Source organism: Flavipsychrobacter stenotrophus (assembly GCF_002954265.1).
In the GTDB taxonomy this organism is placed as follows: Bacteria; Bacteroidota; Bacteroidia; order Chitinophagales; family Chitinophagaceae; genus Flavipsychrobacter; species Flavipsychrobacter stenotrophus.
The window spans coordinates 346029-461371 of record NZ_PPSL01000001.1 but is presented as its reverse complement, the minus strand read 5'-3'; the positions used below and the strand labels follow the sequence as shown (position 1 = coordinate 461371).

Genomic DNA, 115343 nt, shown 5'->3' with positions numbered 1-115343 from the left:
GTAAAATCGGCCTTGGTTAGTTCAGGCTTCTTTTCCATATCCTTTATAGGGCGGCCCCAATGACTCATCAATACTACAGCACCACCATCTGCCAATACCTTCTTGATAGTAGGTAGTGCAGATGTCATACGGGTATCATCTCCGATAACACCCTTCTTAATAGGTACATTAAAATCTACGCGTATCAGCGCTTTCTGGTTTGCGAAATTGTGTGTGGAAAAGTTTGACATTGATATATGTTTGTTAGTTTTTGTTTCGTATTTATGGTTGGAAAAAATCATTAAACCCTTTCTCTCTTAATCCTTTTACAAGCTTTCTATCTCCTGTCCATAATAAACCGTCAAACTCCAGAGCTAGGGCAACAAAAGGAGCATCATTTGCATCAATATCTTTACAAAGATCATAAGCACGTTGACGAGATGGCAATGTAATGATATTTACGGGGACAAATTGAATATTAGAGAGCAGACTATCTAAAGTAACAAGTAGCTCAGACTCCGATATTTTCGTGTATTTCAATATCTTCTCCTTATGTTTAAATATTTCTACAAAGAGAAAATAAGGGGAAACGAATTTGTATTTGCTATCTGAAATCGCAGACAAAAAAACTGATTCGGCATTTAGCAAGGCAGAGAATATAATGTTGGAGTCGACTACTATCATTTCACAACATCTTTAAGGAAGTCATCTTTATTTTCTTCCCACCAAATTTGCTTAAGTTCTTCGCCCAAATTAAGAATTGACCTATCGAAGTCGGCCTTTTCGACCAGTGCATCCAATCTGGCTATCTTAACCATTTCCATTATTACGTCGTTAGTAATCTTTTTCTTGTCTAGAGTAAAAATTACCTCGTCTTTATTGTCTTTCACAGTCAGACCCACCATAACATTTTCCTTTTTGTAAAGATAAAAAAAACCAGCATAATGAATTGCAAATTAGGATAATAATAAAACCCGCACAATAATGCGGGTTTTATGAATGTTATAGTTGATTATACCAAAATTACTTGATCAAACCTGCGAAGTACTTAACAGTACGAACAAGCTGGCTAACATAGCTCATTTCGTTATCGTACCAGCTAACGGTCTTAACTAGTTGGTTGTCACCAACAGTCATTACCTTAGTCTGTGTAGCATCGAACAATGAACCGAAAGATGTACCGATGATATCGCTGCTTACGATCTCGTCTTCGTTGTAACCGAAGCTTTCGTTAGCGGCAGCCTTCATAGCAGCATTGATTTCTTCTGTTGTTGTTTTCTTCTTCAGGATAACAGTCAGTTCAGTTAATGAACCTGTAACTGTAGGAACGCGCTGTGCAGAACCATCCAGTTTACCCTTCAACTCCGGCAATACAAGACCGATAGCCTTTGCGGCACCTGTAGAATTTGGAACGATGTTCTCAGCAGCAGCACGTGCACGGCGAAGATCACCCTTTGGATGCGGTGCATCCAAAGTGTTTTGGTCGTTAGTGTAAGCATGAACTGTCAACATAAGGCCAGTTTCGATGCCATAAGAATCGTTCAACACCTTAGCCATAGGAGCCAGGCAGTTAGTTGTGCAAGAAGCGCAGCTGATTACTGTTTCGCTACCGTCAAGGATATCGTGATTTACATTGAATACTACAGTCTTCATTTCGCCGGTAGCAGGTGCAGATATCACTACACGCTTAGCACCTGCAGTGATGTGCGCTTCAGCTTTTTCACGGTCTGTGAAGAAACCTGTGCACTCCAAAACTACATCTACCTGATGAGCGCCCCAAGGAATCTGTGCAGGATCCTTCTGTGCGTATATAGTGATATTTTTGCCGTTTACAGTGATTGAGTTATCAGAAAAAGTAACTTCCTGATTAAAACGACCCTGTGCAGTATCATATTTCAACAGGTGCGCCAATACGTTTGGCTTAGTCAAGTCATTGATTGCTACTACTTCGATGCCTTCCATGTTGTAGATCTGGCGGAAAGCGAGACGGCCGATGCGACCAAAGCCGTTGATGGCAACTTTTACTGTACTCATTTTTTATAATATTTGTTGAAGAACGTTTTTAAAAGTGGTGCAAAGGTACATAGTGTATATATTAAATCCAAAGAACTTGGATTTGAGCCACGTCTTAAAGCAAATTTTGGCTATTCTTTAATTACCTACATGAGGAAAAAAGGTTTGGTCCGTAGTTGTCAGTCTTCCGGGTAACAACCGTTTACAAAAAGTATTTTAATTATTTGACAGGATCAGGTACAAACATTTCTTCGAGCAGTTCATATAGATCAGGGTGTTTTTGTTTGAGTTGATCTGGTTTTTCGAAGAAATATTCTGCGACCACCGCAAAAAACTCGGAATCACCAGTTGCACCATACAAATCAATATCAGATTTGCCAGAGACGCGCATCCTGTTAATTGTTTCATGCATTCTTTTCACCCAGGGTATTATTTGAGGCTGTACCAATAAGTACTCAGATATGCCATCAGTGGCACCATCGGCTTTATCGAGCAGGTGAACGAACTCATGTATGACCGTATTCTGGCCATCACGGGCATTTTGGAATGAAGAGCGCACAGACGGTAGCGAGAGGATCATTTCGCGGTGCATAGGACCATCGCCAACCATGCCTAAAACATTGCGGGAGGCACCATCGGTATCGAAATCTCTGCTAAAAGTGCCTTTGTAGAGTAGAACTTCAGATATATTGTTGTATTTCCAGTCCGGAAAATTGAAAATGGGTATTATGGCTCCTGCTGCAACTAATACGCGATCAAGTTCTTCCACATTTACCTCTACCCCTCTTACCGCGACTGTATCTAAAAAGTGCCTGACACGTGCTTCAAATAATTGTTTATCATTATCGTTAAGTTTGTTATAGAACACTACATTATCTGTTAGCAGTTGCCCAACGTTACCGGGTATGATATGGTTGTTACTATTCTTACTGCCGGCAAAGTAGAAAAAGCCTGCAGTACTCATTATAAAAACAATTGCAATTACCATTAAGACGTCCATACCTCTCTAATTAAGAATTAAACACCTGAATAAAAATTATGCCTATAGATATCGGTATTATAAAATGGATGAAGGCTGTTGAGAATTCGCAATAAACCGAAGTCAGTCCCTCAACCGTGTCTATCTTTCTTACGCTTAATAACCGGCGGTTTTATACAAATAAACGCATACTGATCGTCTAACCCATATAACTTACATCTGTCGGTAGAAAGTAACGAAAGTTCAAACGAACCATTTTTCTGAGATCGGTAATAGTTCTTAAATATCTTACCTGCACGCATCAGGTCGATATTCATGTATACGCTGTCATCGCGGTTATCATCGAGCCCGCCGATCTTTCCGGTTATAATGAAAAGATGAGTGAGTGGATCAAATTCAACTTTCTCTATAACGATGTTGGCTACGCTGGTAGCAGTTGGGGACGTAATATCAGGGTAAATAACAGAAACAATATCCGGATGTAATTGCTTGTTTTGCCCGATCGCCTGCAGTTGAAATTGCAAGCAGAAGGTAGCAACAAGGATAGTTTTAATAATTGCATATCGCGTTACATTCCAAATATCCAACCCCTTGTTCCCTTTCATTGCTTGCAATATAATTACATTTATCAAATCAATGAGCCAGACAACTACATTATCCCTAAATTTGACAATTCATGTCAGCCCGTGCTTTACGCAGTATATTGATAGCCCTTGCTTTGTTACTAGTAACACTGCCTACCTTCTTTTGCAGCTCACCAAAAACAGAGTCTACGGAGGAAGAACACCCAACATCGCCATGGCGTAATGTGTACGATACTTCCGCTAACTATGTGGGCATGCAAACCTGTAAGGGATGTCATGAGGAAGTGTACAATACCTTTGTCCAAACAGGTATGGGCCAATCTTTCGGGATGGCTACCAAAGAAAAATCTGCTGCTGATTTCTCCCCTGCTCATGCACTTGTCTACGATACTGCCCTTGATTTTTACTACAAGCCTTACTGGAACAAGGACTCTTTCTTTATTATGGAGTTCAGGCTGGAAGGGAAAGACACAGTGCACAAACGTATACAGCGTGTGGATTATGTAGTAGGATCGGGGCAGCATACCAACTCACACATCTTTGACGTGAACGGCTATTTATACCAGGCACCCATAACTTTCTACACGCAGAAACACAGATGGGATCTGGCACCCGGATTTGAGAAAGGCGGCAGCAGCAGGTTTAACAGACTAATACAAATAGAGTGTATGAGCTGCCATAACGGCTATCCGGACTTCGTACCTAACAGTGAGAATAAGTTCAATGTAGTGAAGACCGGTATAGACTGTGAGCGCTGCCACGGGCCGGGAAGCATACATGTTTTCGAAAGACAAAATAACAAGCCGGTAGACACTTCTAAGGGACCAGACTATTCTATTGTCAATCCACGGAGGTTAAGCACCGAGCTACAAAATAATGTATGTCAGCGCTGCCACCTACAGGGCATATCTGTACTGAACGATGGCAAGACCTTTTTCGACTTCCATCCGGGCATGAAACTCTCGGAAGTAATGAATGTATTTATGCCCGAATACGAAGGTGCGCAGGATAAAATGATCATGGCATCGCACGTAGAGCGCATGAAGAAGAGTCGCTGCTTTGTAGAGTCGGGCAAGATGAGTTGCATCAACTGTCATAATCCGCATGTAAGTGTGAAGTTTACTCCACGCAAGCAGTATATTACTGCCTGCCAGAGTTGCCACGGCAGCAAAACGGGTCAGAAGCTATGCAGCGAAACAGAAAAGATAAGATCAACCAAAAATAATGACTGTGTTACCTGCCACATGCCACACAACAGTAGCATAGACATTCCGCACGTGGCAGTTACAGACCACTATATTCGCCGCCGGCCCTCATCAGATACACTGAAAAAACAGATAACGGCATTCCTGGGCATGAAGTGTTTTAACAATGACCATCCTGACGCAATAACTACCGCACGCGGATTTATGGAGTTTTATGAACGCTACGCACATTCTAAACCGCTCCTTGATTCTGCATTGGTATACCTTAGCCGCCAGCAAGATGTAGAAGCCAAACAAAAGCAAAACAGGGACTACATACGTGCCTACTTTCTTTTGGGCGATTTTGATAAAGTAATAGCCTACACCACTCCGCTGCTGCCTGCTGATGTAAAAGATGCATGGTCGGCATATAGAAGTGGCGAGGCCTACTTCCTGTCTGGCCACCCGGACAAGGCACTACCATGGTACAAGCGCGCTACAGATATATGGCAGTTTTCGCTCGACTTCCAGAACAAACTGGGTATTTGCCTGCTGGCCAACAAGAATATGCCGGAGGCATTGAAAGTGTTTACATTTATAGTTGGCCAGAACCCCAACCATGTAAGTGCCAATACTAACCTGGGCTATATCTATATGCAACAGAACAATAACAGCATGGCCTACAGCTACTTGCTGAAGGCGCAACAGGCCGATCCTGACTATGAGCAGAACCTCATAAACATGGCAGTGTGGTACCACACCAACCACCGCGATGAAGAAGCAGATAAGAGCCTGAGACACTTGCTGAAGAAACACCCTGCAAATGAACAGGCAAAATCTATGCTGATAGACCTAGCAGGACACCTATAATTGCTCCAAATATCTGAACATTAATGTTTTATATATCCAATTGTGTCCAATTGTAATTAACATATAGCCGATTAAATCTTTGATTTAATGTGAAAAGAGGATAAATAATCAATTGTAGTTCATTACTTTCGTCATAACTTAGCTTACTTCACACTCTATAATACTATTTATCGCTGCTCTAAAGATGAACAATAATAATATGGCAAATGAGTTTGGCGGTGCAGATGATATGATCTGGTCTTATTTTGAAAATTCACCGGATGTTGTTTTCATTTTGGACAAGGATAAACGGATCATCTTTTTTAATAAAAATGCATCAAAATACATATTAAGCGATTCGGGAAAATCGGTAGAAAGTGGTGATAGTATCTATAGTTTTATAAGCCCCACCCTTGTTGCATCGTTTGATCTTCATTTCCACAAAACGCTAAACGGTGAACCCATAGAAAGAAACATAAACGTTTTTAACCCTGTTAATGACAAATGGTGGTCTGTATCTTATCAGCCAATTTATAAGAACGAAGATATTACAGCAGTATCTATTACCATTAGTGATATTACCACAACAAAAAAGACAGAGCGACAGCATGAAGAGATCAGCAATGTATCTCGCGTAGGTGGGTGGGAAGCCGATTACATTAACAACACTAATTACTGGAGCCCGGTTACTAAACAAATAATAGATCTACCAGAAGACTACCCTGTAGGCATGTATTCCGCACTTGATTTTTACAAAGAGGGCGCAGACCGGGAAACAGTAAAACAAGCTATACGAGAAGCGCTGGCAACGGGCAAAGGATTTGACCTGGAGCTACAGGCTAAGACAGCCACGGGAAAAATCATATGGACACGCACAAAGGGAAAGACCGAATCACACAACGGTAAAGTAGTGAGGCTGTACGGAACATTTCAGGATACAACCGAGAAGAGAAGTATATACGAGGATCTCCTTATCAGCCAGCAATATTACAAGTCGCTATTCGAACAAAACCCCAATGCTGTTTTTGCGCTTGACCTGAATGAAAAGTTCATAAGTGTGAATGAAAATGCGGCATTGCTGGCAGAGTCTACGGTACCCGAAATGCTGGGGAGCAGCTTTGCGCCGTATTGCCCCGAGGAAGAGGTAGCGAGGGTAATGGAGAACTTTAATAAAACACAAAAAGGGATATCGATAAGCTATGATTGCGGTTTTATTACGGCTAAAGGCAACAGGAAAGAAATAAACATAACTAACCTACCTATCATTATCAACGGTGTGGTAGTTGCGATCTATGCAATTGCGAAAGATATTTCGGAGAGTATTTCTGCAAAGAATCAGCTTGAAAAATCAGAGGCTAATCTGCGCACTGTGTTTGACAATACCGACATTGGGTATGTGTTACTTACCGATTCCTTCAAGATCGTATCGTTCAATAATCACGCGCAGGCATACATTCTCAGCAAGCATCAGCCACCACTTAAGGAAAATGAATACATGACAGGCACTGTAGACGATGCCCGTAGTATTGACATAGCTGAAGTGCAGGACAATGTGAGGAAGGGCAAGAAAGTGATCTATGAAAGAAATATAAAATCGAGCGGTAATGATGACCAGTGGTACAATATCACCTTCCACCCGGTATCGGGTATGCAGAATGAGGTGTTGGGTATAATAATGGAGATAGAGAACATTACAGCCCGCAAGAAAAGCGAGCTAGAACTGAACAAGTCGTTTAACCTGCTCAATGAACAAAATAAACGACTGCTCAATTTCTCTTACATCATCTCTCACAACCTACGCTCGCACACCAGTAATATCAAATCGATACTCACCTTTCTTGAAGATGCAGAGAATGAAGACGAGAAAGTAGAAATGATGGAGCACCTTAAAAACGTGTCCAATTCGCTTGACGAGACCATTCACAATCTTAATGATGTAGTGTCTATAAATAACAGCGTAAATCTTATTTACCGGCCACTTTTCCTTATAGAGTTTATCAGTAAGGCTACCGACGTACTGAAGGAACAGATCATTCAGAAAAAAGTGATCATTGACAACAAATTGCTCATTGATACATCGGTGAACTTTAATCCGGCATTTCTGGAGAGTATTATGCTCAACTTCTTGTCGAATGCAATAAAATACAGCCATCCCGACCGACGACCGGTAATAACTCTTGACTCTTACCTAGATAATGGCCAATTTGTTCTTATTATTGCAGATAATGGAATTGGTATAGACCTGGAGAAGAATGGCGACAAACTATTTGGATTCTATAAAACCTTTAATGGGAACAGTGATGCACGTGGGCTTGGATTATTTATATGCAAGAACCAGGTGGAATATATGGGTGGGAAAATAGAAGTAGAAAGTGAACTGGGTAGGGGAACTACCTTTAAAATATTCTTTAAATGAGCACCAAATTAAAGAACATCTGGGTAATAGACGACGACAAACTATATACATTTTTGTTGACCAAAACCCTGACCAAACTACAAGCCTGCGATAAGATATCGGTCTATGAAAACGGCAAACTGGGTATTGATGCATTAAAGATACAGATAGCGCAAAATGGCGAGTTGCCTGAACTGATATTCTTAGATATTAACATGTCTGTAATGGACGGATGGGAATTTATAGAAGAGTATAAACAACTGGCAGACGGGAATAACCTGGGCAGTATTATCTATGTTGCCATGTCATCAATATCGACCGATGACATGGCCAAAGCGAGGTCTCATAAAGAGATACATGACTATATAGTGAAGCCGATAAGCGCTAATACCATTACTGCTATACTAGAGAAAACAGCAAGAACCAATTAAATTGACAACAGGTGAAGTGATGATATTTGTGCCTGATTTGATAACTTTCAGAAGGTTGTCAAATCGGGCACTTTAACTTTAGTAAGTTAGCTTTACAATCTCATTCACGATCTTGTCCATCTCTTCCAGTTTTTCCTTCATACCCCGTATCAGGTCGTGATGCTTCACTGAATCCGCCTTATCTTCTTCCTCCATCAGCAGATTGGCAATACCCATAATAGTAGTTAAAGGCCCTCTCAATGAATGCGACTGCATCCAAGCAATGTTTCTGAATTGCTCATTATTCTTCTTCAAAGAATTGGTCAAAGTAAAATACTCCGTTATGTCTTTTCTGGAGCAGGTAATACCTACAACCTCACCAAAATCATTCTTGACAGGAACATAACGGGTGGCAAAGTCATAATTGACACCTTTAGCATTCAAGCCTTTATCCAGACTATTGAAAGGAGCACCAGACAAAGCGACCTTATAGCCTTTTAAGATGTTTTTGTAAAACTCTGCATCAAGGTCTCTTAATAGATCCTTTTCTCCTACTTCGGGGTACTTACCGGAAACAACAAAAATGAATTCCTTATAGACTTTATTATAGGCCAGGATGTTGAGATCTGGATCTAACGACCACAAGCAGTCTTCGGTGTTTTCCAGTAGGGCAAGATAGTTGGCTCGGTCTGTGTCTATCTTTTTCTTCAGGCCCTCCTGAATCATTGAACTCTTAGATATGATCTGTTCATTTTCAATTTTCAGCCTCTGAGAATTGAGCTTATGCAACCTCATGTAGTAATATATAATAAGTATACAGCAAATGCTGACCACAAATGCCAGTACAAGGATAGCTATACGCTGATTCCTTATTTTATTATCTGTCTGAAGCCTTAAAATCTGTTTTTCATGGCTGGCATTGTCTACACCACTTTCCAGACTGTGCACTTTACGTTTTTGCATTCTTTCCCACTTAACGTCTTGTGCCATATGGTATTGTTGCAGATAGGTGAATGCGTTTTCATAATTTTTTATAGCACTGTAATACTTAGAAAAGACCGCAGTACTACGAAATGCAAGTTCCAGACAATCATCGGGTAAACTGGCCATACTGTCCAATTTATCGGGTGCACCTATTTCGTTAAGTAAAGCCAATGCTGCCGGATATTTCTTTTCGTCGATATACAAGTCAGCGAGTTTGAACTGATTAAAGAGCCTATCCTGAAAATTTCTGCCAGACTGTATATTACCCGCAATACTTTTTGCAAAATATACCTCTGCCGAATCCCACTTACCGAGTTGCTTATACAAATCGGCCATGTTGCCATAAACTACTGATAGGGCCTCCTCCCATCTCCTTGCTTTACCGGGATATAAAGGTTCCTTGTTTGTAATAAATGCAGCTGCCTGAGTATAATAGTACATGGCACTATCGTTGTTACCAGCTTTATTATATGCAAGCCCACTGTTGGCCAGCACCTCCTGTTTGTAATAATCAAGATATTGGGTATCTGGAATATGTGCTGATGATAGCTGTTCAAATGCATGGGCAAACAGCCTGGCAGATGTCTGAAATTTTTCCTCTTTGTAGTATGTCATACCCAAACTAAAAAAATACCTGGATCTGACATATGGAGATCGTACAGTGTCGGCAATACGTCTGGCACTTTCGTAATTCTCGTATGCGGCCTTATACTGTTCCAGACGGTATTGGGCATCTGCTGAAAACTTATAAGCGAAAAATTGCTTGTCGCCTTCGTCGTTGAGTTTGTAATTTGAGCACACCCACATCATGCTATCCGCATAAAGCAAAGCCGGTTTGTAGCTATTTAGCTTGTTGTGAAAAATGTAAAATCTAAGTTTATACAACCTATACAGATCATCGGGCGAAAATTCTTTACCAACAACTGAGCTATCAATAAATAAGAGTGCAGCCTTATAGGGCAGGGAGTCTTCAACACCATTTACTACTTCAATTATGTGGTCGGTATATTTCGGATTCTCGAAATTACGAGGCTGGGAAGAGCAGCTGAAAAGACACGAAAACACCAGGAGCATAATTATGGCCCGGATCAAGTTCATGTTTTTCAAATTCATATTAAATATTATAGGTTGGCGGTTAAAAGTACACTTTATTTGTAGAAACTCCATGATAACCCTGATGTAATCATCATATAAATAACGCAATGTACATATAGCATTTGCAGCCAATTATTAAGGGAGTAAATAAACTTTCATATTGGGATTTGCGGTGAACTACAGCGCTATATTGCGAATAAAAAATCCCGGATGCAAACAGCATCCGGGATCATCATCACAAAAAGCAACACTATTATCTATTCAGTATAAAATGGAATTGTTTGGTATCGGCACCTGAACGGAAATTGAGCAGGTATGCGCCGTTAGCTACAATACCGTCTAGCTGTATCAGTTCATTTACTTCACCATTCCTTACTATCACATTCTGCCTGTAAACAACCTGACCTATCATGTTAGTGATCTCCATTGTTACTTCCTGATCGTTGCTACCAGCCAAAGTACCCTTAACGCTAAATGTACCGTTATTAGGATTAGGCATCAAGTTAACATTGACCGCAACCGTAGTTACATTGTCAACACCGTTAGTTACATGCACTACAACACCATTGGTAGCATTGCCACCACAAGGTGACGCATTTACTATTACATAAACAGTATCACCATCGGTGTAACCGCTATTAACATACGTACTGTTGGTAGCACCCGTTACAGCAACACCATTTACATACCATTGATAGATAGTAGATGAGCCGCCTGAAGTAACACCGGCAGTAAGTGTGAGTGTAGCACCAATACCAATTGTAGTACCCGGAGCAGCTGAAATGGTAACGGCTGGTGTAAGAACAGGATTCACATCTATTGTGAAGATGTTACTGATCGCTGTGTCGTTGGTTACACAAGCGAAGTTGCTGACCATAACTGCACCAACTATATCGCCATTTGCAGGTGTATACGTGTAGATACTACCTGAGCCAACAACGGCACCATTAACAACCCAAGCATATACCGGAGTTGTACCACCAAATAAACCAGAGGCTGTAAACGTAACAGGGGTACCTGCGCAAACTACTGTATCCGGTGTTGCTGCGATGCTTAATAAAGGTGTCTGGTTAATGGCTGTGTAGATAGTATCAGCGGTAGATGCGGTTGCGGCAATTACGCATGCTGCACTACTTGTAAGTGTTACTGAAACAATATCGCCACTTGTTGGAACATAAGAATATGTAGGACCAGTAGAAGTGGTGATAGCACCATTCACACTCCATGAGTAAGCCGGAACAGCACCGCCATTTACCGGAGTTGCAGTAAATGTAGTCAATGTGCCATCGCATACTGTATCACCAACACCTGTAGATACACTAACAGAGACTGTGCTTAAAGTTGAAATAGACACTGTAGCAGAGCCTGTCATTGTAGCACTACAAGATGAAGCATTGATCGCTACAACTGTATATGCACCTGCGGTTGTTTGTAAACCAAAGCTAATAGCACCGCCTGTACCTGCAACCGGTGCTCCCACCGGTGTACCCAGATACAACTGGTAGTTGACTCCAAGGTCGGAATTACCCAGACCAACTGCGACTCCTGTACCACCTATGCAATAGCTGCCACCACCGGTAACTGCATACAGCGTAGGCAGGGCATCGATAGAGATAGTAACTGACCCGGTCATATTGGTTGTGCAACTACCTGCTACGCTGGTAGCAACAACTGTATAAATACCTGCAGTAGTCTGCACACCAAAACTAATTGCAGTACCAGTAACACCAGATACCGGTGTACCGATTGCTGTAGCACCCAGGAACAACTGATAGCTAACGCCCGTCTCTGAATTACTCAAACCAACTGCAACACCGGTACCACCTGTGCAATAACTACCACCACCTGTTACTGTATATGCGATAGGTAATGGATTAACAGTTACGGTAGCAGAACCGGTCATGGTAATAGAACATGTAGTAGTTGTATTGGTAGCTACAACCGTATAAGTACCCGCAGTAGTCTGCAAACCAAAATTGAGTGAAGACCCAGTACCGGCAACCGGAGTACCTATGGCCGTAGCGCCGTTGAATAATTGATAATTAACACCCACGGCTGAATTGGCAAGGCCAACTGCAACACCGGCACCACCAGCACAAAGCGAACCACCGCCCGTAACAGCAAATGCTAAAGGAGGAGCGACAATGGTGATTGTAGCTGAACCTGTCATAGTTGCTGTGCAACCTGTTGTTGCGTCAATAGCAGTAGCAGTGTAGATTCCAGCAGCAGTTTGAGATCCGAAACTAATTGAGCTACCCGTTCCAGAAACTACCGACCCAACTGCTGTAGCACCCAGGTATAATTGATAGTTAACACCTGAAACGGAGTTGCTCAATGTAATAGTAACACCAGTGCCTCCTGAGCAATAGCTACCACCTGCAGATATTGTAAATGCAGCAGGTAATGGATTAATTGAGATCGTTACGGAACCTGTCATATTATTTGTGCAGGTTGTAACCGTATTTGTTGCTACAACAGTATAAGAACCAGCAGTTGTTTGCAAACCGAACGATATTGCACCGGTGCCTGTACCTGCTAAAGGAGTACCTACCGGTGAACCACCGAGATATAACTGGTAGGTAACACCCAACTGAGAATTACTCAACCCTACAGCCATACCTGTACCACCAGCACAATATCCACCACCACCGGTGACGGTGTATGCAGTAGGTAGCGCATTGACAGTAATAGTTGCCGAACCGAGCATATTATTAGTACATGTAGTAGTGCTATTTGTTGCAACTACGGTATAAGTACCTGCTGTAGTCTGCAAGCCAAATGATATTGAACTACCTGTTCCGGCAACAGCTGTTCCTACCGCAGTAGCGCCATTAAATAGCTGGTAAGTTAGGCCTGCATCGGAATTACTGAGACCAATAGCCATACCTGTACCTCCTGTGCAATAACCGCCACCGCCGGTAACCGTATATGCAATTGGCAGTGGACTAATAGTTATAGTAGCAGAACCGGTCATAATGTTAGTGCATGAAGACGCTACACTTGTTGCGACTACGGTATAAGTACCGGCTGCGCTCTGCGCACCAAAGCTAATGCTGCTACCGGTACCCGCTACAGGCGAACCTACTGCTACAGCACCATTAAACAGCTGATAGTTTACACCGGTTGCAGAGTTGCTCAAAGTAATAGTAACACCTGCACCACCTGAGCAATAGCTACCACCTGCAGAAATTGTGTATGCTGTAGGGATAGGTGTTATTGTAATAGTTGCCGAACCAGTCATAAGATTTGTACAAGTGGTAGATGTATTAGTTGCATTTACCGTATAAGTACCTGCGGCGGTTTGCAAGCCAAACGAAATAGCCGCACCAATACCTGAAACTGGCGAACCAACAGCAGAGGCACCGTTAAACAACTGATAATTGACACCAGATGTAGAATTAATTAAGCCAATGGTCATACCTGTACCACCTGCACAATAGCTACCACCGCCGGTTACGGCAAATGCAGTAGGCAACGGATCTACTGTGATAACAGGGAAGCCATTCATATTACTTGTGCATGAAGTAGTAGCATTTGTAGCTGATACAGCATAAGTACCTGCTGCAGTCTGCAAGCCAAAACTGATACCAGATCCCGTGCCTGCAACAGGAGCACCTACAGGAGAACTACCATTGAACAATTGGTAGTTTACACCAGTCTGAGAATTGCTGAGATTGATGGCCACACCCGTACCACCAGCGCAATAGTTACCACCACCTGTAGTATTATAAACGGTAGGTAACGGATCTATTGAGACAGTAACCGAACCAGTCATATTATTGACACATGTAGTTACGGTGTTAGTAGCTACCACAGTGTAAGAACCAACGGCTGTTTGCGCGCCAAAAGAAATGGCCGAACCAGTGCCGGCAACAGGAGTACCAACAGCTGATGTGCCAAGATATAGCTGATACGTAACACCCGACTGAGAATTAAATAATCCTACAACCGAACCAGTACCGCCAGAGCAATACCCTCCACCACCGGTAACAGCAAAAGCAGTTGGCAATGGATTGATGGTAACGGTTGCTGAACCGGTCATGTTATTAGTACATGTTGTCGCTGTATTTGTAGCTACAACTGTATAAGTGGCAGCAGTAGTTTGTAAACCGAAACTGATAGCTGAACCTGTACCTGCCACCGGTGTTCCAACAGCAGTAGCACCATTAAATAACTGATAATTGACACCAGTCTGCGAACCCAACAAACCAATTGCCACTCCGGCACCACCAGCACAATAGCTGCCAGTACCGGTAACGGCAAACGTAAGCGGTAATGGATCAATAGCAATAGTAGCGGAACCAGTCATATTGTTGACACATGTAGTAGCACCATTAGTAGCAACTACAGTGTATGTACCAGCAGTAGTCTGCAGACCAAAGCCGATAGCTGCCCCAGTGCCAGCAACAGGAGAACCAACAGCTGTTGCGCCATTGTATAATTGATAGTTAACACCAGCGTCAGAATTACCCAGGCCAATAGCCATACCTGCGCCACCGAAGCAATAGCTACCACCACCAGTTACCGCATATGCAGTTGGCAGTGGATCGATGGTAACCGTAGTAGCACCAAGCATGTTATTCACACATGTAGTTGTAAGGTTTGTTCCAACAACTGTATAAGTACCGGCTGCGGTCTGCAATCCGAAACTGATAGCTGAACCTGTACCTGCTACCGGACTGCCAACTGTAACAGCACCGTTATACAACTGATAACTAACGCCGAGAGTAGAATTAAATAAACCAACTGCAACCCCTGTGCCACCTATACAATAATCACCACCACCGGTAATTGTGAAAGCTGTAGGAAGCGGATCAATTGAAACAACGGCAGACCCGGTCATATTGTTAGTACATGAAGTAGTAGCATTGGTAGCGACTACAGTATAAGTAGCAGCAGTAGTCTGCAAACCAAAGCTGATGGCAGAACCGGTGCCAGCAACCGGTGTACCGACGGCAGTAGCACCATTATATAACTGGTAGTTTACGCCAACTTCAGAATTAACTAAACCAACCGCAACACCGGTACCACCTGAGCAATAGCTGCCGGTGCCGGTAACTGCATATGCCAAAGGAAGCGGGTTAACAGTTACACTAACCGAACCCGTTGTTGAGCAACCGGTATTGGTTGCAGTTACGGTGTAGCCAGCTGTAATAGCAGGAGCTGCATAAACTGTAGCTGCGGCTGTACCTGTATAAGGACTAGTTAAAGCCGCATCATTGAACAGGCCTGTAGATGGAGACCATGTGATGTTGGTAGCAGGAATGCTGGTAGTACCGGCAACTGAGATATTGTCTACAGCCCAATAATAGCCATAAGCAGAATGGTATCTCCATCTTAGCTGCACAGCAGGCGCACCCAGATAAGAAGCAAGGTCAATGCTGGCAGGTGCAAAACCTGTCAACGTACCTGCAGCTGTACCCGTATAGTTCTGCAAAGTGCTCCATGTAGCACCACCATCTGTAGTTATTTCTACACCTATAAATACGTCACCGGTGCCATATACCCTGTAATAATGTTGAAAAGAAACTGTTGCAGCAACATAATTGGATAATGAGAATACCGGAGAAACCAACCTGCTAATATTTACAGTACCAGAACCATTGTTGTCGGCATTAGTTGACACAAATGAACTGTTATCCGGACTATGATATGTATCCCCTTCAGGACTTACAAAGCCATCAGGATGCAACTGCCAAGGTGCTTGTGCGTCAAAGTCTGTTGTGCCCGTATTATCAACCATCCAGCTACCCAAACCAGAGTTGAAGGTTTGAGTTGCTGCTACGCCTGGCCCAACAATGCTGGCCGCGGCTGTAATTGATGTAGAACTACCAGCGCAGATAGCAGGGAGCGCAGGTGTAAACGTAATTGCCCCCGGAGCATAATTTACCACTACCGTTGATGTATGTGTATTCACACAACCATTAAGGTCGGTACCAGAAACAACATACGCAGTTGTAATAGTTGGCGTAGCGGTTACAGCCGCGCCAGTTGTTGCAGACAATGCCGTAGATGGCGACCAGGTATAAGTAAGTGCACCGCTTGCCACCATAGAAACACCTGTACCCGCAAGGCACATTGAGCCACCATCAGGAGTTACAGCGATGGTAGGGAGTGGATTGATCTTAACACGCGTACTCGCTGAATCTATATTACCACTATAACTGCAACTGATGACCGCACGATAGTAAGTGGTACTTGTGATTGCCGGAGCAATTGTATATGTATTATTTGTAGCTCCGCTTATAGCAGTAAAGGTGGCGCTATCTGAAGAAGAATACCACTGAATAGATATACCAAGGCCAGTAGAAGCACCAGACAAGCTGATAGTAGTAGAACCTGTTACACAGAAGGAAGGAATAAGCGGCAATGCAGTACCTGCAGTAACTACGCCACACGTAGGAATAGATACCTCATGAGCACCAATGATTGGGGCAGTAACACTTCTAACTGTACCATCGATATCAACTGTGATACCGGCTATAGGCGTACCAGCCATTAACCCTGCATTGGCAGTTACCGGCTGTAGGTGCAGGTCTGTATTAGAAACGAAGACAGGCATCAGATTCAACGAATGTGTGTTGCCACCGAAGTTTGTCTGTATTCCTGCCAGGTTAGTTGCATCTATGCCACCAATATTACCCAACACATCAGGTGTAGTAGCCGCATAGTCGTTATAGTCAATTGCAGTAAATGCAGCTGATGTACCAAGAGAGTAAATACTGTAACCCTTATCTGTAGATGAAGATGTATTGTCGTAAGTATTTACCAGAATATTGTTCCTTACATTCAGCGCACTTGCACCAGCAGAAACAAAAAGAGCCGCCGAACCCGTACCGCCTGTAAGGCCGGAATGCGTTCCAAACAGATTCACCGAATTGTTATAGATATTAACGCCACCTGTGGTACCATCTATATTTATTCCCATTGGCCAGTAAAGGCTACCGGCATCAGAATAAGTGAAGATATCAGCTATGATGTTATTTGTGATGTCAATAGCAGATGTAGCGTTAGCTGTATTAAGGATCAGCGCTCTTCCACCCCAGCCACCGGTGCTGATGTTAGAAATAGCAGTGATCGTATTCCTGGAGATCGTGCCATTAATTACATTGTTACCAATAGAAATGCCAGCAACTGAGTTAACCCCACTTACAGAGGCACTGGCAATTATATTATTAACATTATTACCGGAGATTGTAAATCCATTTACATTACTGCTAAGGTTGATACCTACGGACTGAGTTGAAGAACTTGAAGTACCAATATTCCTTATAGTATTGTTGCTGATAGTTACGGAAATCAAACTACCCATATACAGGCCATTATAACCGAATGAATTAGCACCAGTTGTTGTTGGTCCGAATGTGTTGCCAGATATGGTCCAGTTGTCAAGGCCACCTGCCGATGCTGTAGCTGTACCGAATGCATATACACCGTAGCCACACTTAAGCATTGTATTTCCTTGTATAGTGACATTATCATTGTCTGCACCTGCAGTGCCAGATGGTGTTGCACCATTAATTCCGGAAAGTATTCCCCAATCGCCGGTGGTTGAGTTGCTGCCACCGGTGATATTCATATTCTTCAAGGCAATAAAACTGTTACCTGTTGTGGCACTTGCCAACCATATGTTTGTGCTTGTACCGGTATTACCATTCGTGATCGACAAGCTGCTGCCCGCAGTGTTCAAACCATCTATAGTTACATATTTTGCGTCAGTCAGCTTAAATACTGCAGTTGCAGCGGCAGAACTGGTAAGCGAAACCGCAACACCAACAGCAGGCTGAATGGTCAATGTATTTACAGAGCTGGCTCCCGCGTTGCCGTTTATTGTTATGGGGTATGTTTCACTAGGGTAAGCAACATCGGTAAGGTTGAAAACTATTGGGCCAGTGAGACAACCAAGGTTGTAAGCATTTACCGCTTCATTAATAGTTGTATAATTACCACCGACACCTACAGTAAACGTGCCTGCACCCGGAAGTATTGAATATACTGCCGGCGCAACAGGAGGTGTGGTGACACTTACCACACTTGTAGCAACAAGACCTGCTGACGGATTCGCCCCCACATTTGCGAAGACATCCTGCGCTATAATGTAATAGTATATGTGATCTGGTGCCGCTACTCCACCCAGTGTGGCCACTGGTATTGTAAAGCCCCATACGCCATTTGTCACAGTACCCGATGAAAGCGTACCTGCAACCGAGAAATAAGTACCTGCGACACCTTTCTTAAAATAAATTCTCGGTTCCAGGCCAGAACCTGCAACAGGAACACCACTAGGGTCAGTTATCGTAACTGACACGGTAACGTCGCCGGTGCCGCATGTATTGGGCAAACTGGTGTATACCATGTTTGGTGCTATGTTATCGACCAATGTGCCATCAAATTCATCAGCACCTATATCTGAAGCCGTACCGCCACCGTTTACGGAACCGATAGGACCAGGACGAGTGTCATTATCAAAGTCAGTTGACAAGCCAGTGATCGCCAAGCCATGTGATTCCAGGTTATTGGCAACGATACCCATATTGATATGCAGATCGCCGGTTGCAGTATTTGTAAATACCACAGATGTATTACCATAAGAATTACCATCACTTAGTGATGCTCCCTGCCATGTTGCAAAAGTTTGATCACCACTCCAGTAACCTATTGTGGCCGCAGTAGCGTTAAGAATGTTATAGTTCGATGCATTTGACGCCCAACCTAAAGTACTCGCTGTGACAACATTAATACCATTTGCTATAGCGTAGTGTTTTCCTGAACCACCGTTACGTGTATTCACAAAAATGTTATTCTTTACGTCTACAGTTGATGTAACCGCCGTTGCACTGTAATTACCTCTATGGAATGCCGCTGATGCTAAAGCACCTGAAGTAACTGACCCTTCGACATTTACAGAATTGTAATAGATATTTAACGGTGCCGTAGTAGTTACACTATTCCAAATACCGGTAAAAGAAGTATTAGTAGTCTGTATATTACCCAGAGACACCATGTTATTTGCAACTGTGATACCAGTAGATACATTACCGATCACTATACCATCAGCTGTGGGTGGTGTAGTAGCTGTAGTTCCGGTCGATGCATTGCGGATATCATATATCCGGTTGCGTGTTACTGTTGCGTTGGTGGCATTGGAGATACCAATACCTGCTGCATTAGACGTAACAGCAGTATTATTGGTTGCCGAGATAGCATAGATAGTATTCTGAGTAATGGCAGGTGCAGTAGCTGAACCTGTGAATGCGATGCCGCAAACACCTTCCTGACCTGTAATTGTTGTACTTGCTGTGGCACCACTGATGTCATGGATAGAGTTACCAGAAATTACAGCCGGTGCGCTACCGCTGCATAATATTCCAGCGGTCAATGACCCGGTTGCTGTTCCGTTATTGTTAAGATTAGCAATGGTATTATTGGTTATAGCAAGTGCAGGACCAGTGCTGGCATTGATACCATATACAGTACCGGTGCCTGAACTAACAGTTGAACCGTTGATGCTGTTGGCAATAGTAGTACTACCAATAGTATTACCTGTAATGGTTACCGTACCGGATGTAGCTACTATACCTACAATACCACTACCTGTCGCTGTTGTACTTCCGGCAGAGGTAAGACCACCAATAAGATTGCCCTGGATCAGTACAGCTCCAGCTGATGACTGAGATATACCTGTTATGGACGGACTTGTAGATGTTGAATTCGATTTTACGATAGCGTCGGTAGCTGTAGTAGAACCAATAACGTTAGGTGTGATATTACCAACGTTTACATTACCATTAGAAACGTTGATACCGGTGAAAGTACCTGCTGCACCAATGACGCCGATACCCGTAATGGTATTACCCTGTATTGTTGATGCAGTAGTAGTACCCGCGCTCATAGCGATACCGACAAAAGAAGTACCAACTGTACCTGTCATCGTATAAATACCAGTACCTGCATTTGTTGCATAGCCAATGATATTGTTGGTGACCGTAAAGTTGTTACCTGCGGTATTTGCAATTTGGATAGCCCGGTGTGTGTTTGTAGTGGTATAGGTTCTTGTTGCTGTCTGGTAGAACCTGTTAGCAGTTATTGTCCAGTCGGTATTACCCGTGGTAAGGAAAATGCCATTGGTAGCACTACCGGCGCTAAAATAATTGGCAATATTATTATTAGAGACGGTGTTATGGTCGTTTTCCTTACCTGCCGTACCCGATGAATAGATACCATTGGCTGGTGCAGTAGTACCATCAAGGATGTCATTATTATCTATCAGGTTATTGTCATTACCGGCACTACCGGTGGTGGTACTGAATAATATAACACCATTAGTTGTACTGGTTTCTGTACTGGTAAGTGTGGTGTAGATTATCTTGTTATTGCTAGCATCGTTAATAAATCTTACGGCTGCACCGGTGCCCGTATTAGAGATTGTCAACGCCTTAGCAGTGCCTGTAGAACCAACACGACCATCGATCACCACATAGTTAGCACCATTAAGGTCAAATAAAGCAGTTCCTGTTCCTGACATAACCAAAGTACCCTGAGGCCTGATAGTTAAAGTATTAGATGCACTTGCACATGGTATAGCGTTAATAACGATCGGTAATGTATCACTTGATGTGAGGTATGTTGTTTGCAGCTCAATTGCAGAGGATGCCGAAATACCGTTGGTGATCATGAAATTTACAGCCATGTGAATATTGGCAAAGTCACCCGTGGGACCAACCGTTTTAATACCAGCAAAGGCACACGCAGTGGTGGTAGCCGTAGCTATCGGAGCAGCTGTACTTAGCGCACCTTCACTTACTGCATACACCTTAAATGAGTACAAAGTGCTCGGCAACAAACTTCCTACAGTTAGCGTAGTCGCATTGGCGGCAGCCTGGCCGGCAAAAGTGTAGGTTATACCATCGGGCGATGCATAAATGACAAAGCCCTGTTCGTTGGTCGAATTATCTACCCAGTTCAGCGTAGCGGTAGTTAACCCGGCAGTCGCCGTAACTCCTGAAGGTGCATTGGGTGCAGTTGAAGCAAATTTGAAATTCTTTCTCGATCCATCAGCAGCAGAGTTCAACTCTGTAATTGTAGAACTGGATGTATAAGTATTAGATGTCATTGGCGCAACTGTTGATGCAGTTAATGCGGCAGTGTTGACAGACATCACATTATTTGTAGTGGTATTATTAGAAAAACCAACATAATAGGCATTAGGAGTAGCCGGGTTGGTGGTCATAGCTCCATACACATATTCTATTATCCCGGTGTTTTCGTATAGCCTTATCTGCCAGGTACCGGTACCGGGGCCGGTCACACCCAGGTTATATCTGATCATGTCATTTAACCATTCCACCACGTACGTTCGGTTTGGCGCCGTGCCGAATACCTTGCTTCTCACCTGACCGTCGGTACCCATCATCAGGTCATTGGCAAATGCAGACAAGGTTGGTGTTGAACCATTGGGCAAAGTATAAAGAGTAGTACCCGGTGTGGTGGCAAAAGTCAGTGCGCCATTGGCGGTTACTGAAAAGCTGGTATACCGCACACCCATAAACCAAAAGTCAAAAGGAATTGTAGTTATTGGTGAAGCAGGGCCATCATCTATAGACGCTGCAACAAGTGCCGTTGCACCCGTGCTTAAGTCAATGACATTGGCATTGAGATCTAGCGCCAACGACCCGGTTGCCCCAGGGGTAAAAGTATAGTTAGCTGTACTGGCCTGTGCAAACACACGATCCAAACTCAAAACGGGCAACAGCAAAAACAAAAGTAGGAACTTTTTCATAAGATTACATTTTATTTTAACTCTTATTTTATTATAATTCAACGGAAATAGGTAGACGTAATTCAATCATAATCAACATAAACCGACAAAAAACTAACCAAAATTGACTAAAAAATATATTTAATATCAATTTGCTGTATTTCATGCGATTATTAAGATGTTTTTTTATCATGAATAATTTTCAACTATGATAGAACTTATTAACTAGCAATTTAACTAATTTTGACCATTTTAACTAAACATTACTATTATTTATTTTATAATAAGATGTAGTCTATTAATTGATAACAGATAGCATTAATCAGGTCTTAATGAAATATTATCAATTTTTAACCGTTTTCTGGCAGTTGTAGTGACAACAATACCTACTTACAAAGCCTTTCACTTGCTCCGAAATTTGATAAGAGTAGTTGGTTCCAAATTTGCTTATCACAGCCAACTTTTTCTGCATTATCATCTTTAACATATCATTTCGACGATCTTTCTCTTACTTACGAAATATGTTTACTTACTTTGCAATACAAAGTACTTTTAGTTTATTAAATTCAAACAATAGTCAACAACAAAGACAACGATGAATACTAAAACATTTGTTGGTAAAGGGTCGATAGTGAGGAAGATGTGGGGAAGCGGCGATATTGTTATGTTCATATTTGCGGGAGCCGCTGCCGAATTTGCGTTGAACAAAGCTGTTGACTGGCTTTACTTTACAGGAAAATTGCCTGCAGACCCACTAGGGCGGTTGTTCTCTACTGTGAGCTATGCACACCGGATAATCTTTGCTTCTGAAGATGATGCGCTTAAAGCAATAGATGCTATCACCGCCATTCATACAGCAGTTGAAGACAATAGAGGATCGGCAATACCCGACTGGGCTTACCGGGACGTGCTGTATATGCTCATACAATATTCCATAAGCGCCTATGAATTACTGGAGCGGAAGCTGTCGCCAGCGGAAAAAGAGGAAACCCACAATGTATTTTACCGCATGGGAATAAGGATGGGCCTGAAGGAACTGCCGGTAAACTATGATAGCTGGCTGACCGACAGGATAGTACATATGAAGCAAGACCTCGCATACAGCCAGTATACCCCCGAACTGTTCAAACAATATGAAAAACACCTTGGTTGGCTGAGATACAAGATCATGATACAGGTTCAGGCATTGTTGATACCCGGGCATTGCAGGCGGTTACTGAAAATGAAGGGTAATGATTTCTTTCCGGTGGTGGTAAGCGCCTATGGCGTACTTAAAAAAATGCATTTGCAAAGCCTGGTAAGATCGGCAATATTGCCTGCGGCATACAAACAACAGATAGCTGCATTAGACAGATAATGATATTGCTACTGATTAGCAGACTCCTAATTTATTATTAAAAATAACCGATTAACAATTAGGAAATATGAAAATATTATCACTATCTTGTAACCTAACCAAACAAAATCATATATTATGAAACTAGAAACCACACTAAGAAGTAAAATGGTATTGGCCATGCTGGTGGTATTATCATTAATGTCATTTACATTTTCTTCTTGTACAAAAACAGAAAGTAATGATGGCTCAAAGTTTATAGGCACATGGAACGGAAGTACGTCTTGTTCGGGAGCTGCCTCCAGTGCCTCAAGCATTACAATATCGGCAGGCAGCAATAATAATACTGTTACAATGCCTGGTTATGTTGGCAGCGGCTCATGCGCCAAAACCATAACATACAATCTGAATGCAAGCGGCAACGCATTCACCTGCAACCAAACATTCACAGACAATTGCGGAGTGTCTTATAATATTTCAATTTCCGGCGCGCTTAGCGGTAATACACTTACAATGTCATTCGCAGGTTCAGGAGGCGGAACAGGCACATGCGTATTTACAGGAACAAAGTAATAGTAACTTCAAAATGCAAAATGCCCCGGCCATGACCGGGGCATTTTGCATTTTGTTACTGACGACAATTATTAATAATGAAATTTCACAGCACCAAATACATTTCTGCCGGGGGCATTGATGCCACTTGCAAAGGTGCGATACTGAGTGTCTAATATATTATCTACGCCAGCCTGCAGGGTAATGTATTTCTGCACCTTGTAGGATACTCTAAGATTAGCTGTCATCCATGCGGGCATGCCTTCAGGCGTAGCATACTGCTCATTGTCTTCGCCATTACGGAAATAATCAGTCAGTTTCTTTTCTCCATTGTAGTTGAGTATGAAGTCTGCACCCAGCTTATTCTTAACATAGCTCAGTTGCAGCCTCACCATAGCCGGAGGTATATGATCAAGCGGCGTTATTGTTGATCCATTAATTCGGCCATAAGTATAATTCACTGCCGCCTGCAAAGAAAGTGTCTTACTCAATTGCGAGCGAACACTTGATGAAACGCCATAGATATATGCTTTGCGCTTGTTCTGGTTAGCCAGTACCCGGCTCATACTGCCATTGTACCGTACAGAGTCTTGTCCTTCATATTGAAACTGATCTGTAACAATAGCATCTATGAACCACGTGTAATACATGTTTGTTTCCCATACCGTATGAGTACCAAATACTTTAGTTACGCCCACTTCCGCATTGATCGTCTTTTCAGGTTTTAGGTTTGTATTAGGCACAATAAGGGTACCGGCCGCAGATTCAAATACTTTGGAAAGATCATCTACATTGGGTGCACGAAAACCTGTAGATACTAATGCGCTCAACTTCCACTTATCGGTAGGTGTGTGCACCAGGCCCAGGCTGCCGCTGTATACAGCATTGCGCTGATCGGCTTTGGTATAGGGCAGATGGAAAAATGAAGTATCGGAGAAAGTAGAATGAAGCGAGATAAAACCCAACCTTACACCATCGGTAAGTACCGTCTTATTATTGATGTGCCACGTGTGCGATGCATATACCGCTGCATTCACCATGCTGTTATCGCCATCAGGGTAGCGGGTATCGAGCGGACTGCTTATACCGGTGGTAATGTTCTCAGACGTAGCCGTCGACTTCAATGTATTCGATTGCGCATCAAGCCCTATCCTTATTGCGTGTTTGCCAACCACGTGTTGCATATCCACATTAATACCGGTCACGTTTACTTTCTCTATACGATGAGATAGCTTACTGCTGCCGAAGTTGCGGGTGTGCCTGCTTTCTCCTATAGCCTGGTAGTTGACACCGCCATGTATCTGCTGAAAGAAAGAAGCGTCATTATTGACGTTGACATCATAGGCCGCCATCAATCTTTGTTGTGGTCCGTAATACCATTGCGCATATTTCAGTCCTGCAGATGTAGGATCTGTAAGTCTGTTATAGCGGGGTATATCGGTAGAGCCGGAGTACTGCAGGTTAAGGCCATGTATTATATGTTCGTTCTGTTTGTAGGCAAATTTCTGAACAATATCATATTGCGTATATGCACTCTGCACCTGCTTATACTTATCATCATTCTTCACCAGTGAGTCTTTGCCGTTTATGCGGTCCACATAGTATAGGCGGTTACCATAAGCAGTATCATAAAACGGATTCTGAGATGAACCGCCTTTGAGATCTCCAAAAGACGAATAGGTAAGCGACGTCATAGATGCGAACTTCTTGCCACCCAGATTCACATCGGCATGACCGGTCATTTCATTGTTAACACTACCATATCTTACAAAAGCATTTACGCCGGTGTTCAATTTACCCGTAGATGAAAATACAGGGCGCTTAGTGTAAAACTGATCACACCACCCAACGCATCACTGCCATAAACATTGGATGACGGTCCGTAGAGTACCTCTACCCTTTCAAGCGAGGCATTATCGAGTGTTACAATATTTTGCAGGTGACCGGCGCGGTATATGATATTGTTCATTCGCACGCCGTCTACTACCATCAATACACGGTTGGCTTCAAAGCCCCTGAGCACCGGGCTGCCACCACCCATCTGGCTTTTCTGTACAAATATATTGGCAGCAGACATTAGGTCGGCAGTGGTCTGCGACTGGCTGGCAGCAATGGCTTTTTGAGATAACACCACTACCTGCTGGGCTACGTTGCGGCGGGGTTCGGCAACCTTATTTGCAGATATCGTTACATCGTCCAGTACCTGCTTATCGGTCAATAATAGATCTATTGTTGCGGTATCGGCCTTTTTATCCTGTGCATAAGCAGCATAGCCCTGCATAGCCACCAGTGCGGCAAAAGAATACTTTAATAATTTCATTGAATGGAATTGAGTTAGAAAAATAAATGTGACCACTCATTCCGCATTGGGAATAAGTGATAAAACAATAAGCACATTTATATAACCCGTGGAGGAGGAGCACTGACAGCAAAAAAAGCATCCAGGACATTACTATGCATGCAGCCAAATAGCAGCGGCTGTTGTTGGTAACAGAAATAACTAATGTGGCACGAAGACCCTACATAAAACAGGGAGAGTAATTCGATAAGCTGGTCTGATGATCTCTTGTCGCCGCTACCCTGCTTTAAGAGTTTTTCCATTTTGCTGATAATATCATCTTCTTCCACATCGCATATAGCCACAATATCTATAGTGTCGCTATTATGCACTACCGACCTTAGATCATACATCTTTCCGTTCATCAGCAACTCATCGCTCCCCTTCTTCACTTTAAGATATTCCTGTTTGGATAGATGAAAGCTGACCTGAGGCGAATTGGCCGTTGCAGCCAGCTCCATTTGTTGCCACCGTCGATGCCACTGCTCTGCCTGACACCACACTAACGCACCACCTGCCTGCAAAAGCAGGAGTGCAACCAGTAAGATATGTATAGTAGATTTCAGCGTATCAGGCTTTTTGATAGGCCGAAAGTACAGACAAGGAGCTAAAAATCAATGGTAAGACATAAGGAAATCTAATAGATCAATGATTGATGATTATCTGCTTAGTTTCAGTGCCTACAGGAGTAGTTATTTTTAGGAAATAGAGACCACCTGCTATATCAAGAGGAGCATGTGGTGGTCTTCCGCACATAGTTCCAAATCCATCTATTTGCTAAACGCTGAGATTTATAATGGAAATTTGCTTTGGAGTTTTTATCAACGATGGAACATAATTTTCTTTTGGCATTTACCGTGAACTAAAAAAAAACTGCACAAAATAAGTAAGTCATAGAAGTTACTTGGCACACAAACAATGAATAATGGCATTGGACATATAACCGTCCTACGGTAACCACAATTAAGAAGATACCGAATAAGACTTGTAACGATAGATTATTTTAACGGTGTCACTCAACCGTACTGGTGAATTTAAGGCATGTTGGGTTTCCCTATAACATACCCAACGACATGAAATAATTCCGTTATTATCATAAATTGATCTTTCAAAATATGAAGGCCTACCTTTTTCAGTTTCCTTTACAACTACCGAATCAAGTACCCCAATTTTATTATAATAGTACTGCGAGTTTCGCTGAACGTCATTGTATGAGTAGTGCCAGTTCTTCGACCTAAGTTGTTTATTTTGATTATAGCTATACTCAATCAAACATCCCTCTTGTACGTCCTTAAGCAAATAACCGTTTGAGTCAAAGTATTTAACTGACCTTCCGCCCATACATAAAGGATCCCTACCCAGATTGAAATCCACACTGTGAGTAATCAATTTATTCTCTTCTAAAACATATGTATTAGTTATACTATCGTTTGTTCGATGCCCTTCAATGCCAACTGTGTTGCCAAGGGAGTCGTAAGTACTCCTGAACCATAAAATGAAAAAACCATCTTTTGCTCCAGAAACATTATCCAGCGAGGTATGCAAGTGGCCTTCTATATCATATTCTTCGAAATCTACTAAAAAAGCAAAATAAGGCCTTGCTGAGATCACATCATAAATACTGTCTACATTATAACATTCACCATATTCCTTTTGTAATTTATCCAGGTCCAGTCCCGTGATCGTGTGTACATTTTTTCTCATGGCACCATCTCTTTCGGGGTGGGGAAATTTGAGATCAGCCATACTTAGTTTTGGTGTTCCCTTGGGTTTGGGTTCACAAGAACTTAGCAAGAAAAGCAGCAGTAATAAGATGTGGTGTGTATTCATAGTAAAAATAGCAATTAAATGTACTACACTTTGAGTATTAGTAACAGATCATTTACATGGTGCTAAACAAAATAATAATTAGATAAAATGTATCTTCATTATCCAAACCTTGGCGCCTGTTGAAACACTTCTTTAAAATATTACTATTCATTCTTTTTCTGCCAGCCATATTGGTGTGCAATAAATGTTATTCAAAACAAGGGGACAATTACTTCGCTAAAGGTTGGCAGGAGTTGATAAAGGATAACGACACACAGGCATTAAAATTCTTCCGTATAGCTTATGAAGATGCCAGAGAACAAAACAATGTGGAACACATGGCACTCTCTCTGCTGGATATGGGTATCTGCACCTATGGCACCAGCTATAGCAATGGGCTGGAATATGCTACAGCAGCTTTAGCGCAATACAAAAAACTGGAAACGCTGAAACCGCAAGTAGCATTGGAAGGCCGACTGCGCTGCCTGCAACTGATAAGCACTATATATGGAAGGCAAGGTAAAAACAAAGATGCCATAGCACTGAGCCGAGAGGTAATATATGGCTTCAGCAAGCTTAATGACACAGGCGGATACACCGGCCTGGCATACAGCAGCCTAGGTGCGGCCTATGGCCGAATGGGCAAAACAGACTCTGCACTATACTACCACCAAAAGGCACTCAGCGAATGGCAGCGGACCAATAACTATGTGTACCTGCCCGCAGCATACTTTAATATTGCTGACATTGAAATGCAGACAGGTAACAAAGCCGCAAGCCTTGATCTGTACCAGCATGCGCTGCGCATAGGCGATAGTATGGAAAACAGGCAGGTGCAGGTGCCCGCCTACCTGGGTCTGGGTAAGTGGCACTTTGTGTTTGACAAAGATCGCGCTGCCACGCTGGCGTGTTATCTTAAAGCCTATGATATAGCAAAGGGGCTTTCAGACAAACTCTTTTATCAGAAAGTCCTGACCAGCCTTATAGATTACCGGGAACAACAGGGCGAGTACAAACAGGCCATGGAGTATGAGCAGGAGCTGATGTCGATAAAAGACACCGTCAATACGTGGGAAAAAGACAGGGTGATCAAAAGCCTGGAAGTTCAGTTCAGGGTGCAGGAAAAAGACAGGGAACTGAGCCTGGCACAAAAGGAAAGAAAGATAACCACACTGGCTAACTATATTTTGTGGGGGACGATAGGCTTTATCCTCGTCATATCGGGTATTGCTATATACCTGCTGAGGCGTATCAACGATAGAGACAAGCAACTACTGCAAACTAAAGAAACCCTCATAGAGGTAATAGAGGAGCAAAGGAGACAGCAGGAGCAATTGATGCAAAATGAAATTGAATACAAGGAAAGCCAGTTGAGCGCCCTGATATTACAAATGCAGCAGAAAAACGAGTTGATGCAGGAACTGAAAGAGCGAATAGAAAAGGACAGAAAAACGGCTAATGACAATTCGTTAAATAAGATCATCAACAAAGGCATCAACCACGACAGGGAGTGGAGTGACTTTAATACCTATTTTGAAAGTATTAATAAAAACTTCTTTACGAAGTTAAAGACAGAATATCCCGATATCAGTCCGAATGACCTGAAGATCTGTGCGCTCATAAAATTAAATATGTCCATTAAAGAAATGGCGGGTATATTGAATATATCTCCCGATAGCGTAAAAACTGCCCGTTACCGCCTGCGTAAAAAATTACAGCTGGAGACCGAGGATAATCTTACAGAATTTATCCTATCCCTCTAAAAAGTGCCTTTGTCTACCCTATGAAGCCCTTATTTACAAGCCTTGTACACCTCATGTCTACCTGTTTAATTAGGATGTCGCTATGGTGCTGATGTAACTTTGCTGTATAAATATCAGTATAAATTCATCATTTCACATTTTAATTTTCTATCATGAAAAGGACATTAAATTTGCGGATTATATACAACTTGGGACAAACCAAATATAAGAAATAAGCCCTGTTTTATTAGCAGGGCTTATTTCTTATATATCACTTAATATCTGCGGAGAATACCATAAAGCTAATTTTCTTTATTGTAGAAGCATAGCGGTTCATATAAGGTTCTAGCCCAGAAATATAAATATCCGCTTCGTCCTTTGTCATGCTATATGTTTTACTCGTAGTAGAGTTTTTATTATCCTCTTCGTAAAATACGTGCTTTCTTGTTCTATTTTGGGAAGAGGTACAACTTTCATTTTCGTTTAAATCATTTCTCATCTTAGCTTGGAATAGTCTATTGATTTCCATTGATTGTATATCCTCTTGACTACCGCTTTTTATAGCAATTTTAGCAGGAGTACTAAGGCTAAAGGACTTTCCACAATAATGACAACGTTTTGTTACTGTTTTATAATTGGTTGTATAATCAATCTTGCTACTTCCTTGCTTTTGACCTACTGCTATAAATGATATGCAGGTAAATAATACCGTTATTAATGTTCTCATTGATTTTTTGGTTGAATGATGAATTAGTTGATTAACTTTTAGTATCACATTCTTACCGGTGGTGATTTATTTGACATTGAGGCGAGGTGAAAGTGCCAGAGGTTCCAATGACGTGGGTAAAATAAGAGAGGCGTGAACCTCAGAGCTACGCATTCAGGTCTGGAGGAACCGCGAAGCCCTGACAACCTTGAATAAATAGATGAAGCCACACCCCTTTGAGGGTGCGCTTTGCATCTTTCTCGGTTGTCTATTTGAAAATTCGCGGTTTTCCAGACGAAGAAAGTTAGCTAACGCTACTCTTTAATATGTAATGATATGTTTTACTCGTTTTTGCTCTATTTCATTGAAACAATTTTTCTTTCTCCGCTAAAATATACAATGTAATTCATTTGGCTTCGATGGAAATGAAAAAGAATTTTTACTGCGTTATAAAGCAACTAAGGAATGCTTATTTTTGGTTATTAGTAAAGCTAAAACTTAGAATGAGCACTATAGCGACATTTAACCAAATAAAGGAACAATTTATAGAAGACATCCCCATATTCTATAAAGACATTGAAGAGCATTTTAATGCCCCATCAGATTTTTTTACAGGTTTATATGAATTAATAAACCAAAGTATTAGAGGACGCACGCATAGTTTTAAATATGGAGACGATGAATATTATATCCATGCAGAAATTTTAGCTACGCAAAAGGCGATGTTGCTTACCACTCATAAAGCTACTTTCGGTCCTCAACCAGCGGATAGAACAGATGAAATTATAAACGAGCTAACCGTAAAGCTTTGGGCAATAGATAATATTAACTTACAGGGAAAATTCACAGTACAGGGGTCTTTTGGTAAGGAAGAACAATTTAATAGCGACCATTTAGGTAAAAGATATGCGGAGAAGTTTACAGGATACATTACAGAAATGGAGAAAAAAAGATTTAACGAGGCATAGTATCATTTTTACCTATTAGATCCTTGTACGTTAACCTGCCTTTTAATTGGGTTAGCAGTCCTTCGAACCTATCGTAATCCTTTTTCGCCCGAGTGTTATACCGATAGCTAAACTCGTGTGCGTATCTCTGCAAGTGCTTTGGGCTCATTCTGATGTAAATACCATACATACCTCGGCGTAATTGGGAAAACGCACCTTCGATACCGTTAGTATGATAAATACCCCGAACATATTCACCTTCGCTATGCTTTACTACTTCGTGCTGTGCAAATTCTTTGTCAAGACCTGAATAAGATTTGTGTCCATCGGTATTGATAACCGCTTTTGCATCTACTAATTCACGGATGATAGGCTTTAGTGTGGCAGCTTCCGTATTTTCTACTACCTTATAAATAACATTGCCACCTCTTTCAAGCAATCCAAAGACTGGTGTTTTATTAACTGCTCCTCTACCAGACTTCAATTTATCGTCATCCTTCTTGTGTCTGTCTTGTCCACCGTGGTACACTTCGTCAACTTCTACCATTCCTGTAAATAATGGATGTTTTTCCTCGAACATTTTACGAATGCGATGCCCGAGGAACCAAGCAGATTTTTGTGTTACTCCAATATCTTTACCAAGCTGGATGGAAGAGATACCAGCTTTATGACCAGCAAGAACGTACATTGCCATAAACCAGGAAGAGAGAGGAATATTTGAATTTTCCATTACAGTACCTACAGTAACAGAGTACTTCTTTTTGCAGTCGCCACACTTATAACGAGGAGCTGTAATCTTGTACCATTTTTGAGAGTTGCAATGTGGGCAAGTAGGTATTCCTTCCCAACGATGTGCTTCTAAGAACTCTCGTGCTATTTCTTCCGTCTTGAAATATTGTATTACCTCCTTCAAACTCTTAAAACCTGTCAGCTTCATTTCCTATTGTTTACATCGCTAATGTATCATAGCTGCTCTGCGGTCACTCGATAAATACCGTTAAGGTTTCTATAGAGATGCCGTTAGGGTTTCGCAGAGGTTGATACATTACTTATGGGGTAATCCGCAAAAAGAAGTCAAAGAACTTTATTTAATGTGTTAGGATAAATAGAAAGAAAAGGGACTAATTTTACTTAGTCCCAAGTTGTATATAATCCGCTTAAATTTACTCGCCCTGGTACTGACCATTTCAACCAGCCTTTGGGCACAGGTCCCCAATCCCGGCTTTGAGCAACTAAACATTGATGGCACTACACGCAACTGGGGGAACATTTACCTGTTTTCAGGTGTTGCAGATACCTATGGCAACTTCCACATGGACTCGGTAGTATACACCAACACGTACTTCTACACCCCTACCAGTGATGCCCATAGTGGCACCCGGGCGCTCGAAATTGGCAATGGCTATAACTACACAACAGGCCAGTGTATAGTAGGTGCAGTGGGTGCCGATACCGATTCGGTGTTTATGGCTTACGGCGGTTTTGACTTCATTCCGGCTACAGTAGCCCCTGCGACATTCAGCTTCTATTACAAATATTTACCGCTCAATAACGATACCGGCGTAGCCCGCCTGGTAGTATATGATAGCTTTATGACAGCATTAGGAATGGCTGAAATATTTTTGTCAGACACTCACTCCACTTACACATTGGCGTCAACACCCGTTGTAATGACCGCAGCCGGCAATGTAGGCTTTATAAGTGTTGCCTTCAGCACATCTACATTTGGGCACCCGGCCACATTTGGCACCCGGTTGCTGATAGATGATGTAGGTGCATCAACCACCGGAGTAGCAGACATAAGTAATGCAGATCATAAGCTCATCTGCTACCCTACTGTTGCAGGAAGTCAGCTAAACGTAGGCATAGATGGATTGACCCATAACACAAACGCAGCTATGAAGATCATGGATATCAGCGGCAGAACACTGCGTACTGAAAATTTAGAATTTGCAGCAGGCATGGCTACACCCGTGAATGTAGAAAGTCTTTCAGCAGGCACCTATGTTATCTCGGAGACTATAGCAACAGGCAACTATATAGCACGGTTTATTAAATAAAGCCCCTGAAGACCCTCATCAAAGTTTATATTTATAATGAACCGCCTTCTTTGTTGCTCTTCAAAGGATTCACAATTTTAGAGCATTATAGAAACTGGTCTGCACGAACAAAGAACTTACCAGAGCACGATTATTGATATTGGTTCATTATCGACTACCTCCTGAAAACAATAAAGGTTCCCAAGTGGGAACCTTTATCTATTTTATCTATGTCAGATCGCTATTGTTACTTGATCATCTTGGCAGTAACACGGTTATCACCTTTAGCATTGTTTACCTGCAGCAGGTAAATGCCCTGTGCAATGTCACCAATCTCGAATGACTTGACACCTTCTGCATCTACAGTTACCTGTGGCATTACCGGGCGGCCCATAAGATCGTAGAGGCATACTACATCATTCTTATGCAAACCTGCTACGGTAATGTTATTGTTGAATGGATTAGGATAGATGTTGAGGCCGCTGTTTGGATCTACATTATTAACCCCTACAGTTGCATTGTATACCCTGCGCACGCGCTGGTTGTTAGCATCTGCTATGAAAATAGCACCTATAGAGTCGACACAAATACCATATGGCGCCCAAAGGTTAGCACCAATTGCATCTCCCAGATCACCGCCAAAACCGGGGAAGCCATTAGCTACTATGGTAGAAATAACACCGCTGGCATCTACCATGCGGATAACGTTATTGTGAGAATCTGAAATGTATACATTACCTGCTGTATCTACAGCTACGCCTGTAGGGTAATTAAGTTGTGCGTTAATAGCCAGGCCAAGATCTCCGGCATTGCCAAATGATCCGATAGTACCGGCAACTTTATTGATATTACCGGCAACATCTATCATTCTTATGGTGCTATTGTTATGATCCGCAACGAACACATTACCTGTACGATCTACAGCAACAGCATAGGGAGAATCGAGACGGGCTGTTAATGCGCCAAATCCGTCTCCAAGAAATCCTGCAGTACCATCACCAGCCAGCGTTGTAATAACACCAAAAGTATCAACCATACAAACTACATGGTTACCCGCGTCGGCAAAGTAAAGGTTGCCCATTTTGTCACAAGCCAAACCCCATGGAGCGCCAATTCTTGTAGTTTTTGCATTGGTATTTGTTGGTGTATAACCATATATACCAGTTCCTACATAGGTAGTAATGATATTCAATGTATTTACCTTACGGATAACACTATGTACCGGATCAGAGATGTACACATTGCCGTGAAAATCCACCGCAACTCCCTTAGGATTCATGCGGGCGTTGGTAGCAGCTGTATTATCACCGGTATAACCGGTAATACCGTTACCTGCAAAGGTTACGATGCTACCATTGGTCTTTATCTTACGTACACGGAAGTTGTAAAAGTCAACGATATAAACCTCGCCTTTGTTACTTACAGCCACATTGTGCGGACCGTTAAGGACGCCTGCGGTAGCTACAAATCCGTCGCCGCCATAGCCACCAATACCACCGGTACCTGCTATAGTAGTTATTTTCCTGTACTGCGCTTCCGCACTAAAGGAACAAATAGAAAGGGTAAAGAAAAAAAGTGAAAAAATGCGTTTCATAAGCAATCTTTGCCCAAATGTAATGTAATAAGGGTATATTTCAAAAGCCCTTAAAGGCTGCAAGAACAAATAAATCATACAACTATATTACTTACTAAAGGAATCGCGCAGCTTTTTTGATAGTTTAGCTGCTATCAGGGTATAAGAATGCTTTACATAATGTTCCCATTCTTTTTGTCTCAGGGTACCAAAGGTTTCAATTCTCACCCATTTATTATGCGCCATATATGCCTGTGGCGATATGTTTCCCCGTTCAATCAATTCGTCAAATTCCTCAGCACTCACCTTTAGCGATGCTCCGCCGTGTTCGCCGGTTATGCAAAACATTTTCTCGCCTACCATAAAGCATATGTGGTCTTCCCACTTAATACCCTCTGTAGCACCAGGCATACTCATGCATAATTCACGTAATCCGTCGAGTGTCATACATTTACTTTTTTAGCTGCTTTTCGATCTCATCGGCCAGTCGCTCTGCCCATATGGCGTATTCCTTTTCCGAAGGGTGCAATCCATCTCCTGCCAGATAAGCGGGATCGGTGCCATTCTTACGTGTACTTTCAGTGATCTCTATGTAATGACATTTGTGTGCCAGGGTTATTTCCTTTTTAGCTGCATTATAGGCATCGATCTCCATTGCTATTTTCTGACGGTCCCTACCTTCCGCAAAAGGCGTTACTCCCCAATCGGGAATAGACAAGACAAAAACATTTTCGGGCTTGCCGTTGGCGAAACCTACTGCCTGGTTGACCAACTGCTCCAGTTCCTCACGGTAGTTTTCTACGCTGCGGCCGCGGTACTGATTATTTACACCGATCAGCAGAGAGACTATAGAGAATTTCTCAACAAGGTTGTGTTCGCGGATCGAGGCGGCCAATTCGTCTGTTGTCCAGCCGGTAGTCGCTATGATCACCGGCTCACCAACATCTACGTGCTTCTTTTGCAACAGACTTACAGCCTGGTGCGGAAAATTGTCTTGCGATGAAACCTGCTCACCAATAGTATAAGAGTCGCCGAGGGCAAGATATGAGTACATGTGTTTGTCTTTTTTAATAACGGGAACGAAAATTGATCGTTTCGTGAATGACTGTAATACAATGATACCAACAGCCAACAGAACCGCACCCGAAAGTAATAATTTTATCCTGTTCATATAAAAAGCATTAAAAAAGGTGCGCCTGTGCACACCTAAATTAACGACTATTTTATGTAAATGGTTTTAATGTTCACAAACTCCTTTATGCCAAACTCCCCTATCTCCCTGCCATAACCGCTATGCTTTACGCCTCCAAATGGCAACCGCTGATCTGAATGGACAAAATCATTAATAAATATACTTCCGGCCTCCATTTCTTCAACGGCCATCTTTTCTGCTTTTGCAATGTTCTTGCCAATTATTGCTCCACCCAATCCATACTCATTGTCATTGGCAATGCGCATAGCATCAGCTTCATTTTTAGCAACAATAATGGCAGCAACTGGCCCAAATAATTCTTCATCATGTGCGGGCATACCCTTCACCACATCGGTAAGCACAGTGGTAGGATAATACGCACCCTTGTCTTTAGGTATATAACCACCACAAAGCAATTTAGCACCCATCTCAATACTCTTTATTACCTGTTCATGCAGCTGATCACGAAGGTCGTGCCGGGCCATTGGGCCTACCTTATTCGCATCGTTCATAGGATCGCCCCATGTTGCAGCTTCCATCCTGCGGGTCATTGCTTCTTCAAATGCCTTCTTGGTATTCTTAGTAACAATGAAGCGCTTTGCGGCTACGCAACTTTGTCCGCTGTTCTTCAACCGGCCATCCACACAAATTTGCGCGGCAGCTTCTATGTCGGCATCATCAAGAATTATATAGGCATCGCTTCCACCTAGCTCCAGTACCTGCTTCTTTAAACTACGTCCTGCCGCCTCTGCCACCTTTCTACCGGCAGCGGTACTGCCTGTAAGCGTTACTGCGGCAACAGCCGGATGTTCTATGATTTTTTCTATTCGCGATGATGGCAGTAGAAATGTCTGCAGTAATCCTTTGGGTGCACCGGCCTTTATGATCAGTTCTTCAATGGCCACCGCACAACCACTAACATTGGATGCATGTTTGAGTACCATTACATTACCCGCCATGATAGTTGGTGCGAATGCACGAAACACCTGCCAATAGGGGAAATTCCATGGCATGATGGCCAAAATGACACCTAGTGGTTGATAGGTAACGTAGCTCTTTGTCGCGTCAGTTTTTACATGAATGTCTTTAAGGAAACCTTCGCCTTCATTGGCATAATATTCGAGGGTAACAGCACACTTTTCCACTTCCTCCCTACCCTGCTGAATGGGTTTACCCATTTCCTGTGTAGCCAATATAGCTAATCGTTCTTTTTGTTTGCGTAGTTCTTTGGCTATGTTATTCAGCACCTTTGCCCGCTTACTGTATGGTTGTTTTCTCCATTTGGCAAATGCCTCTGTGGCAGTAATAAGTGCAGCGGTTACTTTCTTTTCGTTATCTATTGCATATCCTGCTATCTTCTTCCCGGTAGAGGGATCTACGGAAATAAGTTTATCGGCCATGTGTGGTTATTTTTAGAAAGTAAAATTACCTCAAAAACCAAACAGGAAATGCTAAAACTATTAACATAATGGACTACTAACATTAATTATAGTTAATGCTTGACACGGTATAGATTGAGACTATTGAAACAACCAGCCCTACTATCGTTTGTACTTATTTCTTGCTATGAAAAAGCCAATAAGAATACCAATCAATATGCCAGCAGCGAGGTAATACTCTGAACCTATTTCGGCTACAATGAGATCCATTGGGACAGTTATTTAATTTGGTCTTGGGAACTAGTTAAACAAATATCGCTTCTTCTTGTTGGTCCAACCGGCTTCAGCACTCTTGTTAGTGAAATAAACGATCACATCGGCTTCTTCCTTGTGCTTAATGTAGAAGATCTTCTTATTGGCTTCGCCCGCTGATTTGGTGAAATACCATACACCCTTATTGCCTACAGAATTTTGAAGGAATGGCGTTTTGAATACTACCACGTCAGCATCCTGTTTATATTGGGTCACAAACACCTTTACATTCGCTTGTTTTACATAATCAGTAGTAGTTACTATTTGCCCTTCAGCCTTAATAGATGCTGATAATGCAGCGACGCATGTAGCCAAAGCCAGTACATACTTTTGAATTGACATAAGAAAACCGTTTTTTTGTGTTCGATTAGTGGAACGAATAGACGAATCCGGCTGTTAAAATAGTAAGTATGAATGAGATAAAGAAATTTGCGGTATTGGTGGCAGGCGGAAAAGGTATGAGAATGGGTAGCGCACTACCTAAACAATTCCTTCCGCTGAATGGCAAGCCGGTGCTGGCTCATTCTGTTATAGCGTTTATTAATGCCTTTGCCGACATTCAGATCATTATTGTATTGCCTGCCGACCAGCTCAGTTATGCACAAATGATATTGAGCGCACTACCCGACCCTATCGATGCTATAATAGTAAGCGGTGGAGAAACTCGTTTCCATAGTGTGCAGAACGGGCTAAAAGCAGTAGACGGAGAAGGAATAGTTTTTGTGCATGATGGCGCAAGGCCAATGGTAACGCCTAAACTTATTAAAAGATGCTACGAACAGGCGCTTATAAAAGGGAGTGCTATACCTGCCATACCGGTGGCCGACAGCATGAGAATAATTGACGGGGAAGATTCCAGTCCGGTAAACCGCGACCATATGCGTATTATTCAAACACCACAAACTTTCAAAACTGAAGTGATCACGCCCGCATTTCAACAACCGTATTCGGCAGATTTTACCGATGAGGCAACTGTAGTTGAAGCCTGGGGAAAAGAAATTTACCTGGTTGATGGAGAAAAAGGCAATCTTAAAGTAACGACACAAGAAGACATGATAATTGCAGAGGCATTGATGACCGCCTTAGCGAAAGACTAATCCAAATTGTGCGCTTTCAATATTTTTTTGTTAGTTTATCCTTCTGTCGGTGTTTGAGCAGCAACCAATCTATCTGTGCTTTTTCCAGTATAAATATTGCTTCTGCAGGCAGGTCTTCTGCAAGTTCTCTTTTCAGTTGGTTCAGCTTCGTGCAGGTATCTACATACTCCCCTAACCGGTCGGCCATTGCAGTTACTTTTTTCTTTTTGCATCGTAACTCCTTGTTATGCCCGTTCCTCCTAAGATATGGCAGTGCGTACAAAATGTCCTTATAGTGCTTTCTGATTTCGTGAACAGCAGCATCAGACATAGGCTTACTAAGCTCTTGAGCTACAGAGTTTATCTCCTGCCATATAAATTCACGCAGTTCAGACTGTCCTACGTCGTGCTTCATAGTATGGGTAATTACCCCGGTTAATTTACCAATATCAAACGCTGCAATAGCCAGCAGTAACTCATTTTGCAAATGTGTTGTATATCCGGATTGCTTTTCTTTCCAACTGTGAATTGTGATTGGTGTGAAATATTGCTCAACTGCTAAAGTGTAAATATCCATATCGCGTACAGCTCCGGCGGCACAATACAGTTTCTTAAACTGCTTAAATACGCGCTTCTTTTTCAATACGATGTAGTGCCCACTAACCCTCAATAACGCACGCAACTGCTTAAATGAAACCCTCATTGTGTGAATTGCTTCGCCATCGGGCATCGCTTTTATCCGGTCCAGGCTTTCTTCAATTGTTGATAGCAGCTTCCGAACGTTCCTGATTTGCTTTCCATCTGGCATGCTCATGTAGTTTTAAGTCAAAAATGCAATAGATGGGTATAAAACAAATACCGGTGATCAATGAAGAATCAGTATTGGTAGTTGCAAGTGTTGTGCAATATTTTTAGAAATGCTCTTATGAAATATGGATCCGATGAAACCATGCTTCTTTGGTATGACCATCAACATGTCAATATTATTGTCTTTCACAAAAGTGGTAACAGCCATGTCAATACTGTTGTTATCAATAAAATGAAAATCAGGATGAATGTCCATAAGCTGGTCCTGTAGCGACTTTGATTCCGATAAAACACTACCCGGCATATCTGCCCCCTTTATATTTACATAGAGTATGTCCAGGTGAGCACAAAACAGACCAACAATATCTTTTATCCCTTCAAATGGCAACTGCCGGTTCACGTCAATCATATCCGAGCACAAGCCAATTCTATTCACAGGTCTGAACGAAGCATGTTCGGGAATCAAAAGAACTTTGCAGGGAAGATCGTGCATAGCAGATATGGCAGTACTACCAAACATAAATACGTCACTATTCCCTAATCCATGACTACCCATCACCACTGCAAATACGTCCATTTCGGCAACAATATCTTTCAGTTCGCTCATTACATACCCCATAATAACGCTGGTGGATATAAACAACTTATAGTCGCAACGAACAATAAGACGATTGCGAAGTGCTATCATATTCTGCTCTGCTTCTTCAGTCATCTCCTGCAACATGCCATTGGGCAATGGCACCTCCGATAATGTTACCGGAAGAGCAACACAATGCATCAGTACAATTTTGGCGTTTAGAGTCTGAGCCAGATCAGTGGCATACAAAGCAGCATTCTCAGATGCGGTGGAAAAATCTACAGGAACTACAATTGTTTTCATTATCGGTGGTCATTTATAAGTGATCAGAAAGCATTCTATTTCTTAAACGAAATTAGAATGTACTTCCACGCAAATAGATGACCAAAATCATAAATGTGATGCTAACTAAAAATTTAACATCGGACACTATCGGCCAACGATTTTCGGTTTTCTGTTGATCATGTACACAGCAGCCATGCCTAGTACGCCGCCGATAATTGTATGAATCAAGATGTGCTCACCAAGGAACAGCCAGGAAGAAACAGCCGCAGCCAAGGGCACAAGGAAAATGAAACTACTTGCCTTCTCCGCGCCAAGGCGGGTTGTAGCATAAAAATACATGGTAGTGGCTACAGTTGTAACCATTATTGCACCAAAGAAAAGATTGAACCAGAAGGCATGGTCCCTTATACTTAGCACTACGCTAAACTCATTAAAATCTACCAATGGCAACAGACAGGCCAATGTTATCACATACTGCCACAAGCTAAACCCTGTTGAGGTTCCATAACGCGTTCCTTTTGATGTAAACTTGCTCATGGCTGCCCACAATACTGCTGAAAGAAGGAAATAAATATTACCACTGTCCAGGATGGAGGTACTGCTCCACAGTCTTAATAAAATAACACCGGCAAGGCTGCCAAGTGCTAACCCTATTGCCTCATTCCTCGATGGCAATTTCCTGTCTATCAAAGCACCAAGCACATACGCCATTATAGGGTTAAGCGTTGTCACTAATACACCTCCCGCACCGGGGGATCCATTTTTAAGGCCCATGAAGAAAAGGTAACTATATGCTGCCAGCAACACACCCGCAGCAACAACGAACGGAATACCCGCTTTCTTTATGGTAAGCCGCTGGCGGGAAAAGATGAGTAAAAGGAAAAGAGAAGCGACAACAATAATATACCGGTAAACACCAAGGTTAACAACCGATGCATAGTGGGTAAGCACTTTGGCAGATGGCCAACCCAATCCCCATAAGAACATACTTACAACAATGGCAATAAGCATTAATTTATCGGAAACTGGTTTGTTGTTCATGGTATCACTTCGCAGGTGCAAAAATGCGGAGTTATTTTGGCATTGTGACCAATTTGCAATTATTTGCGTAAGTAGAATTTAAAAGGAGAAAGGGCCTTTACCTATCGTTGTCCTAAGACAGCGAGAGAGAAAAGCCCTTGCAATATAATTGATATACCTGTTCTACTATTTGGCGTAACCATTCTTATACAACCAGTAAACCGGGTTCTTTCGCTTTACAGCGTCTTTCTCCAGGCTGCTGCTGCACCTGTCAAGATAGGTTGTCAGATCAAACTCCTGCTTCTTATTCTTGTCTACGTTAATGATCATGGTGATCTTATTAACGTCGCGACCTACCTTATAGGTTGCTATGTGCTTCTTGCCATCTAATGCAAATATCTTATACTCGTCTGAAGTAAACGTAGAGCTTGTCGTCTCCATAAACAGAGGTTTTGCAGTGCCGTTCTCATCAACCAGTACGGTCATCTTACGTCCATCCAGTTTATAGCTCACGTTTAGGAAAGCTTCCCTTGGATCTACGCTTGATTGCTGCTGAGCAGCGGGAGCCGATTTAGCAGTAGCCTTCGATGCTGATACTGCTTTTTCAATTTTCTTTCCTACAAGGGTAAATGTGCCACTTGCCACTACACCACCCTCTTTCTGCGATGGGTAGTCTGTATACGGTATCAATTGCATAGTTATTGTATGATTACCATTGGCCAGCTTTCCACTGTACTCGGCTAAGAAACCTTTGTATACATCCTGCAAAAGATAATTTCCGGCAGCTGCAGGCTGCAACGCGCCCTTAAATGTTGTCCAGGTTTGTTTCTGATCTTCGTCCATAGCATCCTGCTGCATCAATCCTACATATTGTTCACCTGCATCAACAAGAAACCTCACCTTAAAACGACCATGTTCTGTAGCTACTGATTTACCTGTATTTGACACCTTGCGTACAGCACTTGTCAGCGGGTATGCATAATATGCGCGGAAGTATATCGGCGCATCTAACGCAAAACTCTCCGAAAAGCCGCTTTCTATCTCAGCATCCTTCTTAAGATTATCCAAACTGCCTGAGAACACTATTTGTCCGGCACGCTTTTGAGTACTAGCTCCCTGATCGTCGTTACCACTTAGCTTATCAATCCCTTTATCTACAGCTACATCAATAGCTTTATCGGCAGCTCGGCCTGCTCCTCTTCTCAGTATACCTTTCACCGTTTGCGCATCGGCATAGGTTGCTACCAGCGCCAAAAGGCATATACTCAATACTTTCTTCATGTACTTTCTGTTTTTGCGCGAATGTAGGATTCGTTTTCCGCTTGTTTCAGTAAACCATACAAGCGTGCAGATTAGTTTGATAAGTGTAATTGGGGACATGATATTAGCAGCAGCTAAAAGCAAAAAAGCCCTGCAAGAAGTTCTTGCTGGGCTTTTGAGGTCGAAAGCGGGTTCGAACCGCTGTAGCAGCTTTTGCAGAGCTGTGCCTAACCACTCGGCCATCCGACCATTGGGAGTGCAAATCTAATAACTATTTCGTTTCTTTACAAAACATTTCAAGTATAAAAAAATGAATCATAGCATCAACCCTCTTGGCAGCTCAGAACTGATCATTACTCCGCGTGGAACTATATACCATTTAGACCTCGCACCGGAACATATTGCACCAACTGTAATTACCGTTGGTGACCCCGACCGTGTAAAAGAAGTTTCTAAATATTTCGACCGTATTACCCACAAAGCGCAGCATCGCGAATTTGTAACGCATACAGGTTACATTGGTAATAAGCACATCAGTTGCGTTAGCACAGGTATTGGCCCGGATAATATAGATATAGTATATAATGAACTGGATGCACTGGTAAATATTGACTTTGCCACCCGCACAGTAAAAGACCAGCACACGTCGCTTTCTCTTATAAGGTTGGGTACATGTGGTTGCTTGCAGGCAGAAGTGCCCGTAGAAAGTCTGATAGTATCGTCTCATGCAATCGGTATGGACAACCTGATGCACTACTACAAAATGGACAACAATCCCGACGAGAACTATATTATCAATGAATTTAACCGCCACACCGGTCTCGATAATAAGAACATCCGCCCATATATAGCCGAAGGATCAATTAATCTCCGCAAGCACTTTGGCGCGGGTTATGTACATGGCATTACTGTTACCTGTCCGGGTTTCTACGGACCACAAGGCCGCGTGCTTCGTGGCCCTCTCGCCTTCCCTCACCTCATAGATGCATTAACAACATTTAAGTCGGGCGACAACCGCATCACAAATTTTGAAATGGAAACATCCGCAATTTATGGCCTTGGCAAAGTGTTGGGACATAAAAGCCTGTCAATAAGTACGGCTGTTGCCAACCGTGTTACCAAAACTTTCTGTAGTGATGGTAATGCCGCGGTAGATAATATGATCAGAAAATCCCTTGAAATAATTGCCGGTATATAGTAATATTAAGAAGTAAAAATTAAAGGAGCCAAACTGTATTACTGCAGTTTGGCCCCTTTATTACCAGATTGTAATCTTATTTTCATAAATACTTTTACCTACAAACGTTCGAACCAGATAAATGCCGGGCGCTAAATCACATGGTTCGAATAATACATCTTTATTGAACCCGGGGGCTACATATTTGCGGCTTACAACCCTTCCGTAAACATCACTTACAATAATTTTTGCAGGACTATTTATAGAAGGAAGGGATAACACAAATCTTCCATTATTTGGATTTGGATAAATGGTCAATTCGCCACTAAACGGGAGTGAACCGCCAACAGCTAGGACAGAGTCGCACTCCACTGATGTGTATATATGCATTTCGGTGCTTGAAGTATCTGACCCGCACATATTGGAGACGACATATATTATTGTATCCATTCCGGGAGCGATACCTGTAACAACTCCCGTTGAAGTAATAGTAGTAAAGCCATTAGCAGAAAACCATGTTCCCGAAGTAGTTACTGGTATGGTCAAACTAGCACCCAAACATAGAGCAGAGGACGAGCCCAAAGTATCAGCCACCGGTGGTTCAGCTACGGTTAACATCATTGTGTCGGATATACTCCCGCAAACATTGCTGACGGTATAAGATACGATAGCTGAACCTGATGTGATGCCGGCAACAATGCCGCCACTACTTATTACCGCTGTTGTTGATGGCGAAACGCTCCAAGACCCACCAGTTACACTGTTAGTCAACGTAGCCATAGTTCCGGTACATACTGTTGAATTGCCGGATATAGTACCTGGTGCTGGTAATGCAGTAACTGTAACAATCATTGACGCACTTGTTGAACCGCAGCTATTGCTTAGCACATAAAAAATAATTGTTGACCCGGTAGTTATCGCTGTGACTACTCCACTGGCGTTTACCGTAGCTACGAGAGGCGCATAACTACTCCAGACGCCACCAGGTATGGCATCACTAAGCGTGAGTAAAGAACCTACACAAACAGTTGAACCACCTGTTATGGGACTAACGGTGGGCGGAGCGTTGACTGTTATGGTTCTCGTTGCAGTAGCTGTACCGCAACTATTAGTTACTGTATAAGTTATAATAGTAGTACCTGCTGTGAGGTTACTTACTACCCCTGAACTATTTACACTACCCACAGAAGGAACAGAACTGCACCATACACCACCTGAGACCGACGGCGTTAATGTAATAAGCGACCCTGTACACACACTTCCACTACCAGATAGAATACCGCCAACAGGCAATGGAGTAATAGTAACAAGAATCGTTGACGCCGAAGATCCGCACACATTTGAAAGTGTATATGATATTGTTGCCGAACCGCCCGCAATGCCGGACACGACACCCGATGAATTGACAATTGCTATTCCTGCCGACGTGCTGGACCACAAACCTCCTGCAGAAGTATCTGCCAGAGTTATTGTACTCCCCTGGCAAACTGAAACACTGCCGGTAATAGGGCCAACCGGCAAAGTAGTAATAACTGTAATGAGTTTTGTTGCCGCAGCGACGCCACATGAAGTAGCTACCGTATAAGAGATTATTGCATTACCAGTAGCTATACCGGTTACCAATCCTGATGGGCTTATTGATGCCACGCCAGGAACAGAGCTACTCCATACGCCACCCGGAACGGCATCGGCAAGGGAGATCGATGCGCCTACACATACGGTAATAGGCCCCGTAATGGTGCCAGCAGCGGGTAACGAATTCACTGTAACGGGCATTCCTACTGCGGCTACGCCACAGCTATTCGTTACCGTGTAAGAAATATTAATAGCCCCGACAGCCATTGCAAATACAACCCCTGTGCTATTTACAGTGGCAATGCTTGTATTGCTGCTGCTCCATACACCTCCTGTTCCTGTTGCCAAAAAAGAGATAGTGCCGCCAATGCAAACTGCTGATGGGCCTGAAATACTTCCAGCCATGGGCAATGGATTAACAGTTACCATAGCAGTATCAGCAGCTGAGCCACATGCATTGGAGACCGTGTAAGAAATAATGGTTGATCCCGCAGCCACTCCGGTTATCATTCCGGAAGATCCGATGGTAGCGATACCTGTTGCAGTGCTTATCCATGTTCCACCCGTAGCCGTAGTTGACAATGTTATATTTGCACCCTCGCAAACAACGGTACCACCTGTTATTGTACCTGGCGAGGGAATTGTTATTACTATTAACGGCATCGTTGCGGCTATAGTACCACAGCTATTTGTTACAGTGTAGGATATAGTTGTAGTACCAATATTAACGCCTGTAACTACCCCTGTACTCCCAATAGTTGCAACTAAAGTATTTGTACTGCTCCACACACCTCCCGATGCGGCATCAGTTAACGAGATCAGATTCCCGGCACAGACTGTCGACAACCCTGAAATTGATCCGGCAATCGGGAGTGGGTTGACAGTGATGGCTGTTGAAGAAGAGTTGACACCGCAAATACCGGTAACTGTATAAGAAATCGATACTGTGCCAGCCAGGACACCATATACTGTACCTGAACCACTCACAGTGGCTATGCTCACTACACCACTACTCCATGCACCTGTACCCCCTGTTGCGGTTGTAGTGAGTGAAATATTTGATCCCTCACATACAACCCCTGGCCCTGAAATAGCACCGGCAACGGGCAGTGGATTCACTGTAAAAATTGCTGTATCATAAGCTGTACCGCAACTGTTTGTCACTGTATAACTGATTATTGCAGCGCCTGCAGCAAGAGCTGTTACAACGCCTGAAGAAGTTATTGTGGCTATACCAGGCAGATTGCAAGACCAGCTACCACCCATAACACTTCCTGATAGAGACACAGAAGTGCCAACACACGCTGATGATGCACCGCTTATAGCGCCCGCAACGGGCAATGGATTGACAGTAAAGGGGAATGATGCAACAGCCGTGCCACAAGAGGTATTGACGGTATAATATATTGTGTCGGCTCCCGCAACAATACCGGTTACCACACCTGCGGTGTTAACCGACGATGCTCCTGTAGCAGAAACGCTCCATACCCCGCCTGAAACAGTTTCACTTAATGACACCGCAGAACCGGCACATAATGTAGCCGCACCTGAAATGGTTCCTGCAACCGGGAGCGGATTTACTGTTATAGGCGTGCCAATTGTAACTCCGCCACAACTATTGAATATTGAGTAGCGCGCAAAAACACTACCAGTTGAGATACCTGTAACTACTCCGGTCGAGCTGATAGTAGCTATAGTTGTATCTGTGATACTCCAGGTTCCACCGGTGCTGGTGTCAGATAGCGTTAGTGAGCGCCAATACATATAGGGGCGCCGCCCGTAATTATCCCTACAGTGGGCAAAGAAAGAACAGTTATAGGTAAGGTAGCAGTATCGGAGCCACAAGCATTCGCCACCGTATAAGATATAGTTGCAGATCCGGAAGCAACTCCAGATACCACACCAATGACCGATACAGCAGCCACACCGGATGCACTACTACTCCAGACACCTCCTGATGTACTGTCGCTTAAAGTGGTGTATGCACCGGGGCAAACTGTTGCAGCCCCTGTAATAGCAGCTACCGTTGGAGCAATATTAATTGTAAGGTTAACGACATTATCGGTACCAATGATTCCGGGTAAGCTACCCACTACCCTTATCCTGTATCCTGAGCCAGGCAACGTGCTTGCCGGTATTACGGCAACAATAGTGTCTGAAGTTGTACCTGCAATGCTACCAATAGAAATTGGAGATGTAAATGAGCCCGACGCATTTGATAACTGCGCCGTGAATATGTTGGATGATGCATATGGCCCATCTGCATAAAACGGAATTTTTATAGTGTCACCGGCACAGAAGATGGTGCTTGAAAGAGTGCTTGTGGTAAGATCGTATAGTTTTATTTTTGCCAAAAAAGCATCGGAAGGGCTCCCGCCCCCGAAAGCTGGCTGGGCGGCTCCGGTTGTAGCTATTCCACTACTGGAAAACGTACATCCGGAAACGGACATATTACCAAGGTTAATTGCAGCACTAAAGACTATGTCTTGCCCGGAGCCACCAAAATAAGAATCCCAAAGCAATGCCCCTGCAGGATCTAATGCCATTAACAATCCGTCATAAAAACCACCGGCATAGGTACTTTGAAACCCACCAGTGGTAATGCTTGTAGAGGACGTCGAATTGCCCACCAGATAAATATTGCCGGCACCGTCAGTTGCACAACCATTCGCGTATTCATTGGCTGACCCACCATAGTAAGTAGCCCATAGCCTGCTTCCCGCGGGATCAAACTTTACAACATAAGCATCAGCAACTCCGGCGCGCGTTGTATGTAATGCCCCGGGAGAAGCAATGCCGTTGGCAGACAATGTAAAGCCGACCATATATACGTTACCCCCGCTGTCCGTAGTGCACGAGTATCCTATCTCTTGATCGGTTCCTCCATAATAAGTAGCCCATAACCTCGACCCCGATGCATCAAACTTTATAAGTATTGCATCAGTAACTCCTCCTCCATATACTGTTTGAAAAGCACCGGGGGAAGAAAGCCCTGCCACTGTCCAGCTTGCTCCGGATAAATAAATATTGCCGCTTACGTCAGTAGCACATGAATACCCCAGATCATTGTTTGATCCACCATAATACGTCCCCCAAAAACGAGAACCTGATGAACTAAACTTTGCAAGAAACATATCTCGGTTGCCTCCAAACACCGTTTGATATGCACCTACAGAGGCTATATTATTGGAGGAGTAAGTTGTTCCCGACAAATACACATTGTTACTATTGTCGATTGCTATACTACTTCCATTATCTATGCTGCTGCCTCCATAATATGAGGCCCATATACGATTCCCCAACCCATCAAACTTAATAATTACAGCATCTTCACCACCTCCGGAAGCCGCCTGAAACGATCCTGAAGTTGCAAAACCATTTGATGCGCATACTCCAACAGCATATACATTGTTGTTTCCGTCTACAGCACAACTGTTAAATACATCATCTCCAAAACCTCCATAATAAGTTGCCCATATCAGGCTTCCGTTAGCATTATACTTAGCAAGAAAACAATCCAATGTTCCACCATTAGAAACTTGAAACCCACCTGAAGTTGAAATGCTGGATGTAGACTGTGTTTTTCCACAATTGTAAACATTATCAGCACCATCAATAGCAGTTCCATATGCAATTTCCTGTGCAGTTCCCCCAAAATAAGTACTCCAGGTAACAGAAGGGTCAATAACCAATGTAGCACCCTCCGGTATATTACTTGTTACAAAACCAATAGTACCGTCGCCCTTTTTCTTAAAATGAGTTGGCACCTGTTGTTTATTAATAAAGCTAACGGGGGCATGCTCAATTACCTCGCCAAGTGATGTCTTCATCAACAGCTCGCCATTTTGGGTGATAGTTACCGCTTGTGCATCTTTGATCTTTAACCTTATGTTGTTAGGGTCTCCGCCCGGCCTTACTACAAAACCATATTTCAGGTGGCCATCCCTACTATATATCACCCAGTCTATATGAGGGTAAACATTTTCGTAAACTACCTGCTCATATGTGCCAACATGAGTGATACCATCGGGGCAATGACCGAGATAGAAATTTTCTGTAAGCAGATTTTTCTTCTCTTTGCGTACCACAGGGTTTTGGTTAGCACCTGCCAACTCTAATGAGAATCGGTATGTTTCGGTTTTGATCTTCTTTTCCAGCTCAAGCTGCAGTTCGGGATCTTTTACTTCTTTGTTGTTTAGTTCATAACCTTCCGGGTAAGTTGTTCTTGAAAACTGGTAATTGATTCCCGTAGAAGTAATGAAAAGTTGAGTACTGCCACTATGGGCAGTAAAAAAAATGTCCGGACGAGGATGACCTTCCTTATCTGCAACCTGTCCTTTGTTTTCCGTAAACAATAATGTGGACTGGTGGGAACTACACTGATTTATTAAATGACTGTCGTTACCGGGTCTGGCAAATGCGGGCGCGAATGACTGGCACATGCATATAACACATACCAGCAACTTAAATAGGAGCTGATTTTTCATAAGATGGTTATAATCTAAATTGGGTATACGTAAAAATACCACTATTTAATCAAATCACGTCTGTAAATTAAAAATTTCAAGGAGAGAATCAGCAGTTCTTATACTTCCAGTGCCTGGTTTTACCTTCCTCCAGCCATTCTAATGCCTGCAATATCCGCTTATCGCGGGTAACTTCAGTTTTTGCTTCGGCAAACCATTCTAAATAATCCTTCCGGTTTGAGTAGCTAAATGAATCGAATACCTTCTTTGCCTCTTTGTTCTTCTTTAGGGCTTTTTCAAAATATTCCGGGGTTTTAATTTCCTTCTTTTCAGCTGTTTTGGGTTTGGGCGGCACCTTTATTCCATCTTCATTCAGCTTCATGGCTGCTTTTATATACTTTTTTATCACTGCGTCTTTGGGAAGATCTTTCAAACTGGTGATCTTGCCAAGATGCCCCATGCTCACCTTGTCCTGAACGGATAATACACCTTCTTCATTTTCCATGATCGCGGCTTTCCAGAAACCAAAAGAACAGTGGTGTTTAAATGCGGCCATACTGCAAAGTATAGCTCCCCTATACATGAAGTTAGGAAAACTCCACTTCCACGCTTCCTCCACCTCAGGGCAGGTTTCATGAACCAACTCTCTTAAATGATTCAAAATGGGCTTTGCGAAATCCCCCGAGTTATCCACATACTCGTCGATCTTAATGCTGTACTGCGCCATACATGGTAAATTTTAAATACATTTGCATATTAAATCTTGTCGAATTAAATCTATAACAATACCATGAAACAGAAACCATTCTATATCAATCTACTATACCAAATTTAAGCGTTTACCTATTTCAGTTAAATAACCTAGGCTTAACACAGGCATTACACCATATTCACAACTCTTTTCCGAGTTTTGCACACCCGTTAAATTATTATAATGAAAAATAATATACCCAAATTAATAAATATACCCTTTTCAACTATTATAGATAAAGCAAGTGTTATGAGAAAAAATGTACATCGTTTTGTGGCGCCAATTTTAATGGCAGGGCTTTTTATTTTATTGCAATTATTTTCAGGTAACAGTTTTGCTCAGGTAAGCCTTACAAACGGCTCGGCAACATATACACAAAATTTCAATACTTTAGCAAGTTCAGGTACACCCGCATGGAGTAACAATACCACCATTGTTGGTTGGTATGCTGCACAAGGAGTAGGTACATTATCTACATATATTACCGGCACGGGAAGCGGCACGGGTGCTGGAATTTATAGCTTCGGCGCATCCGCTGCAGCAGATAGGGCACTCGGTAGTTTGCCCTCCAACGCTACCGATTCATTTCAGATTGGCATTCGCATTGTAAATGGAGGGACAACTACTATTACGTCTCTGGCAGTATCTTATACCGGAGAGCAATGGAGAAATAATGGCAACGCTACTATTCAGACCAACAGGGTAGATTACTCAACCAGTGCTACAAGCCTAATAACTGGTACATGGACGAATGTATCTTCTTTAGGTTTTGCCAGCCCTATACATACAACCACAGCTGCTGCAACGGATGGTAATGCTGTAGCAAATAGAGCTGCTTTATCAGGCACAATTACAGTTAATATACCTCCCGGAAGCGAAATTTGGATCAGGTCAGTAGATGTAAATGACGCTGGTAATGACCATGCAATGGCAATGGACGACTTTTCAGTAACCGCTACATTTGCTGCATTACCCGCTTGCTCAGGCACTCCAAACCAGGGAACAGTTGCAGCAGGATCATCTGCAATTTGCACGGGCACCACTACAACCTTGAATCTCAGTGGTGCAACTATAGCCAGCGGTATAACTTACCAGTGGCAACAATCACCTGATGCCTCTTCATGGTCTGACGTTAGCACGGGGTCGGGTTTCACAACAACTACCTACACCACTCCAAGCCTTACATCAAGCACATACTACAGGTGTATTACCACCTGCACCACCTCATCACTGACAGCAACATCTACCAATTCACCATCGGTTACCGTCGTTCCTAATCCGTCTTCAGGTACTATCACGGGAGGTTCAGCCGTATGCGTTGGTTCTAACCTCACTCTTGCGACTACAGGATACCCTGGAGGTACATGGACACCAACTTCTGCAAGTGGTGTAGCTACTATTAGCGGCAGCACAGGAGTGGTAAGGGGTGTCGGACCTGGAACAAGAATATTCACCTATACAGCTCCATTTACATGCGGCTCTGCTACTACTACCCTATCAGTCACAGTTAACGCACTGCCCACGTCTGGCAGTATTACGCCCGCTACTCCAGGAGTGCAGGTGGGAGGTTCGATCACTTTAACAAATCCAACATCTTCTGCCGGTACTGCTGCATGGAGCACAGTAAATGGCACCGGTAGTGTTACCATCACATCAGGTGGCGTAGCCACAGGTCTATCCTTAGGCGCTGCAACAATAAGTTATGGTATAACCAGCGCAGCAGGATGCGGTCCGGTTTATACAACTAGAACCATTTATATTAATGGCCCGGCACCCACCATCAGGTCCATTACACCAAAATCAGGAATTCCAGGGTCTGCAGTTAGTATCTACGGGACAAACTTTGACGCCACGCCTGGTAACAATATCGTTTACTTCGGAGCAACAAAAGCAACTGTAAATTCAGGATCAACAACTACCCTTTCAGTAACAGTACCGACAGGCGCTTTATACGCTCCTATTTCTGTTACTACTCCAACCAACTACACCGCTTATTCAGATACCTCATTTACTCCTAGTTTCAACAACTCAGGATTTATTCCCAATACACTGAACTTTAACCCAGCCTTGATAATTACAGCGGGCGGCACTCCTTATTCAGGTGCCATCGGCGATTTGAATGGCGACAACAAGCCTGACCTTGTAGTAAATAATTCTGGCACAGTTTCAGGAAGTGGAGGACCATCAATTTCTGTCTTTAAGAATATCATGACTGGTACCGGTGTAATATCCGGTTCTTCATTCTCTTTAACGTCATCCTTCACCGGCATAATCGGCACCAACACACCTAATAATGTAAAGCTGGCCGACATTGACGGTAATGGCCAACTGGATATTATTGTTCCATTACCAGATGCTGCTTACATTTTGGTTTACCTGAACACTACTTCCGGCATCGGCTCCAACCCAACTTTTGCGGCACCCGTGTCAATAGCGGCCGGCCAATTCACATCAGTAGCAGCGATCCGAGATTTTGATGGAGATGGCAAGCCGGATATCGCATTATCTGCATTTCTTGGTAGCAGTACAATTAACATCCTTCCAAATACATCTACAGTCGGGTCAGCTTCTTTTGGCTCAACTATTTACATCCTTGCCGGTGCAACGCCATCAAGTGTATGTATAGCAGATCTGGACCATGACGGACTTCCCGACGTAGCATGCGTTAACTCAGGATATAGCGGTGGCACTTATTCAGGAACTACTATCTCAATTGCAAAAAATACATCTACATACGGCTCTATTACTTTTGGTACTTCGGTTTCGTTAACCGCCGGTTCCGGTCCGTTAGATATAGCTGCAGGCGATATTGATAACGATGGCAAGAACGATCTCGTTGTTACCAATTCAAACAGCGGTAACATCAGCGTGTTTATCAACACAAGTACGCCGGGTACGTTAACAGCAGGTTCATTCGCATCAGCTGTTAATATATCTTCAGGATCTGGCTCCGGCTCAACTCCTACAGGTATAGCTCTTGCGGATATGAACGGTGATAGCAAATTGGATGTTGTAGTTTCAAATAATAACGACAATACCGTATCAGTATTCAGAAACCTGGTTACAGGTTCTACTGTAACTTTATCCCTTGCTACCCCTCAAAACATAGCTACCGGCCAAAAACCGGTAACCGTAACAATTGGCGACCTTGATGGTGATGGCTATCCCGATATTGTAACAGGAAACAGAGGAGGCGCGTCTGCGGCAACAACTAATACATTTACCATCCTTAAAAATTACCCTAAACCACCAATTGGCACTACTTCTGGCGCATCATCTTTGTGCATGGGCGCATCTACTACTTTCAGCAACACTGTTACAGGTGGTGGCTGGGCAGTATCTAATACAACAAATGCTACCATCACATCCACTGGTGTGCTTACCGGACTTAACGGAGGCGTAGATACTGTCATTTATTATACAACTTTTGGTGGTGATTCAAGCTTTGTATACACTACTGTAACTATCAATCCATTACCGTCACCGGTGCTCACTGGCACTGCGACCATAAGTTCAGGAGCATCTACTACACTCACATTTACAGGTACATCAGGCGATGTTGTGTATTACTGGAACGGTGCATCAACACTCAATACAACAATATCAGGATCAGGAGTAAGTACAGTTTCCGTTGCACCTACCGTTACTACTGTCTATTCGGTAACCAGCGCCACAAGTGCATTCGGTTGCTCACAATCTATCAGCGGTGTAAATATAACCATTACTGTTACCTCTGTACCAGACACTACTCCTACTCGCGACGACAACATGGCTATGGGTAATCCAAGTGGCGCTACTTACAGCATGTCTGACTCTAACAATTACCTGATGGTAAAATCTCAGTTTGGATTATCTTATAATAATTCAAAAGGTGAACCAAACTGGGTAAGCTGGCACCTGAGCCGCGCCTGGAAAGGCAGTGCTGTAAGATGCGATTGTTTTAGCCCGGACGCTACCCTGCCATCAGGATATTTTACCGCTACAACATCCAACTATACAGGTACCGGATTTGATCGAGGTCATCTTTGTCCGAGTGACGACCGTGACGGTAGTGATACCGACAATGCGGCAACATTTGTAATGACCAACATTACGCCACAGGCACCGAACATGAACCAGATAACATGGGGAAGTCTGGAGAGCTATTGTCGTGCCCTGATTTACGCAGGTAATGAACTATATGTAACAGCAGGTGGATACGGAGCAGGCGGCAGCGGCAGTCTTGGCGGCACTACAACTACTATTGCAGGAACAAACATAACCGTACCTGCACGCTTCTTTAAGGTAATTGTAGTATTACCGGTAGGGGTAAACGACGTTTCACGTGTAGCAAATACTACCCGTGTTATAGCGGTAGACATGCCGAGCAACCAAACAGTAAACTCGCAACCCTGGACTTATTACAGAACAAGTGTTGATGCTATTGAAGCCGCAACAGGCTATGACTTCCTTTCTAATGTACCAACCGGAATTCAAGCAGTAGTAGAAGCAGGAATAGACAATGGACCTTCTAATATATTGGCATGGGATTTTAATGGTGCTAACAGCGATACTACGATAGTGGCTACCGCGGCATCAGTTGGCAACAACCTCGATACAAGTGTTACATATAATAAGTTGTCACGCGGTGCAACTGCTACAGCAAGCACAGGTGCTAATTCATTCCGTACTACCGGATTCCAGAACAATGGTATCTCTACTACTAACACAGATTATTTTGAAACTAAGCTGAAAGCAACTTCAGGTTATCAGCTTTCACTTTCTTCTATTGCCGCAACCTTTGCGGGAACATCGTCTTTCTGCGCATCTCCGGGTGTAAGTTCACAATTTGCTTACAGCCTTGATGGCACTACGTTTACCCTTATCGGCTCACCAACCATCAATATTGGTACGCCATCTGTAATGGCTTCGGTAAATCTCACCGGTGTTGCCGCATTGCAGAATGTATCTTCTACCACACCTATATATCTGCGCTATTATGCAAGCGGTCAGACTACAAGTGGGGGTTGGGGTTTCTTCTCGCAATATGTAGGTAACTATGGTTTGTCGATCGATGGAACTACCCAATTAGAACCTTGTACAACAGCGCCTACTTCAGTAACGGCTACATTATCTTCTTCAGCTGTATGCTCTGGTAATACGATTTCGCTAACAGGTGCTGTAACATCGCTGGGTGCAACAGTTTATACCTGGAGCGGACCTAACGGATTTACCTCTACAGTCCTTTCGCCTGCGGCATTTACAACAAGTACCGCATCGGCAGGTGTGTATACACTTGTGGCAGCTAACAGCTGTGGTAGCACAGCAGCTACTACCGGTGCACTAACAATAAATGTAGCACCAACATCCGTTACTGCTACACCATCAGCAACAGATGTATGCAACGGTTCATCGCTTACACTTACCGGCGCAGCAACATCAGCGATCACTACTACTTACTCATGGAACGGCCCGGGCGGGTTTACTTCGACCGATCTTTCTCCGGCAGCTATTACCACCAACACCAACTCAGCAGGTGTTTATACCCTTGTGGCTACTAATACTTGCGGTAGCACTACAGCCACATCTGCGGCTGTAACAATCACCGTTGGTTCTCCAACCGTTGCGGCCATATCAGGCAGCACATCAGTTGTTGCGGGTAATAATATCACCCTAACCAATACAACACCATCGGGCGTATGGGTAAGCGGCAATACATCAATGGCCACAGTTAGCGCCTCGGGTATGGTACATGGTCTTACAACAGGTACTACACTTATATCTTATACAGTAACTAATAGTTGCGGATCTACGACCACCACGTCAACTATTACAGTTACCCCCGCGCCTGTAACTATTGCAGCATGGGATTTCTTCGGAACGTCAAGTCCTACTACGCTTACAGCCACTGTGTTCAATTCCGCGCTTAATTCGGCTTCCGGAGCCAGTGCAATAACAAGAGGATCAAATGCAGTAACAAATGGAGCAGGTAATTCATTCAGAACAACAGGTTTCATGGATGACGGCATCTCTACTTCCAATAATGACTATTTCCAGATAACGCTAAGATCAACATCGGGCAATGTGCTTTCATTATCTACGATAGATGCACGCCTGGCGGGCACAACCACCTATGCGGCTACACCTGGTGTATCCAATCAATTCGCATATAGTTTAGACGGAACCACATTCACGCTTATAGGTTCACCTCAAATAACCGTCGGCACCCCTGCCACTTTAACGCAGATCGATGTATCAGGCATAAGTCCACTACAGAATCTGCAAATGGGTACGACAGTAACCATCCGCTACTACGCTACAGGGCAGACTTCTACCGGCGGATGGGGCTTTACATCTCCTTCCGCAGGCGCATACGGGTTGGCAATAGGCGGCATCATGACTACCTGCTCTACTTTCCCTACGGCAGTAACTGCTACACCATCAAGTACAAGTATATGTTCAGGTGCTACACTATCGCTGACAGGTGCGGCAACAGGCGCAATATCTTATTCATGGAGTGGACCTAACAGCTTTACATCAACCGCTTTAAACACTGCTCCATTTACCGTAAACACTGCATCAGCGGGTGTTTATACGTTAGTAGCCAGCAGCAGTTGCGGCACCACTGCAGCTACTACAGCAGCAATAACAGTCAACGGAAACCCTACAGCCGTTACAGCCACACCTACGCCTGCAGCAGTTTGTAGCGGGTCTGCATTGACACTTACAGGAGCAGCAACAGGCGCTACTTCTTATTCATGGAGCGGTCCTGATGGCTTTACATCTACAAATCTTTCGCCGGCAGCAATAACTACTAATACCAACTCTGCAGGTGTATATACCTTGGTAGCTACCAATTCATGCGGCAGCACTACCACAACTACAACAGCAGTAACAGTTACCAGCGGATCACCAACTGTTGCAGCTATATCCGGTAGCACTAGCGTGGGTACAGGTAACCAGATCACCCTGACCGATGCAACACCATCGGGCACGTGGGGGAGCACCAACGTAACTATAGCAACGGTGAATGCTTCTGGTGTAGTAACCGGCCTGGGTGCTGGCGTAGATACCATTACCTATGCAGTCACTAATGGCTGCGGCACCGCAGCTGTATCATATACAATTATTGTAACCCCGGGAGTGGCAACACTTGTTGGTTGGGATGTGAGCGGATCGACCAACTACGGAACATCTCCATTAATGCCATCAACTACCGCAAGTCATCTTGTTGTTACAACTAACCTCACAAGAGGTTCGGGCCTATCTACACCTGCAGGTGCAGCTGGTCGCGCATGGGGTGGAACTGTATGGAACTATACCACGGCCGCAAACGCTATTACAGCGAATTCATTTATTACATTCGGATTCCATTCAGCAACAGGATACACTGTGAGTCTGAATTCATACACCTTAAACTATAGGAGACCGGGCACAGGCGCAACAGCCGGCCAACTACAATACTCAATTAACGGCGGATCGTATACCGATGTAGGTTCTGCAATTTCCTACGCAAGTTCAAGTAGTAGTGGTGCAACACTTTCACCCGTAGATCTGACAGGTGTCTCTGCACTACAAAATTTACCAAGCACATCAACAGTTACTTTCCGATTGGTAAATTATGCAGCAAGCGCATCCACAGGTGCATGGTATATTTTTGATGTTGCCAATACCACCGCCGACGACTTGTTCTTTACAGGTGTTGTAGCACCTAATTGTTATGTAGCACCAACTGCAGTTACGGCTACCCCATCAGGTACTACTGTATGTTCGGGATCAACCGTTACACTTACAGGTGCAGCTACTAATGCAGATAGTTATGCATGGTCTGGGCCGGCTTCATTCTCTTCAACGCTACAATCGCCTGCATTTACTGCCAGCGTAACTACCGCAGGTGTCTACACTCTTGTAGCAACAAATGGCTGCGGCAGCACAACTGTAACTACAACGGCAATATCTGTAAATGACGCTCCGACAGCAGTATCTGCTTCGGTAACACCTACGTCATTATGCTATGGTGGCACAATAACACTAACAGGCACGGCAACAGGCGCAACAGTTTATTCATGGAGCGGACCTGGTGGCTATACAGCTACAGACCTTAACCCTGCGGCCATAACAAATGCATCGGTATCGGGTGTGTATACGCTTACCGCATCCAACACCTGCGGCACTATTACCGCAACTACAGCAAGCGTAACTGTATTCCCGCTTCCATCAACAAGCATATCAGGTACAGCATCCATTACATACGGTGCTACCACCACCCTCACTTTCACAGGTGTATCAGGAGATTTAGTTTATTACTCATGGACAGGGGGCAGCAATACAAATACTACAATTGGCGGTACAGGATCAGCAACTGTCTCCGTATCACCAACGCTTACTACTACTTATACTATAGATAGCGCCCGCTCATCTGCAGGTTGTTTTGCAATCATAACAGGCGCCAGTGCCACAGTAACTGTTGGCCCGCCATGCACTTCTGCACCAACAGGTGTAAGTGCTACCCTATCTTCATTGACGATCTGTCCCGGAGATAACGTTACACTAACCGGCGCAGCAACAACATCAGGTCCTACTACCTATTCATGGAGTGGGCCGGGCGGGTATACATCAACCGATCTTAACCCTGCTACCTTTACAGGTGTAGCCGGCACTTATACACTTGCGGCAAGCAATGCTTGCGGAACAACAACTGCAACAACTGGAACATTAACAATTAATACAGCACCTACAGGTGTAAGTGCAACGCCTTCATCAACTTCCGTATGCACAGGATCTACACTTACACTTACTGCTGGTGCTACGGATGCAACAGGGTATTCGTGGAGCGGACCAAATGCGTTTTCATCTACACTTAACCCTGCAAGCGTAACTACCACTACCGCATCTGCCGGTGTATATACGTTGACTGCAACCAACAGCTGCGGTAGTACAACCGTTACCACCACATCAATAACTATAAATGGCACACCAACTGTTGCTGCCATCGCAGGAGCTACATCTGTAGTTATAGGCAATAACATAACGCTCACAGATGCAACACCATCAGGAACTTGGAGCAGCAGCAACACTTCAATCGCTACTGTCGCATCAAGTGGTATGGTTCATGGGAGTTCACTCGGAACGGTTGTGATTTCATATGCTGTTACCGGCAGCTGTGGAACTACTACATCTACCTACTCTGTTTCGGTAAATGCAGCGTCAACAACTCTGGCCGCATGGGATTTTAATAGTGCTGTCACAGGTACTCCTTTGGCTACAATGGCCGCAGCTGTCTTCAACTCAGGTTTATCTACAGCATCATCTGCCAACAATATAACACGTGGCGCGGGTGCCGCCGCAAGCGGTGCAGGTAGTTCTTTCAGAACTGTTGGTTTCCAGAACAACGGTATCAGCACAGCTAATACAGATTACTTTCAGGTAACACTAGGTGCGACCTCCGGCAACAATTTATCTCTCGCAACAATCGACGCAAGGTTTGCAGGTACAGGAACATTTGCCGCTTCTCCGGGTGTATCTAATCAGTTTGCGTACAGCCTTGATGGAACTACATTTACACTTATCGGCTCTCCGCAGGTAATTGTAGGAACACCTTCAACTCTGTCACAAATAAACCTGTCCGGCATATCTGCGTTACAGAATGTACCGGCCGGTACTACGGTAACTATACGTTACTATGCAAGCGGTCAGACTACCACCGGCGGATGGGGCTTTATATCGCCATCTGTAGGTGCGTATGGTCTGGCTATAGGTGGTACATTACAATGCGCAGGAACGCCTTCTGCAGGATCTGTAGCTGTAACAGGCCCTTCAACTTTCTGTGGTAGCGGCAGTACTTCATTGACATTCACTCCTGCTACTACAAATGCGGGTGTAACATATCAATGGAATGCAGGCAACAGTTTATCTTCTTCACTTGCACCGGTTTCAGGAGCAACGTCGACCACATATACTACGCCAACATTGACAGATACTACCTATTATAATGTGGCTACTACTTGTAACTATTCAGGTTTATCCGCTAGTACATCAAGTGCTACGGTTACAGTTAATCCTTCGCCGGTAACACCAGCTGCAATTGCAGGCACAACATCAATATGTGTTGGCACCAACACAACTTTGTCAGATGTAACAGCTGGCGGCACGTGGTCATCAACCGATCCTTCAGTAGCAACAATAGATGCAAGTGGTGTTGTAACAGCAATAGCTGCCGGCACAACTACTATATCATATACAATGTCTACCCCTTCGTGCGGGTCGGCAGCAGCAACCACCACGCTCACTGTCAACCCGGCTCCATCAGCAGGAACTATAGCAGGTCCGGCAACAGTTTGTATTACCACAAGTTCGCTGTTTACCAGTGGCGTAGCAGGTGGCGCATGGACAACCAGCAATGCCTCGATAGCTTCCGTTGATGCTTCAGGTAATGTTTACGGCATATCAGCTGGCAATCCGCTGATAACTTACACTGTCACCAATATTTGTGGTACAGCGTACGATACAGCCGCAGTTACAGTTAATACATCTGCTTCTGCAGGTGTCATTTCAGGCGGCACTGCAATATGTCCCGGCACAACAACCAGCCTTACTACAGGTCTTGCGGGCGGCACATGGAGCAGCTTAAATAATAGCATTGCAACAGTGAATGGATCAGGTGTTGTTACTGGCGTTGCGGCAGACACGGTAACCATTGTGTATACAGTAACAACCGCTTGTGGTACCGCTACCGCTACAACAGTAGTAACCGTTAATCCTATTCTCTCTGCTCCTGCGGCAATAACAGGTATTATACCGGTTTGTCCGGGCAATGCTACTACACTCGCCAGCGCAACAACAGGCGGCGCATGGAGCAGCAGTAATACTTCTATTGCCACTGTTAGTGGAGCAGGCGTTGTAACAGGCGTAGCACCTGGAACGGCTACAATAACATATACAATTACTAACCTTTGCGGTTCGGCTTACACAACAACACCTTTTACTGTTAACTCAGTACCTGTTGTTGGTGCTATCACAGGCGCAGCTACTGTTTGTTCCGGTTCATCGATCACCCTAAGTGACACTACCGCAGGTGGAACGTGGACGAGCGCTACCCCGGCTGTAGCAACCATCAATGCATCAACAGGTGTTGTATCAGGCCTTACTGTTGGATCAGCAGTTATCTCCTATTCAGTAACAAATGTTTGTGGCACTACAATAACTACTACAAGCGTTGCAGTTATTACAACTCCGGTACTTGCGGCAATAACAGGTAGCATAACAGTTTATAACGGCGCTACTACCACCCTAAGCAATACTACTTCTGGTGGAACATGGGTAAGTGCTAATACCACTTTGGCAACAGTTAGTGCATCAGGTGTAGTTACGGGAGTATCTCTTGGGTCTACGGTTATCTCTTATACTGTCACCAACAGTTGCGGATCTACTACAGTTACTAAATCCATTTCTGTATTAACACCTGTTACTGCTGCATCTGTCCTGTGGAATTTCACAGCAGGTTCAGGAGCAACAAGTCCTGCGGCCACCTCAACCAGTACTGAGGTACTTGCATCAAATTGTATTGCTTCTGTAGGTAATGTGACTGGCACAATTACTGCTATTAGCAGCACATCGCCAAGTACCACATTATCTGGATATTCAGGAGGCAATAACATCGGCAACACAGCAGCAGGTGGTGGTTTAAGTTCATCAAGTGCTTACATGCAGTTTACGATCACGCCAAATTCTGGGTACTTCATCAATCTAACGGGCATGTCATTCGGTAACCGTTGCACAGGCACAGGACCACAGGCTTATTCAGTAAGGTCAAGTGCTGATGGATTCTCATCGGTAATAGCTACTGGGACTACGTTAACAAACAGTACCTGGCAGACGATTACTCCATCATTTACATCAGCGATTACCGGCGGAGCCTCTACCTCAATTACGATCAGAGTATATGGCCATTCCGGTTCAGGATCTGCATCTGGCACAATCGTTTGGAGAATGGATGACGTGAATATCAATTTCACAGCTAATCCTAATATCTGTTCAGGTACACCTGCAGCAGGTACAGCAGCTATCACCGGCTCTGCTGCAGCCTGCGGAACAGGGTCTACATCATTGACATTTACACCTGGCGCAAATGCATTAGGTACTACTTACCAGTGGACCGAAAGTACCACTGCTACCGGCACATTTACACCAATTGCAGGTGCAACGTCCGCAACGTACACCACACCAACGCTTACAGATACTGCCTATTATGTTACTACAACCACGTGTAACTACTCTGGCTTATCGGCTAACACATCAGTAAACACGGTAAATATTAACGCACTGCCTACAATCGCGCTAAGCGCCGCTATGCCAACGGTTTGTCAGCCTACAACGTCTGCACCTGTTTCGTTTAGTGCTTCTACAGGCGGCCCAACTAATTACAATATTGACTGGGACGCAACCGCTAATACTGCCGGCTTTACCGATGTAACGGGTGCAATATTAACTGGCAGTTCTCTACCTATCATAATGCCGGCAACTGGCGCTGTTGGCTCATTCACCGGTTCACTTACAGTGAGCAACGGTATGTGTACTAGTGCACCTTACACAGTAACAACCACTATCCTGGCATACCCTACTGCCACTGTAACATCTCTTGATGTACCATGCGTAGGTCACTCTGGTGTTGTTTATATAACAGGTACTCCTGCTAACACTATATCATACATGGTAGATAGCGGTTCTGTTATTAACAGCACCATATCTGCAGGTGGTAGCTTCACTATTTCAACCGGTGTAATTTCAACGCCTCATAATTACTCAATAGTCAGCGTTGCCAATGCTGTGTGTACAACTTATGTAGACACTGTTGTGTACGTCAATCCAACACCTATGCAGTGGATAGGCGGTTCTGCCGGCCATCTTACAGATTGGAACTATGCAGGCAACTGGGGCTGTAACACAATCCCTACTATCAGCGATAATGTCACTGTTGATTCAGGGACCTACGTACCTGTTATTTCCGGCACAACTCCTGTCAATGCCCTCGATCTTAAGTTAGGACAGGGTGCAACTCTCGTCCTGAACACAGGCGCAGTGCTGAATGTAAAGGGAATGATCGACAACAATGGTACTGTATCAGGCGATGGTAGAGTGATAATGAACAACACGACTGCACAGACAATAAAAGGCCGCGGAACGATCAGCAACCTGGAACTGAATAACGTTTCAGGCGCAGCGGTAGACTCTGGTGCACGTCTTGTGATCAGCAACACCCTTTATATCACATCTGGTACATTAACAACCAGCGACAGCCTTGAACTCGCATCCACCGACTCTGTAACTACAGCAAGAATAGCTGAATTACCTGCATTTGGTGGTTCAATTTCCGGCAAGGTGAAAGTAGACCAATATGTACAGGGCCATTATCGTAGGTTCCGCTTCTGGAGCCATCCATTTGATGCCGCATTATCTCTTAGCCAGGTACAGAGCTTCATTGACATCACCGGTCCGGGAGGAAGTGCAAACGGTTTCCGTTCTACTAGTTCAAATGCACCATCTGCATTCAGATTGGACCCGTATACCGAAAACGACACGCTTGGCTACGATCCGGGTTGGAAGCCATTTACGAAGATCAATGCCGCAGCAGCCGATAGTAATAAGGTACAACGATATCAGGGTATTCGTCTGTTCTTCAGAGGTAAAAAGGGCGAGGGTCTTGGCTATCTGGGTTATTATGGCATGTACAACCCTTCTGCTACAACAGTTAAAATGCTGGGGAATATCAACCAGGGTCCTCAGACAGCATTTATGCAGCAAGGATCACTTGACCCTACACACCAGTCATTCAACATGATGGGTAATCCATATCCTTCTCCAATAGATATTGGAGAAGTGATCTGGCGTGCTGCCCAATCGGGCAATGTACAAGGGGCTGCATTCTATGTGTGGGACCCAACATATAGTGCCGGTGGTAACTTCATTACAATACCTATCGGAACAACGTCGCCTATTCATTACAATTTAAGTGCTAACACATGCTTCCAGGTACGTGCAGGCCATGATGGTGACTCACTTAACTTTGTGGAAAGCGATAAGGTAAGCAGCTTTGATAACTACCTGTTCAAAGCGCCTTCTGATTACCTGACGCTGAACGTATATGATAGCAACTACCACATATGGGATGCGGTTAATGTACAGTTCAACGATAAGGCAACTGACGTTGAAGACAGCAAGTATGACGCTGTCAAGCAGTTAAATGCAGACTTCACCTTCTACAGCCTTTCAGCGGATAAACGCAAACTGGCAATAGATGCCCGTCCGTTTGAGTCAGAAAAGGTTGTACCGTTGGGAATTACCAGTGCATATGATCAGCGCTTCATAATAAGGGCCGACAATGTAGCGGTACCTAAGGGAAGCACAGTATTCCTGCATGACAAACTGCTGAACAAGCTTACCGAACTGAAACCGAGCACTGAGTATGCCTTCACCATCAGTAAGGATAAAGCAACACAGGGTGACGCAAGGTTTGAATTAAGCCTTAAAGCAGCTACTGCGGCTACAGACAATGGCTTGCATGTAACTATGACGCCAAACCCTGCATCTGACGATGTGCACATTACTTTCACTACTACCCAGAAGGAAAATGTAAGTGTAAGAGTGATGGATATATCAGGTGTAAATGTCTACAACAAAGACCTTGGTGTACTGCAAAATGGCACTGTAAATGTATCATTGAGCAACCTTGCTGCAGGTATCTATATGGTAGAACTAACATCGGGAGATAAGAAAGTACTTCACAGATTGGTAAAGGAATAAAACAGTTGTACAACGATCCTATAGTAAACAGCCACCTTACTTAAGGTGGCTGTCTACATTTAATTAAATTTTACTTAAATTTAATTATTTAAATATCTAACGAACTTCCGTTTCAGCTCGTCATATAATATAGCCACAAAACAACACTATGAGAAAAATTGCATTATTGATCACTACCCTGTTAGTCACCATACTCGCCACCACTAATTCTCTTGCGCAATCCGGTACTATCATTACAGTGGCGGGGGGAGATTGGGGCTTTGCTGGCGACGGTGGACCTGCAACCGCGTCGGCAGCTGCTTTCCAACAAACGAAAGGTGTTGCCACAGATACTATGGGAGATATTTTTATCGGCGACATGGTCAACTACCGGATAAGGAAAGTAAACTATGCTACAGGTATATTAACCACCATCGCCGGAAACGGCACAGCGGGTTTCTACGGCGATGGCGGTCCCGCAGTACTAGCTATGATTGACCCCGGTTGGGGTTATATGGGCCTCGCGGCCGATTATGCCGGCAATTGTTACCTCGCCGATCAGGGCAACAACAGGATAAGAAAAACTAATTACACATCAGGTATAATTACCACAGTTGCAGGAAATGGCTCTAGTGGATTTTCAGGAGATGGCGGGCCGGCTACAGCCGCCGGTCTTCAGCAACTGAGTAATCTGTACGTCGATGCAGCTGGAAATATATACTTTTCAACCGGTAATAGAATTCGGAAAGTAGATGCAGCAACCAGCATTATTTCAACCGTCTGCGGTGGGGCATCAGGCGGTTTTAGTGGCGATGGCGGTGCTGCAGTTAGTGCTAGCTTGAGCGCACCGACTGCACTTACCGGTGATGTAACAGGTAACTTGTACATATGTGATGATGGCAACCGAAGGATAAGAAAAATTAATACGTCCGGCATAATCACTACTATTGCCGGCAATGGTGGAAGTGGCTATTCAGGCAATGGTGGTCCGGCAACAGCAGCTACATTTGGATCGCTTATTGGTATTGGTGTAGATAGTGCCGGTAATGTGGCAGTGTACGATCAGAACATGGTCATTCGGCAAATTAATGTTACAACGGGTCGTATCAACAATATAGCGGGTTCATATTCCGGTAGCGACCCCGGTCTGACAACTGGCACCCCGGCAAACAGTGCCGGTATCAATGCAAGTCAGATGTGTATGGATCAACATGGCACCATATATTACTCAGACGCAAATACAGTCGTCAATAAAATAATAAATACTAGCAATGTGATCAATACACTCTCTGTTACAGATAGTTTATCCACAACGGCTTGTACCCTTCCCGCTACATTAAGAGTTGGTATAAAAGGCACTCTCACTGGCACACCTGCACCTACTGATTCAGTAACCGTTTCGGTAGACTACGGCCAGTACGGCACTAACTCATCACGTACTTACAGGCTTCCTTATTGGCTGGCTGCAACTTATGGGTTTGGTAGCGCATATAGTTCATTGGGCGGGTTTACCTACACCCTCCCGGGCACATACACACCCTCAATCACTTTTGCCGCTATAGATGACTGTACCGATGTGGTTTATGCACCCACAGTAACAATAGGCAGCAACTGTGCCAGTACCATTTCTGGTATTTACTTATCATCTCAAACAGATTCCATCTATACACTCCCATGTGTATTCCCGGCAATGGTTAAGTTCGTGGTGAAGGGTACAATTGCAGGCACGCCATCGGCTGGCGATTCTGTATACATTGCGTACCGTTATGATAACAATGACACCACATTTCAAAAACACATTGTACCGTTCACGCTTATTGGCGGAACATATAATTTTTCAGACACGCTTACACATCCATACGCCCCGGGGAATTACTTTCCAGAGGTATACGCTGTGACCTCTTCAGGTCATCAAAATACGGGTGCATCATCCTTCCAATATCTGTACATTGACGATTGCACCGCTAGTGGCATAAATGTATCTCTCACTGACACTGCTTATTTGGGCACTTACTGTTCGCTTCCTTTTTCAGATGCTTTTTCACTATCCGGCAGCCTCAGCGGCTATGCAGATACCTGCTCACTGGTAAAACTTTACGTTAATTATGGCGATGGTTGCGACACCACCTTTTCGGTCCCTGTTTATACCGATGGACATGGATATTTCAACTTGGGGACAAGCACAATATCGTCATACGATCTACAGCACACGTACCTTATACCGGGCACTTATTCTGCTACCGTAACCGACACTGCAGGGCCTTTTGTGAACACATCCGGGTCATCTGTTATAACATTGGGCACAAGTTGCTCCCCATTAACAGGAACATTTTATATAGATTCAAATGCCGACTGTATCTATCAACCGGGTGAGGTATTGCTAGGTTACTGGCCATACGCCCTCATCAACAATACACTCGGCGATACCACTTATGGCTGGTGCGATGATAGCGGTCGATACGCATTACCTCTTATTGATGGCTATTCATACACCATAGTTGCCGACCCAACTGGCTACTTCGGGGGATTGGGCACAACACTTACTACTTCCTGCCCCGTCACCGGTCTGTACACCACTATATCGGTTGCGGGTAGCAGTTACATACAAGATTTCGCATTCAGTTGTGCACCACCATCAGCAATAGACATGAGCGTATCGGGATGGGGATGGGGCTTTGTGCCCGGAGATACTGGTATTGTAGGCATATGGTCAAGCAACTACACGGGGTATACATGTAACACACTTACCTCTACCATTACGCTGACTCTTGACCCGCTGCTAACTTACATTGGCATGTGGAATGGGCCGGCGCCTACTTCAGTATCGGGCAGCACCCTTACATGGGTCTTTTCAACCGTCAATGATCTATTCGATTTTAGCGCCAATGTCAAGGTTTCAACCAGCACTACAGCAACTATGGGCGCAGCTGTATGCAACACTATCTATGTTTCGCCAACATCACTTACCGACCCTGATCTGACTAACAATACCTACCCATGGTGTCAACCGGTTTTATCTGCCTGGGACCCTAATGACAAGTATGTATCGCCATTGGGCTCGGGCACTCAGGGTTATATACCTAACGGAACACCGCTCAGCTATCTGGTGCACTTCCAGAACACGGGAACAGCTGCAGCACGCAACATAACTGTAGCGGATACCATTAATACTAATCTTGATCTTTCAACGCTTACGGTTATTGGTTCAAGCGCTCCTGTGCTTGTATTCCATGAGCCGGGTAACAGGGTTAAATTCCGGTTCAATGATATTAATCTGCCAGACAGTAATGCCGACCGTGCGGGGAGCAATGGCTACATAGCGTTCAATATTATGCCAAAACCCGCTTTGGCACCAGGCACGCAAATAACTAATATCGTGGGCATATATTTTGACTATAATCCTGCTGTCATCACCAACACAGCCCTCAATACGATTAACAATGTAGCCACGATAACCGGATCTAATACCGTATGTATTGGTTCGGTCATAACACTCTCAAATACAACTCCGGGGGGTACATGGTCGTTAAGTAACAGCCATGCAAGTATTACCGGCGGATTGGTTACAGGTATTTCGGCAGGTACGGTTATTGTGTCCTACTCTGTACCGGGCGCACCTGCTATGACCACCACTGTAAACGTTGTTGGAGCTCCTGTGGCTGGTAATATTAACGGTCCGGCCAGTGTTTGTATCGGCTCAGGTATTGTACTTGCAAATACCGCATCAGGCGGAACCTGGTCGGCAACCAATAGTAATGCTACAGTGGCTTTCGGCAATGTAACAGGCGCTGCACTTGGGTTAGACACAATTGTATATTCTGTATCTAACGCATGCGGTTTAGCTTCAGCGCAAATGGTAGTCAATGTAATTCCAGCGGGTCTTTGCAATACCGGGTTTGTAAATAACACAGCATCTTCCGGCAAGGTTGAAATATACCCCAATCCAACAACCGGAGAACTGACGATCACAGCTGATTGCACCAGATATAGTACATACACAATTACTAACAACATAGGTCAGGTGTTGACGCAACAACAACTACAGCCTGGCCAAACTACTGTGAATGTACAATCATTCGCTGCCGGTCTATATTATATAACGATAAGAGGCAATAGTGGTATCGTTGTTCAAAAATTCGTAAAGTTGTAACTATTACAAAATTCCATAAGTAAATTTACTTGTATAAATGGCAACGCTTAGTGTTGCCATTTTTTTATGCTAACACTAAAACAGCTTTCTCCTGACGAGCCACAAATCTACCAACAGGAGTAACGTACTTCAAATAATCATTAGCCCCGAACAATGCGATGACCTCTTCAATACTGCTTTCATTTACAGCTATAAGCAAACCGCCGTTGGTTTGGGGATCTGGTAAAATGCTAAAAGCTTCCATTACATCTACTCCGCCCTCAAAATGGATCTTTGCGCCGTAGCCATTCCAGTTGCGGTAAGTGGCATCGGGGATAGCACGTTGAGCAATGTACTCTTTGGCACCTTCAACAATACCTATCTTACTGTAGTACAGTTCGGCCGACAAACCAGCGCCCTCAGCCATTTCTATAAGATGCCCACCGAGCCCGAAACCTGTCACATCGGTCATTGCAGTAACGCCGGGAATGGATCCCAGCTGCTCCCCTATTTTGTTAAGCTTAGTGAGTTGATCAATGAGCATTGTTTTGTGCTCTTCTTTAAGCAAGCCTTTCTTTTGCGCAGTAGCTAATATACCTACCCCTATAGACTTCGTAAGAAAAAGCACATCACCTTCTTTGGCAGTATTGTTCCGCTTAAGGTTGGCTATGTTACATACGCCATTAACGGACAGCCCGAAAATAGGCTCACTGACGTCAATACTATGTCCACCTGCAAGAGGTATGCCTGCTTCATTGCAGATAGCTCGTGCACCTTCCAGCACTTGTTGTGCCAGTGCCACGGGGAGCTTCTCTACAGGCCAGCCCAATATAGCTGTAGCCATCAGTGGCTTGCCACCCATAGCATACACATCACTTATGGCATTAGCGGCGGCTATGCGACCGAAGTCGTAAGCATCATCAACAATGGGTGTGAAGAAGTCGTTGGTAGCAATAAGGGCCATTCCATTACCCATATCATAAGCCGCGGCATCATCGTTGGTGGTATTGCCTACCAGCAGTTTGTCGTTTGCTGCATAGCTGGTCTCTGTCTTCAATATCTCCTGTAGTACTGCGGGCGCTATCTTACAGCCACAACCCGCTCCACGTGAATATTGGGTAAGTCTTATTTCTTCTATTGACTCCATAAAATTAAATATTAGTTGGTGATAGGTAATGGGGTTATGTGATGAGCTTGCTATTGGCAGCAGCATCAACTTTATCTGTGCTGACTTTATAAATAGTTACTCCGGCCTTCTCCCGAGCTGCAAGTCCTTTGCCATAGTACTTATCATAGTACCTCAGCAATATGGCGAAGCAGGTTTTAAGGTCACTTTCTACTAATGCGTTGATGGCATTTTTTGTGTCCTGTCCGCCCAATCTTTTCTTTATCCGAACAATGGCATTAATGAGTTCTTCAGTGGTATACTTCCCATAACCTTCCACTATCCAATTGACGCGCTGCTCAAATGGCACATCGAGAAAGTACAATGGAGCAGCAACCATCGTCTTGTAAAATGCTCCCGGCAGATTGATCAAGCCAACCCGCTGGCTCTCATCTTCTACCCAGATACGCTTGCCGTCAGTTATAGTTTTACTGGTATTGTACAACACAAGCGCCAACTCATTTTCAAACATTTCCTGCGATGGTTGTACTGCATCAAAGCCACCGAAAGCAGAGCCTTTATGTTTGGCTATTGCCTCCAGGTCTATTACTGCATTGCCGTTCCATTCCAATTCGCCAAGTATCTCCGTCTTCCCGGATCCGGTATAACCACCTAACACATTCAGGGGATACTCTATATCGAACTGCTGTAATGCCCAGTTGCGATAAGCCTTATAGCCGCCCTTCAGCATATACACGTTAAACCCGTAAAGATCCAGCAGCCAGGAGACGCCCGCACTACGCATACCACCCCGCCAGCAATGCACCAGAACTTTATGATCTTTACGACGGGTGTAGTCATTGGTATCGGGGTTACGTTCAGCTATGATCCTTTCCACTTCTTCCACCATACCACGCATTTTTACACCATAGAAGTCGAGACCTATCTTTATAGCATCTTCGCGGCTTTGCTGCTTGTAGGCAGTGCCAACCACTTTGCGCTCTTCGTTAGAGAATAGGGGCAGACTATAGGCGTTAGGTATGTGTGCATGGTCATACTCCCCGGGGCTGCGCACATCGAAGATGGGCGTGGTTTGCGCCAGTTCTATGAATTCGCTGATGTCTATGTGGTGGATCATATTGTGGCTGGCAGGGATAATTATTTGTGAGGTAATGATTCCACCTGAAATTATGTCGCCCTAACAGGGCTCGTGGCGGGTTGCCTTGAGTTACCGGGGTTGAAACCCCGGGCTAATGTATGTAGCCCCTTCAAGGCTTCTAAGCTGCATTTTAATCTTATAACCCACGGTCTTCGCCGTGGGTTATACATTGTATTACTTTTTGGTTTTCACTTTTAACTTTTGATTTAGTTCTTCTATTCTCTCATCATGTCTTCCAGTACGGCTGCTATGTCTTCGGCATTAGGCTTAGAGAAATAGTCGCCGTCGGTAGCGTATGCGGGGCGATGCGCCTGTGCGGTGATGGTACGTGGCGATACATCGAGATGACGGAAGCCACCTTGTTTTTCCATAACATGCTGGAACATATACGCACTTGCACCACCCGGTACATCCTCGTCAATAAATACAATGCGGTTGGTCTTCTTCAAAGATTCAACGATCATATGGTTGATATCGAAAGGCAATAATGTACGCACATCGATCACTTCGCAGCTGATGCCCTTTGGCTCCATGTAGTTGACAATTGCTTCTTCTATAACACGCAATGTAGAACCATAAGAAACAATGGTAATATCACTACCCTCACGGATAACTTCAGGAATACCAAATGGCACTGAGAACTCTGTAAGATTGCTTGGCACACGCTCCTTAAGGCGGTAACCATTCAGGCACTCTACAACTATTGCCGGCTCATCGCTGCGCAACAAGGTGTTGTACATACCGGCAGCCTGTGTCATATTTCGTGGCACACACAGGTACATACCCCTGATGGAGTTTATGATCATACCCATTGGCGATCCGCTGTGCCATACGCCTTCCAGCCTGTGGCCACGTGTACGTACTATGATCGGACATTTCTGTCCGCCACGGGTACGGTACTGCATGGTAGACACATCATCGCTGAGTGGCTGTAGACCATACAACAGGTAATCTAAATATTGTATCTCGGCGATTGGGCGAAGGCCACGCATTGCCATTCCAAGACCCTGACCAATGATAGTCGCCTCGCGTATACCGGTATCTGATATGCGCATTGCACCGTATTTGTCCTGCAGACCGGCAAAGCCCTGGTTAACGTCACCTATCTTACCCAGGTCTTCACCAAAAGCAACAACAGCCGGGTTGGTAGCGAAAGTATGGTCAAAGAACTTGTTGAGTATCTCGTATCCATTCAATGAAACAGCTTCGCCTTCGTATTGTGCCGGCACTTCTGTAACCTTCATTGCGCTCTTATCAGACTGACTGTAGAGGTGTGAAGAGAACTTTTCTTTATTATCGGTCTTTATCTGTTCGTAAAAATTATTGAGCGCCCGCTTAGCATCGGTATTTTGCGTGCAGAGTGCCAGCACCTTACCTACGGTCTGCATAATGTCTTTGCGGATAGGCTCTTTAATTGCGCCTAAGTCCTGCACAGCCTTAGCAATTGCTTGCGCACTATCGCCACCATCATACACAACCTGGTTGCAAAGCGTTGTAGCCGTTTGTATCTGTTCCTTTATAGGCGCCAGAAATGCATCCCATGCCCTTTGTTTGGCAGCACGTGCTTCGCCCTTCGCATCTTCTTCAATAGCGGCCAGCTCTTCTTCATTACCAATGCCATTCTCCAGCATGAATTGCTTCATCTTTACGATACAATCCATTTCCTTTTCCCAATCAAGGCGCTCTTTGTTCTTGTAGCGCTCATGAGAGCCGGATGTAGAGTGACCCTGTGGCTGAGTAACTTCCTGTACATGGAATATAGCCGGGATATGCGTTTCGCGCACACGGTCAATACCCTTCTGCACGGTTTCCATAAGGCCTGCATAATCCCAACCCTTAACGGTGTAGATATTGATACCGCCTTTATTTTCGTCCCATTGCATACCTGCAAGGGCTTCTGAAATTGAGTTTTTAGTAGTCTGGTGGTGGCGGGGTACTGATATACCATAACCATCGTCCCAAACGAAAACTGCCAATGGCACCTGCAATACGCCGGCTGCGTTGATGGTCTCCCAGAATAAACCTTCTGAGGTAGACGCATCGCCAATGGTACAGAAGATGACCTCGTTACCCTTGTTAGTGAATTTTTCGAATCCCTGCTGCAACTCATCTACATTGCGGTACATCTTAGATGCCTGAGCCAAACCTAGCGCACGTACCATCTGACCTGCCGTAGGCGAAATATCGCTGCTGGACTGTGGTTCTTTGGTGAGATCTTTCCAATCACCTTTTTCATCCAACCAACGGGTACCATAGTGCCCGTTCATCATACGGCCCGACGTTGATGGTTCGTTTTCTACATTTGGATCGGCATATAACTGTGCGAAAAATTTCTGTATATCGCTCATGCCTGTAGCAAACATGAGGGTCTGATCGCGGTAGTAACCGCTGCGGATATCACCGGGTAAAAAACACTTGGCAGCAGCTATCTGCGCCAACTCTTTACCATCACCAAATATCCCGAATTTAGCCTTACCTGTGAGCACCTCGCGGCGACCTATCAGGCTCGCCTCGCGACTGGCTACCGCCATGCGGTAATCAGCTAATGTTTCTTTTTTAAACTCTTCAAACGACAACCTTTCAGACTTCGATACAGTAGCTAATTTCGGCATATAAAAAAAAGGGGGTATTCAATGAATGACAAAGATAATTCAATTCGGCAATTTGGCAATTAGACAATTTGGCAATGATTATTAGCTGATATGATGCTAATGCCGTGTTGTTTGTCTGAACCAGAATTTAAAGGATTGAAGAATTTTCTTGATGATGAGTACGGTTTTTCTCAAAGAGGACCGGCATGATGGCTGTTGGTCAGAAGACACAACAGCGGCGAACGGGGCGGTTTTTGAGGGAATACCCGATGGAAATGAAAATTAAATCGGGCATGGGATTGGTGTAATGTTTTGGTATTCATGTGGTTGTGATTTTGGGTTATGCCCGATCGTGCCCGAGGAATGGGAGGGCGGGGAGCGGAAGAGCGGAGAGCGGTTTGATGGGCTATGAATTACAGTATTGTATCAGATTGTTTAAGGGTTATCAGGGTTTTTTGAGGGGTTTTCCGCCAATGGTGGTTTTTTGCGTTTCCGGCAGTTTTTTTTGGTGCGTTTCCTGTAGATTGCTTAGTGGGTAGGGTTTTCGGAGGTTTTTGAAAACCGCCAGTTTCCGCAGTTTTCCGCAGTTTTTCCGCCAATTTCCGCTAAACTACTTCTTTAGTTTTTCTAAGTATGGCGCAGAATGATCGGGGTATGTGACGGATGGTTTATCATTCATATCATAGTAATCTTCTAATTCCGGTGTAAAGTTGGGGCTTGTTTTGGTATGTACCAAAAGAAGATATTCACAAAATTTGCGTAGAACCAGGCTGTATGGCAGGCACAGTAAGGGTTTTAGGGTGGTTATTTGATGTGGATATGTTTTTTCAATGTCAAAATTCTAAGTTGTTAAACTAAATAATATTCCAGATAATTTACCGTTCATAAACAAAAATGACCGTTGGTGAGATCTTACAGTAATATACATATTGAATGTATACTTTTACAATATACAACACACTATTAAACTGACACTCATGAGGAATATTCTTATTACTATTGGAGTTATATTGAATGGATTCCTTTTGGTGGCTCCAGCTATTGCGCAATCCGGCACCTATACAATAATTATGGGTAACGGTACGACCGACATTCCAAATATCAGCGGCCCTGCCACTGCATCGGGGATAGGATATGGAGGAACCCAAATAGCCATAGACCAAAATAGGAATATTTTCGTCGGAGATAATTTTAAACGCGTAATAAGCAAAGTAGACACCAGTGGCAACATAGCCAGAGTAATTGGAGATGGAAACGATAATCCCTGGCACTTGGGATATCAAGCCACTACATCATCAATGCGGGAAGCCGAGGGAATAGCAATAGACAGACTAGGAAACATTTTTATCGCTGATTTTAACCACCGTATGGTGCTGAAAATTGACACAACAGGACTCTTAACAAACGTTTCAATAGGGGGATTTATGCCCTGCCCATCATCAGTTTTTGTTGACTCTGCCAACAATTTGTATTTCACGGATTGGTGGTCAAGCGTAGTTGAAAAAATAACACCTACAGGAATAATTACAATAATTGCCGGAACAGGGACCCAAGGATTTAGTGGGGATGGTGGGCCAGCAACAAACGCCATGTTGCATGGCCCCCAAGATGTTACAATGGACAGGAACGGCAATATATATATTGCCGATGGATCAAATAACAGAATAAGAAAAATAGACGCAAATGGTATTATTACAACCGTAGCCGGAAATGGCGCAGCATCACATGCAGGTGACGGACTCCCAGCTACCTTTGCCGGTCTTGATAACCCAGCACGCCTCGATCTCGACCCGTTCGGAAATCTATATATTAGCTCTGGCTTCGGAAATTGTCATAGAAAAATAGACTGTGCCGGCATTGTCAGCTCCCCTAGCTTTATTTCCGGATTAAATGATCTGGCCATTGACAATTCCGGCAATTTCTATTTTAAAGTTGGCAGCTATATAAAAAAGTTCACGCCAAGCCCAACGCCCTCTTTCAACCTGAATCTCCATCATACATGTGGAGGCCCGCTACTCAATATTTCCAGTCCTGTATTTGATAGTACATTAAGAGTGGTGTCCTATTTTAATGATGGCACGAATGATACGTGTAGATTTTCACAAGGAATTTTTGCGGTAGGCTCCTATGTGTCCATAAATCATACCTATGCATCGGCAGGCACCTACACAATTAAAAATATGATCATTAACGGATCGGCGATCGTTGACTCATTTGTAGCCTCATATGTACATCAACCATGTGGTGTTATTAATCTGCAGACCTATTCAGATTTGAACAGCAATTGTGTCTTTGATAGCGGAATTGATGTGGCCGCACATCTCCCAGTAACCATAGAAGTAGATTCCAATGGTATTCCAAATGATACTATATCGATAACCGGTGGGCTTTATTACACCGCAAATGGCACTGCCGGAGATATCTATTCTTTTAAAGTGATCAGCCACCCTCCCGGACTGACACCGTCCTGTCCAGCATCAGGCATTATTTCAGACACATTTAGTGTAACAGGAGACAACTCAAAAACAATCAGAATGGGATTTAACTGCAGCTCTTTACCAGGATTTGATATTAGTGTAAACAGTGCGCATAAAGCCGGCAGACATACGCTGCAATTTGATGTTGCCATTAATAATGCCTACTGTTCGCCAACGGCCTCGGACCTTGTGATAAATATCAGTCCGAAATATGACTATTACAGTGCGTCCCCAGTCCCTGCTTCTATTTCCGGACATACGTTAACATGGCACCTTGGCGGAATGTCATCTTCATATGCGTCAACAATAATTAATTTGAGATGTGAAGTGCCCGGTGCTCTATTATTACCAGGCGATACGGCACAAACAACCATCAAAGTAATTCCACCTCCGGGAGACCTTGATACGGGAAATAATACAATCTTCATTGTTGATACTGTAAAATCATCTTTCGACCCAAACTATATCGCTGTTTCTCCCCAGGGAAATATTCTAGCTGGTACCAAACTCCAATACACGATAGAATTTGAAAATGACGGTAACGACACCGCACAGAACATCTATGTAATGGATACATTGTCTGATAAGGTTGATCCGTCTTCATTTGAAATGGTAATGGCAACAAATCCCATGAATATTGCAACTTATAAAAGCGGTGGGCATACTATAGTAAAATTCGATTTTCCAAACATCAAATTATTAGATAGTACGCACCACAATCAATGTACAGGCATGCTGATCTATAATATAAACGCCAAGAGAGGTTTGCCCAACAATACAAGTATATTAAATCATGCAGGTATATTCTTCGACGATAACCCTGTTGTAATGACAAATACTATTCAAAATGTGATCCGTATTCCATATATATCAATTGCGGAAACTGCTTTAGTGTGCCCAGGTGATACCGCACACTTCATTGCCACATCGCCTGATATAGTCAACACATACTACAAATGGTTTGTTAACTCTGCAGCCACAGGCTCCGGGAGATCAGAATTAATAAGCGCCGCTGTGAATGCCGGGAATACCGTCAACTGCAAATTATGGGATAGCGCCGGCGACTCATTACTATCGATATCAAATAACCTAACTGTGTCCTCACTTGCTTTGCCTGACGCCGGAACAATAACCGGAACATCGACAGTCTGTGAACTGGCAACGACAACATTGAGCAACACAGCTACCGGCGGTACCTGGACGAGCAGCACGGCCTCTGCAACAATAGCTACGGGAACATTAACCGGTCTTACAGCTGGTACAACAATAGTATCCTACGCTGTAACTAACACTTGTGGCACTGCTATCGATACAATGATGGTAACTGTAAGACCATTGCCGCAGGCAGGAACAATAACGGGAACTCCAATAGTATGTGAATTATCATCGATAACACTTACCGATACTACAGCCGGTGGCACATGGACTAGTGGCACATCAAATGTAACAATAGTGGCCGGAGTGGTAAACGGCATATCTGCAGGCAATGCAATCATATATTATGCTGTTACCAATAGCTGCGGAACGGCAACTGACACGATGATGGTCACCATCAACCCTCTGCCAAATGCAGGAACAATAACCGGCACACCGGTGGTTTGTGCACTGGCGGCAACAACGCTAAGCAATGTTGTAACAGGCGGTGCATGGTCTAGCAGTTCATCTTCAGCAACCATAGTTGGCGGGGTTGTAACAGGTGCAACGGTAGGCAGTGCTATCATTTCTTATTCCAAGACCAATAGCTGCGGCACAGCTGTAGATACCATGATGGTTACTGTAAATCCTTTGCCTGACGCAGGTACTATAACAGGTACGCCTGTTGTTTGCCAGCTAGCAGCAACAACATTATCTAATATAACATCAGGCGGAACCTGGACAAGCAACTCTCCGGCAGCAACGGTAGCCAGCGGAGTAGTAACGGGCGCGGGCGCAGGTAATGCAATCATATCCTACGCTGTAACCAACAGCTGCGGAACGGCAACCGATACAATGATGGTCACTATCAACCCATTGCCAAATGCAGGAACAATAACCGGCACACCAGTGATTTGCGCACTGGCTGCAACAACGCTGGGCAATACCGTTACAGGTGGCACATGGGCCAGCAGCGCCGCTACTGCTACAGTAGTTGGCGGAACAGTAACCGGTATAACAGCAGGAAACACAATAATATCCTACTCGGTCAGCAATAGCTGCGGTACTACTACCGACACTATGATGGTGACAGTAAATCCATTGCCTGATGCAGGCACAATAACAGGCGCCACCGCTGTCTGCGAAACTGCTACCATGACACTAAGCGATCTCATCACCGGGGGCAGCTGGGCTAGTAGCACATTTTACGCTACGGTAGCCGGAGGCCTGGTAACAGGAGTATTAGCAGGTAATACAATAATATCTTACTCTGTCACCAATAGCTGCGGAACTGCTGTAGATACTATGATGATAGCGGTTTATCCATTAGCCAATGCAGGGACAATAACCGGCACGCCGATTGTATGTGAACTGGGAACAACCACGCTAAGTAATGCAGCAACAGGAGGAACATGGTTAAGTAGTTCATCTTCTGCAACCATAGCAGGAGGTGTTGTGCATGGCGTTAATGCGGGTACTACTATCATATCTTATTCTGTAAGTAACAGCTGTAATGTAGCGGTAGACACTATGTCGGTCACAATAAATCCGCTGCCAAATGCGGGAACAATTAACGGTCTATCATCTGTATGTGTTGGCGGCATTATTACGCTAACAGATATTGTAACCGGCGGGTTCTGGAGTGCGGGGAGCTTTGACGCTACTGTTGTCAGCGGTATGGTGACGGGATTAACAGCAAACAACGTTGATATTTACTATTTTGTAACCAACTCCTGCGGCACAGCAATTGATACAATGGCGATCACCGTTTTACCGCTTGCAGATGCGGGTAGCATAACTGGAGCCTCATCTGTATGTGCAGGTGCGGCAACGTCACTTGCCAGTGCCATTACGGGCGGTACATGGATAAGTTCAACGAGCAGTACTGCAACTATAAATGTATCGGGTATAGTGTCTGGCATAGCAGCAGGCACAACAATAATCTCTTACATTGTTACTAATACCTGCGGAGCTGATACTGCAACGGCAAGTATAACCGTTAATGCACTGCCGGATGCTGGCACTATAACTGGAATGGATAGTGTTTGTGAGGGGATGACAATAAGCCTGAGCAACACAACAACGGGTAGCTGGAGCAGCTCTAATGCAGGGATTGCGACCATCTCAGCAACTGGTGTTGTGACGGGTGTAAACAGTGGCATTGTTACTATTGTGTATACCAGTATCACCTCATGCGGAACTGATACAGCAACCCATCAGTTATTTGTTCGTCCTTTCTCATCATGCGAAGCCAGCATTGGTAATTCAGGGTCAGTTGCAAGCAACCTTACCCTATACCCTAACCCTAATAACGGCACATTTACGCTCTCGGGTTCACTGCTTTCTATTGGTAGCGAGTTAAACATTGAGATCATGAATATGCTGGGACAGGTGGTCTATAGAAATATCATTGCTAATACTAATGGCAGTATCAACGAACAGATTCAACCCGGAGGCAAATTAGCAGACGGCACTTATATACTAAAAGTGAATGTCAGTAACGCACAGGAAATACTCCATTTTATTATAAAAAGCTGATAGTCATTCATTTTCATACATTTCAATTAAAGGGGGCAACTATGACCGCCCTTTTTATCTGGAGAGAGCCCCTTTTCCCGCGTACAATAATATAACAGGCTAAACCTTTCTCTAATTTACCCATCTAATCCTCGACAGACGACGACACCGAAAACTATTGGTATGGTTTTTATATGTTTAAAATTTCTGAGTTAGAGCTACTACACCGCGCATGAGTCTATCATCACTTTCATTAAAAAGACCGGTACTGGCTATAGTACTGAATATAATAATTATCGTTTTTGGGGGGATAGGCTTTAAGTCGCTGGGGATACGCGACTACCCTTCTATCGATCCGCCTATTATTAATGTGCGTACCAGCTACGCGGGAGCCAATCCTGATGTGATAGAATCGCAGATTACCGAGCCTATTGAAAAGGCTGTAAATGGTATAGCGGGGATCAAAAATGTATCATCAACAAGTTCGCACGGATCCAGTAATATAACTCTAGAGTTTGAACTGGGAATAGATCTGGAAGCAGCAGCCAATGATGTGCGGGATAAGGTAGCCCAATCTATAAAAAGTCTTCCGCAGGATATTGACGCTCCACCGGTAGTTACAAAGGCCGATGCCAGTGCTCAGCCCATCATATCTATGACGGTGCAAAGCAATACTAAAAACCCCATGCAACTTACCGACTATGCCGAGAATGTGCTGGTGGAGAAACTGCAGACCATTCCTGGTGTGAGTAGCATAACGGTGTGGGGAGGAAAGCTATACTCTATGCGCCTGTGGCTGGATCCGCTGAAGATGGCGGGCTATGGCATTACCTTTCAGGAGGTACAGGCGTCGCTAAAAGGACAAAATGTGGAGTTACCGGCAGGTAAGGTTAGCGGTGGAAACACGGAACTATCGGTGAGAACTTTAGGGAAATTGTATACCGAGGACGACTTCAACAATATGATCGTTGGCAATGCCAATGGTGTAGACATTCACCTGAAAGATATTGGCGAGGCGGTACTTGGTCCGCAGAACGAAGAAACGCAGCTTAAAGAAAGTGGCATACCTATGGTAGCGCTGGCGGTAATACCCCAGCCCGGCAGTAATTATGTAGCCATAGCCGATGAGTTTTATAAGCGTTTCGCTCAACTGAAGAAAGATATCCCCGCCGATTTTAAAGTGGATATAGCCCTTGATACTACCGCATTCATCAAGAAGTCGATCTTTGAGGTAGAGGAAACATTGATGATATCGCTTGGGTTAGTGATCATTATCTTCTACCTGTTTTTCAGAGATCTGCTGATCGCATTCCGTCCGCTAATTGACATACCTGTAAGTCTTATAGGTGCATTTTTCATTATGTACATTATGGGATTCACTATCAACATTCTGAGCTTGTTGGCTATAGTGTTGGCGACTGGCCTAGTGGTGGATGATGGTATAGTGGTAACAGAGAGTATATTTAAAAAGATAGAGCAGGGACTGGATAAGCATCGCGCGGCGCGTGAGGGCAGCCAGGAAATTTACTTCGCGGTTATCTCTACTTCCATCACACTGGCAGTGGTGTTTCTTCCTATTATCTTCCTGCAGGGATTCACCGGCAGGTTGTTCCGAGAGTTTGGGGTGGTAGTAGCGGGTGCGGTTTTGATATCGGCATTTGTATCGCTTACGCTTACCCCAGTGCTGAATGTATTGATGACCCGCGATGTGCACAAGCCATCAAAATTTTATGTAAAGACTGAACCATTCTTTGAAGGAATGGAAAGGCATTACCGCAATAGCCTGCACTGGATAATGAAGCACAGGTGGATGGCACTAGCGGGAATTGCTGTTTGTTTTGGATTGATAGTGTTAATTGGCAAAAGCCTGCAAAGTGAGCTTGCGCCAATGGAAGACCGAAGCAGGTTCAGGCTACAGGTAACGGCCCCGGAGGGCACATCGTATGACGCCATGAGCAACTATATGGATAAGATTGTAGATCTGGTAATAGACAGCGTTCCGGAGCGGCAGGTTGTACTCTCTAACACAGCACCGGGATCGAGCGGAACGGTGAACTCGGGCAATGCGAATATAAGACTAAGTGAACCCGGAGAGAGGAGCCGCAGCCAGAAAGAGATCGTTGAATCTCTGGGGAAGAACCTGAGAAAATTGAACTTTGGTAAAGCACTGGCCATACAGGAACAGACTATTTCGGTGCAACGTGGAGGCAGTGCGTTCCCTGTAGTGTTTGTGTTGGAGAATATAGATTTTGATAAACTGGAGAAAGCACTACCGGCATTTATGGATATGGCCAATGCCGACAAGACATTCCAGGGAGTGGATGTGAACCTGAAATTCAATAAGCCTGAACTATCTGTAAGCATAGACCGCGCCAAGGCATCGGACCTGGGTATATCGGTTGGGGACATATCTCAGTCGTTGCAGTTCGCACTAAGTGCAGGTAATCTGGGGTATTTCACCATCAGCGGAAAACAATACCAGGTGATAGGACAGGTAAACAGAGCCAGCAGAGATGCACCAGTAGACCTGAAACAGTTTTTTGTAAAGACCAAGACCGGCCAACTGATCTCTATTGATAATGTGGTTACCATGCAGGAGTCGACCAGTCCGTCGCAGATATTTCACTACAACAGGTACAAGAGTGCAACCATATCGGCCAACCTGGCACCGGGCAAAACTATTGGCGATGGTATAGCTGCTATGAATGTGATCTATGATAAACTCAAGGAGCAGAAAATCATAGATGAAAGTTTCAATTCATCTCTTGCCGGATCATCGCAGGATTATGTAGAGAGTTCGTCTAACACCGCCTTTGCATTTTTACTGGCATTAGGATTGATCTACCTGATACTTGCAGCGCAGTTTGAGAGCTTTATAGATCCTTTCATTATTATGCTTACAGTTCCACTGGCACTGGCAGGAGCATTGATATCTCTCTGGGCGTTCGGACAAACATTGAACATCTTCTCGCAGATAGGAATGATTATGCTAATAGGGTTGGTGACGAAGAATGGTATTTTGATAGTGGAGTTTGCCAACCAGATAAAGGAAAAGGGTACGCCAATAATGGATGCAGCCATAGAGGCGGCAACACTAAGGTTGCGACCCATATTGATGACCAGCCTGGCTATGGCATTTGGCGCACTGCCTATTGCATTGTCTTTGGGTGCTGCATCTACCAGTCGTAAACCACTGGGAATTGTGATAGTGGGCGGTATTATGTTCTCATTGGTGCTCTCCCTGTTTGTGGTCCCTGTCATCTATTCTTATCTATCGCGGAAGAAGAAAGAAGATCCGGCGAAAGAAGCAGCGCAGCGGGAGGAAGATGAAAGAGAAGCGAGAGCAGCAATGGAATAATAAATATGAAGTGAAAAGTCAAAAGTCAAAACAAAAAAGTAGCCCATTCATGGTTATCTACAAGCGATATATAACATCACCCAAACCCTCTCCAAGAGAGAGAGAGGTGTTTTGTGAACAAAACGAATACGCCCCGATGTACTTGTGTTGGGTGGAGACGCAAAATCTTGCGTCTCTACGAACAGGTGGTTTGAAGGAGGTGTTGTGGAAGGTTTACTCACTGCTGTCCTTCACCTTACTTTTTTTCACCATGAATACACGCGCACAGGAAAGGTTAACCCTACAGGATGCGGTGGCGCGATCGCTGAAGTATAATTTTGATATAAAAATAGCAGACCTTGCCGTGCAGCAGGCACAACGAAATAATACATTGGGCAATGCCGGGTTCTCCCCCTACGTATTTCTAAATGCCACTGTTTCTGAAAACCTTAATGATGTACATAGCCAGCTGGCAAGCGGTGGCGAACAGAATAATCCACGTGCGAGGGCAACAAGTATTAACCCCTACCTGCAGATCAACTGGACCATTTTTGATGGTGGGAAAATGTTCATTGTAAAGAAACAATTGAATGAATATGAAGCGATCAGTGCATCTCAGTTAAAGCTTCAGGTGCAGACGGTGGTATCGCGCACCATACAGATGTATGCCAAAGTAGTGTGGCAACAAAAGCAGTTGATAGCAGTTGACACCGGCCTGGCGCTGGCACGCGTAAGGATGGATATTGCTAATCTGAAATACGAAACGGGCGCTGGAGCGAAGATAGATTACCTGCAGGCAAGGGTAGATTATAATGCGCGTCAGAGTGATTCTATGACATTCATATCTCAGCTCATGCAGGCGAATGATTCGCTGGCATCGATAATGGGTGAGCAAGACGATAAAGACTATATAACAGATGATAGCCTGGAACTAAACACCGGTCTGGAACCAATAGACAAAGACAAGCTACAGGATGTGAACCTATCGCTGGATGTGTTTAAGCGCAACGCCTATGTATCTCATCTTAATGCAGATATTGCCAATACAGCCTTCCTCCCCACCCTTACGCTGGGTACAGGATATAATTATGTCCGTAACACCAATTCCACGGGATTTTCGGTATTCACCCGTAGCTATGGACCAACGGGGTCGCTTACTTTGTCTATGCCGCTATTTGAAGGTGGCAATATAAGGCGAGTATCTAAGGTTGCATCACTACAGGCTATGCGCGACGACCTGATATTTGAACGCCAGAATACTGTGCTGGGTAAGCAGTACCGCACGGCATGGATCAACTACTGGGTAGCAGTAGCCAGTTATAAACTGGAGACGGAAAATATCAAATACGCCAAGGAGAATCTGGATGTGCAGCTGGCCCGTTTCAGGGTGGGTGTAGGTACTACCCTTGAGTCGAGGCAGGCGGAAACTGATTATGTAACGGCATTGGAAAGGTTGTATACGGCAGCGTATAATCTTAAGGTGAATGAGACGCTGGTGCTGGAGTTGCAGAACCAGTTGGTGAAGTAAAATAATGGCTCAATTGCTGAATTGCTTAATGGCTCGATGAGGGTTGATGGACTGTGTACAAACTTGCCGCAAACCTCTTGCAGCTCGCTTGTCTAGTTATGTCGCCCTTACAGGGCTTGTGTTTTGTAGTTTTATTGGTCGAGGGGTTGGAAACCCCTCGCTATTTATGTCGCCCTTTCAGGGCTGGCAATTTTTTTAAGAATAATGTTAAATTGAAGCAACACAAGTGCTTTTACTTCTTATTTACTTTCGTCACCTTAACGGGCATACCCTGCTTTACCTGCATGATGCCGGTGGTGAGGATGGTGTCACCCTCGCTTAGACCACTAAGCACTTCCACCTGGTCGCTGGTGCGGGTGCCAATAACTACTGTCTGCATTTTAGCTTTACCGCCCTTTACTACAGCTATCTGCTTATCGCGGGTGGTGGGTATGATGGACTGGGATGGGACCATAAGTGCGGTCTTATCATTACGGAAAGGAACATTTACGTGCGTGAATGAACCGGCTATCAACTTTTCATTGTCATTTTTCACCAATGCTCTTGCTTTCAGCGTACGGGTAGCAACATCGGCCGATGGTTCAATGGCACTGATTGTAGCCCTGAACGTATCTAAACTACCTGTTACTGTGAAGGTTACTTCCTTACCGGCGATTACTTCATCCTTGTACTGATCCGGCAAAGTGAAATCGAGCTTTAATACCCTGCTTTGCTGTAGTGTGGCAATGACAGTTGTTGGTGTGATGACAGCGCCAAGGCTTACATTACGGATACCTATGCGGCCATCGAAAGGGGCTTTGATAATTGTTTTGTTGAGTTGTGCCTGTGAATAGGCAAGATCTGCATCTATAGAGGCTATCTGTGCAGTAGTGGTCTCGTAGTCCTGTTGACTTATACCACCTATGCTCAGCAACTTTGCCTGGCGTTCTTTTATTTTTACCTGTAGTTCGCGCTGCGCTTTCGACTTTTGCACCTGCGCGAGGATATCGTCGTTGTAGAGCCGTATCAACACATCTCCCTTCCGCACATGCGACCCTTCTTTAAACGAGATGGCCGTTACCCTACCCGATGTTTCCGGCAATATCTGTATCTCTTCATTAGGCAATAAAGAACCACTGGCATCATAATGACTGGCAAATACCTGCGGATGAACTACAAAACCTTCGGCATTGAGTGTTGTTGCCTTGCCGGAGGCTTTCGTCTCTTCTTGTTTTTTTTCGCCGCACGAGGACAGGGCAATAGATATAAATGAATAGGCTACCAGAATAAGATACTTCCTGTTGTTAAATGTCATGGTTGAGGTTAAAAGGATACCCACTATAAAGATAAGTTATATTAATACAAAACCGTGCCGTGGAAGACAGTTATCGTATTAGTGGTGTTAGACAGCGAAGGATTGTAAGAGTTTAATTAGATTGGTAAATTGCAATGGTCATGCACGGTACGTGCCATTTTGATTGTCGTGGTTCGAGAACCTCACCATGACAATCAAAAGGCAGATAAAGTATGATTAAACGATAACCGGCATGCTTATTTGTTGCAAGAGTAGAACAGAATTATCCCCTCTTCACTAAAACTTCACCACGTATCTTATCCACAAACAATGGTTTTAGTCCATTGCTCCATAGCTGGCCTTTAAGGGACTTATCTTGGGCGAGTTGGCCTAACGACAGGGATGGCACCCAGTAACAATCATCAAAACTATTGATCTCATTGAGACGGAGCAGTGCGGCAATACCCAATTGAGCAGGAGAAATATTGAATAGTAACACCACCCGGGGTTCCACCAGTTCCCTCATCTGGTGCCAGGCAGCCTTAGTATCTTCTTTAAACTGTATAAGATTATATTGCTCCTCCATTAACCGGCATCCGGATTTTAATATTCCTATCAGTTGCTCCTCTTCAAGGCTGCCATGCTCAAATTGGGTGGTCAATACCAATACAGGGTGATAAGCAAGACCGGTCAATAAGGGGGAATTCTCCCAAAATACATCCTGGTCGTTCTTAATTATATCTGTATTGAGTATGTTCATATCTGCTCTTGATAACCGGTTAAATATTGCGCAACTTTTGTGTGGTCAATTTAAACAAACGATATTACATATCAACAAATAGATAACTTGAATACCTACTCACTTTTGCAGTATTACCTTCTGTCAGGAAAAAGTTGTTTCTTTGCGCAAAATTAATCATTTTAATAAGTAATTGAGGTACTCATGAGTGTTTCTGCAACAGATATCAGCATTAAAAAAGTAGAGAATAGCCGCCTTTCACAGGTAGACTTTTCTAATATTCAGTTTGGTAAGATCTATTCTGACCACATGCTGATATGTAATTATGAAGATGGTCAGTGGAAACAGCCTGAAATAATGCCTTTCCACAACCTTACTTTGAGTCCGGCAACTACTTTCTTCCATTATGGCCAAGCCATATTTGAAGGCATCAAAGCATACAAGGGACCAGATGGCGAACCATTGATCTTCCGTCCGCGTGACAACTGGAGACGCTTTAATAAGTCAGCAGTACGTATGGCTATGCCTGAGATACCTGAAGACATTTTTATAGAAGGACTGAAAGCCCTTATCAAGCTAGATGAGAACTGGATACCTGCTACAGAAGATACTGCTCTATACATCCGCCCGTTCATGGTGGCTACAGATGAGTTCATAGGTGTGAAGACGGCTGAGAAATTCAGCTTTATGATCATCACCAGCCCTGCAGGTCCTTACTACAGCAAGCCGGTATCTATCTATGTACAGGATCAATATGTACGTGCATTCCCGGGTGGTATTGGTTTTACCAAGGCTGCAGGTAACTATGGCATGAGCATGTATCCTACACAGGAAATAAAGAAGATGGGTTACGATCAGATACTGTGGACAGATGGTTTTGAACATAAGTATGTTCAGGAGATCGGCACCATGAACGTATTCTTCGTGATCGGCGATACAGTTATTACCCCGGATATCAAGCACGATACCATACTTGCAGGGGTAACCCGCGACAGCGTACTGGCATTGCTGCGTGAAAAGGGGATGAAGGTTGAGGAGCGTACTTTGTCTATAGACGAGATCGCAGACGCCTACAAAGCAGGTGAACTGAAAGAAGCATTTGGTACCGGCACAGCGGCATCTATTGCTCCAATAGCATCACTTACTTACCACGATGTAACTATGCAGTTGCCACCGGTAGAAACATGGGAGACAGCAAACTATCTGAAAAAGACCCTTGCTAACATTCGTTATGGCCGTGTGGCAGATACGCACAACTGGGTTGTAAAAGCATAATAATTCCTTGTAATCATATTTTAAGAAAAGTCGTCTAATTGAAATTAGACGACTTTTTAGTTTTGATCAACACTACCCCTCCCATGCAACAAAAACAATGTATAGGCAAACGAATACTACACTCCGCACTTGTTAAAATACTGATCGGCTTTGCTATTTGTGCATTTACTATAGGCCTCGGACAAGCATTGGTTCCGAGGATACTGGCCATATTTACCCACAATATCGATATATCTATCATCGTAACCAGCATTGTAGTGTCTATCCTTACCATATATGTGTACAGACTACTATTCAGCAATTACGAAAAACGGAAAATAACAGAATTATCATCACAGAGTTTACTGACGAACCTTGGGGCTGGTATATTACTTGGTGTAGTATACCAGTCACTTGTCATTTTGGTCATTTACCTAAACAAAGGATATACCGTTGTTTCGATCAACAGTGCTCCTAATGTGCTACCCTATCTGGCAATATGTATCTGCGCCGGTATTACCGAGGAGCTTATCTTCAGAGGTATTATCTTCAGGCTGGCGGAGGAAAAGTTGGGGAGCTACTATGCGCTTCTTATCTCAGCTGCCATATTCGGGGGCGTGCACCTGATGAATGAGAACAGTACAACATTAGCTGCGGTTGCTATTGCCGTCGAAGCGGGGTTGCTATTGGGTACTGCGTATATGTTCACAAGGAATCTGTGGTTTCCTATTGCCATTCACATTGCCTGGAATTTTGCGCAGTCGGGTATGTTTGGCGCATCAACGTCGGGATTTGCAGTAAAAGACAGTTTTATTTCTGTTCATATAACGGGCGACAAACTTATAACAGGAGGTTTGTTTGGCCCTGAAGCATCCGTTCAGGCCATGGCAATAGGACTGCTGGCAGCAGCCATATTATTAGTGATGAGTATACAAAAAGGCAACCTGGTTGTGCCATATTGGGAAAAGTAACGGCAATCCTAAATTCGGACTTTCGCACTTAAATGTATTACCCTATCTTTGCCCTCTTAATTTTATAATTATGTCATCAACCTGGTTCCGTCGTAGCAAGCAAGGAATACTCACATCTACGAAAGAAAAAAAGGAAACTCCTGACGGACTGTGGCATAAATGCCCTGAATGTAAGGCTACCAATACCAAGCAGGAACTGAGCGATAACCTGTATGTATGCCCACATTGCGGCTACCACAACCGTATAAATGCAGTAGAATACTTCGAGATACTTTTTGACAACAATGAGTATGAAGAACTGTTCACCAATATAATGCCGAAGGACATGCTCCACTTTGTGGACATGAAACCATACGATAGCCGCCTGGTAGATGCACAGAAAGCTACTAACCTGACCGATGCTATGACCGTGGGAGTAGGTAATATGAACAGCCAGCCTATAGTTATTGCCTGCATGAACTTCAACTTTATCGGTGGCTCAATGGGCTCGGTAGTAGGTGAAAAAATAAGCAGGGGTATTGATTACGCTATAGAGCACAAGCTGCCGTTTATGATCATCACTAAGTCTGGTGGTGCGCGTATGATGGAAAGTGCATTCTCACTGATGCAAATGGCGAAGACAGCTGCGAAGCTTACCCGCCTGGCAAAGGCAGGATTGCCCTATATCTCTTTCATGACCGACCCTACAACAGGTGGTGTTACGGCATCTTATGCTATGCTCGGCGATATAAATATTGCTGAGCCTAATGCACTGATAGGTTTTGCGGGTCCTCGTGTTATTAAAGAAACGATCAAAAAAGACCTTCCTGATGGTTTTCAGAAGTCGGAGTTCCTGTTGGAACATGGCTTCCTTGATTTTATCGTAAACAGGAAAGTGTTGAAGATAAAATTATCTCAGGTGGTGCAGTGGTTTGTAAAAGATGCCGCAGGAGCAATTGCCTCTGATTTAAACTAAGATAAATCGGTTAAAAGGTTAATAAGATAATATGGCGGCCTAATTATTGCTGTTATCTTATTAACCTTTTACCTTTTGGTTGGTGCAGATAATCACCTCCCCTGTTAATCCTGCTGAAGGAGCAGAGTTAACAGCGTACTCCTCCTTCAAAAGGAGGAGAGTGTGTTATGCAAGTCTTTTGTAGTTATAATACTCAAATAGCATTACTTATTCCTTAAAAACCTATTAATAAAAGAATTGGCCGACGCTAACGTATATATTAAGAACCGCCCTGCGACATTTGAATATGCCATAGAAGACAGGTATAAAGCAGGTATAGTACTGACAGGATCTGAGATCAAGTCTGTGCGATTGGGCAAGGTTACGTTCAACGACAGCTACTGCTTTTACAGCCATGGAGAACTATGGCTAAAGGGCATGCACATTGCCATCTACATTAATGCCGGCTATATTAGTCACGTACCTGTGCGCGACCGTAAGCTGCTCCTCACTAAAAAAGAGTTGCGTAAATGGGAACAGAAAGCGAAAGAAAAGGGCCTTACTATTGTCCCTCTCAGCATTTACATAGACGATAAGGGCTATTGCAAACTGGAAATAGGCCTGGGTAAAGGAAAGAAACTGCACGACAAGCGCGAAAGCACCAAGACCAGGGAAGTGGAAAGAGAAATAAAGAGGTATCTTAAGTAAGGAAAACCATTGGGCATCGATGCGCATATTGTTTAAGTACTACGCCCTGACGCTCCGGAGACGCAATTATGTGTCTCTACCACTTGATTTCTCCGCCACACTGTATTTCGGAAGCGAGACGCTTCCTACAAATAAGGACGAAGCGGACGCTTCGACCAGAATCCCGGTTAATTCCTGTATTTCCACAACCATTCGTACATCCTATCTAATGACCCGTATCCCTGCAGGCTCTCTTTGTACACTGCATTGAATTCGTCGTCGAATGTTTCGCATTCATTTCGTCCGGGATTATGAGCCAAACCAGGGAACTCATGCTCAGGGTTTGCCAGATAATCAATTGGCGGCTCCTGATGGCAATGTGGGCATTTAAAATCGTAAAAAAGCCTTTTCGCCTGTATGTTTGACACTATCATTGTAAAATATTGATATACAAACTTACAATGTACTGAATTAACATATACTTAAAATGTTGCGGCTGTATAGATTTTAGGGGTGAATTGCCGCACAACCGATAAGTCATACCCAAAAAAACCGCCCGATACAATCGGACGGTTCATAAAATGTTATCAATAAAATTGTGTCAAATAAGGATAACGTTCTTCATAAAGTGCTTTAACCCGCTTTAATATCGTCTCTCGGAGACCATCGATATTAAGGCGCTCGGTGGCGGATATAAAGATGGCCATATTGCCGGTTAGGTGCTGCCAGCGTTCGTTGAGTTGCACCAGCATATCCTGCTTTACTTCAGGGTCCAGCCACTTATCAAACGTGTTTGCTTCATAAAGATCCATCTTATTAAAGATGACCATTATCGGCTTATCAAATGCTTTTAGTTCCTGTAATGTCTTATTCACCACACCCATCTGATCTTCGTAAGCAGGATGGGATATGTCTACCACATGCAGCAGACAGTCTGCCTCGCGTACTTCATCAAGCGTACTCTTAAAGCTCTCTACAAGATGGTGCGGTAGTTTGCGGATAAATCCTACCGTATCACTTAGCAGGAACGGTGTTTGCTCATATACCACCTTTCGGGTGGTTGTATCTAATGTTGCAAATAGTTTGTTCTCGGCAAATACCTCTGCCTTACTCAGCACATTCATTATAGTACTTTTACCCACATTGGTATATCCTACCAGGGCCACGCGGATGTACACACCACGTTCCTGCCGCTGAGTAACCGCCTGGCGGTCGATCTCCTGCAGGCGCTTACGCAGTAGTGATATCTTGTCCTTTACTATACGCCTGTCCGTTTCAATTTCGGTTTCACCCGGGCCTCTGCTACCTATACCGCCACCCTGACGTTCGAGGTGCTTCCACATCCCTTTTAGTCGGGGAAGGATGTATTGGTATTGGGCTAATTCCACCTGCACTTTGGCCTGTGCGGTCTTGGCGCGACTGGCAAAAATGTCTAAGATAAGGTCACTACGGTCTATCACACGCACTTCCAGCACATCGGCAATATTGCCCAGCTGCGAGCCGGTAAGTTCATCATCAAATATGACTATGGTGATACCCTTGGTCTTCACATACACCTTTATCTCCTCCAGCTTTCCCTTTCCTACAAAGGTCTTGCTATCGGGCTTGGGTAACTTTTGTATAAAAGTTTTTACAGAAGTGGCACCAGCCGTCTCTGCAAGAAAAGCCAGTTCATCAAGGTATTCTTTTACCATGATCTCCGTCTGCTCCTTGTAGACAAGCCCTACCAGTATGGCTTTCTCTTCGTGTAATTTGGTTCTTGGATCTATCAAAAAAAGTAAAAATTAAAAAGTAAAAAGTAAAAACGTCTCGGTTTATGTAAACAAAGATAGTGCCATATGCTTGCTTACATTGTTATTTCGGTCCTGCCTACCGGCAGGCTCGCTTACAGGGCATGTGTTTGATGTGTATGTTACTCAAGGTTGAAACCCCGGGCTATTGGTGTCGCCCCTTCAGGGCATGTATTTATCAAGTTGGCCTTCATAGAAGGTATATTTCGATTTGCCAGCTTATATAGACATCCGATACCTTCGGCATCGTTTCTCAAATATTATCGTTTTGCTACAGACATTTGATACCTTCGGTGTCATAACGTGCATTTCAAAATCTAATGTCCACCACCATTTCTTCTATTCTCATTTCCTATTTGAGTAGACACGACAGCGGCGAATCTGGCACCAAATTATATCCATCAAACAAGCCTTTCCTGTTCTCTTAACCAACGCTCCGGTATTTCGTTGCTGCTGGCAATGATGTAGTCGTTATAGGAACAAGGTACGAAAGTTCTGTTTGGCATGCTCATCCACCACCTGTTGGTGCGCTTGCTTTTTATGAATTTAGTATCATTATCTGTAAAGGTCACATGGAATACAGCAAACTCTTCTTTTTCAGTCAGTTTTGCTTCTGACTTGCGCACTAACAGACCATCTACAAAATACCAGATCATTTGCGTGATCAGTTTCGCAGTCATTTCATTGGTGTCCTCATTGATATTGTAGCCATATATACCTAGTGACGACAGATTGTCTGCCATACCTGCAAAGCGCGTGAGTGTACATGCCTCTTCACCCGACAATCCATTTGGAGACCCATTTATATTAGCGGGTGCATCGCCATAACGAACAACCGACATATCGAAACTGAAGATATCACTACCTCTCAATACAGGTTCCATCTCCATAATATCTTCACGCACTTTACCCAGGCGGAAGAAGTCGAAGCGAAGCTTGTCCAGGGTTTCGAGCATACGAGGCTGTGTGTAATAACTCTGGAATGCTATATGGCTGTAATGACTGATAAAATTTGGCGTATCGGTAAGCATCTCGAGCAAGAAACTTCTGTCATCGCTTTCTTCACTGTCCTCAAGATCTATGAGCATATCGGCTATTGTAGCCACTGCCATTGTTTCCTTTTTCTTGAACACCTCGTACTGCTGTAATGTAAGATCATGTCTTGCACCCAGCAGGATAGCTATCTTACCTGCATTGTGTATCTCTTCAAGCACGGTAAGCAGCGCAGCACGGGTGTCGTTTAATGAAGCACCAAGTTTAATATTACCGGCGTCAGCAATGCTAACATCAGGGTGCCAGTGATACATGGCATAGAGGTGCTTGCGGATGACATTGGCAGTCTCATCGAACGGATCTATATGACTGGCACCGCAGCCCACCAGTATTACATCGGCTTCCTCTATATTGAATGATTCATCAAATGCATATTTGATCTTATTCCCCCACTGTAGCGGGTGATATTTTATGTCTTTACGGGCCTCAGTAAAATGCACCGCTTCAAAAAATGGTCGTAAGTCTTGCATGTGTTTAAAAATGGTGCTTAAAAGTACACAAATTCAAATTCCCAATTTCAAAAGTAAAAATTCAAAATGCTTAGCGGGTTAATAAATTAACGGTAGTGTACATATAGGATATGAATTGAACGTAAAGGGCAACAAACTTACCTAACCCGTATTAACACAATAGATTAGTTTTTAAATCTAAAATGTGGGATATTTGCCCACGCAAAATTCTAAAATATTAAACAATTATATTTCATGTCCTTATACGATAAGATACAGACCACCACTGAATTCATCAAAACCAAAATAAAGAATACCCCTACTACCGGCATAATATTGGGCAGTGGCCTGGGCGGGCTGATCGACATGATCGAAAAAGAAACCGAGATACACTACTCCGAGATACCCAACTTTCCCGTATCAACAGTACAGGGCCACGATGGCAAACTGGTATTTGGCAAGATCGGCAACAAGCAGGTGATACTGATGGCCGGCCGCTTCCATTATTATGAAGGCTATAGCATGGAAGAAGTAACCTTCCCCGTGCGCGTAATGAAGGCACTTGGTGTCGATACTGTGTTCGTTTCCAATGCTTCAGGTGGCACTAATCCAACTTTTAAAATAGGTGATCTGATGATCATCGAAGACCATATTAACCTGTTCCCAGAGCATCCTTTGAGTGGCCCTAATGACGAGCGCCTGGGTGTGCGCTTCCTGGACATGAGTGCTGCTTATGACAAAGGACTAATAGCTTTGGGTAAAGAAATAGCTGCTGAACACGGCATAAACATTCGCACAGGTGTATATACCGGCCTGCAGGGACCTACCTTTGAAACACCTGCTGAGTACAGTTGGCTGCACCGCAATGGTGGTGATGCCGTGGGTATGAGCACAGTACCGGAGATCATAGTAGCCCGCCATGGTGGCATGAAGGTTTTTGGTATAAGCGTAATTACCGACCTGGGTGTTACTGATGTACCGGTTATCATTACCCATGAAGAAGTGCTGGAAGCCGCTAACGCAGCCGCGCCTAAAATGGCAGGACTGGTTGAGGCTATGATAAAGAGAATGTAATTGACACGCTTCGATTTTTTACAAATCTGCTTATCGAACAAATAATATAATCACCACCTATTGAAATTTAGAAGGGCTATATCTTTTTCCAGACTATTACCGGTCATAGCATTATTGTTATGTGGTAGCGCTATGCATGCGCAGACCCATACCACAATGCCCAGCGGTAGCCAAAGAGATACAAGCGCTAACAAATCAAATACCAATACGTGGAAGAGCGAAGATGCCAACCTTTACTATGAAGTATTGGGATCGGCTAAATTGCTCACTCCTGACACGAGCCTGCACAATTTCCAGAGAAGGCCTTTTGTGCAGTCATGGGCGCGCGACCTGGGTAACCCCGGCAGCACTATCTACAATCTTGCCTTTACGCCTGACTATCGCGTAGGTCCATCATTAGGGTATCATATTTTTGACGCGTATCGATTCAACCTCGATTCGCTTCAATATTATAATACTAACAGGCCATACTCGGTTTTTAACTATACACTGGGCAGTAAGCTGGAACAAGTGGCAGGTGTTCTGCACACGCAGAATATAAAACCGAACTGGAATTTCATGGTGGAATACCGCAAGGTAAATGCACCGGGATTCTACAAGGTAAATAGAAATAACACTGACAACTTTGCCCTCTCCACCAATTTCAAAAGTCTGAATAAGCGCTATACTATGTATGCGGGTATGGTATACAACAAGCAGCAGCACGATGAGAATGGCGGCATAGTGAACGACAGCGAACTGAATGACCTTACCTATGTAGACCGTAAGACCGTTGACGTTGCTTACCAGAATACTGCATACAGCACTACCCGATCTACCATCAGCAATATGCAGCGCGACTTTGGTATAGTATTGCAACACTGCTATACCTGGGGACCAATTGATACTACTTACAATGCCGACTCTACTCAATATAGTTACAAGCTCACTCCCCGATTCAGCATTACACATAAGCTGGAAATGAGCACTGAAAAGCACATTTACAAAGACCTTTCACCTGATTCAGTGAGATATACGTCGCTATTCAATGTGGCGTTTGCACATACGGGTACACCCTACTACATAAATGGCAGCGACTCTGTAGTCACTCAGCAGAAATGGTTTTGGGTTGATAATAAGATCATGCTGAATGGCTTTATAGGAAAAGCTGCCAACCCGTTGCAGTTTAGTGTAGGTGCAGGAAACCGTTATGATGAATTTATAGTAACACCCGCCTTTCAGGTAAACCTGGACCGTAGCAAGACTGTAAGTAACTACCTGACCGGAGAGATAAAGAAAGAAGCACTGAAAGAAGGACAGTGGGGATATGGTGCTAATGCTACCTTATTTGCAACCGGCGACTATGCTGGCAACTTCAACCTGAACGCCATGATAGGCCGCGACTTCAAGAACAATACTTTTGGTTTTGTAGCCGGGTTTAAGCAGCAGTTGGGCTCATCTCCTTATAGCTATTCCAGCTACGAGAACAGGTATGTGCAGCATCAATACTCTTTTAATGAGGAGAGTATTACCAACGTGTATGCAACAATAGAAAGCCGTAAGTTCAACTTTGCTGGTGGGGTAAGAAACTACCTGATCAACAATTACATTTACCTGGATGCCAATAGAACTCCGGCACAACACAATATTGCTTTCAATGTAAGCCAGGCATGGGTGCGCAAGATGTTTAAACTAGGTAACTTCTACCTGGATAATGAACTCATTTATCAGCAATCGGTAGATAATGCACCTATCAATATACCGCAGCTAATGGGCAGACATAGCGCATCTTACGAGCGGGCCATGTTCAAAAGAGCACTAAAGATAGCAACTGGTGTAGAAGTACGCTACAATACCAGCTACCACCCGGCAGGCTATGATGCCCAGCTGAACCGTTTTTACTATCAGGATAAGACCTATGTTACTAATATTCCTGAGCTGAGTGCGTTCCTCAACTTCCGGGTAAAACACTTCCGTGCCTTTATAATGGCCGACCAGGTGCAGCAATTGTTTGCTAAAAATGCCATATTGTTTGTAGCACCACAAGTGACCAATTTCTATGGCAATGGCCTTAGTAATACGCCGGTATACGCTACTCAAAATTTCATGCTTCGCTTTGGCTTTAGCTGGGTAATGATCAATTAATTGTCCGCAATGAAACCCAACCGCATATTCAGAACCATACTCTCGCTCATTCTGCTGCTACTTGCCGTTTTTTTATTGGCCAAGGGGTGTTTGGATGGGTATGGTAATTGAGGATTATGCCCTAAGAAACCATTGTCAGCGACGCGATCACCGCCAATGAATTACCTGTCATGTGGACTATAATAGCATACGCGTGGTTATCATTTTTCTCTTGATAGTAGCCTGCAATAGCGCCCAACAAGGTGGTGAAGATGACGATCCTAACCACAAACATATCACCCGCACCGGTTGTCAATACAACAAGGTGGGCTGCACCAAACGCCATGGCACTTATTATTACCGGCAAGGAAATCCTCCTTTTAAAGAGCTGTATTCCATGTTTGCCTAATGGTGTTAGATAATTTAGCAGAAATCCCCTGAATAAAAATTCTTCAGCAATACTGGCGTAGAAAAAGACAAATATCAGTACCTGTAACGGTTTTAGTTTGGCTAATGCAGCAGGCGTTTCAATTGGCTTGCCCATTAGTTTCGTAATTCCCGTCATTACAAGGTTGATGACAATAGTAGCCAAAAGGGCTAGCAATACCGGCTTTATAATGGTCTTTCCTTTTGGTGTATTAATTTTATAATTGACCTCTTTGCTCATTACCGCAATTGTAATACCAGTGAGCAGCAACTGAACAGTAAGGGAAATGGCAAAACCTGGAATGAAAGGGTTTTCAAAATGAACTTTGACACTGGCCAGAGTAGCTATAATAAAAATAATTGCAGTAATTGATACACCAACAACTCCTCTTTGACTGTCTTTCATGCTGTAGGTCAATTGCGTGATATGATCGCCGTTACCGCTGCAAAACTACTCCAGCAATTTGAAAACCAACTATAAATTTAAAAATAAAAAAATACGTCCTTAATCAACAGCTGGCGCTCTTAAATATGTCCTTAGTTATGAAAGCCATTACTGCCCGGGTACAAACCCACCGGGACCTCCCGGTCCGCCACCACCTGGGCGTCCACCTGGCCCCCCTGGGCCACGCATACCATGTTCAGGCCCTTCTTCCAATGTAGGCATCTGACCTTTGAAGTTGCGGATAGTATAAGTAAGCTGCAGCATAAAGTACTGCTGCAGCACTGTGGTAGTATTGTTCTCAGCATACTGCGTTGTTACAGTTCGGGTAACGCTTCTATTCTGATTCAGTATGTCGAAAGCAGTAATTCTAACTTCCAGCGCCTTTGCCTTCAGCATTTTGTAACCAAGGTAGGCATTCCATAAAAAGTAATTCTGATCGGGGGTACCTGTAAACGCCGCATAGTAGTTGTTGGTGATGTTGGTATTCAACACAAAATTTTTCAGGAAAATGTAGTTGATCTTAAAGGCTGCTACATGGCTGTAGTAATTGTTATTTGACTGTGTATTTAAGCTATTGGTTACATAGTTATAGCTACCGGTATAAGACAAAGTAAAATCTAGATTGGCACTGATATTACTGCTTAATACTAATCCGCCCGAAGGAGTAGTATTGTTAGAGTAGTTGATCTCGTTGTTTATCATGGCAGGGTTTCAGGTAAAATTTAATCCTGCACTCAGGTTCAGGTTACTTTTGATAAACTGTACAGGTAAACTGTAGGTAAGAAATGCTCGTTCATTGAAATATCCATTCACATTAATGGGTAATGTAAGTTGATTGCCTCTGCGGATAAGTATGGTATCCTGTGCCGATTGTCCGCGATACACACTATCACTAGACGGCTGCAATGTAGCTGTACTGATGTAATTATTGATATAGTTGCCGTAAAAGTTAAAGAAGAAATTGCGCTGCGTCTTAGATTTGGTCATGCCGTATCTTACTATCAGAGTATGTTCATAGTCTTGCTGCAGGTCTGGATTACCTGTTTTCAATAATACAGGATTGCTCACATCAACTACGTTTTGTAATTGCGTAACAGACGGCGCCTGCGTATTGGTGCGATACATAACACGCAGGTTGCGGCCATCGGTATACCGATAGTTATACATAGCTGTAGGGAGCACACTTGTGAAATTACGCTCTACTTTGGTATTATAAGGGAATGTCTGCACTCCTTCCAGCATGGCATACTGCATATTGGCACCTACCGAAAATGTCATTTTCTTATCCCCTACCCTATAGCTAAGCCCACCACGCTGCGTATTGTAGGTATTGTTGTACTTATTTGATAACTGTTGATTGAAGTCGTTGTAAGCGTTGGTGACACTGTCCTTATTGAATGTCTCTTTATCTGATGTACTGGCTGAAAATGATGGATTATAAGTGAACATCACCTGGCCTTTCTTGCCAACCGGCTCTGTATAGGTAACGTTGGGAGATATGCTATATCCATTGTTATCAAGCGTGTATTGCTGATCGTAATTGGTTAACACACTATCGCCCGCAGGGGTGAAGTTAGTGGTGTATGAGCGATACATGCCCGTACCATTCTTTGCATTTATTGAATTGCTTATGTTCAGGGAGATAGTTCTGCGTTGCTTTTTAAACTTGTGCTGAAACAACAAGTTATTGGAAGAACTGTACCCGCTATTATCTGCAGCATTGAAGTTGCGCGATCTCGATAATGGTGCATCTGTGCTGTCGTAAGTAAGGTACTGGCCCAAGCTTGTATTGTTTTGTTGAAAGCTTATGCCCGGCGTAAAAATGATAGTATTAAATGAATCCATTGTGTATTCAAACCTTAGATTTACACGATGGTTGGTATTGCTGCTCTCTGACGTATCTAGATCGTGATAAAAAAGATCGATATTATGATAGTTCTGTGTTATATCAGATCGTGAACCATTATCAGTACTGTTGAAGAAATAACTGCCGCTTACCTTTAGCTTCTTACCCCAGTTATCGGCGTAGTTAAAACCGATAGAGTTTGTGGTGGTGATACCATTCGACTGGCCTACAAAGAAATTGGACCCGTTATTGCCGCCACCACCGCCGCCACCGAAGTTACCCCGGCCACCACCACCGCCACCACGATTACCACCGCTGCCGCTCGTTACTCCAAGCAGATCCTGTGCGCTAAAATTTTGCTGGTTGATGTTGTTAGACATACCTACAACGGTAATTCTGCGATCACCTTTAAAGAAGTTCAAATTACCGCCTGTACTATACCTATCGTCTGTGCCATATCCTGCATATACCTTCCCAAACACCCCTTCCCGCTTACCACCCTTGGTAATGATGTTCATTGTCTTCTGCGATGTTCCATCATCAAAACCAGTGAACGAAGATTGATCGCTGAGCTTATCAAATACCTGTATCTTATCAATGATCTCCGCCGGTAGGTTTTTCAAGGCAAGAGAAGGATCGTTGCCGAAAAAGGGTTTGCCATCCACATATACCTGTTGCAGTGATTCACCGTTTACCTTTACCCCATTAGCATCAGATGTTACTCCCGGCATTTTGGTCACCAGGTCTTCGGCACTAGCGTCGGGATGTGTCTTGTAAGCATCGGCATTAAACTGACTGGTATCTCCCAGTTGCGTTGCCCGCGTTTGTTTGTCTTTTATGGTTACACTCTTCAACTCTTTATTTGCATTAACCAACTTAATAGTACCCAACTGCACATCTGCAGCAGAAACAGTAATAGTTTGATTAGCAGTTTTATACCCCACATAAGCAAACGTTACCTTGTAGGTTCCCGCATTCACACCCGCCACGCTGAAGTTACCATCAGCATCCGTTACGCCACCATTTACAGGCAATGTAGAATCAGTAGCACTTTTTACCATTACAGTAACGCCTATTAAAGCTGTAGTATCGGTGGCATCTATAACTCTGCCGGTTATATTAAAAGGTTGCGCAAAAGAACTAAGAGAAAGAAACAATAAACTGAATAGAAAAAAGGAAAAGCGAGTGTGCATCGTTGTGTACATTAGACGTAATGGGACATAAAATTACACAAAAGGTTTAACCGCTTTACTCCATTAATTATTTACCAACTGTAATCTCTTGATTTTGTTTGGCAAAGGTGCGTCTTTTCATGTACTCGTATCCCGATGTGTTCATCAATAACAAGAGCATGCCATAAAACGCATCTTCCAGCGGGATGGTAAACATGCGGATGCCCAGGTTGTGGTGTCGGCTATACATTACCACGGTACGTTGCAAAATACTGCCTGTTAGTATGCCATTCGAGATGAAGAACGGTATTAGAATAAGGAAATAGCAAAAAAAGAACTGCGGCAAGTACGGCACTTTTCTGTAGGACAAAAATGAAAGAAAAGCCGACAATAATATAAATGTTACCGATGTGTATAACCTCGGCAGAAACATGAGCCCTATCAGCACCAATAGCCCTATCAGCACCCATTTAAAGAGGATAGTATGACGAGCTGCGGAGAAGGTAAAGAACAAACCGAGACAATGATAAGTGAATACGCAGGCATAAGGTATACAAATAAAGAAGAGATATTCCTCCAGTGGCAATCCGAACCAGAAGTAACCGAGCACATATTGAGGGTTAAATCCCCACACACCCAAATAGGTAAAAAGTACATCCCAGACTATGAAAAACAAAGCAGTAATCAAGCAAGGCAATACAAAATATCGCCACTCCCTAATGAAATTAAAACGAGGAAAAAATGAAAAGATGAACGGAAAGATGATACAGAAAAAATCTACCGCCAGGTATGTGTATTGATCAGGCATGTATCTTGTTTCTTTTTAGCGCCTCGATAAAGTACTTTAATGGCACCCACAACATACCAAAGCACTCCCCTTCTTCTTTGTCCAGATGTTTATGGTGCATTTTATGTGCACGGCGAATAGCCCTGAAGTAGAAGCTATCTGAGTTCCTTAATATCTTAAAACGCTGGTGAATGAATATATCGTGCACCATAAAGTAGGCAAAACCGTAAATCGTAATACCGGTGCCTATGAACATCAACCAATGTAGTGGCTCATAAAATGTGCCTATAGCAAGGCAAGCAATTCCCGGCGCTGCGAAGATGACAAAGAAATAATCGTTCTTTTCAAAAAAAGATGTTGGGTTCTTTTTATGGTGATCTTCATGCAGATTCCACAAAAAACCATGCATTAAAAATTTATGTGCGCACCATGCCACCCCTTCCATACCTACAAAGGTTGCCAATATAATAAGTGCATTATACATCCACATACGCTTATCCTTTAAAATATTTTTTGAGCGTTTCGCCCCTGAAGTCGAAGATATTCTTCAACTTGTTTTTTACCACTAATACGTGAGCAATCTCGCCAAGAATACCCAAAGGTATCGCATACCTCACATCATCATGCATCAGCACACCACCCGGCACCTCTTTGAATGTGTGTGTATGTTCCCACAATGCATAAGGACCTTTCAATTGGTTATCAACAAATTTATATGGCTCACTTACATCACCAATTTCGGTCACCCACTTCATTTTTATACCCAGCAGCGGAGATACTCTATACTCTATAAGCATACCCTTATAGATACTTTTCCCTTTTACGTCGGTGAGCACCACAAAACCCATCTCTGCCGGCGTTATCTTTTCAAGATTAAGCGGTGTCGAAAAGAAATCCCATGCCTCTTTCAGCGATATAGGTAAAACTTGCTCCCTGTGCAGTGTATATATTTTCATTTTGCTTTTTTATCCTTTGAATAACTCAAAGAAGTACTTGTCATAACAGATCTTGAACCACTCAGTGAATTGCTCAGGATTAGTTCTTAGCTCTTTATCCAGCATATCTACAGTTATGTACCTGAAGTCTTCTACTTCCGATGCTTCAGGTGTTGGCTTTCCATCGGCTATGCCTGCAAATACATGGTCAAACTCATGCTCTATCAGGTCATTGCTCATTTTCTCCTCATAAATGAAGGTAAAAGCCTTGTGCAACGGACAAGATAATCCCATCTCTTCCTTCAATCGCCTTACAGCCGCCTGCTTCACTGTTTCGCCCTGGCGGGGATGGGTGCAGCATGTGTTGGTCCATAAACCGGGGCTGTGGTATTTACCGTTTGCCCTCTTTTGTAGCAGTAATTCTTTCTTAGCATTGAAAATGAAAACCGACACCGCCCTGTGCAACTTGCCTTCGCGATGCGCCTGCATCTTTTCCATTGTTCCTAGTTCATTGTCCTGGTCATCTACCAGTATCACCTGTTCTATATCCTGCATTTCGCTCATAACCTATAATAAACTTAAAGAGTGCCTTAAATATGAAGCGACCAGCAACCGCATTTTTTTTCGGTTTGAGATGCGCACCCGCTCCATTAATATCCGGGCCGAAGGTATAGCACTTATTTTATTGAACAACGTTCTGTAGTAAACATAGGCTACATAAATACCAAAACGTGATTCAGTGGGAAGCGCCTTTATCCCCTCAAAAGCAATCTGGAAGTCGTTATGTATCTCCTGTTCTATTTCCTTCTTTTCCCTTTCCGAGAATGCAGCAAAATTCACGCCTGGGAAGTACACCCTGCCCAACTGCTCATAATCTGCTTTCACATCACGCAGGAAATTTACCTTCTGAAATGCGGCCCCAAGTTTCATAGCAGATGGTTTCAACCTTTGATAAAGAGCATCATCATTATTGGTAAATACCCGTAGGCACATGAGGCCCACCACCTCGGCCGAGCCAAGGATATAGGTTTCATAGGTTGCCCTGTCGTACGCTGTTTCGTAAAGGTCTGTTTCCATGCTCTTCAAAAAACATTCTATAAGTTCGCGCTCTATGCTGTATGCATGCACCACCTGCTGAAAGCTGTTGAGTATCGGATTAAGGCTGATCTTGCGATCAATAGCTTTCCAGGTATCCTGCTTAAACTCTTCAAATAGTTCCTTCTTATTATAATCGTGAAAAGTATCTACTATCTCGTCTGCAAAACGAACAAAACCATAGATAGAATAGATAGGTGCACGCAGTGGCTCTTTAAGGCAATAGATACCTATAGAAAAACTGCTGCTGTAAGATGTGGTAGTTAGCTTGCTACATGCCAGTGATACGCTATCGAACAATTGCTTCATGAGGTAGTAGATTTAAAATATTTAATTAATTGCTCAGCCGCCAGCTGACCTGAGATAAGTGATGGCGGAACTCCCGGCCCCGGCACAGTAAGCTGGCCGGCATAAAACAGGTTTTTCACTTTCTTATTCCTCAGTGTAGGTTTTAGTACCGCTGTCTGCCTAAGGGTGTTGGCAAACCCATAGGCATTGCCCTTGTAAGCGTTATAATCACTTACGAAATCATTGATACAATAGTTTTTCTTGTAGACAATATGAGGTAAAATACTATCTCCGGTTAAGTGCTCCAGGCGATCCATAATGATTTTAAAGTATTGCTCTCTCAATTCGTCAGTATCCTTTAATCCAAGTGCGATCGGCATCAGGATAAATAGATTTTCCATCCCCGAAGGCGCTACAGAATCATCTGTTTTAGATGGACAACACACATAGAACAAGGGCTTTGAAGGCCATTGCGGATGGTCGTATATTTCCTGCGCATGGTCATCAAGAGACGTATCAAAGAACAAATTGTGATGAATGAGTTTCTTTATTTTCTTATTCACACCCAGGTAAAAAATAAGACTTGATGGGGCAAAGGTTTTCTTATCCCAGTAATCCTCGTCGTAGTTTCTAAACTCCTGTGCAAGCAGTTTCTGCTCTATGTGATGGTAATCTCCTGAAGCAATAATGGCATCTGTAACTTCTACCCCATTTGCCATACTTAAACTTCCGGCCTGTTTACCTTCAATATTGATCTTCTCTATTTCGCTGTTCGTCTTGAATTTAACACCTAACTCGGTGGCCAGCTTTTGCATGGCGTTGATGATCTCTACCATTCCGCCCATAGGATAAAATGTACCCATTGAAAGTGCAGCATAGTTCATCATACTGTAAAGTGCAGGAATATCCTGCGCCATTGCTCCTAAAAACAACACCGGGAACTCCATAAGCGCTATAAGGCGCGGATCTTTAAAATGGCTGCGCACGTGAGAACGCATAGATTTGAACATTTGTAGCCGTGCAGCACCAGTGATCACTTCTACACTGGCAAATTCAAGCCACGAAAACGATGGTTTGTATACCATCTTCTTCATTCCCACATCATACTTGTACTTTGCTTCTTCAAGAAATTTATTGAGACTAGGTGTGCTACCGGGTTCTATCAGCTCAAATTCAGCACACAACTCTGTGTAACTTGCAGGTATCTTCAACGTTTCATTCTCTCCGAATATCATCTGGAAGCCAGGATCGAGCTGAACGAGGTTATAATAATCGGAAGGCTTTTTGCCGAATTCGCTAAAAAATTGCTCAAATATATCAGGCATCCAATACCAGCTTGGCCCCATATCGAAGGTAAAACCCTCTGCGGCAAATGCCCGTGCACGGCCACCTATTGTATCGTTTTTTTCGAAAACGGTTACATCATGCCCTGCCTTAGCCATAAAGCATGCTGCAGATAATCCGGCAAAACCACTTCCTATTATAGATACCCTTGACATTGTTTAACTTTACTATAAAAATATTAAACAATATTACAACAAAATCATTCCATAACAAGAAATATTTATAAAATACCTAGTAGTTCATCCACATTTTTAAGATAAGCAACGTTATCTGTGGTAATTGAAATCTGGTTCAGCATTGTACCGTCGCCACTAATCAGGATTTTAGAATTGGGATAGTTAGTCCCCAGGTGCAAGATCTCAACAGCAATTTCTTCAACAGGCTTTGGTGTGATAAAAAATGTAAAGATATATTCCGGGTTGGCTGTCTCAATAGCCACGTCGATATCTTCATAAGGCACGCTCTGCCCAAGGTATATTGTAGCATATCCTTTAGAACGTATAATATAATTGGCAAATAGTAACGCTACTTCATGCCACTCATTTGGTGGTAAAAAAAGCATGTATTTTGCCGCGTCAGGTGCAGCAAGTGGAAGCGTTTCTGTTGCTATGACGATCTTGTTTCTGATGATACAGGTTGCGAAATGCTCCTGTATAGGTACCGCCTTATCTGTTCGCCAAAGCAAACCCGCTTTACGCAGGAAAGGATAGAATACATTCATCATGCCATCAAAAAATCCCAACTCGGTCGTAGCTGCCGCAAAGGTCTCTGTAAAGGCCTGTTCATTAAAGCCCACCATAGCCGTGGTAAGATCATGTATGTAAGCAGCGCAGACTGTACTACCAGAAGGAAACTTATGCAACTGATCTAACTGATCCACCAGCTCCTCGTCTGTCATAGCAGCGAGATGTGATATCTTATGACCATGCTCCAATAACGTAGACACGTTCATCAGCTTCAATAACTGAGTGTCACTATAAAAGCGCCTGTTAGTAGTCGAGCGGGATGGCGATATAAGATTATACCGCTTTTCCCATATGCGAATGGTATGCGCTTTTACCCCGGTAAGGCGTTCCAGATCATTGATGCGGTACTGTACCAAAATTTTTAATGTATTTTCAACAAATCTAATCTAAATTTTAAACAAAAGAATAGTTGAGGATTAATTTCACTAATTCAAGCAGTTATAAAGGAATGAGTTCGACAAATAAATAGCGTGTTTCTGATGATATTCAAATAAAAGACACAAAAAAAGGAGTTGATATATATCAACTCCTTTCAAAATATTATTCAATCTAAATTAGTTCTCTTCGTGGAAACGTGGCTTAGTACGGAAGCGGTAAGACATACCGAAGTTAAACAAACCTTTGTAACCAATACCTGTTTCCAGGAAACCACCCAACTTACGGCCTATACGAATACCGAATGGAGACACATGCCCTGTAAGTTTAGCACCAGACTCATCGAGATGACGGGAATAGATGTCTTTGTAAACGATGAAATCATCAAAAACTGTTAGACCTATTGATGCAGCACCATACATTTTAACCCTGATACGTGCATCTTTATTGTCGTAGTAAGTATAAGTAGCTTCAGGTGCAAAAGTTAGGAAACTGCCCCAGTTATTGAGGTTTTCATAACCAAACACCACACCCAGAGTTACCTTTTTAGTAAGGTAATACTTGTAACTAAGCATACCAACACCCGATGAAACATTATATGGCTGGCCATTGTAAAGAGAGTACATGCTATATAAACCGTACGCAACAGAGATCTCGCTCTTACCCTTTTGCGCAAATGTAGTGCGCGGTACTAATGAGATCATAGTAAGTGCCAGACAGAAAATGTAGATCTTCCTTTGCATCATTATAATTTGTTTATTAGTTAGTGTGAATGTGAGTACGTTAATAATCGCTAAAGATATAGCAAACTTTTAGTACTCCAAAGGGTTTGCACCAAAAAAATGCAAAACGACATAGCATACGCTCAATACCACCGGTCTAATGTACTAAATATAATGTATGCAATGTATTTATTGGTCAAGCGCTATATTTGTGTGCCTATTGTACAAACAACTTCATAGCCATTCCTTATGAAATTTCTCTGCACTTTTCTACTGCTCCTTGCAATACCTGTTAAATACTGTCTGGCCTATGAAAGCGATTACACTTTATACCACAAAGGAATAATAAATGCAGAACGCGAGATCTTTATTAATAAAGATTCAATAATGGGATTACAGTATTTTAAAAACACTTTCGCTGCGTTCGATTTCGTTTATGTGGACGATTGTATTGAGGCGTTTGAACTTGCGCTATACTTCAGGAAGGAAGATATGGCGCTGACTTTTATTAAAAAGGCAATTGACAACGGCTTTGAAACCTCACTGTTGGACTCACTAAGCATGGAGTGTTCGTGCAACATGTATTTGAACAGACGTGTTAAAGTCACTATACACAAAGCATTTGTGACTAAGTATAGACACGATCTGGAAGTTTATACAGCAATGTATTATCCAAAATATCTGGCACGTATAAACAAAGAACTCCTGGGCACGATCCTAAAGCGCCATGTGCGGGAACAGGCATTTAAGAATTATCCGGTAACGAACAGGGATGAATTGAAGCTGAAAAATGAGGAATATGCAAGAATATCAGATGACAATTTGCGGTATATCGACTCACTTGCACGGCAGGGAATATATATTGGAGAGCGAAATCTGGGGATATATACCAACAGACTTGCCGATAGTATGCGTTTTCCATTTATAGCTGTCGAAAATCAGGCAAAAAATATAAAATCATACTATCACCTCCCCGTAGATTACAGAATACCCTTTCTCAGCCAATACGACTATTTTGAGACCAACCCTGTCTACATAATATATTTCCACAACACCAAGGCATTTGATGTACTGAAACAATACAAAGACGACGCGATCAAGAAAGGGTTTATGCACCCTAGAGAGTACGCCAGCCTGCAGTTTAAACCAAGGGGAATTACAGACACACTATACCTTTATCCTTCTACCCATCAAATAACTGCAACACAGACAATAAACAAATGTCGGGCAGCGTTATTATTACCTGAATATGAAATTGATTTTTATAAACATAAATTTGCCCACGAACATAATCTACGACTCAATTTTGGCTTTTTGTAAACAACACAATAACCTAATCCTGACTACATAAAAATGTAGCGCTATTTGGGAGAAATTTTCCACTTTTTATAAAAATGGCACAACCTTTGCTCATGGTTTTGAAACACAAACCCTCAACCCTCTAAGTGATGAAGATATCAGCTTTCATAATCACCTATAACGAAGAACAGAACATAGCAAGGTGCATCACCTCCCTACTTTCCATAGTAGAAGAAATAATAGTTGTAGACAGCTACTCTAAAGATAAGACCGTACAAATTGCTGAAAGTTTAGGTGCCAAAATATTTTATCATCAGTTTTCAGGATTTGGTGAGCAAAAAGCGTTTGCCATAGAACAAACCACCAATGATTGGATTCTATCTATTGATGCAGACGAAGTCGTTTCCCCAGAACTACAGGATAGTATAAGGGAGGTAAAAGAACACAACACCCATGATGGCTACAGTTTTAGTATTCTCACCAACTACTGCGGCAAATGGATAAGGCATTGCGGCTGGTACCCTCAACCTAAATTGCGCCTGCTCAATAAACAGAAGGGACACATTAATAAGAAGCTGGTGCACGAAGGCTTCGTAATGAATGACAAAAACGAACCTATCTCCATTCTTAAGGGCGACTTGCTACATCATAGTTATAATACCATTTCCGATCATAGCCGTAAGATCCAGTTGTATACTGAAATGTCTGCAAAGAACTCAGTTGCATTGGGCAGAACAGTGTCATTATTAAAGGTAATAGTAGCACCGCGTTGGGTTTTCATTTACCACTACATCATACGTCTCGGCTTCCTAGATGGCTACTGGGGGTACATACTGTGCAAGAACATCTCTTACGAGTCCTTTATCAAATACACCAAAATAAGACTGTATTCGCGGGCTATGAGAAAGGCCCTGAGTGTAGGATAACTATAATAAGTCAAAATTTAAAAGTCAAAACCTAAAAGTGAGTTTAGAGCAATAGTAGTATAGAATATTGCGTAAATAATTAGATAATTGAAAAACATATCACGGATACTTTTAGGTTTTAACTTTTAACTTAGCACTATATTTGGCGCATGAACTTGAGTTGGCTGCTACCCGAAATAGATGGTATTCCTGTATTAATGTATCACAGGGTATGGCCGGGACAAAGCGATGACCTGACGATCACCCCCGAAAAACTGCGGGAACAATGGACTTATCTGCAAACGGAGGGCTACTCTACTCTTACGCTACCCCAATATCTGGATATCGCTAACGGTAAAACGAAACACTACCCTAAGAAATCGCTACTCATTACTTTTGATGATGGCTATCTTAACAACCTTACCTATGCCTATCCGCTACTAAAGGAAATGGCCTGGAAGGCAACATTTTTCATTATTGCCAATACTATCGACGGCTCCGCTAAAAAAGAGGAACCGGGGGTAAATGAAAAAATGGGCTTAAAAGACTTAAAAAAACTAGACACAAACATTGTTCAACTGGGGCTGCATGGGTACCACCATGAACACTTTGACCAACTGAACCTGGATGATATAAAGACGGTAATGCGCACCTCATCAGCCATTATGGACGAGAGCGGTCTGCATCATTACGATGTACTGGCCTACCCCTATGGCGCAAGGCCTAAAAACCTACGGGTACTTGCAGAACTAAAATTGTGGATGCAGGAACACGGCATCCAGGCGGCCTTCAGAATAGGTAACCAGGTAAGTAAAATACCATCCCCGGATATCTACGAGATCAAACGTATTGACATTACCGGCACGGATACTCTGGAAGAGTTTAAGATAAAGTTGAAAAAGGGGAAGTTGAAGCCGTTTTAGTTGGTTATTTCAACCTCCTCATGCTGTCACCCGTAGAAGTCATTCGTTGTTCGTATATTTACATTGTATATGCTACGCCAGATAATAAAACCATTAGAATCAAATTACACGATACAGCTCCCGAACGATCTATTAGGGAAAACTGTAGAGATAATTGCATTTGAAATAACAGAACAGTCTGGAGCTGATGAAATCAACACTGACATGGCAAAAAAAATGCGCCTTAAACGCATTGAGGACCTCACAAAGGATAAGTTAGTTGACCTAAGCAGTTTTAAATTTAGCAGAGACGAAGCAAATGACTATAGTGAATAACTGCATCTCTGTCGATACAAACGTCCTGCTTTATTTGCATGACAGCTCTGATGATCTAAAAAGAGATATCGCAAAAAAAACTTGCAGAAAACCCGAAAGTGTCGGCACAAGTCATTTCTGAGTTCATAAATGTTACCCGCAGACAAATAGCGTTGTCCAAAGCTGACATTCTGATATATTGCTCAGATCTCTTAAGAGACTGTGAGTGCATACCAGTTTCATGGGAGACACTTAATAAAGCAGCCAGCTTAATTCAGAAGTACAACTTCCAGATCTTTGATGCTATAATCCTGGCCGCTGCATTAGAAGGCAATTGCACTTTGCTTTACTCTGAGGATATGCAGCATGGATTAAAAATTGACAGCCTTACTATCATCAATCCGTTTTGGGCAACCTGATAAAATTGTTTTCTACTTTCCTTACATCCCCACCTTCACCACCACCTTCCTCACCTTCACAGGCGCATTCAACTTGATACACGGCATATGCAGATCACTAGGAAAGAAGATCATGAATGTGCCAGCATCAAAGCGGGAAAAGAAATCTGGCTTATCGGCATACAGCATAAAATCTTCTTCATTACTATACTCTTTACTTACAGCCTGGGTAGATAATAAAGAATGTCCCACCAGCTCCGATTCGCTTACCACATACTGCACATCGGTATACTTCCGGTGAGATTCCATTTGTTCAGTGGCTGCATCCATTGTGTCATATTCCTGCACAATGGCAAATAACTTGTCACCATCAATTACATGTTTCCCCAATGGAATGTTTACAAGGTCGGTTTCCTGCAAATATTTTAAAGCCTTTGCTATCCCCTCACCAATTGCTGTATACCTGTGCACATGTTCCAATTTATCTATGACCACTGTTGATTGATTTTTAGAAGGAATAAAAGTACAAGGATAATAGATGAATTGCCAAAACATATACCTAAACCCACACAAAATCTATAAATTGCAGCATCATTTTTAATTAAACGCACTTTATATATCATGTCAGTAACACAACTGAAAAACTATGCTGAGGGCAAATGGGTCAGCGGTAAACAGGAAGGGGAAGTATTGCACAATGCAGTTACAGGTGCTGCTATATATTCTGCCAGCAGCGATGGACTGGATTTTGGCTCAATGATGGATTATGCCCGTAAAGTGGGTGGCAAGGCGCTACGCAAGCTTACCTTCCAGCAGCGCGGATTGATGCTGAAGGCACTGGCACTATACCTGCAGGAGCGTAAAGAGTATTTTTATACCATCAGTGCTATGACCGGTGCTACCCGCTCCGATTCATGGGTAGATATTGAAGGTGGTATTGGTAATCTGTTTACCTACGCCAGCCTGCGCCGCCAGTTTCCCGATGAGCGTTTTTATGTAGATGGTGAAGCAGCTAAAATGTCTAAGGGCAATACGTTCATGGGTCACCACATCATGGTGCCTAAAGAAGGTGTAGCTATACATATCAATGCGTTCAACTTCCCGGTGTGGGGTATGCTGGAAAAGATAGCGGTAAACCTGCTGGCAGGTGTGCCGGCTATAGTAAAGCCCGCATCACTCACTTCTTACCTTACTGAGGCCGTTTTTGAGGAGATCATCAAATCAAATATTCTGCCCGAAGGCTCACTACAACTGATATGCGGTAGCGCCCGTGGCATACTAGATTCTATACAAACAGAAGATACAGTAACCTTTACAGGTAGTGCCAGCACCGGCCGTATGCTGAAATCTCACCCAAGGATAGTTAGTGAAGCCGTGTCTTTCACCATGGAAGCCGACTCGCTTAACTGCTGCATATTGGGTACTGATGTTTACCCCGGCTCTGCTGAATTCGATATTTTCATTAAAGAGGTAGTCCGCGAGATCACTACCAAGGCCGGACAAAAATGTACTGCTATCCGCCGTATCATTGTGCCTGCTGATCGTGTAGAAGATGTGCAGATAGCACTGGGCAAGCGCCTGGCAAGTAACACCATTGGCGACCCTTCTTTGAAGGAAGTGCGCATGGGACCTTTGGCAGGAATAACACAGCGCAATGAAGTACGCGAGCGCGTTGCATTGCTCTCTAAATCACAAAGCATAGTAATAGGCAACCTCGAGAATTTTGAGGTAATGGGTGCCGATAAAGAAAAGGGCGCATTCCTTGCCCCTATCATCTTCTTCAACGATGATCCGTTTGTAAAGACCGATTGCCACGACATTGAAGCTTTCGGACCGGTATCTACCATTATGCCTTACAACACTATTGATGATGCAATAGAGCTAAGCCGCATGGGTAAGGGTTCATTGGTAAGCTCTATAGTAACTGCCGATGACAACATAGCTAAAGAAATAGTACTGGGCACTGCAACAATGCATGGCCGTATACTGATACTGAATGCCGACTGCGCCAAGGAAAGCACAGGACACGGCTCACCAATGCCTATGCTGGTACATGGCGGTCCTGGCCGTGCAGGTGGTGGTGAAGAAATGGGCGGTAAGCGTGGCGTGATGCACTACCTGCACCGCACCGCTATACAAGGCTCACCCACTACCATCAGCGCTATTACTAATGTATACCAGCAGTATGGCAAGCAGCATGAGTACGACAAGCACCCGTTCAAAAAACACTTCGAAGAACTGGAAATAAGCGAGACGCTGGTAACTGCCAAACACACTGTAAGCGAGGCCGACATCACCAACTTTGCTAACGTGAGCGGCGATAATTTCTACGCCCACATGGATGCTACTTCGCTGGAAGGCACCATATTTGAAGGCCGTGTAGCACATGGCTACTTTATCCTCAGCAAGGCCGCAGGCCTTTTTGTAGATGCCAAGAAAGGCCCGGTATTGCTGAACTACGGCATAGACGAGTGCCGCTTCACCAAGCCAGTATACCCCGGCATGACCATAGGCGTAAAGCTAACTGTAAAGGAAAAGATAGCGCAGGAAAAACGCACTCCCGAAGACATAGCCAAGGGCATAGTAAAATGGCTGGTAGAGGTTTACGACCAAACCAATGAAACTGTTGCTATTGCTACTATCTTGACTATGGTTAAGATGAAGGAGCAGGGGTAATTTCGATAATAAGTTGATTAGTTAATAAGGCAATCAGGGGGTATTCAGTGATGGCTATCCCCTGTTTGATTATACGACCACGACTCTGCCGCTGTTGTGCCTCCTGACACAACAGCCATCGGGTGGGGTTACGAAAGAAGTTTTACAGGATAGATTTTGTACAATAAATCAGCTGTTTATTATATTGCACCCTATGAGCTATGACTTAATGGTTTTCGACCCCTCTGCTGCGCCTAAAGACAGAGAAAATTTCATGAAATGGTATCCACAATCTAACCAAATGGGAGGAGACCCACGGATATAACAATCCTTCAGTAACATCTCCTCTATTATACAAAGACTTACTATGCCAATTGACAAAAGAGAGTTCTATTATTATCGGTATTCATGGTGCGACATTCCGTTCGATGATAACACAGTTCGGCGTAGTCTTCTTGACTACGTCGTAGCGGCAGGC

At 43.6% G+C, this 115343-nt stretch carries 73 protein-coding genes and 1 tRNA gene (1 of these 74 only partly in view); 27 read left to right on the top strand and 47 right to left on the bottom strand.

Annotation, left to right across the window (positions count from 1 at the left end; all coding sequences use genetic code 11):
• The 6 genes from CJD36_RS02100 to CJD36_RS02075 form a co-directional block, all read right to left on the bottom strand.
• A protein-coding gene (locus CJD36_RS02100) for a phosphoglycerate kinase (RefSeq protein ID WP_105038036.1) crosses the window boundary here: on the bottom strand, positions 1–230 show its start. The gene continues 985 nt to the left of window position 1, outside the view; the window shows 230 of its 1215 coding nt (coding positions 1–230); its start codon is at positions 228–230; its stop codon lies beyond the left edge, outside the window.
• 31 nt (positions 231–261) lie between these two features.
• A complete protein-coding gene (locus CJD36_RS02095) occupies positions 262–663 on the bottom strand; it encodes a PIN domain-containing protein (protein ID WP_105037445.1) in 402 nt (133 codons plus the stop codon).
• Entirely contained in the window at positions 660–884 is a 225-nt protein-coding gene (locus tag CJD36_RS02090; RefSeq protein WP_105037444.1) for a hypothetical protein, read from the bottom strand. The genes CJD36_RS02095 and CJD36_RS02090 overlap by 4 nt, the downstream gene beginning before the upstream one ends.
• A 118-nt stretch (positions 885–1002) precedes the next feature.
• A complete protein-coding gene (gap, locus tag CJD36_RS02085) occupies positions 1003–2013 on the bottom strand; it encodes a type I glyceraldehyde-3-phosphate dehydrogenase (RefSeq protein WP_105037443.1) in 1011 nt (336 codons plus the stop codon).
• Between the two features lie 199 nt (positions 2014–2212).
• Entirely contained in the window at positions 2213–2992 is a 780-nt protein-coding gene (locus CJD36_RS02080; RefSeq protein ID WP_105037442.1) for a M90 family metallopeptidase, read from the bottom strand.
• 110 nt (positions 2993–3102) lie between these two features.
• Positions 3103–3576: a hypothetical protein gene (locus CJD36_RS02075; protein ID WP_105037441.1), complete on the bottom strand. Its 474-nt coding sequence runs from the start codon at positions 3574–3576 to the stop codon at positions 3103–3105.
• A 71-nt stretch (positions 3577–3647) separates the two neighbouring features.
• Between CJD36_RS02075 and CJD36_RS02070 the strand changes: the two genes are divergently transcribed.
• From CJD36_RS02070 to CJD36_RS02060, 3 genes are all read left to right on the top strand, one after another.
• Entirely contained in the window at positions 3648–5609 is a 1962-nt protein-coding gene (locus tag CJD36_RS02070; RefSeq protein ID WP_105037440.1) for a tetratricopeptide repeat protein, read from the top strand.
• A gap of 199 nt (positions 5610–5808) precedes the next feature.
• On the top strand, positions 5809–8004 hold the full coding sequence (locus CJD36_RS02065) for a PAS domain-containing sensor histidine kinase (protein ID WP_161499177.1): 2196 nt from the start codon (positions 5809–5811) through the stop codon (positions 8002–8004).
• Complete coding sequence (locus CJD36_RS02060) at positions 8001–8414, top strand: response regulator (protein ID WP_105037438.1); 414 nt, start codon at positions 8001–8003, stop codon at positions 8412–8414. Before CJD36_RS02065 ends, CJD36_RS02060 begins: the two co-directional genes overlap by 4 nt.
• A 78-nt stretch (positions 8415–8492) precedes the next feature.
• On the opposite strand, the gene CJD36_RS02055 is transcribed toward CJD36_RS02060, so the two are convergent.
• The gene (locus tag CJD36_RS02055; RefSeq protein WP_133162452.1) at positions 8493–10475 is read right to left on the bottom strand and encodes a hypothetical protein; all 1983 of its coding nucleotides are present in this window, start codon (positions 10473–10475) and stop codon (positions 8493–8495) included.
• Between the two features lie 250 nt (positions 10476–10725).
• The gene (locus tag CJD36_RS02050) at positions 10726–22251 is read right to left on the bottom strand and encodes a fibronectin type III domain-containing protein (RefSeq protein ID WP_133162451.1); all 11526 of its coding nucleotides are present in this window, start codon (positions 22249–22251) and stop codon (positions 10726–10728) included.
• 574 nt (positions 22252–22825) lie between these two features.
• On the opposite strand from CJD36_RS02050, the gene CJD36_RS02045 reads away from it, so the two are divergent.
• A complete protein-coding gene (locus tag CJD36_RS02045; RefSeq protein ID WP_105037435.1) occupies positions 22826–23587 on the top strand; it encodes an oxygenase MpaB family protein in 762 nt (253 codons plus the stop codon).
• A gap of 117 nt (positions 23588–23704) precedes the next feature.
• Entirely contained in the window at positions 23705–24139 is a 435-nt protein-coding gene (locus tag CJD36_RS02040; protein ID WP_133162450.1) for a hypothetical protein, read from the top strand.
• Between the two features lie 71 nt (positions 24140–24210).
• Here the strand turns inward: CJD36_RS02040 and CJD36_RS02035 are convergent, their stop codons facing one another.
• From CJD36_RS02035 to CJD36_RS02020, 4 genes are all read right to left on the bottom strand, one after another.
• Positions 24211–25911 (bottom strand): TonB-dependent receptor plug domain-containing protein, encoded by a 1701-nt coding sequence (locus CJD36_RS02035; RefSeq protein WP_105037433.1) that lies wholly within the window; start codon positions 25909–25911, stop codon positions 24211–24213.
• Positions 25908–26438, bottom strand: a complete 531-nt coding sequence (locus CJD36_RS02030; protein WP_105037432.1) for a TonB-dependent receptor plug domain-containing protein — start codon at positions 26436–26438, stop codon at positions 25908–25910. Before CJD36_RS02030 ends, CJD36_RS02035 begins: the two co-directional genes overlap by 4 nt.
• Before the next feature lie 77 nt (positions 26439–26515).
• Positions 26516–26917, bottom strand: coding sequence for a hypothetical protein (locus CJD36_RS02025; RefSeq protein ID WP_133162449.1), 402 nt, complete (start codon positions 26915–26917; stop codon positions 26516–26518).
• A 502-nt stretch (positions 26918–27419) separates the two neighbouring features.
• Complete coding sequence (locus CJD36_RS02020; RefSeq protein ID WP_133162448.1) at positions 27420–28202, bottom strand: hypothetical protein; 783 nt, start codon at positions 28200–28202, stop codon at positions 27420–27422.
• A gap of 203 nt (positions 28203–28405) precedes the next feature.
• On the opposite strand from CJD36_RS02020, the gene CJD36_RS02015 reads away from it, so the two are divergent.
• A complete protein-coding gene (locus tag CJD36_RS02015; protein WP_133162447.1) occupies positions 28406–30028 on the top strand; it encodes a tetratricopeptide repeat protein in 1623 nt (540 codons plus the stop codon).
• A 250-nt stretch (positions 30029–30278) separates the two neighbouring features.
• Here the strand turns inward: CJD36_RS02015 and CJD36_RS02010 are convergent, their stop codons facing one another.
• Positions 30279–30734, bottom strand: a complete 456-nt coding sequence (locus tag CJD36_RS02010) for a hypothetical protein (protein WP_105037428.1) — start codon at positions 30732–30734, stop codon at positions 30279–30281.
• A 404-nt stretch (positions 30735–31138) separates the two neighbouring features.
• Here CJD36_RS02010 and CJD36_RS02005 point away from each other — a divergent pair, with 404 nt between their 5' ends.
• Positions 31139–31681 carry a hypothetical protein gene (locus CJD36_RS02005; RefSeq protein WP_133162446.1) on the top strand — a complete coding sequence of 181 codons (543 nt, stop codon included), beginning with the start codon at positions 31139–31141 and terminating at the stop codon, positions 31679–31681.
• Here the strand turns inward: CJD36_RS02005 and CJD36_RS02000 are convergent.
• Positions 31668–32597: an IS1595 family transposase gene (locus tag CJD36_RS02000; protein WP_105037426.1), complete on the bottom strand. Its 930-nt coding sequence runs from the start codon at positions 32595–32597 to the stop codon at positions 31668–31670. The two genes, CJD36_RS02005 and CJD36_RS02000, sit on opposite strands and share 14 nt — an antisense overlap.
• 205 nt (positions 32598–32802) lie before the next feature.
• Between CJD36_RS02000 and CJD36_RS01995 the strand changes: the two genes are divergently transcribed.
• Positions 32803–33720: a T9SS type A sorting domain-containing protein gene (locus CJD36_RS01995; RefSeq protein WP_105037425.1), complete on the top strand. Its 918-nt coding sequence runs from the start codon at positions 32803–32805 to the stop codon at positions 33718–33720.
• 226 nt (positions 33721–33946) lie between these two features.
• Here CJD36_RS01995 and CJD36_RS01990 read toward each other — a convergent pair whose 3' ends face one another.
• From CJD36_RS01990 to CJD36_RS01970, 5 genes are all read right to left on the bottom strand, one after another.
• Positions 33947–35293, bottom strand: a complete 1347-nt coding sequence (locus CJD36_RS01990; RefSeq protein ID WP_161499176.1) for an NHL domain-containing protein — start codon at positions 35291–35293, stop codon at positions 33947–33949.
• 87 nt (positions 35294–35380) lie between these two features.
• Positions 35381–35719, bottom strand: a complete 339-nt coding sequence (locus CJD36_RS01985; RefSeq protein ID WP_205685539.1) for an MmcQ/YjbR family DNA-binding protein — start codon at positions 35717–35719, stop codon at positions 35381–35383.
• Between the two features lie 4 nt (positions 35720–35723).
• Positions 35724–36443 (bottom strand): SGNH/GDSL hydrolase family protein, encoded by a 720-nt coding sequence (locus tag CJD36_RS01980; RefSeq protein ID WP_240609275.1) that lies wholly within the window; start codon positions 36441–36443, stop codon positions 35724–35726.
• Positions 36444–36490: 47 nt separating this feature from the next.
• Complete coding sequence (locus CJD36_RS01975; protein WP_105037423.1) at positions 36491–37864, bottom strand: NAD-dependent succinate-semialdehyde dehydrogenase; 1374 nt, start codon at positions 37862–37864, stop codon at positions 36491–36493.
• Positions 37865–38143: 279 nt separating this feature from the next.
• Positions 38144–38497: a DUF6150 family protein gene (locus CJD36_RS01970; protein WP_105037422.1), complete on the bottom strand. Its 354-nt coding sequence runs from the start codon at positions 38495–38497 to the stop codon at positions 38144–38146.
• A gap of 68 nt (positions 38498–38565) precedes the next feature.
• Here CJD36_RS01970 and CJD36_RS01965 point away from each other — a divergent pair, with 68 nt between their 5' ends.
• Entirely contained in the window at positions 38566–39252 is a 687-nt protein-coding gene (locus tag CJD36_RS01965) for a 2-C-methyl-D-erythritol 4-phosphate cytidylyltransferase (RefSeq protein WP_105037421.1), read from the top strand.
• Between the two features lie 16 nt (positions 39253–39268).
• Here the strand turns inward: CJD36_RS01965 and CJD36_RS01960 are convergent, their stop codons facing one another.
• The 5 genes from CJD36_RS01960 to CJD36_RS01940 all read right to left on the bottom strand — a co-directional run bounded on the left by CJD36_RS01960 (position 39269) and on the right by CJD36_RS01940 (position 43429).
• Entirely contained in the window at positions 39269–40039 is a 771-nt protein-coding gene (locus CJD36_RS01960; protein WP_161499175.1) for a CHAD domain-containing protein, read from the bottom strand.
• Positions 40040–40096: 57 nt separating this feature from the next.
• A complete protein-coding gene (locus tag CJD36_RS01955) occupies positions 40097–40918 on the bottom strand; it encodes a universal stress protein (RefSeq protein ID WP_105037419.1) in 822 nt (273 codons plus the stop codon).
• Positions 40919–41044: 126 nt separating this feature from the next.
• Entirely contained in the window at positions 41045–41941 is an 897-nt protein-coding gene (locus tag CJD36_RS01950; RefSeq protein WP_105037418.1) for a DMT family transporter, read from the bottom strand.
• A gap of 165 nt (positions 41942–42106) precedes the next feature.
• A complete protein-coding gene (locus CJD36_RS01945; RefSeq protein ID WP_133162445.1) occupies positions 42107–43201 on the bottom strand; it encodes a hypothetical protein in 1095 nt (364 codons plus the stop codon).
• A 157-nt stretch (positions 43202–43358) separates the two neighbouring features.
• Positions 43359–43429: transfer RNA gene (locus tag CJD36_RS01940), tRNA-Cys, on the bottom strand.
• A 61-nt stretch (positions 43430–43490) separates the two neighbouring features.
• Between CJD36_RS01940 and CJD36_RS01935 the strand changes: the two genes are divergently transcribed.
• Positions 43491–44378, top strand: coding sequence for a nucleoside phosphorylase (locus CJD36_RS01935; protein WP_205685538.1), 888 nt, complete (start codon positions 43491–43493; stop codon positions 44376–44378).
• A gap of 60 nt (positions 44379–44438) precedes the next feature.
• Here the strand turns inward: CJD36_RS01935 and CJD36_RS01930 are convergent, their stop codons facing one another.
• The 3 genes from CJD36_RS01930 to CJD36_RS01920 form a co-directional block, all read right to left on the bottom strand.
• Positions 44439–47696: a T9SS type A sorting domain-containing protein gene (locus CJD36_RS01930; protein WP_105037416.1), complete on the bottom strand. Its 3258-nt coding sequence runs from the start codon at positions 47694–47696 to the stop codon at positions 44439–44441.
• Entirely contained in the window at positions 47678–50419 is a 2742-nt protein-coding gene (locus CJD36_RS01925) for a DUF7948 domain-containing protein (RefSeq protein WP_105037415.1), read from the bottom strand. Before CJD36_RS01925 ends, CJD36_RS01930 begins: the two co-directional genes overlap by 19 nt.
• Positions 50420–50507: 88 nt before the next feature.
• Positions 50508–51125, bottom strand: a complete 618-nt coding sequence (locus CJD36_RS01920) for a YdeI/OmpD-associated family protein (protein ID WP_105037414.1) — start codon at positions 51123–51125, stop codon at positions 50508–50510.
• A 273-nt stretch (positions 51126–51398) separates the two neighbouring features.
• On the opposite strand from CJD36_RS01920, the gene CJD36_RS01915 reads away from it, so the two are divergent.
• Together CJD36_RS01915 and CJD36_RS01910 are read left to right on the top strand one after the other, a co-directional pair.
• Entirely contained in the window at positions 51399–65927 is a 14529-nt protein-coding gene (locus tag CJD36_RS01915; protein ID WP_161499174.1) for a DNA/RNA non-specific endonuclease, read from the top strand.
• A gap of 148 nt (positions 65928–66075) precedes the next feature.
• Positions 66076–70056 carry a DUF7619 domain-containing protein gene (locus CJD36_RS01910; protein ID WP_105037412.1) on the top strand — a complete coding sequence of 1327 codons (3981 nt, stop codon included), beginning with the start codon at positions 66076–66078 and terminating at the stop codon, positions 70054–70056.
• A gap of 64 nt (positions 70057–70120) precedes the next feature.
• Here CJD36_RS01910 and selD read toward each other — a convergent pair whose 3' ends face one another.
• The 3 genes from selD to CJD36_RS01895 all read right to left on the bottom strand — a co-directional run bounded on the left by selD (position 70121) and on the right by CJD36_RS01895 (position 74911).
• Positions 70121–71182, bottom strand: coding sequence for a selenide, water dikinase SelD (selD, locus tag CJD36_RS01905; protein ID WP_105038032.1), 1062 nt, complete (start codon positions 71180–71182; stop codon positions 70121–70123).
• 34 nt (positions 71183–71216) lie between these two features.
• On the bottom strand, positions 71217–72278 hold the full coding sequence (gene mnmH / locus CJD36_RS01900; RefSeq protein WP_105037411.1) for a tRNA 2-selenouridine(34) synthase MnmH: 1062 nt from the start codon (positions 72276–72278) through the stop codon (positions 71217–71219).
• A gap of 236 nt (positions 72279–72514) precedes the next feature.
• Positions 72515–74911 carry an alpha-ketoacid dehydrogenase subunit alpha/beta gene (locus tag CJD36_RS01895; RefSeq protein WP_105037410.1) on the bottom strand — a complete coding sequence of 799 codons (2397 nt, stop codon included), beginning with the start codon at positions 74909–74911 and terminating at the stop codon, positions 72515–72517.
• Positions 74912–75867: 956 nt separating this feature from the next.
• On the opposite strand from CJD36_RS01895, the gene CJD36_RS01890 reads away from it, so the two are divergent.
• The 3 genes from CJD36_RS01890 to CJD36_RS01880 all read left to right on the top strand — a co-directional run bounded on the left by CJD36_RS01890 (position 75868) and on the right by CJD36_RS01880 (position 85883).
• Positions 75868–81039 carry a DUF7619 domain-containing protein gene (locus tag CJD36_RS01890; protein ID WP_105037409.1) on the top strand — a complete coding sequence of 1724 codons (5172 nt, stop codon included), beginning with the start codon at positions 75868–75870 and terminating at the stop codon, positions 81037–81039.
• Positions 81040–81250: 211 nt separating this feature from the next.
• A complete protein-coding gene (locus CJD36_RS01885; protein WP_105037408.1) occupies positions 81251–84376 on the top strand; it encodes an efflux RND transporter permease subunit in 3126 nt (1041 codons plus the stop codon).
• 250 nt (positions 84377–84626) lie between these two features.
• On the top strand, positions 84627–85883 hold the full coding sequence (locus CJD36_RS01880) for a TolC family protein (protein ID WP_161499173.1): 1257 nt from the start codon (positions 84627–84629) through the stop codon (positions 85881–85883).
• Positions 85884–86115: 232 nt separating this feature from the next.
• Here the strand turns inward: CJD36_RS01880 and CJD36_RS01875 are convergent, their stop codons facing one another.
• Both CJD36_RS01875 and CJD36_RS01870 read right to left on the bottom strand, forming a co-directional pair.
• Complete coding sequence (locus CJD36_RS01875) at positions 86116–87177, bottom strand: efflux RND transporter periplasmic adaptor subunit (protein ID WP_105037406.1); 1062 nt, start codon at positions 87175–87177, stop codon at positions 86116–86118.
• 262 nt (positions 87178–87439) lie between these two features.
• Positions 87440–87916, bottom strand: a complete 477-nt coding sequence (locus CJD36_RS01870) for a hypothetical protein (protein WP_105037405.1) — start codon at positions 87914–87916, stop codon at positions 87440–87442.
• A 183-nt stretch (positions 87917–88099) separates the two neighbouring features.
• Between CJD36_RS01870 and CJD36_RS01865 the strand changes: the two genes are divergently transcribed.
• From CJD36_RS01865 to smpB, 4 genes are all read left to right on the top strand, one after another.
• Complete coding sequence (locus CJD36_RS01865; protein ID WP_105037404.1) at positions 88100–89170, top strand: branched-chain amino acid aminotransferase; 1071 nt, start codon at positions 88100–88102, stop codon at positions 89168–89170.
• Positions 89171–89253: 83 nt separating this feature from the next.
• On the top strand, positions 89254–90120 hold the full coding sequence (locus tag CJD36_RS01860; protein ID WP_105037403.1) for a CPBP family intramembrane glutamic endopeptidase: 867 nt from the start codon (positions 89254–89256) through the stop codon (positions 90118–90120).
• Positions 90121–90190: 70 nt separating this feature from the next.
• Positions 90191–91075, top strand: coding sequence for an acetyl-CoA carboxylase, carboxyltransferase subunit beta (gene accD, locus CJD36_RS01855; protein ID WP_105037402.1), 885 nt, complete (start codon positions 90191–90193; stop codon positions 91073–91075).
• A gap of 237 nt (positions 91076–91312) precedes the next feature.
• On the top strand, positions 91313–91762 hold the full coding sequence (gene smpB, locus CJD36_RS01850; RefSeq protein WP_105037401.1) for an SsrA-binding protein SmpB: 450 nt from the start codon (positions 91313–91315) through the stop codon (positions 91760–91762).
• A gap of 167 nt (positions 91763–91929) precedes the next feature.
• Here the strand turns inward: smpB and CJD36_RS01845 are convergent, their stop codons facing one another.
• The 3 genes from CJD36_RS01845 to CJD36_RS01835 form a co-directional block, all read right to left on the bottom strand.
• Complete coding sequence (locus CJD36_RS01845) at positions 91930–92175, bottom strand: hypothetical protein (protein WP_105037400.1); 246 nt, start codon at positions 92173–92175, stop codon at positions 91930–91932.
• A gap of 153 nt (positions 92176–92328) precedes the next feature.
• Positions 92329–93513, bottom strand: a complete 1185-nt coding sequence (gene hflX / locus CJD36_RS01840; protein ID WP_105037399.1) for a GTPase HflX — start codon at positions 93511–93513, stop codon at positions 92329–92331.
• 419 nt (positions 93514–93932) lie between these two features.
• Positions 93933–95054, bottom strand: a complete 1122-nt coding sequence (locus CJD36_RS01835; RefSeq protein WP_105037398.1) for an arginase family protein — start codon at positions 95052–95054, stop codon at positions 93933–93935.
• A 234-nt stretch (positions 95055–95288) separates the two neighbouring features.
• Here CJD36_RS01835 and CJD36_RS01830 point away from each other — a divergent pair, with 234 nt between their 5' ends.
• Together CJD36_RS01830 and CJD36_RS01825 are read left to right on the top strand one after the other, a co-directional pair.
• A complete protein-coding gene (locus CJD36_RS01830; protein ID WP_105037397.1) occupies positions 95289–96107 on the top strand; it encodes a purine-nucleoside phosphorylase in 819 nt (272 codons plus the stop codon).
• A 60-nt stretch (positions 96108–96167) separates the two neighbouring features.
• Entirely contained in the window at positions 96168–98231 is a 2064-nt protein-coding gene (locus CJD36_RS01825; RefSeq protein WP_133162444.1) for a putative porin, read from the top strand.
• A gap of 121 nt (positions 98232–98352) precedes the next feature.
• On the opposite strand, the gene CJD36_RS01820 is transcribed toward CJD36_RS01825, so the two are convergent.
• The 11 genes from CJD36_RS01820 to CJD36_RS01770 form a co-directional block, all read right to left on the bottom strand.
• Complete coding sequence (locus CJD36_RS01820; protein ID WP_133162443.1) at positions 98353–99042, bottom strand: CPBP family intramembrane glutamic endopeptidase; 690 nt, start codon at positions 99040–99042, stop codon at positions 98353–98355.
• A 147-nt stretch (positions 99043–99189) separates the two neighbouring features.
• Entirely contained in the window at positions 99190–99783 is a 594-nt protein-coding gene (locus CJD36_RS01815; RefSeq protein ID WP_105037394.1) for a hypothetical protein, read from the bottom strand.
• A gap of 9 nt (positions 99784–99792) precedes the next feature.
• Positions 99793–102120 carry a TonB-dependent receptor gene (locus CJD36_RS01810; RefSeq protein ID WP_161499172.1) on the bottom strand — a complete coding sequence of 776 codons (2328 nt, stop codon included), beginning with the start codon at positions 102118–102120 and terminating at the stop codon, positions 99793–99795.
• Between the two features lie 67 nt (positions 102121–102187).
• Positions 102188–102907: a lycopene cyclase domain-containing protein gene (locus CJD36_RS01805; protein ID WP_105037392.1), complete on the bottom strand. Its 720-nt coding sequence runs from the start codon at positions 102905–102907 to the stop codon at positions 102188–102190.
• Entirely contained in the window at positions 102900–103370 is a 471-nt protein-coding gene (locus tag CJD36_RS01800) for a sterol desaturase family protein (RefSeq protein ID WP_262497494.1), read from the bottom strand. Before CJD36_RS01800 ends, CJD36_RS01805 begins: the two co-directional genes overlap by 8 nt.
• A 10-nt stretch (positions 103371–103380) precedes the next feature.
• Entirely contained in the window at positions 103381–103842 is a 462-nt protein-coding gene (locus tag CJD36_RS01795; RefSeq protein WP_105037390.1) for an SRPBCC family protein, read from the bottom strand.
• Positions 103843–103851: 9 nt separating this feature from the next.
• Positions 103852–104385, bottom strand: coding sequence for an isopentenyl-diphosphate Delta-isomerase (idi, locus tag CJD36_RS01790; protein WP_240609273.1), 534 nt, complete (start codon positions 104383–104385; stop codon positions 103852–103854).
• Positions 104386–104388: 3 nt separating this feature from the next.
• Positions 104389–105225 (bottom strand): phytoene/squalene synthase family protein, encoded by an 837-nt coding sequence (locus CJD36_RS01785; protein WP_105037389.1) that lies wholly within the window; start codon positions 105223–105225, stop codon positions 104389–104391.
• Positions 105222–106703, bottom strand: a complete 1482-nt coding sequence (locus tag CJD36_RS01780) for a phytoene desaturase family protein (RefSeq protein WP_105037388.1) — start codon at positions 106701–106703, stop codon at positions 105222–105224. Before CJD36_RS01780 ends, CJD36_RS01785 begins: the two co-directional genes overlap by 4 nt.
• A 65-nt stretch (positions 106704–106768) precedes the next feature.
• Positions 106769–107650 carry a MerR family transcriptional regulator gene (locus tag CJD36_RS01775; protein WP_161499171.1) on the bottom strand — a complete coding sequence of 294 codons (882 nt, stop codon included), beginning with the start codon at positions 107648–107650 and terminating at the stop codon, positions 106769–106771.
• Positions 107651–107848: 198 nt separating this feature from the next.
• Positions 107849–108415, bottom strand: a complete 567-nt coding sequence (locus tag CJD36_RS01770) for a hypothetical protein (protein ID WP_105037386.1) — start codon at positions 108413–108415, stop codon at positions 107849–107851.
• 225 nt (positions 108416–108640) lie between these two features.
• Here CJD36_RS01770 and CJD36_RS01765 point away from each other — a divergent pair, with 225 nt between their 5' ends.
• The 5 genes from CJD36_RS01765 (at position 108641) to CJD36_RS01745 (ending at position 112231) form a co-directional block, all read left to right on the top strand.
• Positions 108641–109711, top strand: coding sequence for a hypothetical protein (locus CJD36_RS01765; RefSeq protein ID WP_105037385.1), 1071 nt, complete (start codon positions 108641–108643; stop codon positions 109709–109711).
• Positions 109712–109839: 128 nt separating this feature from the next.
• Complete coding sequence (locus CJD36_RS01760) at positions 109840–110616, top strand: glycosyltransferase family 2 protein (RefSeq protein ID WP_105037384.1); 777 nt, start codon at positions 109840–109842, stop codon at positions 110614–110616.
• 149 nt (positions 110617–110765) lie between these two features.
• Positions 110766–111518 carry a polysaccharide deacetylase family protein gene (locus CJD36_RS01755; RefSeq protein ID WP_105037383.1) on the top strand — a complete coding sequence of 251 codons (753 nt, stop codon included), beginning with the start codon at positions 110766–110768 and terminating at the stop codon, positions 111516–111518.
• A 69-nt stretch (positions 111519–111587) separates the two neighbouring features.
• Complete coding sequence (locus CJD36_RS01750) at positions 111588–111833, top strand: hypothetical protein (protein ID WP_105037382.1); 246 nt, start codon at positions 111588–111590, stop codon at positions 111831–111833.
• Between the two features lie 65 nt (positions 111834–111898).
• Positions 111899–112231: a PIN domain-containing protein gene (locus tag CJD36_RS01745; RefSeq protein ID WP_105037381.1), complete on the top strand. Its 333-nt coding sequence runs from the start codon at positions 111899–111901 to the stop codon at positions 112229–112231.
• A 21-nt stretch (positions 112232–112252) separates the two neighbouring features.
• On the opposite strand, the gene CJD36_RS01740 is transcribed toward CJD36_RS01745, so the two are convergent.
• Complete coding sequence (locus tag CJD36_RS01740; RefSeq protein WP_105038030.1) at positions 112253–112705, bottom strand: YhcH/YjgK/YiaL family protein; 453 nt, start codon at positions 112703–112705, stop codon at positions 112253–112255.
• A gap of 126 nt (positions 112706–112831) precedes the next feature.
• On the opposite strand from CJD36_RS01740, the gene paaZ reads away from it, so the two are divergent.
• Positions 112832–114886 (top strand): phenylacetic acid degradation bifunctional protein PaaZ, encoded by a 2055-nt coding sequence (gene paaZ, locus CJD36_RS01735; protein WP_105037380.1) that lies wholly within the window; start codon positions 112832–112834, stop codon positions 114884–114886.
• Positions 114887–115343: the final 457 nt, after the last annotated feature.

Bases quoted from the DNA above. Each gene is read 5' to 3' on its own strand.
- CJD36_RS01845 (WP_105037400.1), bottom strand. From the start codon at position 92,175: ATGATAGTGTCAAACATACAGGCGAAAAGGCTTTTTTACGATTTTAAA.
- CJD36_RS01815 (WP_105037394.1), bottom strand. From the start codon at position 99,783: ATGATAAACAACGAGATCAACTACTCTAACAATACTACTCCTTCGGGC.
- CJD36_RS01950 (WP_105037418.1), bottom strand. From the start codon at position 41,941: ATGAACAACAAACCAGTTTCCGATAAATTAATGCTTATTGCCATTGTT.
- CJD36_RS01765 (WP_105037385.1), top strand. From the start codon at position 108,641: ATGAAATTTCTCTGCACTTTTCTACTGCTCCTTGCAATACCTGTTAAA.
- CJD36_RS01805 (WP_105037392.1), bottom strand. From the start codon at position 102,907: ATGCCTGATCAATACACATACCTGGCGGTAGATTTTTTCTGTATCATC.
- CJD36_RS01960 (WP_161499175.1), bottom strand. From the start codon at position 40,039: ATGCCAGATGGAAAGCAAATCAGGAACGTTCGGAAGCTGCTATCAACA.
- CJD36_RS02090 (WP_105037444.1), bottom strand. From the start codon at position 884: ATGGTGGGTCTGACTGTGAAAGACAATAAAGACGAGGTAATTTTTACT.
- CJD36_RS01890 (WP_105037409.1), top strand. From the start codon at position 75,868: ATGAGGAATATTCTTATTACTATTGGAGTTATATTGAATGGATTCCTT.
- CJD36_RS02045 (WP_105037435.1), top strand. From the start codon at position 22,826: ATGAATACTAAAACATTTGTTGGTAAAGGGTCGATAGTGAGGAAGATG.
- CJD36_RS02000 (WP_105037426.1), bottom strand. From the start codon at position 32,597: ATGAAGCTGACAGGTTTTAAGAGTTTGAAGGAGGTAATACAATATTTC.
- CJD36_RS01955 (WP_105037419.1), bottom strand. From the start codon at position 40,918: ATGAAAACAATTGTAGTTCCTGTAGATTTTTCCACCGCATCTGAGAAT.
- CJD36_RS01800 (WP_262497494.1), bottom strand. From the start codon at position 103,370: ATGTATAATGCACTTATTATATTGGCAACCTTTGTAGGTATGGAAGGG.
- CJD36_RS01820 (WP_133162443.1), bottom strand. From the start codon at position 99,042: ATGAAAGACAGTCAAAGAGGAGTTGTTGGTGTATCAATTACTGCAATT.
- CJD36_RS01935 (WP_205685538.1), top strand. From the start codon at position 43,491: ATGAATCATAGCATCAACCCTCTTGGCAGCTCAGAACTGATCATTACT.
- CJD36_RS01925 (WP_105037415.1), bottom strand. From the start codon at position 50,419: ATGAAAAATCAGCTCCTATTTAAGTTGCTGGTATGTGTTATATGCATG.
- CJD36_RS02055 (WP_133162452.1), bottom strand. From the start codon at position 10,475: ATGAACTTGATCCGGGCCATAATTATGCTCCTGGTGTTTTCGTGTCTT.
- CJD36_RS01760 (WP_105037384.1), top strand. From the start codon at position 109,840: ATGAAGATATCAGCTTTCATAATCACCTATAACGAAGAACAGAACATA.
- CJD36_RS01780 (WP_105037388.1), bottom strand. From the start codon at position 106,703: ATGTCAAGGGTATCTATAATAGGAAGTGGTTTTGCCGGATTATCTGCA.
- CJD36_RS02030 (WP_105037432.1), bottom strand. From the start codon at position 26,438: ATGAAATTATTAAAGTATTCTTTTGCCGCACTGGTGGCTATGCAGGGC.
- selD (WP_105038032.1), bottom strand. From the start codon at position 71,182: ATGGAGTCAATAGAAGAAATAAGACTTACCCAATATTCACGTGGAGCG.
- CJD36_RS02070 (WP_105037440.1), top strand. From the start codon at position 3,648: ATGTCAGCCCGTGCTTTACGCAGTATATTGATAGCCCTTGCTTTGTTA.
- CJD36_RS01945 (WP_133162445.1), bottom strand. From the start codon at position 43,201: ATGAAGAAAGTATTGAGTATATGCCTTTTGGCGCTGGTAGCAACCTAT.
- CJD36_RS01920 (WP_105037414.1), bottom strand. From the start codon at position 51,125: ATGGCGCAGTACAGCATTAAGATCGACGAGTATGTGGATAACTCGGGG.
- CJD36_RS01965 (WP_105037421.1), top strand. From the start codon at position 38,566: ATGAATGAGATAAAGAAATTTGCGGTATTGGTGGCAGGCGGAAAAGGT.
- CJD36_RS01870 (WP_105037405.1), bottom strand. From the start codon at position 87,916: ATGAACATACTCAATACAGATATAATTAAGAACGACCAGGATGTATTT.
- CJD36_RS01770 (WP_105037386.1), bottom strand. From the start codon at position 108,415: ATGATGCAAAGGAAGATCTACATTTTCTGTCTGGCACTTACTATGATC.
- CJD36_RS02095 (WP_105037445.1), bottom strand. From the start codon at position 663: ATGATAGTAGTCGACTCCAACATTATATTCTCTGCCTTGCTAAATGCC.
- CJD36_RS01975 (WP_105037423.1), bottom strand. From the start codon at position 37,864: ATGGCCGATAAACTTATTTCCGTAGATCCCTCTACCGGGAAGAAGATA.
- CJD36_RS02020 (WP_133162448.1), bottom strand. From the start codon at position 28,202: ATGGCTGATCTCAAATTTCCCCACCCCGAAAGAGATGGTGCCATGAGA.
- CJD36_RS01885 (WP_105037408.1), top strand. From the start codon at position 81,251: ATGAGTCTATCATCACTTTCATTAAAAAGACCGGTACTGGCTATAGTA.
- CJD36_RS01860 (WP_105037403.1), top strand. From the start codon at position 89,254: ATGCAACAAAAACAATGTATAGGCAAACGAATACTACACTCCGCACTT.
- CJD36_RS02010 (WP_105037428.1), bottom strand. From the start codon at position 30,734: ATGAGAACATTAATAACGGTATTATTTACCTGCATATCATTTATAGCA.
- CJD36_RS01910 (WP_105037412.1), top strand. From the start codon at position 66,076: ATGAGAAAAATTGCATTATTGATCACTACCCTGTTAGTCACCATACTC.
- CJD36_RS01990 (WP_161499176.1), bottom strand. From the start codon at position 35,293: ATGAAACGCATTTTTTCACTTTTTTTCTTTACCCTTTCTATTTGTTCC.
- CJD36_RS02060 (WP_105037438.1), top strand. From the start codon at position 8,001: ATGAGCACCAAATTAAAGAACATCTGGGTAATAGACGACGACAAACTA.
- accD (WP_105037402.1), top strand. From the start codon at position 90,191: ATGTCATCAACCTGGTTCCGTCGTAGCAAGCAAGGAATACTCACATCT.
- CJD36_RS01865 (WP_105037404.1), top strand. From the start codon at position 88,100: ATGAGTGTTTCTGCAACAGATATCAGCATTAAAAAAGTAGAGAATAGC.
- gap (WP_105037443.1), bottom strand. From the start codon at position 2,013: ATGAGTACAGTAAAAGTTGCCATCAACGGCTTTGGTCGCATCGGCCGT.
- CJD36_RS01980 (WP_240609275.1), bottom strand. From the start codon at position 36,443: ATGAACAGGATAAAATTATTACTTTCGGGTGCGGTTCTGTTGGCTGTT.
- CJD36_RS01810 (WP_161499172.1), bottom strand. From the start codon at position 102,120: ATGCACACTCGCTTTTCCTTTTTTCTATTCAGTTTATTGTTTCTTTCT.
- CJD36_RS02005 (WP_133162446.1), top strand. From the start codon at position 31,139: ATGAAAAAGAATTTTTACTGCGTTATAAAGCAACTAAGGAATGCTTAT.
- mnmH (WP_105037411.1), bottom strand. From the start codon at position 72,278: ATGATCCACCACATAGACATCAGCGAATTCATAGAACTGGCGCAAACC.
- CJD36_RS01755 (WP_105037383.1), top strand. From the start codon at position 110,766: ATGAACTTGAGTTGGCTGCTACCCGAAATAGATGGTATTCCTGTATTA.
- CJD36_RS01795 (WP_105037390.1), bottom strand. From the start codon at position 103,842: ATGAAAATATATACACTGCACAGGGAGCAAGTTTTACCTATATCGCTG.
- idi (WP_240609273.1), bottom strand. From the start codon at position 104,385: ATGAGCGAAATGCAGGATATAGAACAGGTGATACTGGTAGATGACCAG.
- CJD36_RS01830 (WP_105037397.1), top strand. From the start codon at position 95,289: ATGTCCTTATACGATAAGATACAGACCACCACTGAATTCATCAAAACC.
- CJD36_RS02050 (WP_133162451.1), bottom strand. From the start codon at position 22,251: ATGAAAAAGTTCCTACTTTTGTTTTTGCTGTTGCCCGTTTTGAGTTTG.
- CJD36_RS01930 (WP_105037416.1), bottom strand. From the start codon at position 47,696: ATGTATTGGCGCTCACTAACGCTATCTGACACCAGCACCGGTGGAACC.
- paaZ (WP_105037380.1), top strand. From the start codon at position 112,832: ATGTCAGTAACACAACTGAAAAACTATGCTGAGGGCAAATGGGTCAGC.
- CJD36_RS01880 (WP_161499173.1), top strand. From the start codon at position 84,627: ATGAATACACGCGCACAGGAAAGGTTAACCCTACAGGATGCGGTGGCG.
- CJD36_RS02065 (WP_161499177.1), top strand. From the start codon at position 5,809: ATGGCAAATGAGTTTGGCGGTGCAGATGATATGATCTGGTCTTATTTT.
- CJD36_RS01895 (WP_105037410.1), bottom strand. From the start codon at position 74,911: ATGCCGAAATTAGCTACTGTATCGAAGTCTGAAAGGTTGTCGTTTGAA.
- CJD36_RS01785 (WP_105037389.1), bottom strand. From the start codon at position 105,225: ATGAAGCAATTGTTCGATAGCGTATCACTGGCATGTAGCAAGCTAACT.
- CJD36_RS01985 (WP_205685539.1), bottom strand. From the start codon at position 35,719: ATGACACTCGACGGATTACGTGAATTATGCATGAGTATGCCTGGTGCT.
- CJD36_RS01915 (WP_161499174.1), top strand. From the start codon at position 51,399: ATGAGAAAAAATGTACATCGTTTTGTGGCGCCAATTTTAATGGCAGGG.
- CJD36_RS01875 (WP_105037406.1), bottom strand. From the start codon at position 87,177: ATGACATTTAACAACAGGAAGTATCTTATTCTGGTAGCCTATTCATTT.
- CJD36_RS02025 (WP_133162449.1), bottom strand. From the start codon at position 26,917: ATGGAGCTGGCTGCAACGGCCAATTCGCCTCAGGTCAGCTTTCATCTA.
- CJD36_RS02040 (WP_133162450.1), top strand. From the start codon at position 23,705: ATGAAACTAGAAACCACACTAAGAAGTAAAATGGTATTGGCCATGCTG.
- CJD36_RS01970 (WP_105037422.1), bottom strand. From the start codon at position 38,497: ATGTCAATTCAAAAGTATGTACTGGCTTTGGCTACATGCGTCGCTGCA.
- CJD36_RS02075 (WP_105037441.1), bottom strand. From the start codon at position 3,576: ATGAAAGGGAACAAGGGGTTGGATATTTGGAATGTAACGCGATATGCA.
- CJD36_RS02080 (WP_105037442.1), bottom strand. From the start codon at position 2,992: ATGGACGTCTTAATGGTAATTGCAATTGTTTTTATAATGAGTACTGCA.
- CJD36_RS01835 (WP_105037398.1), bottom strand. From the start codon at position 95,054: ATGCAAGACTTACGACCATTTTTTGAAGCGGTGCATTTTACTGAGGCC.
- CJD36_RS01750 (WP_105037382.1), top strand. From the start codon at position 111,588: ATGCTACGCCAGATAATAAAACCATTAGAATCAAATTACACGATACAG.